Below are 115,343 nucleotides of genomic sequence, written 5' to 3' on the forward strand. Positions count from 1 at the left end.
CGCAGCTGCTCTTTCTCCTGTACATACAGCTCAATCATATCCCGCTTCAGCTGCCATGCTCTAGTACTAAAATCCACATGATACGGTTCAGGATTCGTCTTGCGCAAATATTCCGACCAGAACATATTGATCTGGTTCTTATGATGCTCACGAATCTCTTCGAGTGAAGGCCGCTCATACACAAGCTCCCCTTCACGGAAGATCGGCGTCAGCAATCGAATATAATCATAGTTGTCCACGTACTTATGCATGTAGGGATGAAGCGGATCGAACAGCTTGAGACGAGATCGCTGCTCAACATCCTGCTCTCCAGCGAGACAGATATAATCCGCGATCGCTTTCCTCTTCTTCGGATGAATGATTCGATATACATCCTTCTTGCCAGGATAGATAACCTTCTCAGGATTCGCCGATATCTTGATCGTCGGCTCCATCTTCCCGTTCACTTCACGTTCAACAAGTTTATATACACCGCCAAGAGACGGCTGGTCAGCTGCCGTGATAAGCTGTGTGCCGACACCCCAGCTCGTAATCTTCGCGCCCTGCATCTTCAGATCCGAGATCGTATGCTCATCCAGATCGTTCGAAGCTACGATCTTCACATCCTGCAGGCCTGCTTCGTCCAGCATACGGCGCGCTTCAATCGACAGATACGACAGATCGCCGCTGTCCAAACGAATAGAGAGCAGCCGCTTGCCTTGCTTCTCAAGCTCGCGAGCGATCTCTATCGCGTTCGGAATTCCGCTGTGCAGCGTGTCATATGTATCCACAAGCAGTGTGACCTGATTAGGCAGCGCTTCAGCATATTTACGGAATGCCTCAAGCTCATTTGTGAAACTTTGCACCCAAGCATGTGCGTGAGTACCCTTCGTTGGAATACCGAACAACCGCCCAGCGAGCATATTTGAAGTCGCATGAAATCCAGCCAGGTATGCGGCTCGAGCACCCCACAGCGCAGCATCTGCTTCCTGTGCACGGCGAGTACCGAATTCCATGAGGATATCGTCCTTTGCAACCTGCTTAATGCGTGAAGCTTTCGTGGCAATCAGCGTCTGGTAGTTCATAAAATTCAGCAGCGCTGTTTCGATCAGCTGAGTTTCGAATATGCGGCCCTCTATACGCAGCAGCGGCTCATTCGCGAATACGAGCGTACCTTCCCGTACAGCATCCAAGTGCCCCGTAAATCGGAATGTGCGCAGCTCTTCCAAAAATGCATCATCATACATTTCTTCCTGCTCACGCAAATATTCGATGTCTTCATCTGTGAAGCGAAGATTTTCAATGTACTCAATGATGCGCTCCAGTCCAGCACATACAGCGTAACCATTGCCGAACGGCATCTTGCGGAAAAACGCTTCAAATACCGACCACTGCTCGTGAGTACCATTTTTCCAATGGGCGTACATCATGTTGATTTGATATTTGTCGGTGTGCAGCGCCATGGACATATTCATAGAAGTCCCTTCTTTCTGCTTATCTGTTGGGCTTGGCTCTTCAGCCGCTCACAACCTCAGCGCCCAATGTATTGCGAAAATGCTGCAATGCCCAATGATGCGCTTGATCATTGAAGCTGGCTACAGCATCTTCGTGGATAACGATTGTATAACCTAGATTGTAAGCTTCTATTGCTGTGTGGAGAACACAGATATCCGTGCACACGCCAACGATGTGCAGTTCCTTCACACCCAGCGCCCGCAGCCGCATATCGAGATCAGTACCGCAAAAAGCGCTGTACCGAGTCTTATCCATCCAATAGATGCTGTCCTGATACTGGTCGTACACTTCCTTCAGCTTACCGTACAGATCACGTCCCGATGTTCCGCGTATATTATGCGGTGGAAACAGCTTCGTTTCAGGATGAAATGCATCATTCTCATCATGAACATCAACTGCCATAACGACAAAGTCACCGTTAGATGCATATTGCTCCGTCAATTCGGCAATCCGCTGTTCAATAGCTACTGCTGGATCGCCGCAAGGCAGCTTTCCGATCACAAAATCATAGGTGTAATCTACGACGATTAAAGCTTTCATAACTAGCAGCTCCTTCGCCTAAAGGCTGTTATTATCTAACAAATGATGTTACCGTTATTATGGCAAATCAGAACAAATTGTCAACCTAGCCGCAATCACTTGCGCTTAGCTCGGAAGGTTCCTGTTCCTATCGTACCTATACGGCCTTGTTCATCGCTTACTGTGGCATAGCAAGTTAGCGTCCGATTGTCAGCATGTACAATATGGGCCTTCACGAATAAAGTTCCCTCTGTAAACGGTGCAACATAGTTAAGATTAAGATCGCTTGTCACCATAGAATATTCCGGACGAGCGGCCACACCGAGCATCCCAAACGTATTGTCGATCAGCGAAGCGGTTACGCCGCCATTTACGAGCCCCATCATATTTAAGTGATGCGGTTTAACCTCCATGCTGACAATCGCTTCCTGCTCATTCAGTTCAACAATCTTACAACCTAAGTACCCCCAAAACGTATCCTTAGCCTGCTCTTCAATTTCGTGAATCTTGGCAACCATATCCGTCGCTTTCACATTACTCTCTTGCATCATATCCCTACGATCCCCCAATTCTTAACTCCTTCCCTGAACAACACGAACCGGTCGCTGTGATACGACCGGTTTACAGGGCAGTTTCAACAAACTATCATCTTATATTTTACTTCAACTTGCTGCTTCACGTCCATTCAAGTTGGAGAATCCTTATTATTGTTCGCGAGTTCCTCTTCAATTAACTTACGCCTGAGTACTTTACCGATCATCGTCTTTGGCAATTCGCTCCTGAACTCCACGATGCGTGGAACCTTGAAAGCTGCCAGCCTGCCGCGGCACCAAGCCATGACCTGCTCCTTGGTGAGCTTCGCGTCGTCCTTCAAGACGATGAATGCCTTCACTGTTTCACCGCGATACGGATCAGGAACCCCGATGACAACAGCCTCCTTCACATCAGGGTGCTCGAACAGCACCTCTTCAACGTCGCGAGGGTACACCTTGAAGCCGCTCGCATTGATCATATCCTTCTTGCGATCCACGATATAGAAGAAGCCTTCTTGATCCATGCGGCCCATATCGCCTGTATACAGCCATCCATTGCGCAGCACGGCAGCCGTATCCTCTGGACGCTGCCAATACCCCTTCATTACCTGCGGTCCGCGAACGATTAATTCACCGATCTCTCCAACCGGAAGCTCTTCGCCGGTCTCCGAGTTTACGATCGCCGCTTCTGTATCTGGGAAAGGTATCCCGACAGAGCCGATCTTGCGATAACCCCATATATTATTGGCATGTGTGATTGGGGAGGCTTCCGTCAATCCAAATCCTTCGATCAGTCGCCCTCCACTCAACGATTCGAATGTTTCTTGTACTTCGACAGGCAGCGGCGCGGACCCGCTGACACATGCTCGTATCGAGCTGATATCATATGATTTAATATCTTTAGCGTGGTTAATCGCGATATACATCGTCGGAGCTCCCGGGAATATCGTAGCCTTCTTCTTCTGTATTTGCGTTAGTACTGTTTTGACATCAAACCGCGGCAGCAAGACGAGTTCCCCTGCAATGTATACCGCTTGATTCAAGAGCACGGTTAAGCCAAACACATGGAAGCAGGGCAGTGCACCGAGAAACACTTCTTTTCCAGGCCTTGCTTTATAGAACCAATTTGTCGCTTGGATCGTATTGGACATGAGGTTCTTGTGAGTCAGCATGACCCCTTTCGCTACACCTGTAGTGCCACCTGTATATTGAAGCATTGCGATATCGTTCTCACCGTCTACCTCAATACAAGCCTCGACAGGCTTCTGTTTGCTTAGCCAAGAACGAAAACGGTGCACGTACGGAAGTTCAGGCACATCCAGCTTTTGACCGTCCTTTTTAGCCTTTATTTTGTATAGCATATTTTTAGGAAATGGCAAATATTCAGCAATCGAGCCAACGATAACATGCTCTACATTGGTCAGCTTGCGGACATTATTGACACGCTCGAACAACTGATCAAGCGTTACGATGGCGACTGCGCCGGAATCGCGAAGCTGGTGAGATAATTCACCTTCAACGTAGAGGGGATTGGTCATCACGACGATTCCGCCCATCATAAGAGTACCATAATACGAAATGAGCATTTGCGGACAGTTCGGCAGCATCAGCGCTACACGGTCACCCTTTTTTACCCCTAAATTTATCAAACCATCTGCAAATCTGTAGGCACCCTCCAGAACCTGCTCATAGCTCATTCGCTTGCCTAGAAAGTCAAGTGCGTCATGTTGAGGAAATTGTTCAGCTGTATTCACGAGTAATTGTGCAAGATTGTCATTGGGATATTCATATGAATGTGCGACCTCTGGAGGATAATGACCTAACCAAGGTCTTTCTCCATACATGCAGCTTCACTCCCCCGCCGTGCGTACGGCTATAATCTTCTACCCATCTTCAAATGAACATGCATACATCCGTTGTTGACGCTAATGCAGCATATAAATCCGACTTCCCCCTTCACCTTCATTTAGATAAGAATGAATTATGGCAATCCATTCTGTAAACGCTCTCATATTCAATTGTGAAATAAATCGTAAATCACACATATTATCGGTTATGCCTACTTTCACTCCCCGCAAAAAGCGTTATACTGGAATCAGAAATCGTGATAATAGTAATAAATGGAATTCATTGGAGTGAGCGTAAGACTAGTCATTAAAGCTCAAAAAAAAACGGCTGATGTGGGCTTTCTCACTATAATTACGTATGTTGATGCTTATGTTAGGAATAGACAATTAATACGCCGCAACAGAAATGTTCGCCTGTACGATGCATATATTTTTGACAAAGAGTAAAGAAGGATTAGTAATAACATGTGCAGATGCAAGAAGCGAGTCTTTCATATCCGATGTAAGTTAAAGGAGCGTGTCTAGCCATGGGACGCAGTATCGCTGTGATCGCAGAAATGAGAGGTCAACAGCTTCGACAGGTTACATTCGAGGCGATGCAGGCAGCAGAGCAACTATATGAACAAGGTGATCGAATTATCGCATTGCTCGTAGGATATCGACTGCAAGAACCTGCTGCACAGCTTGAAGCTCTTGGCATTCACCAGCTCGTGCTTGCTGATGATGAATCCTTCAAATATTATGAATCCGATATTTACTTTTCGGCAATATGCACATTTTACGACAAGTATAAACCGGACATTCTGTTATTCGGCAATACAGCAATGGGACGTGAGCTAGCCCCGATGTTAGCCTCAAATACACATGCAAGTCTAATATCCGATGCTGTCGATGTTCGCAGGTTGGAATCCAGTTGGGAGATTGTACATCCGAGCCGTGCTGGAAAAGAACTTGTATCCTACTATCTCAAGCATGATACCAAGCCATGTATCATTAATATTCAGCCTAGTAGCTTAGCTCCAGTTCATAGGCTGCAGTCCATAACAGGGAGCGATATGCCCGCTACTACTAACATCACCAAACTTCAATTGCCTGCAGTCTCGCTTCGTACGACAGTTAAACATGTCGTCCAACGAATGACTGGTTCCGTAAATCTATCGGAAGCCAAGATTATTATTTCCGGCGGCAGAGGCGTTAGGAGTGCTGAGGGCTTCAAGACGCTAGAACAGCTGGCACTCGTACTGAACGGTGCTGTAGGTGCCACTCGCGGTGCCTGCGATGCCGGCTATTGCGACCGTTCCATTCAGATCGGGCAGACTGGCAGGGTTGTCACTCCGGAGATTTATTTTGCTTGCGGGATCAGCGGAGCTATTCAACATTTGGCAGGCATGAGCCATTCACGAGTAATCGTAGCCATTAATACAGATCCTAATGCACCCATCTTCCAAGTAGCTGATTACAGCATCGTGGGAGATCTATTCGAGATTGTGCCGCTTCTGACTGCGGAATTTCGTAAAATGCTTGCTTGATGGATCATTTGTGGTTTCGCTGCTGAATCATATGAAATAGCTTGTTATGTAAAGAGAAAGACGATTGAGTCCCCTCAATCGCCTTTTTCTGTCTTACTATATTAGTCGCATTCAGTCGGTTCTTCAACCTTCGCCTGCTCAACCTCAATCTTCTCAGCCACTGTATCACGGATTACAGACATGATCATCTGCAGCAAGTAATTGACATCGGTCTGGCTCTGCTGAAATTCTACGACGAGTGGAATGTTGTCTATTTCATCCTGCAGGGCGCTGATCTCCCCCTCAATCTTCTCCACCATCTGCTTATTCTGAAACGATTCGAAGGCGACAATCTCCTTCTGTTTCTTCTTCAGCTGGGCAATGACTTCCTGTAAGTGAGTATGCGCTTGAATCTGCTTCTCCGCTTGTTGGAAATGCTTCACTTCATCCGTGGTGAGGATCAGATCCGCAAGATGCTTAGCCTTCTCCATAATATCTTCTCGCACCAACAGGTCGCGAGTGTTGAACTTAGGAACATCACAGTTCATATGGTCATGATCGTGATCATGATCGCGGTGCGAATGCTGTTCTTGGTCAGCCAACGAGAACCTCTCCCATCTCATTCAAGAGTCTTCCCCCGAGGAGGATATGACATTTATCTCCATTGTAACTGATTTTCCCTAAATATTTAAGAACTCTTTTGCATCGGTTCTGTGACAAGCTCGCCCTTGATGTAAAACGACTTTATTTCACTAATTTTGACATGAACGAATTGGCCAATCAATTCCTTACCGCCTGTAAAGTGTACTAGCTTATTCGTGCGCGTTCGTCCAGACAATACCTCAGCATTGTTCTTGCTCTCGCTCTCAACAAGCACCTCTACCGTCTGACCGAGCATATTATCATTGCTCTTACGGCTGAGCTCCTGCATGACGTCGTTTAAACGCTGTAGACGCGCCTTCTTCACATCCATCGGCACATTATCTTCCATACCTGCAGCAGGAGTACCTTCTCGCGGTGAGTAGATGAAGGTGAAAGCAAAGTCAAATCCTACTTCCTTAACAAGCGTTATCGTTTCCTCAAACTGTTCATCCGTTTCGCCGGGAAATCCTACTATGATATCCGTGGTCAGAACTACATCTGGGATAGCCGCTTTAATCTTGCCAGCTAGTGTCAGGAACAACTCGCGGTCGTACTTTCGGCTCATCTTTTTCAATACCGCGCTGCTGCCAGATTGAACGGGAAGATGGATATGCTCAACAAGATTCCCTCGCTTCGCCAGCACCTCGATTAAGTGATCATCAAAGTCACGTGGATGCGAGGTTGTGAAACGAATTCGAGGGATGTCGATCTTGCGAATATCGTCCATCAAGTCGCCAAGTCGATACGTAATGTCTTCGAAGTCCTTGCCATAGGCGTTCACATTTTGACCGAGCAGTGTAATTTCTTTATAACCTTGACGCGCCAGTTCGCGTACCTCAGCAATTACGTCCTCTGGACGTCTGCTACGTTCTTTACCACGCGTATATGGCACAATGCAGTATGTACAGAACTTATCACATCCGTACATAATGTTCACCCAAGCGCGCATCCCAGAACGCTTCTTCGGCAGATTCTCAATAATGTCGCCTTCCTTAGACCATACGTCAACCACCATTTCCTTGTTAAACAGCGCATCGCGAACCAAGTAAGGCAATCTATGAATATTATGTGTTCCGAATATCATATCTACAAATGGATGCTTCTGCATAATCCGCTTCACAACCGACTCTTCCTGCGACATACAGCCGCATACACCAAGAATCAGGCCTGGGCGTTCAAGCTTCAGCGTCTTTAAGTGACCTAGCTCGCCAAATACCTTGTCTTCCGCGTTTTCACGGATCGCACACGTATTCAGCAGGATAATATCCGCGAGTTTTCGTTCAGTCGTCTTCTCATAGCCCATCTCATCAAGAAGACCGCTCATCGTCTCCGTATCATGCTCATTCATTTGGCAGCCAAATGTATAGATAAGATAACGCTTACCGTTACCAATATTGCGCAGAGATTCGGGAACTGCTTCTTCGTAATGAACTTGTACAGCTTGCTTGCCCCGCTTCTTCTCTTCCTTATGATTTGGTTCTGACATAATATGAATTTCACGGCCGTTCAGACGAATCTTCTTGCCTGTCTCGTCCTCAGAGATTACCTTCGCTTGTGAAAAGTCAAAATATTTGGAGTAATCCTTCTTCTCTTGACTCATTCCTATGGTCACTCCTTCTCCATGTATAGGGTATATCATTCTAATCATTCACATAAACTTCAAATTAAGCATCCTTCAAATTATAACATTTATTCATATAGGATTCCACGCCGCAGCTTGAACTGCGTTTATCCGCATCCTTTTTTATTTCTAGTTTGTAAAATGACAAAAAGGAGCGCCCCTATTGGAGCAACTCCTTCTTGAATCATAGCGCACCTTGTACAGCGCGTTCCATTATTATTCTACAATTTCAGCCATGTCGCCGTTATTAACAGCAGCAGCATTCGCTTCATCTGTATCAATATGCATGTCCAACGCAAAGTTAGGCGATACGCGTGCAATTACGTTCTCAAATACAACGCCGCGATCTCCACCTACGCGTACACGCAGCTTCTGCTTATCTTGAATGCCCCACTTCTCAGCATCAGATGTATGGAAATGAATATGGCGAGCAGCAACGATGACGCCTTCTTCGAGCTCAACTTCACCTGCTGGGCCAACAAGCTTAATTCCTGGTGTGCCTTCTGTGTTGCCGGACTCACGAACCGGTGCCTTAACGCCAAGCGCAAAGGAATCCGTGCGGGATACTTCCAATTGGGAAGCAGGACGAGCAGGTCCAAGAATACGAACTTTCTTGAAGGAACCTTTAGGACCGATTACTTCTACAGTTTCGTTAGCTGCGTATTGTCCTGGTTGGGACAACGGTTTGAATTCTGTTAATTGATATCCAGCTCCAAACAATTTCTCTACATGCTCTTGAGTCAAATGAATGTGACGAGCGGATACGCCGACTGGTACGGTTTTCATAAAACTTCCACCTCTCAAATATCTCTCTATGTTAAACCAACACCTATTATACTACGCTAATTTGAAAAATAAACAAGGCATACGTCACATGACGTATGCCTTTTCCAACAATTACTTGAACTCTGTTAATAATTTATCGAATGATTCCCGTGAAATCTGAATATCTTGCTCCACCAATGGCTCCTGACGGAAGCCCGATATCTGGTTTTCGTACGACTTCTTGTTCTTGTCTTGATAGATCAAGCCGGTAATCATACCGTTTGTTTCCATCAGCTTCGTCATCGCACCTATACGGTTAGTAGGATCGTATCCTTCAACCGTATCCAGGTTGACGATATTTTCCTTGAACCAGTCATACGTATTGATCTTGTTGAAGGTTACGCATGGGCTGAACACGTTGATCAAGGAGAAGCCCTCATGCTGAATCCCTTGCTCGATCAGCGATGTTAACTGCTTCAGATCGCTTGAGAACGACTGTGCTACGAAAGTAGCACCTGATGCAAGCGCGATCTCGAGCGGTGACAATGTCGACTCGATCGAGCCTTCCGGTGTACTCTTCGTCTTGAAGCCAACTGCGCTTCGAGGCGACGTTTGACCCTTCGTCAAGCCGTAAATCTGATTATCCATAACGATATACGTCATGTTGATATTGCGGCGAATCGCATGTATCGTGTGACCCATGCCGATCGCGAAGCCGTCTCCGTCACCGCCGGAAGCGATAACCGTAAGATCGCGGTTGGCAAGCTTAACGCCTTGAGCAACCGGCAGCGAGCGGCCATGAATCGTATGGAAACCGTAAGCGTTAATATATCCTGAGATCCGACCGGAGCAACCGATACCGGAGATGACAGCTAATTTCTCAGGCTCTAAGCCAACATTAGCAGCAGCACGTTGGATAGAAGCTTGCACAGAAAAGTCTCCACAGCCAGGGCACCAGTTTGGCTTCACATTGTTGCGGAACTCCTTAAATGTTGCCATTGCTCACCAACTCCTTGCTTTGTTTGTAGACTTCGCTTGGCAAGAACGGCGTACCGTCATACTTCGTGATGCTTTCGATCTTATCCGCGCAGCCAACGTTTAATTTGATCTGGTTAGCCAATTGACCTGTCGCATTATTTTCAAGCACGACAATCCTATTCGCGCGCTCAGCATACGCTCGGAATGCTTCTGTCGGGAACGGATAAAGCTGGCGAATCGTAATATGGTTCGTCGTCAAGCCGTCCTGTTCCATAACCAATCTCGCCTGGTCAATAGTGCCGCCAGTGGAGCCCATGCCTACGATCAAGACGTCAGGATTCTCATATGGCGCATCCACACGGATCGCATCTCTAACCTGAAGATCATCCAGCTTATGCAGACGCTTATCCATCATCTTCTTGCGGTTGATTGCGCTCTCGGATGGACGGCCTGTCTCGTCGTGTTCTACGCCGGTTACATGGTGAAGACCGCCCTTCTCGCCAGGCAGAACACGTGGGGAGATACCGTCCTTCGTGAATTCATAACGCTTGAACTGTGCGTTATCTTCCAATGCCGGCATATCCTTGACAAGATTGCCGCGGTCGATCACGATGCGCTCATAATCAAGCGCATCACAGGATTGCTTGCCTAGCGATAGCTGCAAGTCTGTCAGCACGATAACTGGACATTGGTATTTCTCTGCCAAGTTGAAGGCTTCGATCATATCATAGAAGCAATCTTCGATAGAGCTTGGCGCGATTACGATCTTAGGAATCTCACCGTGCGTACCGTAGATCATAGCGTTAACGTCACTTTGCTCCTGCTTCGTCGGCAGACCGGTACTTGGTCCTCCGCGCTGCGTATTGACGATTACAAGCGGAGTTTCGGTCATACCTGACAGACCGATCGCTTCCATCATGAGCGACAGACCAGGACCAGCGGAAGCTGTCATGGAACGTACGCCCGCATAGTTGGCGCCGATCGCCATCGTACATGCAGCAATCTCATCTTCCGTCTGAACGACGGTTCCACCGAACTTCGGCAGATGCTTAATCAAATATTCCATTATCTCAGAAGCAGGTGTGATTGGATATGCGGACATGATTCGGCATCCTGCAGCAAGCGCACCAAGCGCCAACGCATCGTTGCCGATCATGAACAGCTTCTGCTTGCCGTCAGCAGGCTCCAGCTTAAACTCTTCAAGCGGCCCCCCCGCCTGTTCAAGCACGAACTCCGCGCCGCGGCGCACTGCTTCAACGTTCTTCTCTACCACAGCAGGACCTTTGCGACCGAATTCTTCTTCCACCGCTTTGTTAAATACTTCAATTGGCAGCCCAAGCAGTGCCCAAGAGGCGCCTGAGGCAACCATGTTCTTCATCAGAGATGTTCCGAGATCTTCAGCGATTGCCGTGATTGGTACAGCAAACAATCTTGCATCTATACCTGCTGGTATAGTTGGATTGAACTTCGCATCAGCGACGACAACGCCGCCAGGACGCAGCTCGCGCGCGTTCAAATCAATGGATTCTTGGTCAAAAGCAACTAGTATGTCTAGATCGTCTGAGATCGCTCGAATCGGCTTTGTACTAATTCTAATCTTATTGTTCGTATGTCCACCCTTAATGCGGGAAGAGAAGTGACGGTATCCGTATAAATAATAGCCCAAGCGATTCAATGCTGTAGAGAAGATACGATCCGTACTTTCAACGCCTTCCCCTTGCTGACCCCCGATTTTCCATGACAATTGACTAATCAAGCTCGCCCACTCCTTTAAGCTGACTCGCATTTGCCTCGATCGAGTAAGAAAGAGACAGTGCATATTCGCAAATATTCGCCATAATATTACAAGTAAAATATTAGAAATGCATGAGTCATCCTCATTCTATGACTGCCCGTTGGAAAAAGCAAGCGTTTTCTCGGTTGTCCTCAATAGCGAGATTCGATAGATTTAATATCGTGTCGAGATGAATAGTCACAAATCGTTCACAGATTGTTGCGGGATGGCAGCTGTTCCTTCAAAAATCTCACAGCGTTGCCCGATGCAAGTTTATCTGCGAAATCAGAGCCGTATCGGCGCTCAACAGCAGCGAGCAAGTTACCGTGCTGACCCGCATGCTCGAGTCCGGTAATCTTGCGATCAATGCCGTCAAAGTCTGAACCAAGCATAATGTGGTCTTGGCCGCCCAATTCACAGATTCGATCTATATGAAGCATCAGATCATCGATTCCTGCTGTCTCCTGCTCTGTAACAAAATAAGGTACATATGTAATGCCAATTCTTCCGTTGCGCTCGATGATCGCTCTCACCTGTTCATCCGTAAGGTTGCGCACATGCGGCATCACATGCGCTGAATTAGAGTGGGATGCAATAAACGGACGCTCCGTCAATTCTAGCAATTGCCAGAACGCGCGCTCATTCAGATGGCTTACATCCATAGTAAGGCCTAAGCGATCGCACTCACGGATTAGCTCGATTCCATCAGTTGAGAACCCGCCTTTACGCGGTTCCTGTGCGCCGTCTACAGCCCAGTTGGCATCGTTCCAGCATAAACCTACAAACCGCACTCCTAGCGCGTGAGCCGTACGGAGGTATACGAGATCGCCTTCCAGCGCATCAACCCCCTCAAGAGACAGGATCATTCCGATCTTATCAGGATTCTGCTCCCACTGATCCACATCCTCTTTCGAAAGGATCGGCATTACATTAGGCTGCTTCAGGATTTGCTCGCGGAATAAATCTATCGCTCTAAGAATCTGCGAGAAGCGCGGAGGACCCGTTATGAGGTTGCGCTCTAGAAATAGAGCCATCACCTGCATTCCGACATTACCCTGCTTTAAGCGCGGAAGCGTCACATCAAGCAAAGCTTCTTCAGTGAAATCAAGCTTGCCTTGATACAGCATCTTGTACAGTACATCACAATGAAAATCGATTACTCTTCTCATTTCAACAATTCCCCTTCATCTGATTAGTTCATTCCTGCTCGAGTTGTGTTCTTACATGCCTTACCAGCATGTCCGACATAACAAAAAACCTGCTTACACAGTAAACAGGTTACCACATTTGAATCAATTGCGCTCACCTGCTGCTCTTTACTTATCTAGGCTCAACGATTAGCTTAATCGCCGTCCGGTCCTCGCCATCAATAACAATATCGGTAAACGCCGGTATACAGATTAAATCGACACCGCTTGGCGCTACGAATCCTCGAGCAATCGCAACCGCTTTGATGGCCTGATTTAAGGCGCCTGCTCCGATCGCTTGCAGTTCGGCAGCACCTCGCTCACGCAGCACTCCTGCCAGCGCGCCCGCTACCGAATTTGGATTGGATTTTGCTGAAACCTTTAATACTTCCATGGAAAGTACCTCCTCAGGCATGTTGGTCTGACTCCATTCACAAAAATATATTCGGGAATTTCGTAAACATTCCAGTCCTGAGGCTCTGTTCCCGACAGCTTTCTGGCCCCCGAATGCATGCTCGTTCATGGCTATGATTCACTTGTATGCTCCAAAACAGCATTTCATGACCATTTATCGTAAATTCGCGGCAAGAACGAAGCTCATTCGATTCATTATATTCTGCCGTGTATGACATAAAGCAAAAGAGAAGGAGGCAGTATGCTCCTTCTCTTGAACGAATACGAGATATGTGCTAGCTCATGATCCATTCGTCTTCACGAATGCGAATCTTCTCAAACTTCTTCGCACGGCCTGTCTCGTCGTCTATTTCGACGACTACCGCATGGAACATCCACTTGCCTTCGTCTACGACAAATCGAACTGGCAGCTGTGTCTTAAACTTCCGCAGCACCGCTTCTCGTTCCATACCGAGCACGCCTTCCTTGGAGCCGACCATGCCGACGTCCGTTACATACGCTGTCCCATTTGGAAGAATGGTATCATCGTTCGTCTGAACATGCGTATGTGTCCCTACAACAATAGATGCGCGGCCGTCCAGATGCCAGCCCATCGCAATCTTCTCTGATGTCGCTTCAGCATGAAAATCAACCAGCACTGCCTTGCGTTTCTTGCCTAGGCCATCCAGAATTTCATCTGCCTTGCGGAAAGGACAATCGATGGCGGGTAGGAATGTGCGACCTTGCAGGTTTACAATCGTCAATTCCTTGCCGTTTGCTTTGATCGTCGCTACGCCGTTACCCGGAGTACCAGGTGGAAAGTTAGCTGGTCGAACGAGACGCTTCTCATCATCGATCCACTCGAAGATATCACGGTTATCCCACGTATGGTTGCCCATCGTAAATCCATGGATGCCCATCTCAGCAAACTCTTTAATGATAGCTGACGTAACACCGCGTCCGCCTGCTGCATTCTCCGCATTCGCAATTATGATATGCGGATTGTGCTTCTGCTTTAAGGAAGGCAGCAGAAGCTTCACGGCGCTGCGTCCCTTATTGCCAACGATGTCGCCGATAAACATAACCTTCATTTGATTAAATCCCCCTTGCAAAAGGTAAAACTTCTCTCCTTGAGAGCTCAAGTACATGCGGACGTTATGCTCAATTAGCTTACGTACCGCGAGTTGACTGTGCTCCTCAATTGCTCATTATATCCATTATATCGAAAAAAGTGGCCCAGTAGGGCCACTTCTCTTCGTCCTATCAATACTTACTTCGCATATTCCACCGCACGTGTTTCGCGGATAACGGTGACTTTAATATGCCCAGGATAATCAAGCTCACTCTCAATCTTCTTCGTAATTTCACGAGCAAGACGATATGCTTCGCTGTCATCGATCTTTTCCGGTTGCACCATGACGCGAACTTCACGTCCGGCTTGAATGGCATAAGACTTCTCAACACCATCAAACGATTCGGAAATATCCTCAAGCTTCTCCAGACGCTTGATGTAGGTTTCCAATGTTTCACGGCGTGCACCAGGACGCGCTGCTGAAAGCGCATCTGCAGCTGCTACAAGCATCGCAATGATTGAAGTAGGTTCGCAGTCTCCATGGTGGGATGCAATACTATTGATAACCACTGGATGTTCTTTATACTTTTTCGCCAACTCCACGCCAATTTCAACGTGTGATCCTTCCACTTCGTGATCCAATGCCTTACCGATGTCATGCAACAAGCCTGCACGCTTGGCCAATGTAATGTCTTGACCAAGCTCGCCAGCCATGAGTCCGGCAAGATAAGCCACTTCCATAGAGTGCTTGAGTACGTTCTGACCATAGCTGGTACGGAACTTCAGGCGGCCAAGTATCTTAATGATGTCAGGATGCAAGCCATGTACCCCAACCTCAAATGTTGCTTGTTCACCATACTCGCGAATTCGCTCATCCACTTCTTTACGTGACTTCTCAACCATCTCTTCGATACGAGCTGGGTGAATACGTCCGTCTGCAACCAGCTTCTCTAGAGAAGTACGGGCAATTTCACGGCGAATTGGGTCGAAACCGGACAAGATAACTGCTTCCGGAGTATCATCGATAATAAGATCGATACCCGTGAGAGTCTCCAATGCCCGAATATTGCGGCCTTCACGTCCGATAATACGGCCTTTCATCTCTTCGTTAGGCAAGGCTACGACAGATACTGTTGTTTCAGCCACGTGGTCGGCGGCACAACGTTGAATCGCTGTCGTGATAATCTCTCGCGAACGCTTGTCCGCTTCTTCTTTCGCTTGCAATTCGATTTCCTTGATCAGCTGTGCTGATTCATGACGTACTTCTTGCTCCACGTTGGTCAAGATAATCTGTCTTGCATCCTCCATGGTCAAGTTCGATATACGTTCAAGCTCAGTAACCTGCTGCTGGCAAATACGGTCAACTTCTTCTTGTGTTTGTTCGATACGCTTCTCTTTGTTACCCAGTTGTTCTTCTTTACGTTCCAGCGATTCTAACTTCTTATCCAACGACTCTTCCTTCTGCAATACGCGACGTTCCAAGCGTTGAATTTCGTTCCGGCGCTCGCGGACATCTTTCTCCGCTTCCGTGCGGAATTTATGGATCTCGTCTTTCGCTTCCAGCACCGCTTCTTTCTTCAGTGCCTCCGCTTCTTTACGAGCGGTCTCCATAATTTGCTCCGCTGCGTGCTCAGCACTCGTTATTTTCGCTTCCGCAAGTAATTTGCGAATCAGATACCCGATTCCAAACCCCAACAACAATGCGATCACAATGAGAACGATCGACAGCCAGATTTGCATCATTCTGCCTCACCTCCCCGTTGATTCCTCCAAGCATTGCTTGGGTTAAGTTGTTCTTCTTCTAAGTGTTTCAATGTCCAAGTCATAATGAAATGAAACGAACGGCTTCACAGCCGGTTTTACCGCACATACTTGTGTGTATGCACAGGTGTCACCATGGGGTGACAATCAAACAAATAATTCATTGGCGAAATGAATCATCTGAAATCAATTTTTGGAAGGAAAAATTGATCCCAATAGGATAAAGATACATACTTATTTTAGTCTTGATGAAAAGAAATTGTCAAGCAATCTAGTCAATACCTTGTCGATTTGCCTTCATTCTTCCATTTCCGCTTCAACATGTTGTGCTGCTTCACTAGCTGCTCGTCTGCACAGCTCCATCGGATAGCCGCGTCGCGCTAGATAAGCAGCTACTTTCTGCCGCCGCAGCGGCGTTTCTCCGCTCGTCTGGCGCCACTTCTTCTTGGCGGCCGCCAATGCACTCGCCCATTCCTGATCCGGATCCAGCGCAGACATCGCATTTGCGATATGCCGTTCATGCACGCCCTTCTGCTTCAGCTCATGCTGCACCCATCTTCTGCCCTTGTGGTGGCGTGTTACCCGCTGCTCCATCCATTGCTCCGCATATGCAGCGTCATCAACGAGCCACTCCCGCTCTAATTGATCTAAGACCTGAGCTATAATCCCTTCATCATACGCCTTTTGAAGCAGATACTTCGCGATTTCCGATCTTGTTCGCGGCTTATGTTGCAAATATTTCAACGACTGCACATAAGCGCGACTCTTCTCGTCAGCTCGAACGATCTCCTCCATGAAGTCGAGCGATACTTCCGACCCTCTCAACAGGCGGAATTTAATCATGACATCTTCGTGGACGTTTAACGGTTCAGCATGCTCGAAATATATCGTATAGCGCCCAGATTGTTTCTCATCCCGTTCCACCTTAATTACAGTAGTCAATCGGTTATTGTCCTGATTCTCGTTCACTAGCTTCCTCCGTTCCTAACGCATCACTCTGTCTTGCGTATAAATGCAACAAGACAAGCACCGTCACAGCCGTGAGGTGCTTGTCTTCAAGCTATCGATTATGCGTCCCTGCGCAATGCAGTGAATTATTCCGTATCTTCGTTAAACAATGCTGCTTCTTCATCCTCGTCATCAACTGAAACATTACCTGAAATGACCGAAGTTAAGTTGCTTGCTTCACGAATCTTATTCTCAATAGCAAGCGACAGCTCCTTATTATCCTTCAAGAACTGCTTCGCGTTCTCACGGCCTTGGCCAAGACGCTCACCTTCATAGGAATACCAAGCACCGCTCTTCTGAACGATATCCAATTCCGTACCGATATCTACAATGCTGCCCTCTCTCGAGATGCCTTCACCGTACATAATATCGATGTCAGCCTGCTTGAATGGAGGGGCAACCTTATTCTTAACAACTTTGATCCGCGTGCGGTTACCGACCATATCATTGCCCTGCTTGATCGTTTCTACACGGCGTACATCAAGGCGCACGCTGGAATAGAACTTCAAAGCACGGCCGCCTGGCGTTGTCTCAGGGTTACCGAACATAACGCCAACCTTCTCACGAAGCTGGTTAATGAAGATAGCGATCGTCTTCGACTTCGCGATCGCACCTGAAAGCTTGCGCAGCGCCTGCGACATCAGTCGAGCTTGCAAGCCAACATGTGAATCGCCCATCTCGCCTTCAATCTCTGCCTTCGGTACTAATGCTGCTACAGAGTCAACGACGATAATATCTACCGCGCCGCTGCGCACAAGCGCTTCAGCGATCTCAAGAGCTTGTTCACCTGTATCTGGCTGAGACAGCAGCAGCTCATCGATGTTGACGCCCAGCTTGCTCGCATATAAAGGATCCAGCGCATGCTCCGCATCAATGAATGCAGCCGTTCCGCCAGTCTTCTGTACTTCTGCAATAGCATGCAGCGCAACAGTTGTCTTACCGGATGATTCTGGTCCGTACACTTCAATAACACGTCCGCGAGGCAATCCACCAATACCTAATGCGATATCAAGCGCCAAGGATCCGCTTGGAACTACCTCTACTTGCATATGATTAGACTCGCCCAACTTCATAATGGAGCCTTTACCGAATTGTTTCTCTATTTGACGCAATGCCATTTCTAATGCAGCACGACGATCTGACACAAAATTCACTTCCTTCGTTATCGTTGATATAAACATCATACCTTGTTTTTGTTCGCTTGCCAAGCACTTTTTCGAACATACATTCGTTTTTCTTATGAGATAATGACAATTAACTGGATCTTCAGCCATATATTAGCACCCGGGTACATAAAGGAACCGCAACCGATGCATCCAAGCACGATTGCGGTTCCTCCGCTTCCGATCCACTATTAATTTATACCAATATACCATGAATCTTGACAGAAATCAACAGTTCGCCACGCTGCTACACTTGCTGCTTGCGCTCTTGCAGCCGCATCCAGATCCGATGCAGCAGCTTCTTCGCTGAGCGAAGACGAACCATCTCCCGATTCCCGTTAAGCTTTAATTCTTCCGTTACCGTTTCTTTGCCGCGCTCCGCAATTCCGATATAAACAAGGCCTGCCGGCTTGCGTTCCGATTGTCCAGGTCCCGCTACTCCTGTGATAGACACCGCAATATCGGTATCCATCAGCTTCATCAGACCATCCGCCATCGCTTTAGCTGTCTCCGCGCTTACAGCGCCAGGGGCATTCTCGCCCTCCAACGTCTCCCACGGCACACCCAGCAGCTGGTGCTTCAATGCATTGGAATACGATATGATGCCTCCATGAAACATAGCGGAGCTGCCTGGAACACTTGTGATGAGCTCTGACAGCAAGCCCCCGGTACAGCTTTCCGCCACAGCGAGCTTCAACCCCAGCGCGCTCATCTGCTCCACAATTACCTGCTCCAGCGACACATCTGCGGTAGCGAATATATGTTCATTCAGCCGCTCACGAATGACAGCTTCCATATGATTCAGCTTCGCTTCGGCAGCTGCGGCGTCATCGCTCTTCGTGGCCAATCGAATAAGCACTTCCCCTTCCTTCGCATATGGGGCGATCGTAAGATCTGTTTGAGCTTGAATCAAGTCTAACAATTTATTCTCCAGCAAGGACTCGCCAATACCCGCAAACTTCAGCATCCGCGTATATAGAGATTGACGCTCATGCAATACATTCCGTTCAAGCCAAGGAATAACCTTATGCTCGAACATAGGCTTCATCTCTTTAGGAGGACCCGGCAGCAAAATGTAAGCCGTACCTTCGTGCATCAGCGCATTGCCTACTGCCAGGCCGGCTTCATTATCAAGTGCATCTGAGCCTTCAATCCAATTGGCTTGCCGGCGGTTGCTTTCAACACGATGTGCGTTGCTATCCTTAAACAGTTTCTCAATATTGCGCATGGACGGCTCATGAATCACAAGCTGCCGTCCGAGCATTTCTGCCAGCACATCCTTCGTTAAGTCATCCATCGTAGGTCCAAGTCCGCCTGTAAGCAGCACGACATCCGCTCTTGATCCTGCTGTTTGAATGACATCCTTGATCCGATTTGGATTATCTCCAACAACCGTCTGATAATAAACATCAATGCCGAGCATCGCTAATTGTTGGGACAGATATTGAGCATTCGTATTCACAATTTGACCGAGCAGCAATTCTGTTCCAACCGCTATCATTTCCGCTTTCATCCTGTACAGCCTCCTATGTACTATCTGCATCCATGCCGCAGAGCATATAGTCTCTTCCGTTATATGATCCGATCGCATCATTTCGAAGGAGCAGAATTAGAATACTACGAAATGAATCCACATTAAAGCATATCGCACTAAAAAATTCTACTGATACTATTCCATGCTAAGCATTTATCCTAGCCTCTTCTTGGGTCGCAACAAAAAAATAGGTCCTTCCTTGCTAATGAAGGAGGAACCTATAATTTCTATTATCTAAGTAATATTACGAAAAATGGAGCAGATTCTTGTTCTTGACAAAGTAATCAATACCGGAATATACCGTGATGATAGCTGCGACCCATGTCGCAAAGACGTCAAACGGGAATCCGATTAACACAAACGGAAAATTGTTCAACAGCATGGCAATAATGGCCGTTATCTGGGTAGCTGTTTTCCATTTCCCCCATTTGCTCGCTGCAACCACTTTACCTTCCAGCAATGCGATTTGACGCAGACCTGTAATGGCAAATTCGCGGCTAATAATAATAACAGCGATTAATGCATCACACTTGCCCATCTCAACAAGTGAGATAAGCACCGCCGCTACAAGAAGCTTGTCCGCCAGCGGATCAAGCAGCTTGCCTAAGTTCGTTACCATCTTGCGGCTGCGAGCGATGTATCCATCTAACCCGTCTGTACTAGCCGCGATGATAAAGATAAGAGCAGCGATAATCTGATTAAACGTGATGTAGAAGTCACCGATTTGAATAGGAGGAAAGTAATCTGTATTCACCAACAGAAAGAACATCATAATGGGCACGAGAAAAATGCGCGCTAATGTAATCTTGTTCGCCAGATTCACTGTACACCCTCCCCGGCCAAGTCAAATTCAAGCGCGTGCGTGATTCTGACTTGTGCAATGTCTCCAATATTGCAAGTGGTGTTTGAAATAAATACTTCACCGTCAATTTCAGGTGCATCATAGTGGGAACGACCGATATAAACATCGTTTCTACCGTCGTAGCGCTCTACAAGTACAGGAATGACCTTGCCAATACGAGATTCACTCACACCCTTGGATACCTCGCGTTGAAGCTCCATCAATGTGTTTGCTCGCCATTCCTTCACATCTTCATCAATGTGATTCGGAAGGCGATGAGCAGGAGTATTGTCTTCATTCGAGTACGTGAATACACCTAATCGATCAAACTTTATCTCGCGCACGAAGTCGCACAGCTTATCGAAGTCTTCATCCGTTTCACCAGGGAACCCAACAATGATCGAAGTACGAATCGCAACATCCGGGATCCGATCACGAATCTTGCGCACTAATTCACGTGTATCGCGTTGACGCCCTGGACGACGCATCCGCTTCAGTACGGAATCTTCGCTGTGCTGCAGCGGCATGTCGATATATTTGCAAATTTCCGGATTATTCGCGATCATCTCAATCAGCTCATCGGAGAAGAAGCCTGGATAAGCATAGTGCAATCGTACCCATTCTACTCCTGGAACTTCACTAACCTTGTCCAACAGCTCTGGCAGCTTGAAGGAGTCATACAGATCCGTACCATAATTCGTAGAATCCTGTGCGATCAGGCTAATTTCCTTAACACCTTGTTCTGCAAGCTGTGTAACCTCAGCAATTATGGATTCCATCGTACGGCTTCTAAAGTTTCCGCGCATCGACGGAATGCTGCAGAATGTACAGTTGTTGTCGCAGCCTTCGGCAATCTTTACATATGCTGTGTAGCGCGCTGTAGTTACCTTCCGCGGCAACGCTTGTTCATAGTTAAACACTGGATTGCCCACATAATATGGCTTCTGACCAGCTAGAGCCTCTTCGACAATTGTCGTAATCTTGCCGAAATCACCCGTCCCAACAATGCCGTCAATCTCCGGCATTTCTTCTAGCAACTGCTCTTTATAGCGCTGCGTCAAGCATCCAGATACGATGAGCGCTTTGAGGTTAGCTGTCTCTTTAAGATCAGCGAGCTCCAATATCGTATTGACGGATTCTTCTTTAGCGGCGTCAATAAAACCACACGTATTAACGATAATGACGGTGGCGTCCTCTTCGTTCTCTACCAATTCATACCCTCGTTCGTGAATGAGACCTGACATAATCTCGGAGTCCACTAAGTTCTTATCGCAGCCTAATGTCACGACTTTAATCTTCTCTGTCATTCATACATCCCCCAAATATTGTAGCAGTAATAACCGTTGTGCCAGGTTCAGCATATTATCCTTGGTCCACTCTATCTCATCAAGTATAATACACCGATTACTCGATAGTCAAAAAGGAAAAACCCGGCTCCTCCTTCTCTACGTGATCAGAGAGGGGTATAGGATTATACCGGGTTTATAGTTAATTATCCTCCAACAAAAATACCTGCTTATATTGTAAGCAAATGTTAACGGAAGTTTGTGAATTGCAGGTCAAGCGGCAAATTAGCATCAAGCAAAAGCTTCATAACAGCCTGCAAATCATCTTTGCTCTTTCCTGTTACGCGGATCTGATCGCCTTGAATCTGGCTCTTCACTTTCAGCTTTGAATCTCGAATTAAGATATTGATCTTCTTGGAAATATCCTGTTCGATACCTTGCTTCAGTCTGACCCGCTGACGGACCGTGGCGCCTGATGCAGGCTCAAGCTTGCCAAAATCCATATTCTTGACGGAAACTCCGCGCTTAATCAGTTTGCCTTGCAGGATGTCAATCACACTTTTCAGCTTGTACTCATCATCTGACGCAATAACGAGTTCGTCCTTTTCAAGCTTAATCGAGCTCTTGCTGCCTTTAAAGTCAAAGCGTGTCTCAATCTCGCGTTCTGCTTGTGTAATCGCATTGCTTACTTCCTGCAAATCCGTTTTTGACACAATGTCAAAAGAGTTGTCTGCCATCCTACATTCCTCCCGAGAGAATGATCTATTATGTATAGTATAAGAAAAATTAGTTTCGAAGTACAATCTCAAGTTCAGCAATACATAGCACAAAGGCATTCTTATGCAGTTAAGACCTGCGATAAGAATGCCCAAGTACTGTTAAAGCCACGGCATCGGGATTTAGTATTTTCCACTGACTGGCGTACGAAACATATCCAGTATACCCAGTACGATCCACGCCACTCCAAATCCTACGATACCAAAGCCCCATGCGGTAGGTGTTAAATAATAGCCGAGTACGCTAACCACAATACCCACTGAAGTAATAATCCAACTCACTGCCATGTTACGACACCTCTCCTGCGTGTTGAGATTTATCGTTGCACGTATATTCTCCCCTCGCAGGAGTGGAATATTCCATGTGCTCTAGACAGTTATATTACCAGCGGTGGTCTTTGGCGGGCAGCTCTATTCAGCTGACTAAGGGATTATGGCGTAGTCGTACTTTGACCTTCTTGCAGCTTCTTCACATCTTCATATGGTTGCCATGTAATCATGATCTCTTTATTCAAACCTGTACCAAGATCGATTGCCTGTCCATTAATCGTCAACTTAGCACGTGTTGGGTTACCGAGCATCATGTACAGCCCATCCTTCGTCAGATCAATCTTTTGCTTATGGCCTTTATCGAAGTTGCCCGAAGCAACCTTTTCGCCACTCTTGTCTTTTAACTTGATGCTCATCCAGATCTCATCCGTCAATTCAAGCTCAAGAGGAACCGTCTTCCCTTCAGCCATCGAGAATACGATGCGATTCGGATCCTGTTGTACGACGATCGGATCCTGCACGACCTCTGGCTTAGGCTCCGGCTGCGGAGTTGGTGTGACAGTACCAGCATCTTTGCTGCCAGTATCTTCTTTCCCGCCTGGCTTATTAGGATTAACTTGGTCAGTAATACTGATCTCATCTGTATTACCTGCATTTTTGCCACTGTCATTGTTGTCTCTACTAACGATGAAGAAGTATATAATGACAATGATGAGTATGACAAACGACCACATGAGGATCGTAGTGGCCCATTTTCCAAAACGATCATTATGTTGAACAGAGCGCTTCTTCCGAACTAGCGGCTCAATCGTTTTCTCAGGTTCGGCTGTTGGTATGTCATTGCGGTAATATTGAAGAACGTCATCAGGATTCAATCCTACAGTCTCGGCATACGTCTTAACGAATGCGCGAACATAGAAAGAACCTGGCAACACCTTATAGTCCCCTTCTTCTATAGCTTCCAAATAGCGCTTGCGTATCTTGGTTGCTTCTTGAACATCATCTAATGACAGCCCTTTTTCTATACGGGCGCTTTTGAGCATCTGCCCTAATTCAGACACAATTTCACCTCCTACTTCTAATCATCTTGTCCAATATAACAGTATTACTTATTATAATTCGTTGTAATTAATGGTAAACGTATCGTAAGTTATTTCTTCCTCGGGAGAATTGCGGAGTTCAATTATATAATCAAAGAAATCATAATCATAGTGTGTTTCTCGAACAAATATATCCGGATGCTCTATGACTTTCGTCGAAGGCATATTCATAATCTCTTGAAGGAGCGCTTCATGCTTATCATTAGAACGAATAGTAGATACGATACCGTCAATGATAAAAACGTTCTGAGCGTTCATCTCTTCTTCCGACATCTGACTGCGAACTGTTTGACGCAGCAATGTAGACGAGACGAAGGTCCAGCGTTTCATAGCACAAACACTTCCGGCGATTATGGATTCCGTCTTGCCTACACGCGGCATACCGCGCAGGCCAATAACCTGATGTCCTTCATGCTTAAATATTTCCCCTAGAAAGTCAACCAGCAGTCCCAGTTCATCACGCGTGAACCGAAATGTTTTCTTATCATCAGAATCCCGTTCAATGTAGCGGCCATGTCGTACCGCCAATATATCAACTAACTTGGGTTGTCGCAGCGCGGAAACCGTGATGTTATCCACCTTCTGCAGCATCTGCCCCATTAGTCTAATCTTTTCATCATCATCCGTCTGAAGGAGCATACCTCTAGTCTTGCCTTCAACACCATTAATAGTCAAAATGTTGACTTCCAGCATACCTAGCAGTGATGCGATGTCGCCAAGCAGACCGGGACGATTCTTAGAAATCCTATATTCCATATACCATTGTTTGTACTCCATGACACACTCCCCATCTGCCCTCATCCGTTTCATTCTACAATACCCAGCTTGTAAAATCCACCGCTCATGTCGAATTATTGCCGTTTGTTACGCAATTGTAATCATTGGCTGTTTTATTACGGATAATAGGCATGGAATCGCACTCATTATATCAGGTTATGAGCATGTGTTCATATTTATTCAGAAAGAAACGCGGAAAGGAAGCCGTGTTTCGACTTCATCCGCAAGCCAATCCTTATGAGTTCTTTTCAGCTATTTTCACCATAAGTTTAGCAATAGTTTGACGGTCTTGTTCATCTCCGGCATCCCAAAGTTCCTTGACTGCTCTTTGTTGAGTATTTTGGGGGTCAATCTTTTCATCAAGGAAAGATCCTATTTCATAAGCAAGCTTTGCAATAGTCTCATCACTCATCCCCATACTCTTTGCATTTTTCACACGATCTCCAAGAAACTTCTTCCATCCATCGTAATTCTGTATCACAGATCCCATAAGAATCCTCCTTATTCCGCATGTATGACTTCGTTCTGACAATCGTAATATGTGCGGAAAAGGGCCAACTTATTCACCTTAAGTATCTGCGCTCATTTATTACCAGCAGTCAAATCAGGCTGCAGCTATACTTGCCAGCCCCCGCTCGGGCTGATGACTTGTCCCGTAATATAGCTGGATTCTGGCAGCGCTAGAAAATAAACAAGTGACGCAATATCCGCTGGCGTCCCCAAACGGCCGGCAGGGATCTCTTCTTCTAATGCACTGCGCTCCTCGCCATCCAGATGCCTGAGCATATCGGTATCGACAGCGCCTGGAGCTACGGCATTCACCGTCACACCGGAAGGCGCAAGCTCTTTCGCTAATGCCTTCGTAAACGCATTAATCCCGCCTTTAGCTGCAGAATACATCACTTCACATGATGCGCCCGTAATTCCCCACACAGACGACACATTAATGACACGACCATACTTCTGGCGTATCATATGCGGCACGAATAACTGAGTGGTAATAAAAGCTCCCTTTAAGTTGATCGCCATGCATTCATCCCACTCGTCCTCCGTCACATCCGTGAATAAGCCATAGTAGGAAGCTCCCGCATTATTAACTAATATGTCAGGTTGGAACCCTTCTGCCACGAGCTTATCATGCATGCGGGACAACTGCTCACGATCACGCAGATCTGCGCTGATCGTCATGACCTCGCAACCCAGATCTAAGCAGCGGCGCGCTACTTCATTCGCCGCTTCATGCGCTTGCATATAATGAATAACGATTCGCATTCCTTCTTGAGCGAATCGCTCTGCAATAGCTGCGCCTATACCTCTGCTTCCTCCTGTAATAAGCACAGTTGTGTCTGACAATGCCCTCATGATTGTCCTCCCCCACCGGTATTATGAACAGCTGTATTCCGCTGCATAAGCTTGTACAGCCGTTCTTGAGCCAACAGAAAGGCGCACCCCCTGAATACGAAGGTACGCCTTGTCATTATGGTTACGGCTGCTCCACGATCGATATCGCCAAGCGATCCCAATTAAAATGATCTCGCAGCCGTTCATGAATGTCTTTAAGTTGCAAGGACTCGTACACGGATAGTATAGCAAACAAATCCGTATCACGGAACTTGTATTTCGTGAATTCATTAGCAATTGCTTCAGGTGAGTTCAGCATGCGCAAGTATGATCCCATACGCTTGTTGCGAATTCGCTCGAACGCCTCCTGAGTAAAGCCCTCTTTCTTCTTATCGTCGATCGCCGCAACGACCGTACGTACGAGCTCATCCGGGTCTCTAGTCTCTCCGCCTATGATGGAGAACGAGTAAGCTGGATCGCAATTGTATTCATGACCGATGTTGTCGCTTGTCAATCCCGATTCATACAGGGATTGGGATAATGGTGAACTGCTGCCTAGCAGCAGGTCCATCATTATCTTCGTCGCCAGCTCCTGCTTCAGCAAGTCGATGCCCGTCTTTCCGCTCGGCTTCTCCTTGCATCCGAACAAGCACTTAGGCTGTGATACCGGCAGCTTTGTCACAAGCTTCTCTTGACGGACTTGATCCGGCTCTTCGTCGAAGAATCGCTCGATTCGTCCCTGTGCTTTATATGATTTCGCTGCTTGATTATCACGAACAAGCTTCATAATGGATTCCGGCTCAACGCCGCCAACGATAAACAGCATCATGTTAGAAGGATGATAGAACGTATGGTAGCATTCATACAGCGTATCCTTTGTTATCGTTTGAATAGATTCAACCGTGCCTGCAATGTCGATATAGATCGGATATTTGGCATACATGGCCTCGATCAGACCAAAATAAACCCGCCAATCCGCATTGTCGCGATACATATTAATTTCCTGTGCGATAATGCCTTTCTCCTTGTTCACACTCTCTTCCGTAAAGTACGGATGCTGTACAAAGTTGATTAAGGTCTGCAGGTTTTCTTCAATCTGATTCGTAGCCGAGAAGAGATACACCGTTCGATCGAATGTTGTAAAGGCGTTAGCTGAAGCACCTTGCTGCGCGAAAGAAGCAAAGATATCTCCTTCTGGCTCCTCAAACATCTTATGTTCAAGAAAATGAGCAATTCCATCCGGCACTTTTAGCTCTTCTTTACCTTCTACCTTAAAATGATTGTCTATAGAACCATATTTCGTCGAAAAGGTAGCATATGTCTTCTGGAAACCAGGCTTAGGAAGCACATACACATCCAATCCGTTAGGCATACGTTCATAATAGATCGATTCCTGCACCTTCGGATAATCACGTTTTTCCATGTTGGTCACCCCTCCCGATTCCGTAACACATATATCGTATCGAGATGGAACGTATTCGCAGCCACCTGGATCTGATCCGGCGATACTGCAGACAGTTCCTCGATCAAACTGGCCGTCGTGCGCTCTTTGCCAGACAACACACGATTGAAGTCAAAGCCGATCATTTCAAATGCAGAATCATCGATTTCTCGTAGCTGGTTCATGATCATCGCCTTCGTCTGGCTCAATTCCAATGCTTCAATCTTGCCTTGACGCAGCGCTTCAAGCTGCTCCTCGATAATCTTGGAAGCCTTCTCGATCAGGTCAAACTCGACGCCGGACTGAATCGTGCATATCCCTTTATGTCCGTCCAATCTTGACGAGGCATAATAAGCGAGACTGTTCTTCTCACGCACATTAATAAACAGCTTCGAGTGAGGATAACCGCCAAGTATGCCGTTGTACAGCAGCGCGGCTGGATATGCCGTATCATGATATGTGATCGTGGAGCGAAGCCCCATATTCAGCTTGCCCTGCGTCACATCTAGCTGATCGGTTACACGCTTCGGCTCGCCCGTTCCTGGTATTGCTAAAGAACGCGCATATTTGACTTCAGCCTGACGATCGACTTGAAAATGCTTCTTCACATATCCTTCGATCTGTTCTAATGTGGTATCACCAATCACATATACATCGATGCAAGCATTCTGCAGCCACCATTTATACTTCTCATACAGCTCTTCTGCCTCGATACTCGCCAGCTCTGTGCGATCACCCAGCGGGTGCAGACGGTAAGGCTCATTCGCGCACATCTCCTCGATGCATCGTTCCTGAGCATAGCGTATCTTATCATTCACGATCGCTTCCAGCCGCTTGCGTACGGTTTCCTTTTCTTCCTTCACATACTTATTTAGAAAATGTCCTTCTGCGAGCGCTGGATCGGTAACTGCATTTCCGATGAAACGAATACCCTGTTCTAATAACGAGTCAGAAGTCGGTACAAAGGCATCGTTAATAATATCCATACGAAATTGAATAATCTGATAATCGCCGCGTTTATAAACGTCAAATCCGAATCCAGCACCATAAAGCTCATCTAACCGTTCGCGGAATTGAATCGTTTCCGGTAAAGAGGAGGTACCTCTTCTTAAGACGAAGGGCGTCAACCCAATCGGTGTAACCGTTTCCTCCTGCAGCGGAATTCCGATATATACTGAGATTGCAAATGTCTTGAAGCGTGTAGTTGGCTTCACATGCAGACGGATTCCGTTTACATTGCCTCTTTCAAATCCAGGTGCGCTAGTTGTCACATCACATGACTCCTTTTCCCCGTATCGGACGAAAGTCTCGCACGATTCACGGTTATTATCCGATATATATGCATTCGGTCAAGCGGTCAATCTCATTTAGAAAAAAGGAAGAAGCATACGGATGAATTCCGCCGCTTCTTCACTTTCACTTCGATTAATCGGTCAGTTTACATACAGAATATATGCTTGCCGATCGTCTTCACCTGCGGTCTTGTCCAGATCCATTCCGAAGTAGCCGTTTCCGGATTAAAATAGTACAAGCATCCGTTCGTTGGGTCCCAACCATCGATAGCAGCCTCGACTGCTTGACGCGCTTTTTCATTCGGTGTTAGCCAGATCTGTCCATCTGCGACAGCCGTAAAAGCGCGAGGCTGAAAAATTACACCGGATACGGTGTTTGGAAAGCTCGTCGACTTCACACGATTAAGGATAACAGCCGCTACTGCAACCTGCCCTTCATAAGGCTCACCGCGCGATTCGCCATAAACAGCGTTGGCCATCAGCTTAATGTCATTTTCTGAGTAGCCTTTACTTGCGGCATTGCTAGCATCCTTTGATGGTTTGGATGTGTCAGAACTAGGAGGCTTTGAACCTGCAGCTGTTTCGTTAGGCTTCCAATTTTTCGTTGCATTGTACAGCTTATTCTTCGTTTTGGAGCCGACGATTCCGTCTGCCTTCATTCCGAATTCGGATTGGAACCACTTCACAGAATCAAGTGTCTGAGATCCGTATACACCGTCTACCTTGCCATAAAAATAGCCCAGATACTTAAGACGGCCTTGCAGTTCAGTTACGTCCTGACCCTTGGAGCCGTATTTTAACGTTGCACTACTGAACGTTGTTACCGTATCGGACATGTGCTTCCATTGATATGCTCCGAATAAAATGAGCAACAAGCACAACGTAATACCTATCATCCGTTTTCTCATCATGTCATGTCTACCTTTCTGCTGCAGTTTTAACAGGATTGGCAACATTATTATGAGATAACGGTAATCTTTCTATTCATTAGGAAGTCATCTTCATCTGCTGATACTGATCCCACGACATTAATACTTCACGAGGACGGCTGCCATCCGGTGGACCAACGATACCATTCATCTGCATCGTTTCAATCAATCGGCTGGCTCGGTTATAACCGACCCGAAGCCTGCGCTGAAGAAGTGAGGCGGAAGCTTGCTGTCCTTCAAGAACGATCTGTACAGCCTGCTCATATAGATCGTCTACAGGTTCATCATTCATGGCGCTGTTATCATCTATCTCCGGCACAAAATCCTCATCGTATTCTGCGGAACCTTGATCGCGGCAGTAACTGACGATCGTTTCCACCTCCTCATCAGAGAGGAATGCCCCCTGCACACGAGTAGGCTTGGATGAACCCATCGGCAGATACAGCATATCGCCTCGACCTAGCAGCTTCTCCGCACCTGCCATATCCAGAATCGTGCGTGAGTCGACTTGAGAAGATACGCCAAATGCGATTCGTGAAGGAATGTTGGCTTTAATAACACCCGTAATAACATCCACAGAAGGACGCTGCGTAGCGATAATAAGATGAATACCTGCCGCGCGAGCCATCTGAGCTAGACGAGTGATGGCATCCTCTACATCGTTTGCAGCTACCATCATGAGATCCGCAAGCTCGTCCACTATGACGACGATGTAAGGGAGCACCAGTTCCTTGTTCTCTTCTACCAGCTTATTGTAGCCTTCGATGTTGCGCGTACCTGACTTGGAGAACAACTCGTATCGCTTCTCCATCTCGACAACGATCTTGCGCAGAGCAAGTGACGCTCTTCGCGGATCGGTAACGACTGGTGCGAGAAGATGCGGTATGCCGTTATAAACATTCAACTCAACCATCTTCGGATCGACCATGAGAAACTTCACTTCGTCCGGCTTCGCCTTATACAGAATGCTTGCAATGATTCCATTGATGCATACCGACTTACCGGAACCTGTAGCACCCGCTACAAGCAAGTGAGGCATCTTCGCTAGGTTGCCTACAATCGGAGTACCTGATATATCTCGTCCTAATGCGATCGTTACCTTGGACGAAGCTTCGGTGAATACCGACGTTTCCATCACCTCACGCATCGTAACGACGGATACTTCATTGTTTGGAACCTCAATACCGATTGCCGATTTGCCTGGAATCGGCGCTTCCATCCGGATATCCTTCGCGGCTAACGCTAGTGCGATATCATCTGACAAGCTGACAATCCTACTAACCTTAACGCCGATGTCCGGTTGAATCTCGTACCGAGTTACCGCAGGACCTCTAACGACCTGCAGCACCTTAGTCCGTACACCGAAGCTCTCAAGTGTTGCTTCCAGCTTGCGAGCAGTCTGCATATAATCCGCTTGATCCCCGCCCTTACCGCTGCCTTGCGGTTTAGACAGCAGTTGGAACGTAGGCAATTTATAGGGCTTGACTGGCTTCTTCGGAGGCTCAGGCAGCGTCTCATTTGCATGCTGAGCAGCTATTCCATCCTGCGTTGCGTCTTCCGAAGACTCCTTATCACCGGATTCCAGATCAGGACTATCTACATCAGCAGCTCCATGATCGGAGTTGCCATCTCGGTTCGAATGATGCATATGCCAGTCTTCGTCAATATCATCTGCCATGTCAGAGTCATTATGCTCATTCAGCCAGCTTCCAGATTGCTGTTCTGCCGTGAAATCATGGAACATCGGCTCAGACGCTTCTGCCGTCTGACCTGCCAACAGCGATGCAGCAGCACTTGAAGTGCCTGCTGCTAGCGAGGCTTGCCTACTGGCGGAAGCATGACCAGCGTGAGGGCTGTCCGACGTATCATCTGTTGAAATTTCTTGCCATTCCGCTTCCAGACTATGACCTCGCTTACGCTTGCTGCGTGAAAGCTGACCTGACCGCTGATCCGACCACTCATCGTCAGTATCCTCCAACTCTTCTTCTTGCTGTACCGTTTTCCTCGACCCAAACAGTTGGAAAAACACCGGTGTCTTAGACGGCTTTCTTGGCGGTCCATTCTCATCATCATCTTCAGAATAATCTGGAATAGACGCCGCCTTAGGTTTGCGTCCAGTCTTGCTTGTCTCTTCCAACTTCCGCTCGTTCTGACGTGCCTTGCGTTTCTTACGCACTAGCACAGTAAACTTCTTGATCTGTGCCCGTATAAGCCTTCCCAGCTCCACATATGATAGCTGCGCGGCCAACATGAAGCCGATGATGAGCAGCACAATAATGAGCAGCTTAGTACCTAGTGCGCCAAACAGAGAAAACAAAAGACTATAGAGCATCGCGCCTATGTATCCGCCGCTGATGTCTTTATTCCACATGTCGCTCGCGGTGCCGGTTTCCGCTGCTTGGAGCAGCTCTGTCTTTAACGTATTATGTATAGCTTGAAATATTTGTCCTCCACTTGGATCATTCGATACTGGCAATAGCCGCATTTCAACCGCGTTCATCGTACTCATCATTGTGAATGCCAGAACGATGCACAGCAGTCCTGTTTGGCGAGCGTTCCAGCTTGACGGCCACTTACGCTTAATCATCACAGCCAGGCCCACATAGATAAAGATTAACGGAATTACAAAGTAGAATTTGCCGAGAATCAATCCAAATAGCTTGGACAACGCACGTCCGAAGGCTGCTCCACCAGATAAAGCGATAACGGAGCACGTGATTAGCAAGATACCGTATATTTCATATTTCAGGCTCTTGCTAAACGATTGTTTCTTACGTTTTCTTCGGGCCAACTGTTGTCACCTCCAACGGTCATTATACCACAGAACAACCGTTCTATCTATCCGCTCAAACACTTGAGATCAACACTCATACAAGTTCCACATCCTACTGTCTGATTCCTCTTTCGCGATTACCGAACCCTCCGTCAAACCGTAAAAATCAAAAGAAGACGTACAACATGGGCTCCATGAAATACGTCTTCCTATATGGCTAATTTATCGGCATAATCTTGCCTGGTTGATAGGCTTCATCCAAATAGTCGTTCATGCAGACTGCTTGTACCAGCCGTTCTATTCGAACCTCTGAGACGGATATTCTCTCCACTAGCAGCGTTCTCCCCTGCCACTGCATCTCAACTAAGTTCGTATACTCTGTATTATATCCTTGCAATACCGCCTCTAATGGCATCGTGGTATACAGCGTCATATTGGCATCCCTCCATTGCCGATTAGTCCTGGCGGCTGTGGCTGCGGTTGCGGCGGCAGTTGTGGCTGGAACGGCGGTGCAGGCGGTGGAATAAATCCTGCTGCGCGTCTCTGCTCGATCAACCGATTCATATGAGCCAGCGCACTGCCTAATCCTCCAACCTCGTCAATGAGCCCCACACGTGCTGCTTCTGGTCCAATTAATGTCGAACCGATGTCGCGCGTCAGTTCACCCGTCTTGAACATAAGTGACTTAAAGGTTTCTTCTGATATGTTGGAATGGCTGACTACAAAGCGTACAACCCGCTCCTGCATTTTATCCAAATAATCAAATGTTTGTGGAACCCCAATAACTAAGCCCGTCAAGCGAATAGGATGAATCGTCATCGTCGCCGTTTCCGCAATAATCGAAATCTTCGATGAAACAGCAATCGGTCCGCCAATGCTATGCCCTCCGCCCAAAACGAGCGTCACTGTCGGCTTGCTGAGAGAGGCGATCATTTCAGCTATAGCCAAGCCTGCTTCAACATCACCTCCAACAGTATTCAAGATGACCAGCACACCCTCGATACGCGGATTTTGTTCAGCAGCCACTAGTTGAGGGATGATGTGCTCATATTTAGTCGTCTTGTTCTGCGGGGGCAGGATCATATGCCCTTCCACTTGACCAATAATGTTGAGACAGTAAATATTTGACTCGGTCACATTAGGAATAGATGCTGTTCCGAACTGCTGAATAGCTTGTACCGCTGGTGGAGTTTTATCGGTATTAGGCAGATGCTGCGGAGCAATAGGCTCTTCATTCCGAAAAGTTTGATTGGGATGTCTCGTCATCGGAGCATCTGAGACACGATTCTGCGTGTAGCTATTATTCCATCCTTGCATATTATTCACAAGATTTCCTCCATTCTGTACCATAGCCAAGCATACTGTCTCATAGTTTGTACATCCCCCCTCTTCCATATGCGAATATTTTTCCATACATGTAGAAAGCCCCTGCTCTCAAGGAGCAGGGGCTAAGTGACGGTGACTAGATCGCGACCATAGGTCACACTTCTAAATTGAGTTCTGAATCTAACTATACTTCCATAATTATAGGAAGGATCATTGGACGACGGCGAGTTTGTTCATACAAGAACCGACCCAAAGCGTCCTTTACATGCGTCTTCAATGACGCCCATTCGTTCACGTTTTCGCTCATCAACCGGTGCAAGGTTGATGAAACGATGCGGTTGGCTTCATCAAGCAGACCTTCTGATTCGCGTACATATACAAATCCTCGGGAGATGATGTCAGGACCAGACAAGATCGTGCCGTCTTGCTTGCTCAACGTAACGACAACAACCAGAATGCCATCCTGCGACAGCAGCTTGCGGTCACGTAATACGATGTTGCCTACATCACCTACACCCAGCCCATCGATAAGGACGTAGCCAGAAGGTACTTTGGAGCCTCGGCGCGCAACGCCGTTTTGGATCTCGATAGTGTCACCGATATCCGTTATAAAGATATTCTCACGTTCAATTCCTACATCCTCAGCTAATTTCGCATGGTGACGAAGCATGCGATATTCACCGTGAATTGGGATAAAGTATTTAGGACGTATCAGATTCAACATCAGCTTAAGTTCTTCTTGGCTTCCGTGACCAGATACGTGTACGCCTGTACTAGATCCGCCGTATATGACATTCGCACCTAAGCGGAACAATTCATCCACTGTGCGACCTACATATTTCTCGTTGCCTGGGATTGGCGTTGCCGCGATGACGACGGTGTCACCTGGCAATATATCAACTTTACGATGCGTAGAGCGAGCCATTCTTGTCAAAGCGGACATCGGTTCACCTTGACTACCTGTGGACAAGACTACAACGCGATCTGCTGCCATCTTATTTACTTCTTCCGGCTCAATGAGCATGCCGTCCGGAATGTTAAGATAACCGAGCTCCGAAGCAATCGTGACGACGTTCACCATGCTTCGACCTACTACAGTCAGTTTGCGGTTTGTTGCATGTGCGGCTTCAATTACCTGCTGTACGCGGTGGATGTTAGAAGCGAAAGTCGCAACTACGACACGCTGCTGAGCTTTGCGGAATATGTCCTCCAGCACAACCCCCACGCTGCTTTCCGACGGTGTGAAGCCTGGACGTTCTGCGTTCGTACTGTCAGACAACAGTGCGAGAACGCCCTTCTTACCGATCTCAGCCATGCGCTGAAGATCAGCATATTGTCCGTTTACCGGTGTGTGATCAAACTTAAAGTCGCCAGTATGTACAACGACGCCTTCAGGTGTTTCGAGACACACACCCACGGAATCTGGAATTGAATGGTTTGTTTTGAAAAAGCTTGCTGTTATAGATCCTAGCTCTACTTCTGAATCTGCATTAATAAGAATACGCTTCGTTTCACCGAGTAAATTCGCTTCGCGCAGCTTGCTCTCTATTAGTCCAAGCGTCAGTCGAGTACCGTATACAGGTACATTCAGATGCTTGAGTACATAAGGCAATCCGCCAATATGATCCTCGTGTCCGTGAGTAATGACAATTCCTCTTACTTTATCACGATTCTCAGTCAAGTACGAAATATCTGGAATGACGATATCTATACCGAGCATGTCTTCTTCGGGAAATTTCAAACCTGAATCAATAACTACAATATCGTTACCATATTGAACAACGTACATGTTCTTTCCGATTTCACCTACGCCGCCCAACGCAAATATAGACAATTTATCCGAGTTGTTCTTCTTCGACAATGTCAATCATAACCTCCTGTATTCAGTTGGCCGTCGTACCAATGAACATCTTTCATAATTTTAAATATACCGCACCCAGTCACTTGTAAATCATTATACATGAACAAATGGAAAAAACACAAGTCGGCGTTTTACTTACAAGTTAACGTCTCCTAAAAACAAACCGCCGATGCAGTGTCGCATCGGCGGTTAAATAGCAGCTATTATAAGGCAATTGCCTATTATTCACGGAGAATTTATTTTAGATAATCAGCCATCAATTCGCGTATAAATTGCTGTTCGGAAGCAGAGGCATCTACCAGTGGCAAACGAACACCGCCAACCGGATACCCTGTTAAAGATAATGCATATTTGACAGCAACCGGGTTCGGAACAGGGTGCGGAGCTTCAAACAAACCCTTGAATACAGGGTACAGCTTGAAATTCAACACTGAAGCCTGCTGCGCACGACCTTCCACGTAATGCTGAATCATTTCTTTCATGTTTGCGCCGATCACATGAGACGCCACGCTGACTACACCATAAGCACCAACACTAAGTGCAGGCAATGTCGCTGAATCATCTCCAGTGTATACGCGGAACGATTCAGGAGCACGACCAGCAATTAGGCACACTTGTTCAATGGAGTGACATTCTTTTGTAGCGACAATATTAGACACTTCATGAGCCAGACGAAGCGTGGTATCCACACTGATGCTGCTTCCAGTGCGTCCTGGCACGTTATACAGCATAATCGGCAGCGATGTCGATTGAGCAATCGCCTTGAAATGCTGAACCATTCCTTCCTGACTCGGTTTGTTATAATAAGGCACAACAAGCAATACACCGTCAACACCTGCCTGCTCAGCCAGCTTCGTCAGATGAATCGAATGCGCAGTATTGTTGCTTCCCGTACCCGCGATAATCTTAGCGCGTCCATTGCTCTTCTCGACTGTAAAACGGAACAGTTCGACTTTCTCTTCATCGGTCAGCGTTGGTGCTTCACCAGTCGTCCCGCTGACAACGAGTGCATCACTCTTCTGATCCTCAATAAGATGATCAATCAATCGCTCAGTTTCCGACCAATTGATTGTTTGATCGGCATGAAACGGCGTGACCATCGCCGTAATCAATCTCCCGAAATCCACAATTAAGCCCTCCCTGTTCATTGCGGTACGAACACATGGCATTACCGCAGTTATTCCTTCTTCATTACTCGTTAACGATTAAGCTCGAACTTGGTATGCAGAGCCCGCAGCGCGCGAACCATATCTTCCTTGCGCACCAGCACCCATATCGTCGTATTGGAATCAGCAGATTGAAGAATCTGAATCTCTTGCTTCGTCAACGCTTCTACAATGTGAGCCATGATGCCTGGCACACCGTTCATACCGCCGCCAATAACCGATACCTTGGCACATCCCGATAATGATTTTGGTGAATATCCCATTTCGTTCAGAACTTCCAACGCCTTATCGGCATCTGCATCGAATACCGTATAAACTGCCCCTGAAGGGGTAACATTAATAAAGTCAACACTGATCTGGTTGTGTGCCATCGCTTTGAACACATTTAACTGCAAGTCATCCGCCCCGTCTTGAGCGCTAACCGTTATCTGTGTCACATTGCTAACATACGCAATACCGGTGACAAATCGATCAAAGATCCCTTTTGTTTGATCACGAAAGCCTTCAGGGTGCGTAACTAGCGTTCCTTCGTCATCACTAAAGGTAGATCGTACGCGCACAGGTACATTGGCCTGCATCGCAATCTCTATAGCCCGCGGATGTATAACCTTAGCACCATGGTAAGCCATGTTGCAAATTTCCGCATAGCTAACGATATGCAACGGCTTAGCATCCTCAACAATACGAGGATCAGCCGTTAATATGCCGTTCACATCAGTGTATATGTCAACGATCTCTGCATGAAGCGCTGCGCCTAATGCGGTAGCAGAAGTATCGCTGCCTCCGCGGCCGAGCGTCGTAAAGTCACCCTGCTCCGTTTGACCCTGGAAGCCGGTTACGATAACAACCTGATTATGTTTCCATGCAGCAATGACCCGCTCCGGACGGATATCCAGAATACGGGCATTTCCATAATGATCATCTGTTTTAAAGCCGGCTTGTGCGCCTGTGAGCACGGTTGCAGATATGCCTTCCGCTTGCAGCAAGCTGCACAGCGTCGTCGCAGAAATAATCTCACCGCAGCACAGCAGTAAATCCTGCTCCCGCGCAGGCAACTGGTCTCCATTTTGACGAACCCAATCCAGCAATGTATCTGTCGCATAAGGTTCACCTTTACGCCCCATAGCCGATACAACGACAGCAAGCTGGTAGCCTTCAGCCAGTTCACGACGAATATGTTGAATTACTTTTGCTCTGTTTTCTGATGTCGATAAGGAAGTACCACCGAACTTTTGAACTAATATACGCATCTAATGTTTCCCCCAACCTAAAAAGACTGACTGCCAGAACAAAGCATTGCTATATAGAGCTGCCATGGACGGCAGCAGTCCAGCTTCAAGTATGCATCGATAAGAAAAGATTCTTACCGAAAGAAAAAGGCAGGAGCTTCCCTGCCTGTCTTCTGACTATTCTTGACGTTCCGCTGCAATATGCTCAGCAATCTGCACAGCGTTCCATGCAGCACCCTTGAGCAAATTATCGGACACGATCCACATGTTCAACGCTCGCGGATGGTCAAGATCTCGGCGCAAGCGGCCGACGAATACATCCTTCTTGCCAGCAGCATCAGTAGCCAATGGATAAGCCTGATTGGACGGATCATCAACCACAGTGATACCAGGAGCCTTCTCCAATAGCTCGCGAACTTCCTGCAGATCGAATTCTTCTTTTAATTCTACGTAAAGCGACTCGGAGTGTCCATATACGACAGGGATACGCACGCATGTCGCAGTCACTTGAATCTTGTCGTCGCCCATAATTTTTTTCGTTTCGTTAATCATTTTCAGCTCTTCATTTGTAAAGCCGTTTGCATCGAACTTATCAATCTGCGGAATAGCATTAAATGCGATCTGATGCTTTACAGGCAAAGACGATACAGGAAGGATGTCAGCCTCCACATGGCGGCCTTCGAGCGCTTCCTTCGTCTGACGCAGCATCTCATCGATTGCACGAGCGCCAGCTCCTGAAACAGCTTGGTAAGTGGAAACAATAATGCGTTCGAGACCATAACGGTCTTGCAGCGGCTTCAGCGCGGCAACCATCTGGATCGTCGAACAGTTAGGATTGGCAATGATGCCGTTATGTTCACGAATCTTCTCAGGGTTAACCTCTGGTACAACCAATGGTGTATTCGGGTCCATTCGGTAAGCGCTAGTGTTATCAATACATACTGCGCCTCGTTCAGCTGCAGCAGGACATAACGCCTTGCTCACGTCTCCACCTGCGCTGAACAGCGCAATGTCTACGCCGTCGAAGCTTTCAGGACGTGCTTCCTCTATTGTATATTCTGCCCCGTTAAACTCAATCTTCTTGCCTGCTGAACGAGCAGAAGATAACAGCTTCAGTTTATTGATTGGGAATTGACGCTCCGCGAGCAGCTTCAAGATCTGTTCCCCTACTGCTCCTGTGGCACCAACTACTGCTACATTAAACCGCTTTTGATTCGTCATCTGTCGTTTCTCCCCTCTATTGCGCCTTGGAGCGTAAAGAGCGTGAATCTGTACGATCACGCTCCGCTCCGTAAGTCATTTATACTGAAAGCGTTCGATGAGCATCGGCTGGAGCTGTTTGCCCTCAAGTGCCGCTGCACACGCTTCAGGAATCAAATCCATTCTGGCAACAAGTGAATTCGGCTTCTGTACCGGATTATCCTGACCAAACGGAACGAAATAAATATGCTTCATAATGAGCAGCTTCGCAATGTTGGCAGCATTCAATCCGAGCCCATCATTCGTGGAAATCGCAAGAACTAACGGCCGCTGGTTGCGCATCTGCGCCTTCGCCGCCATAAGCACCGGTCCATCCGTCATCGCATTAGCGAGTTTGCTCGTTGAATTGCCCGTACACGGCGCAATCACAAGTACATCAAGCAGTTTAGACGGCCCAAGCGGCTCGGCTTCAACAATTGTAGAAATCATATCATTACCTGTTATATCTTTCAACTGCTTTTGCCAATGAGCGGAAGTACCAAAACGAGTGTCTGTCGTCATGATTGTGTGTGATACAATCGGTATTACTCTGGCACCAAGGTCAACAAAACGTTGAATCTGAGGCATAACCTCGTCAAATGTACAATGAGAGCCTGTAAGCGCATAGCCCACCGTAATTCCGTTAAAGTTCATGGTCATTCCCTCGATTCTGCATAGATTCCAGCAAGAGCCGGCTAATGCTGTTCGCGAGAATACGACCTGCAGTTTTCGGAGCTACGATACCAGGAAGACCGGGTGCGAGCATTGCTTTAATTCCACGCTTCTCCGCAAACCGAAAATCGGTGCCGCCCGGCTTCGAGGCCAGATCGATTAGCACCGCGCGGTTCGGCATCTGAGCAATGACCTGCGCTGTGACTATCATAGTCGGTATCGTATTAAAAAGCAAGTCGATATTTGACACGCTCTGCGCCAGCTCGCGCAAATAAAACGGCTTAAATCCCATTTCAGAAGCTCTTGCAAAATGCTCATCTCTACGAACTCCGATTCTGACATTCGCCCCTAATCCCAGCAATGTCCGAGCTAACGTAAAGCCAGTTCTTCCCATCCCGAGAACGATAATATCTGAACCATGAAGTGTAATGTCCGTGTGCTGAATAGCCATCATAAGCGCGCCTTCAGCTGTAGGGATCGAGTTGTAAATGGCAACATCGTCTCTCTCAAACAGTTCGATCAGCCGAATTCGATGCTTTGCGCATAATTTACTGAGGTAAGGCTTCGACATCCCCGTAAACACAAGACACTCCTTAGGCAATGCTGCTACATGCTCTTCCGTAAGCGTCAGCTCTTCTGACGTAAATATCGCGTGAACGCGCCCGTTATCATCGGTTCCAACGGCTGGCAGCACGAGAGCGTCAGCTTTCGCCAGCAGCTCTGGGGACAGTGGCTGTCGCTGAACGCCATGATAAGGATTTGACAGTTGGTCAAATCCGACTAGTGTGACGCTGGCATCCATCTCCGCCAGCTTCTGAAACATTTCCAACTGCCGAGCGTCTCCGCCTATGAACACAACATGAATTCCGGTTAACATGTTCGCCGTTCTCTCCTTTCTCCATGGTCTGACACGTATACATCATCTTATGCAGCCGCCTAGAAAGGGTGCAGAGCGTACAGCGTCTAATCCGATAAGTCCTCTAAATTACAAAAGCGCTGGCCCCCATATAGGAGCCAACGCTTTATGTATAACAAGTTATGAGTTCTATTTTACGCCTGTATGGCCGAATCCACCTTCACCGCGTGTCGTATCCGATAGCTCTTCAACTTCCACGATCTTTACATGCGGAACCTCCTGGATGACCATCTGCGCGATTCGTTCATTGCGTTCGATGGTGAAAGCATGCTGTCCATGGTTAATGAGCAGTACCTTCACTTCGCCGCGATAATCTGCGTCGATTGTGCCAGGTGAATTCAAGCAAGTGATGCCCTGCTTGTATGCCAGTCCGCTGCGGGGGCGGATCTGCGCTTCCAGCTGCGGCGGAAGCGCCATCGCGAAGCCTGTAGGTACGAGAACACGGTGCCCAGGCGCTATCGTCAGCGGCTCCTTCACAGCTGCATACAGATCGAAGCCGGCAGCCAGCTCAGACATACGCGCCGGCAAGTTCACATCTTCATTGCCTGGCAATCGTTTAAATTGAACTTCATACTGTTGGTACAAGACAATCCCTCCTAATAGCTGAGATCGCTTGATCGTTCGCGCCAACCATTGCTACCGCAAATGGCTTTTCAACCATGCGCTGAAGAATAACGTCCACATCTTCCATCGTTACCGCGTCGATACGTGCAATCATTTCATCGAGTGTATAGTGTTTGCCGAGCATCAGCTCGTTCTTTCCAAGTCGGTTCATACGGCTTCCTGTGCTCTCGAGGCTAAGAATCAGACTTCCCTTCAACTGTTCCTTCCCTTTGCGCAGCTCGTCTGCCGTCATCCCTTTAACCGTCATATCCTTAAGGATCTCCATCGTCAGTTCCAGCACATCTTTCGTCTGCTTAGGCGCTGTGCCAGCATAAACCGTGAATAAGCCGCTGTCTGCTGCAGATGAATGATAGGAATACACGGAATAAGCCAAACCGCGCTTCTCCCTAATCTCCTGAAACAGACGCGAGCTCATTCCCCCGCCGATGGTGTTGTTCAACAAGATCATCGCATAAATTCGAGGATCTGATATGGAACAACCAGGCAAACTCATGCAGATATGATTCTGCTCGGTCTTCTTCTGGTGATAGAGCAGATCGCTCTGAAACTCAGGTACATAGATCTGTTCCTGCCCTTGATCATTGCTGAAATCCCCAAAGTGCTTCTCCAGCAAATCAACAATCGAAACGTCAATGTTACCTGCAACCGCTATAACCGTATTGGAGATGGTATAGTGCTGCTTCATATATTGACGAAGTGTGTCCGGCGTCATGCGCTGCAGCAATTGTTCCGTTCCTAAGATCGGATATGCCAGCGAATGAGAGCCATAAGCTGCGCGAGTCACTAGATCATGCACCATATCATCAGGTGTATCTTCATACATCGATATTTCTTCCAGTATGACATTACGTTCCTTCTCCAGCTCCTCTGATTGCAGCTTAGAACGGAAGAACATATCTGACAGCACATCTACCGCAATCGGCAAATGCTCATCCAACACCTTAGCGTAGTAGCACGTGTACTCCTTAGATGTAAAGGCGTTCACATTGCCGCCTATCGCATCAAATGACTCAGCAATATCTTTCGCGTCAAAACGCTCTGTTCCCTTGAACAACATATGTTCTATAAAATGGGAGATACCGTTCGTGTCCTCATTCTCATATCTGGAGCCGGTCTTGACCCAAATTCCGAATGATACGGAACGGCAGGTAGGTATTCTCTCTAAGACGACTCGCAAGCCGTTTCGCAATTGCAGTTTCTCCAACGGAGGTCCTCCTCAACCGTGATGAATGCTATACTATCCTACCAAATATCTGCACTTTACTCAACTTTACCATCCATAATACGGGATTCAGATAAAGTTTCACTGACTGTGCCTAACGTTAAAGAGCGCTTTTTGATCATTTGAATCAAGTCCCCAAGCGCTTGACTGGACGGTGCTGTCGGATGCATCAAAATCAACATACCTGCTCCTGTCTTATTGCGGATTCGCTCAATAATTGTCGCAGGGCTAGGCTTCTGCCAGTCAATGGTGTCCGCAGTCCACAACACAGTTTTCATCCCGAGCTGATTGGCAACCTTCAACGTTGTTGCATTCAGGTCTCCTGACGGAGGTGCAAACCATTTGCTATTGACTCCTGTAGCTTCCTTAATATAACGCTCTGCCTTCGATATTTCTTCGCGCTGTCTGCTTTCGTCCAGATGACTCATTTTGGGATGTGAATAGGCATGGTTGCCGATCTCATGTCCTTCATCAGCTATCTTTTTCGCTAGTTCTGGATTCTTTCTTACCCATGAGCCATCAAAGAAAAAAGTTGCCTTAACCTGTTCCTTCTTCAACGTATTAAGCATCGGCTCAATATACTCGCTTCCCCAAGCCACATTGATCATAATTGAGGCCATTGCTTTATTCGAATTGCCTTTGAATATAGGCTGGGGAGGCAATTGATCCAAAGTTATCTTAGGCGGTACTTCACGGTATACGAGCTGAAGCGGAGCATCCTTGCCCGCTTCCTTCGTCTTTTTGTAGCTGGCATCGACATCTACTTCTAAGCCATTATAGCCTGGTATCGCCTTCCACACCCGGTCCACCTGAGCATCAATCGGTGCGACATACCGCTGCTTAGCTTCTTCTCTAATTCGTGTCATCAGCGCATCCTCCGACACAGTGTCGCTTGGCGCAGCAGATGCCTGCATCACTATTTCTTTCTGTTCCTTTATAAAGCTGCCAACGTCAGTCCATTCTGCAATCAGTATGACAGCTAGACTGCTCATCAGAATAGTAATGAGTTTGCGCATTGTAAACTTCGTCATGACGTTCTTCCCTTCTATGGTTGTCCCTCTATAGTTGTCCTTCCATTGCTAACATTCTATGCACAACGCCCCATCGTTATGCGGTCAGTTGCAAAGACTAGACATGAAGAAGGAATGATTGAAGAGAAGCAAGCATATTATACCATTTGGAACTAATCAGGATTCCCATTACTTTTGTCATCATATTGTATTCAGCAGAGTCGAATGAGAACATACAAAAAAAAGAGCCAGAAATATTCTGCCTCTTTCCTTGCTTGATTCAGGTGAAACAACCTCTTAGAACACGATGGTCATAAGAGGTCGATTGTATTAGGATTGAGTTGGGCGCGGGCTGCGCGGACCTTGTCCATTGCCTGATGGTCTGCGATCGCGATCACGTCCGCGGTCTCCTCCACGATCTCCTTCACGGTCACGCGGTCTTGGTCTAGGCGCTGCGGAAGTTTTCACAACACCTTCCGCTGTTGGATCGAGTATAACCTTATGAGATAGGTTAATACGACCTTGTGGATCGATCTCAACAACCTTAACCTCGATCTTATCGCCGATAGCGACAACATCCTCTACTTTCTCAACACGTTCAGTAGACAATTGAGATACATGCACTAAGCCGTCTTTGTTCGGCAGAATTTCAACAAATGCGCCGAATTTCTCAATACGCTTAACTGTACCTGTGTATATTTCACCAACAACGACTTCGCGAACGATGCCGTCGATAATATCGCGAGCGCGTTCATTCGCTTCTTGGCTAGGTGAAGCGATGAATACACGTCCATCCTGCTCGATATCGATCTTAACTCCAGTTTCTTCAATGATCTTGTTCACGACTTTACCGCCGGAACCGATAACATCGCGGATCTTCTCCGGATTGATCGTCATCGTCAGGATCTTAGGTGCATATTCGGACAGTGATTCACGTGGCTTATCGATCGCTTCGAGCATCTTGCCCAGAATGTGCATACGACCTTCGCGTGCTTGTGCAAGGGCTTGACTCAAGATCTCACGATCGATACCGTCAATCTTAATATCCATTTGAATAGCTGTTACGCCTTCAGCAGTCCCTGCTACCTTGAAGTCCATATCGCCAAGATGATCTTCCATACCTTGAATATCGGACAAGATTGAGAAATGCTCTCCATCTTTGATCAAGCCCATAGCGATACCAGCAACTGGCGCTTTGATCGGAACACCTGCATCCATCATAGCCATTGTGCTTGCACATATGCTTGCCTGTGACGTTGAACCGTTGGACTCAATAACTTCTGATACAAGGCGAATTGTATACGGGAAGTCTGCTTCTGACGGAATAACCTTGGACAATGCACGCTCACCAAGAGCACCGTGACCGATCTCACGTCGACCTGGAGCACGCAAAGGACGAGCTTCACCGACCGAGAACGGCGGGAAGTTGTAATGGTGCATGAAGCGCTTCGATTCTTCCAAGCCTAGGCCATCAATGATCTGAACTTCCCCAAGAGTACCAAGTGTACATACGCTAAGCGCTTGAGTCTGTCCGCGAGTAAACAAGCCGGAGCCGTGAGTACGCGGCAACAGATGAGTGTCACAGTCGATCGGACGAATCTCATCCAATTTTCTTCCATCAGGACGCACTTTATCATGCGTAATGAGGCGGCGAACTTCTTCTTTTACGATGTCATACAGCGTTTCCTTAACATCTTCAAGCTTCTCAGGGGCGTCAGCATAAACTATCTCAAAATGAGCAACGGCATCTGCATTGACTGCATCGATTGCGTCTTGACGAGCATGCTTCTCCTGAATACGAATCGCTTCAACGAGACGCGCTTGTGCAAATGCACGCACTTCCGCGTTCACATCGCTGTCTACAGCGTGAAGATGAACATCCATCTTCTCTTTACCTGCAACTGCTGCGAACTGTTCAATCGTTGCTACTATCGTCTTAATGACTTCATGGCCGAACAGAATAGCTTCAAGCATAATTTCTTCCGGAATCTCATTGCCTTCCGCCTCTACCATCATGATGGCATCCTTCGTACCGGCAACGACTACGTGAATATCGCTCTTCGCTTCTTGCTCAACCGTAGGGTTGATAATAAATTGACCATCTACGCGACCGACAATAACGCCGCCGATTGGTCCGTTGAATGGAACATCAGAAATGCTAAGTGCTGCTGAAGTACCGATCATTGCAGCAATGTCTGGCGGACAATCTTGGTCTACGCTCATGACAAGATCCAGAATCTGAACATCGTTGCGGAAGCCTTCCGGGAACAATGGTCGAATTGGACGGTCAATCAGACGGCTTGACAATATTGCCTTCTCACTCGGGCGACCTTCACGTTTCGGGAATCCGCCTGGAATCTTTCCGACTGCGTACATGCGCTCTTCATAATTGACAGTCAGCGGGAAAAAGTCCAAATCCTTCGGATCTTTAGAAGCAGTCACCGTACATAATACAACTGTATCGCCATAGCGAACCGTTACCGCTGCGTTAGCTTGCTTAGCTAACCGGCCGTATTCCATGACGAACGGTCTTCCGCCTAGATCCATCTCGATGCGATGCATGGAAAATCCCTCCTCAATATGTTGCGTTATAGTTTTCTTAGCTAGTCCCATTATTTCCTGCAATGCTATACAAAAACCGCATCCGCGGCGAAATAATAAGTCTAATTATGTAAAGAGATGCAATGATAAGCACTGCAATACATCCTAACATGAATAAAAAGCAACCCAGTTGCATGCCACACTGTCGCGGGCAGTAACAACCAGGCTGCTTGGTTCAGAGCTATTAGCGACGAAGACCGAGTTTCGCGATCAATGCGCTGTAACGTTTAACATCTTTGTTCTTCAAGTATGCCAGCAATTTACGGCGTTGGCCTACCATCTTCAACAAACCGCGACGGGAGTGGTGATCCTTCTTGTGTGTACGAAGATGCTCCGTCAAGTTCGTAATGTTTTCCGTAAGGATAGCGATCTGCACTTCCGCAGAACCTGTGTCGGAAGCATGAGTCTTGTGCTCTTCGATAAGCTGTTGCTTACGCTCTTGAGTCAATGCCATCCTATTCACCTCCTAAATAATTATTATAGTCCTAAAGCCTCGTAGACGTCGGTGAGATCGTACCACCAAGCAGTGGACTTGCTGCGCTAATGCACAACAATGTGACTAGTATACCACTAGTAAATGACAAAGTAAATGTTAAGATGAAGTTGGATGCAATATTTTACGTGCTTCTTCAGCATCTTGGTTAATTGCCTCAATTAATTCATGGATTGAAGCAAATTTAGCTTCTGGACGAATATATTCAACAAAGAATATCGTCATCGTCTCACCATAAATATCTTCATTAAAATCAAACAAGTGAGCCTCAATGATCGGCTCTAATATATTGCTGTGGAAAGTTGGTTTTAGACCGATGCTTAACACACTATCGTAGGTGATTCCTCTAACCTCGACCTTTACCGCATAAACTCCAAGTCGCGGGATAAAGTAGGGTTCCTCAGGTTGAACGTTGGCAGTCGGGTATCCAATCGTACGACCGCGTTTCTCTCCATGCACAATCTCGCCAGAGATCGTATAGGGACGTCCCAGCAATTGATTCGCGAGCTTAATATCTCCCTCTGCCAAGTAAGCTCGCAAACGAGTACTGCTCACTTTCAGCCCTTCCTCGTTACATGGCTCTACGATATCGACTGTGAAGCAATCTTTGCCCCATTCTTGCATATATGATGCTGTCCCGCTCCCCTTATGTCCAAAGCGATAGTCGAAGCCGCAGACAACATGCTTGGCTCCCAAGCTGCAAACAGCCTGCACAAATTGCTCAGCAGTCGCATTTGCAAACTGATGGTCAAAGTTCACTACGTACATTCGGTCAAGACCCAGCTCGCTCAGCAAGCGCTGCTTCTCTTTTAACGGCGTTAAAAAGCGATCATAGCCTGATCTTCCGAACACTCCCTTCGGATGCGGATGAAAAGTCATCAAGCTCACCGGCAGATGATGCTGCTTCCCATATGCAAGCGCGCGCTCTATAACATGAGCGTGACCCTTGTGTATGCCGTCAAAATGTCCAAGCACTAATACCTGTGGTTTGTAATCAAGCCAACTTGCATCTTGAAGGGAATTCGTTAAAAATATCGTTTCCATGTTGTTCGTATTCCACCCATCCATCTCAGGATTAGTATGTTAATCCATTCACAAATTCAGTTGCAAGGCCGACGCACTTCCAGTTATCCACGAAGATGACCATGAAGTGCGCCTGTCGGCTGCTTTAGGAGGCAAACACTTTAACAGCACGCAAAGCATCACTGCCTTCAGGTACTGCAAATAGCCCGTAAAATGTTCCCTGTTCATCATACAATCGATACAACTGATTCGTCAAAGGTTGGAAATAACAGGCACGGAATGGAATGCCCTTACCTTGAACGGCATAATGTGCAAATGAATCCATTACCGTAATAGCAGGCAAATACGACATTGCCGTCTCAACAGGCATTAATAGCTCCTGCACACTGCCGCGTGCAGCTGCCTCCTGAATCTGCTCAAACGTATAGCACTGCTCCTGTCCAAAATGTGCCGACTTCGTTCTAATTAACGATTCCATTGTCGAGGGAATATCTAATGCTTGTCCTATATCGACACATAGTGTACGGATATAAGTTCCTTTCGAGCAAGTAACCCGTAATCGAACGGTTGGTTCACTCGTTCCCAATTGCATATCCAATATCTCAATATCGTAAACGGTCACTCGCCGAGCTTTGCGATCAACGGTTTTGCCTTCGCGGGCTAGCTCGTATAATCGTTTGCCGTCGACTTTCACCGCTGAATACATAGGTGGAACTTGATCGATCTCGCCGATGAATCGCTGAATAGCTTCGCGCACCTGCTCTTCCGTCAAGCTTGATGCATCTTTCGATGCAATAACAGTACCCGTAGCATCCTCAGTATCGGTTGCAATACCGAAACGAAGCACCGCCTCATACTGCTTCGGCAACTCCTGCAAATACTCTACGATTCGAGTCGCTCTACCGACGCATAAAGGAAGCACACCGGTAACCATCGGATCCAACGTACCGGTATGTCCAATTCTCCGTTCTCTCGTAATGCCGCGCACCTTGGCTACGACGTCGTGAGAAGTCCATCCCTCCGGCTTCCATACTGGAAGCACGCCATCAAGTTTACTCATAAATGCTGCTTCACCTGCTCAATAACCTCATTTATCGCCTCGTCCAACGGCTTTAACAGAGTACAGCCAGCCGCGCGAATATGGCCGCCTCCGCCAAAATGCTGTGCAATTGCAGCTACATTAACTTTTTCACCCGACCGCAAGCTGACTTTGAGTCGCGTCTCTTCCAACTGTTTAAATAATATGCCGACTTCAACGCCCTCTACATTGCGCGGATAATTGACTAGTCCCTCAAGATCCTCATTCAAAGCCCCTGTCTCCTGCATATCCTCAGGTGTTATCCACAGCCAAGATATTCGGTTATCTTCGGAAAAAGTTAGGCGGGACAAGCCACGCTGTATAAGCTTCATCTGTGCTAGCGTCATTTGCTCTAGCAGGCGATCAGCGATTAGATTACCGTTCACGCCATATGCGAGCAGCTTAGAGGCTATAGCCATCACGTGAGGGGTCGTATTACTGTAACGGAACCCGCCAGTATCAGTCAATAATCCAGTATAGAGTATCGTCGCTACATCAACATCCAGCTGAATACTTGCATGTTCATATAAATCGAATAGAATTTCTGCTGTGGCGGCTGCATCTTCCCTAATCAGCGCAACTTCACCGTAGTGATTGTTAGTTGGATGATGATCAATATTCAAAATATGAGCATCGGGTGCGACTCGATTCATAATCTTTCCGATTCGCTCGTAGTCAGCGCAATCCACACAAATGACTGCATTGAACACACGATCTTCAGGCTTATGCTCAAGTTCGCTAATAATGACCGATTTCACATCATACAAGAAATGAAGCCGTCCAGGTATGCGATTCTCATTCATCATCGTATACGTCTTGCCCCAATGACGCAGCAGCCAACCGATAGCTAGTGTTGAGCTAATCGCATCACCATCCGGATGGACGTGGGCAACGACAAGAAAATCATCATGCTCTCGGATAAACTGCAGTGCACGATCAAGATCGTGTCTGTATGTAGCCGGAAACGAACCAGTAACAGGCAGCGCAGCGCTGCCTGTTACATGGTTCGTTTCTTGGTGGCCAGGATTATTGGTCATGTTGTTCATTCCCATCCCGTATATCGTTTAAGATGCGTTCAATTCGACTTCCATACTCAATCGATGAATCTAACTTAAACACTAGCTCAGGTGTGTGGCGAAGCATTATGCGCTTGCCCAGCTCAGAGCGAAGGAAGCCTTTGGCCTTCTCCAGCGCTTTCAGCGAGTTCTCGCGTGCTTCATCATCACCCAAGACACTTAAATAGATCTTAGCCATAGATAAATCATTCGTGACTTCTACTCCGGTTACAGTTAAGAAACCGATACGAGGATCTTTTAATTCCATTTGGATAAGCTGACTTAATTCTTTCTTAATCTGCTCTCCAACACGCCCTGCACGAATTTTGGCCATGACAATCACCTCTAGTTCTGTAAAGCGACTTATTTGCGTTCAACAGCTTCCATGATAAACGCTTCGATAACGTCGCCTTCTTTCATGTCGTTAAACTTATCGATCATGATACCGCATTCGTAGCCTTGAGCCACTTCTTTAGCATCATCTTTGAATCGTTTCAAGGAATCAAGCTTACCCTCATGGATGACAATGCTGTCGCGAATTACGCGTACTTCAGCGTTGCGGGTAATCTTGCCGGATGTAACCATACAACCTGCGATAAAGGTCTTGTTGATCTTGAACAAGTTGCGAACTTCGGCGTGACCTTGAATAACTTCTTTGTATTCTGGATCCAGCATACCCTTCATCGCTTGCTCAATTTCTTCTACGATCTTGTAAATGATACGGTGCAAACGAACGTCTACCTTCTCTTGCTCAGCTGTAAGCTTCGCCTGAGCATCTGGTCGTACGTTGAAACCGATCACGATTGCATTGGATGCAGTCGCCAAGATAACATCCGATTCGGTAATCGCACCTACGCCGGAATGCAGGATCTTAACGCGTACGCCTTCTACATCAATCTTCTGCAAGGAGCCGCGCAGTGCCTCCGCCGAACCTTGAACGTCAGCCTTGATAATAACGTTAAGCTCTTTCATCTCGCCATCCTTGATGTGCTGGAACAGATCATCCAACGTTACGCGAGTGTTCGAGCCAAGCTGGCTTTGACGAAGCGTTGTCGTACGTTTCTCGGAGATCGAACGAGCTTTGCGCTCATCTTCGAATACGATAAACGGATCGCCTGCTTGCGGCACTTCAGCCATACCTGTAATCTCGATCGGTGTAGATGGACCCGCTTCTTTCAATCGACGTCCGCGATCGTTTACCATTGTACGCACGCGTCCGAAGGATGTGCCTGCTACGAGTGCGTCACCAACGCGCAGCGTTCCTTGCTGAACGAGGATGCGAGCGACAGGACCGCGGCCTTTATCCAACTCTGCTTCGATAACCGTACCGCGTGCAGGTTTGTTTGGATTCGCCTTGAACTCATTCACTTCAGCAACGAGCAGAATCATCTCGAGAAGCTCTTCAATACCCATGCGCTGCTTAGCGGAAACGTTAACGAAGATCGTATCGCCGCCCCATTGTTCAGGGACAAGCTCATACTCTGTTAGTTCCTGCATAACGCGATCTGGATTAGCTTCCGGCTTATCAATCTTGTTAACTGCTACGATGATCGGAACTCCAGCCGCTTTCGCATGGCTGATTGCTTCAACAGTCTGAGGCATGACGCCGTCATCTGCTGCAACAACGATAATCGTAATATCTGTAACTTGAGCACCACGCGCACGCATCATAGTGAACGCTTCGTGACCTGGTGTATCCAAGAACGTGATCTTCTTATTGTTGATCTCAACTTGATATGCACCGATATGCTGAGTGATACCGCCGGCTTCGCCGCCAGTAACGTTTGTCTTGCGGATGGAGTCGAGCAAGGTAGTCTTACCATGGTCGACGTGACCCATGATCGTTACGACTGGTGGACGAATCTCAAGTGTTGTTTCTTCGTCAGCTTCTTCAACCTCTTCGAACGGATCCTCCTGTACAGGAAGCTTAAGTTCAACCTCAACCTTGTAGTCATCCGCAATAAGCTGGATTGTATCAAGGTCAAGCTCTTGGTTAATAGTTGCCATAACACCCATCATAAACAATTTCTTGATGACTTCAGACGCATCTTTATGGAGAAGCTTCGCAACTTCACCAACTGTCATCGTACCGCGTACGATAACTTTCTTCGGTGTATTATCAATCTTTTCACGCACTTCTTGAGGACGGCCGCCTTGCTTGCCTCTTCCTTTGCCGAAGCGTCCACCGCGTGCATTGTTGCGTGAATCATCGAAGCGCTTGCCGCCTTGGCCTTGGCCTTTGCCGCCGCGACCACCATTGCGCTCTTCTTCATTATATTTGTTCGGGCGCGGATTCTGGTTCAGGCGAGCCGGTTGCGGCTTCTCTACTACAGAACGCGCTGGTGCTGGAGCCGCTGGCTTCGAGGATGAACCGCGATTGCCGCCGTAGCCGCCTTGGCCTTGACCAGCAGGACGTTGGCCGTCACGTTGACCGTCACGGTTGCCGCGGTAGCCGCCTTGACCACCCTGCCCTTGACCTTGTGGTCTTTGACCTTGGTTATCGCGAGGACGGTACGGACGATCTCCGCCTTGTCCTTGGCCACCTTGACCTTGACCTTGCGGTCTTGGGCCTTGGTTGTCGCGTGGACGGTACGGACGATCTCCGCCTTGTCCTTGACCACCTTGACCTTGACCTTGCGGTCTTGGGCCTTGGTTGTCGCGCGGACGGTACGGACGGTCTCCGCCTTGTCCTTGGCCACCTTGACCTTGACCCTGCGGTCTTTGACCTTGGTTGTCGCGATTGCCGCGATAGCCGCCCTGGCCTCCTTGGCCCCCTTGACGTTGGCCATCACGATTGCCGCGGTAGCCGCCTTGACCGCCCTGGCCTTGACGTTGGCCGTCGCGATTACCGCTGTGTTGACCTTCAGGACGTGAATTCGAACCTTGTTCGCGCGGAGCACGCTGCTCACGAGGCTCACGCTGCTCGCGCTGTTCACGTTGTTCGTTCTGTTTCGGCGTTTCCGCCGATACGTTTGGTGATTGACTTACTTGTGCTTGAGGTTTAGAAGTCTGAACCTCTCGCTTGGCTTGTGCATTTGCTTTGACATCTTTAAAAAATTGCTCTACTTTACCCACAGCATCATTCTCCATTACACTCATATGATTGTTAACAGGCACACTAAGACGTTTTAGAATCGTAATAATTTCTTTGCTGCTCATGTTAATTGACTTAGCATATTCATAAACTCTTAATTTGTCCTTATTGTCCTTCTCTTGTTTGCTCAATATACTCCACCTCCGACATAGTCATAAGCACGCTCTTCATCATTGTCGCAAAACCATGGTCCGTCACAGCGACGATGACACGGTCAAGCTTACCTATGCTTTCGCCAAGCTCATCGCGAGTAAATCCGATGACGAGTGGAACGTGGTAGGTCCGACACTTGTCGCGAAACTTCTTCTTCGTGTTCTCAGAGGCATCGCCGGCTACGAACACAAGATGAGCTTGCTTATTACGTACAGCCTTAAATACAATGTCGTCTCCCGTTACCAGTTTGCCTGCGCGCTGCGCGAGCCCCAGCTGGGAGAGCGCTTTATTGTTGATCATCTTCTCGCTCCTTGCCGGCAAGAAACTCGTCTTCCACGCGAATGAAGTCTTGCGCTAACTGCTCATATATATCGGAATGCACTTGATGCTTAAGAGCACGGTCAAGAGCCTTGGATTTGTGAGCCAGCTTGAAGCAGGTCAGCTTACCGCACAGATAAGCTCCACGACCCGACTTCTTGCCCGTTAGATCAATAAGTATTTCGTCCTCAGGTGTCTTTACGACACGGATCAGTTCTTTCTTTGGCATCATTTGTTGACATGCTACACATTTGCGCAGCGGAACTTTTCTCGGTTTCATGACTATGCCTCCTTACGACTCGATCTATCCTTCCAAGGAAGGCGACCGGATCATACGAGAATGGCCGCGCCTCGGTGATTATTCGTTCGCCCACTCGAGATCGCTGTCATCAGCTGAATCTCCGGACAACGGTTCCTCGTCAATTTGTGATTCACTCTTAATATCAATCTTCCAGCCAGTTAACTTGGCAGCAAGACGTGCATTCTGTCCTTTAATACCGATAGCAAGCGACAATTGATAGTCTGGGACGATAACACGTGCCATCTTCTCATCCTCATGAACATCAACTGTCACGACCTTGGAAGGACTAAGCGCATTCGCCACATACTCTTCCACATCTTCAGACCAGCGAACGATATCAATCTTCTCGCCGCGCAGTTCATTCACAATCGTTTGAACGCGCATGCCCTTAGGTCCTACACAGGAACCGACAGGGTCTACTTCCGGATTGCGGGAGTATACAGCAATCTTCGAACGTTGCCCCGCTTCGCGCGCGACCGACTTGATCTCGACGACGCCGTCGAATATTTCTGGAACTTCCAGTTCGAACAAACGCTTCAGCAATCCTGGGTGCGTGCGTGAAAGTGTGATTTGTGGACCCTTGTTCGTGTTCTCCACCTTCGTAATGTATGCTTTCACACGATCTCCGTGCTTGAACTTCTCGTTTGGCATCATTTCATTCAATGGAAGAACAGCTTCAACCTTGCCAAGGTCAATGTAGACGTTGCGCAGATCCTGACGTTGAACGATACCGTTTACGATATCATCCGATTTGTCGATGAACGCATTATAGATCAGTCCGCGCTCCGCTTCACGAATGCGCTGTGTGACAACCTGCTTCGCCGTTTGCGCAGCGATGCGGCCGAATTCACGCGGCGTAACTTCAATTTCGCAGACATCGTTCAGCATATAGTTCGGGTTAATTTCACGTGAAGCTTGGACCGAGATCTCATGTCTAGGGTCCATCACCTCATCTACGACAGTCTTGCGAGCATATACCTTAATAACACCAGTTGCGCGGTTGATATCAACACGAACATTTTGTGCTGCGTTGAAGTTGCGTTTGTAGCTGGAGATCAATGCGGCTTCAATCGCGTCGATCAATATTTCTTTACTGATTCCTTTTTCTCTCTCGATTTCCGACAGTGCTTCGATAAAATCGATACTCATGTCTTAAGCTCCCCCTTCCAGCCGAATATCGGCTCATTTCCATATCATTTTCAATTTTCAGTGAATCATCTAGAATACAATCGCCAGACGGGCGCTTGCTACCTTGTTGAACGGCAGGCTATGCTCTTTTTTGCCAACGCGAACGTTTACCGTTTCACCGTCGAACGATGCAAGCGTACCTTCGAATTCTTTCAGTCCGTTGATGGGTTCATATGTAGTCACATAGACATGTTTGCCGACTGCGCGCACATAATCCTCCACCTTCTTAAGCGGTCTTTCAGCGCCTGGTGAAGAAACTTCAAGAAAATAAGCATCCGCAATCGGATCATTCTCATCTAGCTTCTGGCTAAGATACTCGCTAATAATTCCGCAATCATCAATATCGATGCCGCCTTCCTTATCGACGAATACTCTTAAAAACCAGCTGCTTCCTTCTTTGACGTATTCCACATCCACCAATTCGAATTGATGCTCCTCAAGGAAAGGCGTTACCATTTCTTCAACGATTGAAGTAATGCTCGGTTTGCTCAAGCTGGGTACCTCCCAATACGTTAGGTTAATCTCATCATGATCTATTGTCATATCCGTCATTAGCGCAAATTTAGGTTGGCAACAATGAAAGAGTGGGTTTCCCCACTCTTTCTCAACGGATGTATCCACATGATTACCAAAAAATTATATCACAGCCAGTTGACAAATGGCAAGGGCATAACCTTAACACGCGAACACCAGCACCTCTCCATCGTTTTCCAACGAGTACTTGCTTTGCGATCTCGACTAGAACAACGACAGCTGATTGCTCTCTGGAAGACCGCGGAAGCAGCCCATCTGAGTCATCAATTCAACGATCGTCTTTGTAGCTTTCGAGCGCTGTTGGAAATCCTCAATTGACAAGTATTCGCCGCCTTCACGCGAAGCAGCGATATTCTTCGCCGCGTTCTCACCAATTCCTTGTACAGCTGAAAATGGCGGGATGAGCGACGTGCCGTCAACGAGGAACTTGGTAGCGTCAGAGCGGTATAGATCTAATGGCTTGAAGCTGAAGCCGCGAGCTGTCATTTCCAGCGCCATCTCGAGAATGGAAATCATGCCCTTCTCTTTAGTCGTAGCTTGGAATCCCTTTGCTTCGATCTCGTCAATCAGCTTGCCGATCGCTTCATAGCCTTGGCATAACACATCAATCTCAAAGTCCTCCGCACGAACCGTAAAGTACGTCGCGTAATATTCGATCGGATGATACAGCTTATAGTAAGCCGTCCGCACCGCAGATATGACATAAGCGGCAGCATGGGCTTTCGGGAACATGTACTGGATCTTCAAGCAAGAATCAATGTACCACTGCGGCACATTGCAGTTCTTCATCTCGTCAATCCATTCCTGCGGCAGGCCTCTGCCTTTACGAACACTTTCCGTGATCTTGAACGCAAGACCCGCATCCATTCCCGCCTTATAGATGAGGTACAGCATTATCTCATCTCGACAACCGATAACGGTCTTGATCGTGCAGACACCGTTCTTGATTAGATCCTGCGCGTTGCCGAGCCATACGCCTGTTCCGTGCGACAAACCGGAAATTTGCAGTAGATCGGCGAATGTGGACGGCTGCGCTTCGATCAGCATCTGACGTACGAAACGTGTACCCATCTCCGGCACGCCATAGGTTGCTACCGGCGTACGAATCTGCTCAGGTGTTACCTCAAGCGCAGTTACCGAGTTGAACATACTCATGACTTTCGGATCATTCATCGGGATCGTCGTCGGATCAACACCCGTTAGATCCTGCAGCATACGCATCATAGTCGGATCATCGTGTCCGAGTATATCGAGCTTAAGCAGGTTCTCTTCGAAAGCGTGATAATCGAAGTGAGTCGTCTTCCATTCCGCCGTTTGGTCATCGGCTGGATACTGAACCGGCGTAACATCTTCAACATCGATATAATCTGGAACGACGACGATACCGCCAGGATGCTGACCCGTGCTTCGCTTAACGCCAGTACACCCGGAAGCAAGGCGGTTGAGCTCTGCTCCACGCCATTTCTTGTGATAATCTTCTTCATATTTCTTTGTATAGCCGAAAGCTGTTTTCTCCGCAACCGTACCGATTGTTCCCGCTCGATATACGCATTTTTCACCAAACATAATCTTGGTGAAGTGATGCGCATGCGGCTGATAATCGCCAGAGAAGTTAAGGTCGATATCGGGAACCTTATCGCCTTTGAACCCTAGGAAAGTTTCGAACGGAATATCATGTCCGTCGCCTTTCATCACTGTACCGCAATTCGGACATTCCTTATCCGGCAGGTCAAATCCACTAGGAACGCTGCCGTCTGTAAACCATTCGCTATGCTTACAGTTTTCATTGCGGCAGGAATAATGAGGAGGAAGCGGATTAACCTCGGATATCCCGAGGAACATCGCGACCACTGAGGATCCTACCGACCCCCGTGAACCTACGAGATAGCCGTCTTCATTCGACTTCTTCACCAAGCGCTCCGAGATCAAATAGTTGGCAGAGAAGCCGAACTTGATGATCGGGCCGAGCTCCTTCTCCAATCGAGCAACTACGAGCTCTGGAAGTTCATCGCTATATAGCTTCTTCGCCGTTTCATAACACTTCGTACGAATCTCTTCGTCCGCGCCTTCAATAATCGGAGTGAACAACTCGCTTGGAAACAGCTTAATTTCCTCAAAGCGATCCGCAAGCTCGTTGGTGTTCGTGACTACAACCTTCTGAGCGGTTTCTTTGCCAAGGAATTCAAATTCCTGCAGCATTTCTGTCGTCGTTCGGAAATGTGCATCAGGCTTGCGAATATCCTTCAACGGGCTGAAGCCAGTGATCCCGTGAATCGTAATATCGCGGAACAGCTTGTCCCGCGGATTCAAATAATGCGCATTGCCCGTCGCGATGACCATCTTTCCCAGTTTATCACCGATCGCAACCACTTTACGCAGCGCCTCTTGAATCTGCTCAGGAGAACCAACTAATCCTTTTTCGACGAGATGCATGTACATCGTAATCGGTTGAATCTCAAGCACGTCATAAAATTCGGCGACCTGTTCTGCCTCTTCCTGCGACTTATTCAATACCGTCTCGAAGAACTCGCCTTTTTCGCAGCCCGATATGACGAGCAAGCCTTCGCGCATTTCAACCAGCTTACTCTTCGGGATACAGGCCACACGGTTAAAGTATTCCGTATGTGACATCGATATGAGCTTATATAGGTTCTTTTTACCAACCGCATTCAGCGCATAGATACCGCAATGGAATGGTCGGGAGTTGAACAGATTTTGTCCCACATAATCATTCAGCCGATCCAGCATCTCGATCGCTTTAATCTGATAAGCATCGTTAACTAAGCCCAGCAAAATACCTGCCAACGCGATCGTATCGTCAATCGCGCGGTGATGGCTTTCAAGTGATACTTTGTATTTATCCGCCAATGTGTTCAGACGGTGATTTTTCATCGTTGGGTGAAGCAATCTAGCAAGTTCCAATGTATCCAGAACCGGATTGGTCATTTCCGGCATGCCCAGCTTCTTCAAGTTATGCTGTACGAAGCCCATATCGAAGCGCGCGTTGTGCGCCACAACGATCGCATCGCCCGAAAATTCAACGAATCGCTTCAGCACTTCGTCAACCTCAGGAGCACCCTGTACCATCTCATCCGTAATATTCGTTAACTGCTGAATGTTGTATGGAATTCGTTCATGAGGATCCACAAATGAAGCATACCGATCTATTTCCTTACCATCCTGCATCTTGACCGCTGCAAGCTCAATAATCTTGTTGCTGGAAACAGACAAGCCCGTGGTCTCGATATCGAATACGACATAAGTAGCTTCCTTAAGATTGCGAGGTTCCGGATTGAGCACAACTTGAGTATCATCATTGATTACGTTGGCTTCAAGACCGTAAATAATCTTCATGCCGTGCTTCTTACCTGCTTTAGCCGCTTCCGGATAACAATGCACGTTCGAGTGATCCGTAATGGCAATCGCTTTATGTCCCCATTTTGCAGCTTGCTTCACATAATCACTTATCGATGTAACAGCATCCATCGTGCTCATTGACGAGTGAAGATGGAATTCTACCCGCTTGTCAGCTGCATTATCCTGACGTTCCGGCGGCGCCGTCACTTCCATAATGTCGGAGGCGATCATCGCAAGCTCAGGAATCTGCATAAAGCGGTCATACTCGACGCGTCCGCGAACTCTTACCCATTTGCCATTTGCAATCAAGTTTAATCGCAGCACGTCATCTTTCGTCTTGGCAAACATTTTAACCAACATCGAATCCGAGAAGTCTGTTACATTGAACGTATACAGTGTGCTGCCATTGCGCAGCTCTTTAACCTCTAATCCGAATACAGTACCCTGAAGCGTTACTCGCTTCTCCTCATCCTGCACATCCATAATCGGAGTTGGATTATCCTTGATCTCATATCCATATTGCAGCTTCTCCGGAATTTCACCAGCTTCGACCGCCGCCTGCTCAGCAGCAGCGCGCTCAGCCTCTTCCATCAGCTTGGATACAGCCTCTCGCTCTTCCGCCACCAGCTTCGCCTGAAAGGCTTCGACTGCTTCCGTATCATTGCCCAGCTTCAATTGGACACGAACGGTTCTTGAGAAATACGTCACGAAAAATTGCTTGATCATCTCATCAATTTGCTTCTTCTTAGCGAGTTCCAATGACATCTGATCCGTCAAGGATAAGATGACAAGGTCGCCTTCAACCTCGAGCAGCGCTCGACTCAGCCAGCCATTAACCGACGCCACTTCACGCTTCGCCCATTCAATAAACAAGCCCCAGTAAGCTTCGACTAGCTCTTGATGTGAAACAGAATCTTCATATTGAAAAATGATGCGAATCTTCGCGATATGCGACATCTTATCTTGTACTTTCAGACAAAAGGTACGATAAGCCTCTGACGGAACTACGGACGGTTTCGTAATATATATAGTCCACTCTCGATTCGTACGGCTCGTTTCAACACGTTCGATCCATCCGTCATGAAAGAATTGCTGGACAAATTCTCCTGGCAAATCAACCTGTTTGAGAAGCAGCTCAAATCGCTGTCTCTTATCCGTCATTGCTCAACACCCCTCCTGATGATATTTATAACGGTGATATCGTAATACATAACTAACTTGCTATAACGACGTCAAAGGCGAAAGAAAAGGCTTCCGTCTGTCGAGTAATCGTACGGATGTCCGTTCAACTTCCCACATCGAAAGCCTATTCACTGCCTATCTTAATCCCTCTGTTGATTAGTAAGCTCGCGCAAATACAACCGTATGCTTCGCTTCTTCACCACACACGAGGCATGTATGCTTCTTCTCGCTTGGTTCAAATGGAATGTTGCGGCTCGTTGCGCCTGTTTCGTCCTTGACATGCTTCTCGCATGCAAGTGATCCGCACCAGCCTGCTAGTGTGAATCCGCGTTTATCTTCCATCTGTGCTTTCATCTCATCGATCGTGTCAACCGAATAATAATGAGTGTTGCGGAATTCAAGCGCGCGATCAAACATCTCCTGGTGAACATCAGCGAGCATCTGCTTCACTTCTTCTGCCAGATTCGCTTGCTGTACGATGCGTTTCTCACCGCTAACACGGGAGACGAGTACACATACGCCATTTTCCATATCGCGCGGACCAATCTCGAGACGGACTGGAACACCACGCATCTCATATTCGTTGAATTTCCAACCTGGGCTCATATCTGAACGGTCATCCATACGAACGCGGACGCCTGCCGCTTTCAGCTCAGCATACAGCTCGTTCGCCCGGCCGACAACCTGATCACGCATCTTCGCAGGACCAATCGGAATCATAATAACTTGAGTTGGAGCGACCTTAGGCGGAAGCACAAGTCCGCGATCGTCACCGTGAACCATGATCAAGGATCCGATCAGACGTGTACTTACTCCCCAAGAAGTCGTATGTGCATACTCTTGTGTGTTCTCGCGTCCAAGGAATTGAATATCGAAAGCGACAGCAAAGTTCGTACCCAGATAATGAGAAGTACCTGCTTGTACAGCACGGCCATCCTTCATCATTGCTTCGATCGAATAGGTATCGACAGCGCCGGCAAATTTCTCAGAAGGCGTCTTCTGACCTACGATGACTGGGATCGCTAAATAATTCTCGACGAAATCTCGATAGATCTCGAGCATCTGCATCGTCTCTTGACGTGCTTCCTCTTCCGTCTCATGAGCTGTATGTCCCTCTTGCCATAAAAACTCGCTTGTGCGCAAGAAAGGCAGCGTGCGTTTTTCCCAACGAACAACGTTAGCCCATTGGTTAATCAGCAGCGGCAGGTCACGATAGGATTGGATCCATTTCGAATACATATGGCCGATCATCGTTTCGGAAGTAGGACGAATGGCAAGACGCTCTTCAAGCTTCTCGCCGCCCGCTTCTGTAACCCAAGGAAGCTCAGGGTTAAATCCTTCGACATGCTCTTTCTCTTTCTGGAAAAAGCTTTCTGGAATGAACAGCGGGAAATACGCGTTGCGGTGTCCCGTTTCCTTGAATCGACGGTCCAGCTCTTCGCGAATATGATCCCAGATCTCAAAACCGTCAGGCTTAAAGACGATACAGCCGCGGACTGGCGAATAATCCATCAAGTCTGCTTTCTTGATGACATCAATATACCAGCGCGAAAAATCTTCTTGCTGCGGTGTTATTTCCGTAACAAATTGTTTCTCCTTCGACATAACGGACATGTTCCTCCCGTGAATAAGATGCTCATGATGTTAGTTCAGGTCGAGCATCCTTAACATTATTATCCTCTAACTAATCGCAATATATCATTGTACGTAACGGCTAACATGAGCAGCATCAGCATGGCGAAGCCAATAAAGTGAACGATGCTTTCACGATTCGGGTCGATCGGCTTGCCTCGCAAAGCTTCGATGCCTAGGAATACAAGTCTGCTGCCATCCAACGCAGGTATAGGCAGTAGATTAAATATCCCCAAGTAAAGGCTGAGTACTGCAGTCCACAGCGTGAGCTGATCAATGCCCTGCTTCGCAAATTGACCCGTTACCTCAAATGTACGTACTGGCCCGCCTAGGTCATCCAGAGTAAATTGACCGAATATGAGCATTCGGAATCCTTCAAATATGTTCTTGGTCATGTTGACCATTGCTTTTCCGGAGTACTCCAAGGTTTCCGTAAACGAGGCAGTCCGCGTCGGCAGTACTGGGACTATACCCACTTTCCCGCCTTCTTGACCTTCCATCTTCACTGGTGTCAGCTTCACCTGAAACGGATTGCCGTCTCGCGATACCGTCCATGTCATTTCCTTGCCTTCGGAATCCGCAATCATCTTAATCAGTTTGTCACGATCGCCTCCGATGGCAACGCCATTGACGGTCTCGATGATGTCACCCTTCTCCAGATTCGCCTTATCAGCGGGCATCCCAGCTGTAATCTGGTCAATCTTCACGAAGGTAGGGTTCTCAACCTGCACACCTGTCATCTGAATGTACGCCATGAATAAAAAGAAGGCTAATATAAAGTTCATCACCGGGCCTGCAAAGATGGACAGCGCTCGCTGTCCGACAGTCTTGCTTCCAAACTGTCGATTGTAAGGGGCGATCTGAACTTCATCTCCCTTAACGATCATCATTGCGTTCGGCATCACTTTATACTCGAACTCTTCTTCCTCTACGAGCAAAGTCACGTGAAGGTCATGTTCCAGATCGATAGAAATAACCTCACCGCGAATCACATTCTTTCGCAGGTCAAGTTGGTCAAGATACAGCTTCGAAACTGCATTCTCATTCAATCGGACTGCAATCGTCTGTCCTGGCTGGATATTGACGACCTCCGGATCTTCCCCGGCCATTCGTACGTAACCGCCGATCGGCAGCAGACGCAGCGTATACTTGGTCTCATTTCGCGTATATGCGAATACCTTCGGTCCAAAGCCGATAGCGAACTCTCTGACGAGAATGCCCGCACGTTTAGCAAATATAAAATGGCCCCACTCGTGAATGGTCACGATGACAAAAAATACGAGTATGGACAGAAAAACGACTTGTACCATTTGCACAGCGTTGCATCCTCCTTTGCGTTCTGAGTTCACTGTATGTCTTATACATTAACATTATTAACGGACCCTGCACAAGTGAACCTCGTTTTACAAACGAAAGGCCTCAATCTATATCATTGCGAAAACGAAGATGCAAATCGCCGCGTTTCACGGTCCACTTCTTCAATTGTTGCCAAATCAGGAGCTTGAAGCACATGATGGCGGCTAAGTGCCGTTTCAACGATACGCTCAATATCAAGAAATGAAATCTGTCCGTTTAAGAAACGCGCTACCGCTACTTCATTGGCAGCATTAAATACAGTTGTGGCAGAACCGCCTGCACGACCGCTCTCATAAGCAAATCGCACCATCGGGTAACGTTGCAAGTCCATTTCACGGAAATGAAGCTTGGATACCTGCGCCAAGTTAAGACGCGGAGCAGGACAGTTTAAGCGCTCTGGATAAGTCATCGCGTACTGAATCGGCACACGCATATCTGGCATGCCTAACTGTGCGATGATCGAGCCGTCCACATACTCTACATAGGAATGTATGATGCTCTCCGGATGAATCAGCACATGAATCTGATCATAAGGAAGATTATACAGCCAATGTGCTTCAATGATCTCAAGACCTTTATTAGCCATCGTCGCAGAATCAATCGTGATCTTTTGTCCCATGGACCAGTTCGGGTGCTTCAACGCCTGTTCTACTGTTACTCCATGCAGCTGTTCCCGCGTTAGATCGCGAAAGCTGCCTCCTGATGCAGTCAGGGTAATTGAATGAACTGCACGCTGCGGTTCTCCATTCAGACATTGAAAGATAGCAGAATGCTCGCTATCAATCGGCATAAGCTTAACATGATGCTTCTCAGCAGCGGCTGTAACAAGATGCCCTGCAGTTACTAGGGTTTCTTTGTTCGCAATTCCGATCGTCTTCCCTTTTTCAATTGCGGCAAGGGTTGATTTCAATCCGACACTGCCAACTACAGCTGTTACCACATAATCCGCTTCATCATATGTAGCTACTTCAATAAGCCCTTCGTCACCATATACAAGTCTAGTTCCCGTAGGCAATGAATCACGTACAACGCCAGCTGTATCACGATCAGCTACCGACACGACCTTGGGCCGAAATTGGTTAGCCTGTTTAATAAGCAGGTCTGTATTACGGCCTGCAGCAATTGCAACTATCTCAAATTGATCGGGATGATGGGCCACGACATCTAATGTTTGTGTACCAATCGAGCCTGTCGAACCCAGTACGGAGATCCGTTTCATCCTTGCACCTCTTTTATTCCAAGATAGGGGTTACAGTGTAAGGAGACCAATCAAGTGCACGAACGGAAATACGATCAGCCAGCTGTCGCAGCGATCAAGCACGCCGCCGTGTCCAGGAAGCAAGGTTCCCGAATCCTTCACTCCGCAAACCCGTTTATAAGCAGATTGAATCAAGTCTCCCATCTGCCCAAACACTGCCGCAGACAAGCCTATACCTAGACTCATCGATACGGATAATAGATCAGGGCAGATAAGCATCGCGATTAGCATAACCGCAATAGATGCGGCTACCCCGCCGATCGCGCCTTCAATCGTTTTGTTAGGACTGATTGACGGCCACAGCTTATGCTTGCCGATAGCTCGTCCTGTAAAATAGGCTCCAATGTCAGAAGCCCATATCGCAGCAAATAATATTATGGTCCAAGCAAGGCCATCTTCCATAGAATTACGAGTGATGATCATATATTTGAAACCGACGCCAATATAGAGAGCTCCTAGCCATAGAACGGAAGCTTTCTGAATAGGGACGACATTCTTCGATAATACCGTTACACATAAGAACGCAAACATGGAGAACCACATCAGCGCTTCAAAAGACAGCTCGGTCGTAAGTCCCCAATTCTGCCAAGGTACTGTTACTGATAAGATGATCAAATAACCCATTATGGAAGCAACGTCAAATGTTCGACTGTGATGCATGCGGACAAATTCAAAGTATCCGATTAGAGATAAAGCAATCAGCAGCGCCTCGTATGGCCATTTGCCGATATAGACGAGGACGGCAAAGAGCGATCCTGCAATTACACCCGTGATGATGCGCTGTTTCATAAAGACTTATCCTCCAACTTATTGTAATCCGCCATATCTACGCGTTCTTCGCTGATACTCGGCTACCGCTTCTCTTAGATGGCTTCCGTTGAATTCAGGCCAATAGATGTCGGAAAACCACAGTTCACTGTAAGCGAGCTGCCAGAGCATAAAGTTGCTCAGACGCAATTCACCGCTCGTTCGAATCAGGAGATCCGGATTAGGCAAATCGCTAGACAGCAGCTTAGATTCTATCGTCTCTTCATTAATGTCCTCCAGCTTGAGCTTTCCAGCTTGGACATCCTGAGCAACAGCACGAACACTTTCCACTATTTCTCGTTGACCACCATAGTTCAGAGCAAAGTTCAATATAAGACCAGTGTTATGTTTCGTCTTCTCAATCGCTTCTTCCAATGCATCTAAGGTGTGGGAAGGAAGCTGGTCACGATATCCCATCATGCGTACTTGCACATTGTTCGCTATAAGGTCATCCAGCTCAATCGCTAGAAACTGCTGGGGCAGCTTCATTAAGAAGTCAACTTCTTCCTTGGGCCTCGTCCAATTTTCAGTTGAGAAAGCATACATAGTTAACACTTTTATCCCGAGCTCATTAGCTGCGATCGTTACACGCTTCACTGCCTTCATGCCGCTATGATGACCTGCTACTCGAGGCAGTCCACGTGTTTTGGCCCAACGTCCATTGCCGTCCATAATAATGGCTACGTGCTTAGGAATATTGTTTAGCGACAAAGGAGCTGAATCTGACTTGAGCTCACTTGGTCTCAACCATTTTTGGATTCGCTTAATCATTAGGTCTCCTCCAACCCGGTGATAAGAAAAACTTCAGAAGAAGCTTTTTTGAAGATGAGCGACCGCATTTAGCGGTAGTTAGTATTGAGAATTAGAATATCATTGCTTTTATTTGAATTCAAAGCTTATTATTTCCGATTCTGCCATTTTCAATAAAAAGACAACAAACCCCACCGAACGGAGGGGTAATCATCTTTGAAACTAGTCAAACTTTATACTTCCATGATTTCCTTTTCTTTGCTTGCCAATACTTTCTCAACTTCAGCAATATACTTATCCGTAGTCTTTTGAATGTCTTCTTGGTGACGACGTGATTCATCTTCGGAAATATCCGTTTTTTCAAGCTTCTTCACATCGTCGTTAGCATCGCGTCGAATGTTGCGAACAGCTACTTTAGCTTCTTCGCCATATTTCTTCGTTTGTTTCACCAATTCAATACGGCGCTCTTCCGTTAATGCAGGGACAGTTAGACGAATGATCGAACCGTCATTTGCCGGAGTCAAACCAAGATCTGATTTCATGATCGCCCGCTCGATCTCAGACATGGAGGATTTGTCCCATGGCTGAATAATCAATGTGCGAGGGTCAGGTGTACTAATATTAGCTAATTGATTAACTGGAGTCATTGCTCCGTAGTATTCAACTTGAATACGGTCAAGCAATGCAGCCGAAGCGCGTCCTGCACGAAGTGTCGCTAGTTCGCGTTTCAGAGCGCCAACTGCTTTCTCCATTCGCTCTTCCGCATGTTTCTTAATCGATAGAGGCATTAGTCTACACTCCCTTTAACTGTTGTTCCGATCTTCTCACCGAGTACGACTCGTTTGATATTGCCTTGTTCCGTTATCGCAAACACGACAAGAGAAATATTGTTATCCATGCACAAGGATGTTGCGGTCGAATCCATTACACCGAGATTGCGATTCAACACTTCAAGGTATGTTAAGTTCTCGAACTTCTCAGCACTAGCGTCCTTGAACGGATCCGCTGAGTACACGCCATCCACTTTGTTTTTCGCCATTAAGATAACATCTGCTTCGATCTCAGCAGCACGCAATGCTGCAGTCGTATCCGTCGAGAAGAACGGGTTGCCTGTACCAGCCGCAAAGATAACAACTCTTCCTTTCTCAAGGTGACGAATCGCGCGGCGTCGAATATACGGTTCAGCAATTTGCTGCATGGCAATCGAAGTTTGAACGCGTGTAGGTACGCCGATTTGTTCGAGCGCATCTTGCAAGGCTAGCGAGTTCATTACTGTAGCGAGCATTCCCATGTAGTCAGCCGTTCCACGGTCAATCCCTTTTTCGCTTCCTGCGATTCCACGCCAAATATTTCCTCCGCCGCACACAATAGCAACTTCTACCCCGAGGTCCACGACTTCTTTGACTTGCTCCGCGATGGAATTGATCATTTCAGATTCAATGCCGTATCCAGCTTGACCTGACAACGACTCTCCGCTAACTTTTAATACGATGCGTTTATAAACCGGTTGTTCCAATGTATACCCTCCACTTTCCATCTCGACATCTAAAAAAGAAGGAACACGAAGTGTTCCGACTTTTTTAGTGCGTTTGTTGATAGCCGTTTGGCATTCCTATCCACGCAATCCGCAATAAGCAGGATTACATTTTTGCTTGAGCCATAACCTCTTCAACAAAGTTATCTTGTTTTTTCTCCATGCCTTCGCCCAGTTCATAGCGAACGAAACGACGGATCGAAATGTTTTCACCAATTGTCGAAATCTTTTCTTTAACAAGAGTTTCGATTGTTTTGTCTGGGTCTTTAATGAAGGATTGCTCCAACAAGCAGAACTCTTCATAGTATTTACCGATGCGGCCTTCAACCATTTTCTCAACGATTTTTTCTGGCTTGCCTTCGTTAAGAGCTTGAGCCTTAAGGATTTCTTTTTCTTTCTCGATCTCGTCAGCAGGCACTTCATCACGACGTACATACTTTGGAGAAGATGCTGCGATATGCATTGCGATGTCACGAGCAAATTCTTTGAATTGGTCAGTCTTCGCTACGAAGTCAGTTTCGCAGTTGATCTCAACCAGTACACCGATGCGTCCGCCAGCGTGGATGTAGGATTCAACTACGCCTTCTGTAGCAATGCGGCCAGCTTTATTAGCTGCTGCAGCAAGACCTTTTTCACGAAGGATTTCGATTGCTTTCTCGAGGTTACCGTCTGCTGCATCCAAAGCTTTTTTACAATCAAGCATACCTGCGCCTGTTTTTTCACGCAATTCTTTAACTGCACTTGCACTAACTGCCATTGTATATTCCCTCCGAATCAAGATTCCGCCTCACGTATGTATCGCGGGCATGAATAGTTAACGTTCAAAAAAAGGGCGGAGAGAGGTGAATCACCTGCCTGCCACCCTTTTGTTCATCCAATTTGGATAATTAAGCTGTTGTTTGTTCGCCTTGGTTAGCTTCGATCATAGCGTCAGCCATCTTAGCAGTCAACAATTTAACAGCGCGAATCGCATCGTCGTTACCAGGGATAACGTAGTCGATTTCATCCGGATCGCAGTTCGTGTCAACGATACCAACGATTGGGATACCCAATTTGCGAGCTTCTGCAACCGCAATGCGCTCTTTGCGAGGATCGATAATAAACAATGCGCTTGGCAATTCCTTCATGTTCTTGATACCGCCCAAGAACTTCTCAAGACGTTCCATCTCTTTGCGGAGAATGATAACTTCTTTCTTAGGAAGAACAGCGAAAGTTCCGTCCTCTTCCATTCTCTCCAATTGCTTCAAGCGATCGATACGCTTTTGGATTGTTTGGAAGTTAGTCAATGTACCACCCAACCAACGTTGGTTGATGAAGTATTGACCAGCGCGCTCTGCTTCTTCCTTAACGGAATCTTGAGCTTGCTTCTTAGTACCAACAAACAGAATTGTGCCGCCTTCTTCAGCGACCGACTTAACAAAGTTGTAAGCTTCTTCAACTTTCTTAACTGTCTTCTGCAAGTCAATAATGTAAATACCGTTACGTTCTGTGAAGATATATTTGTCCATCTTTGGGTTCCAACGACGAGTCTGGTGACCGAAGTGTACCCCTGCTTCCAAAAGCTGTTTCATGGAAATAACTGCCATCTCCACTACACCTCCTAAATGGTTTGTTTTCCTCCGCCAATATCATCTTCCATCAAGACTTCCTGCACGGTAGCCCCACGACCGGAAGCACCCTTGACGAAATTAATCGGCGTGTGTTCTTAACACCATCAACTAATATATCATAATGGTATTTGAGATGCAACCATTTTCAAATCATCCATTTGGATGAGAAGTCAGTACTTTTAATGCTTGTTCATTTGTTGACGGCACCTCAAATTTAAAATACCCCGCTCGAAGCATAGTTTGTTTCTTCTCATCTTTAATATAGCTCACGAAATCGTCGCTATCCGATATAACGCCTGCTTGCTCTAGCTGTTCCGCAATAGCTATTGATGATAAATTAGGCTTGATACGAATATCTACAAATTGGGGCTCCGCTTCGATTGCACCATTGCTCTTGCTGTCGGTGTCCTCTTTCAACAGTGCATCTTCCACATGAACTGCGGCGCTAGAGACTTCAACGCTTGCCGTTTCTTCTAACTGCTTATCGGAATCTGCTTCAGTTGAACTCTGGCTTTCGTCAGCAGCTTTCTTGTCGACCGCGCCGCTTACATCAGTTGTAGTCTGTTTTGGTTTATTGGTTGCTCCATCTATAGGAATTAATCGAAGACCTTGCCGCTCAGCTGCCTGCTCCAGTTGTTCTCTTGTAAGCTCTGGAGTTAGCTGTTGCCCTACTAATATCATCTGCAGCAAGAGTACGCCTACGATGATACCGACCCCAACCCCAACTATAAAATATCGATTTCTAAACACGATGATCCTCCTGAAGCGCTAGCTGCATGATAAGCTGAATTTCTCCAAGCGGCAATTGTAGCTGTACAGCGGCATCTGCCGGCTGAACACCTTGATCCAACAGGTCGAACAATTCGGGATAGCGATCGCGAATCGAGAGTACGGCAGATTGTCGCTGTTGTGATACCAACGCTTCTTCTTCTTCAACTGTTTGCTGTGATGGAGTCGAGTATGGCTGCGTTTCATCCGTAATTCGTTCTCGCTCAACAACAGCGTTGGAAGGAGAAGGTTTCATCAATTGAATTGCTTCCAGCTTTTCATCCATCAAATGAATGCCCGCTTCTAGCTTGTCCATTCGTCTCCTTGCTGCATCATGTCGAGCGTCCTGTTCCTGCTTCATCTTCTCGATCACTTGAAGAAGCTGCTCATTCTCTGCCGCTACTTCTTCAACATACTGTTCAAGTGTATCTTCCATATTCTTCTGAAATGATGCTGTGTGCTCTTCTTTGTGTGGACGCAGCAAACCAAACACAGCAATTACTGCACCCAGCAGTACTACGTATATCCATGGATCCTTCATGAGGTATTTCCATCATCCTCCATCTACTTTGACGTACACAAACGCCGCCTTCAACATCGGACGGCGGCGCTGCTTTCTTATACGGAATAATCAATATGCTTGCCTTTATACGGGTGAGCGGCAGGAACAGCTTCAGTTCCGGGTAATTTATGATCTTTACCTTCCAGTGACTGATCCTGTGACGCTGAATCATGGCTGTGCGCTGAATCCTGCTCGTGTTCTCGAATCCGACCTTCAGCAGAAGCATCCACCTGCTCACTGCGCTGTCGTTGAGTCCGAAGCTGCTTAACAGCCTGCTCATTAAGCATTAACTGTTCATTCATCGGGCGCTGCTGCTGTTGCTGTTGGATCGTTGATGCTTCAGTCGTGCGAGGAACAGCAATCTGCAATTCAACAGGCTTCATGTTCATGCGATCACCTCTATATAATCGTCATATGCATAAAAGGCGACACTAAATGGAGTACATCGATACTTCGCCGTCAATCAACCGGAAGCTGACGTGTTTGCACACATCTTTCACGAATCGAACGGAGCGTCCAATGACAATCTTGCTTCCCCCATAGACATGTTGGAATGCGTCTATTCGCGCTACGCCTGTCTGTTCCAGCATCTTCTCGATCTCGAAGATACGTTCTCTGATCTCCGTCTGCTCCTCAACAAGCTGTTTCTTCGTTAAATTCAGCTTCAAACGCATAGCCATGCGCTCTTTGTTCAATTGTCCGTTGGAGGCCAATGGATCGAGTATTCGAAGCGCTTTCTCTGTCTTTTCTAAATTAGTCATGCTGTCCTTCATCTTAACGCGCAGTTGGTTCAATTCATTGCGCAGCTCTGGTTGAACTCCAACTTCAATGACGGTAACCGTAGACATCGAGTTTCCAATCGTTCGTGCTTGAACTAAATCTCCAGCTTGAATCGATCCGCCAACGACCAACCCTTTCGTTCCGTTGCATACAACCTGCTTGCCAGCACGAACCTGAGAATGCAATATGCTTTGCGATACGTTAACATTCGCCCCTGCTGTGACCTGCGCTTCCTGCATAAAGATACAATTCACGTCTTCGCCAGCCTGAACATGCCCTTTATTGCCAGCGATTATACCACCGATCACTTCAACGCTCCCGCCTGCTTCAAGGTGGGCGCCTTCTACACCGCCGTATACACGAATATCCCCCGCGGCTTTCACCTTAAAGCCCGTCAGCACATTGCCACGAATGACAACAGTACCTACAAAATCGATATTTCCAGTTCGGTAATCAATATCACCATTAACCTCATAGACAGGAAACACGTTGAGCTTATCTCGATCTGTCTTGACAATTAAACCATCGATTGCCGCATACATGGCCGCTTGCTGGTCATCCACAACGACATTCTTTCCAATCTTGAAACGGGCTTCCTTACCTTCACGCGCTTCAATCTTATCACCGCATACATCCATGCCAGGTACGCCAGCTACCGCTGGGATACGCTCAGCTATACGCTCGCCCTTCTTCACATTGTTTAATGCGTTAATCTCTTTCAAATCAACCTTGCCATTAGCATGCTCCAAAGGTCGATGTGTAGAATCCATTTTTGAGGTTAGCAGCTTAATCTTGCCGTCAGTTCCGTGGACCGGGGATAAACCTTCCGCAACCTTTGTCATACCGCTGCGATACTGCTCCGGCTGCATCGCAAGCTCACGAATGATGTTCGATAGGATTCCGTATCTGATCCCTTGACTGCTCAGCAACGCTTCCAGTTCTTCCGCTGTACATTGAAACGCTTCATCAAACTTCGTAAAATGCAGATAGGCTTGCATTTTGTCTTCCGATACCGTCACATCCAAGTACTGCCCTAACTGGATCGTAGGTGCCATGTCTTTTCTCCTCTCTATAGTGGTATTCCTTATAGAGACATTGTGTTTACGCTTCGAGCAACAATGCTCTATTCTTCTCTAGCGCAGAACGTAAACGCATGATTGCTTTCGAATGTAATTGCGAAATACGTGAAGGTGACAAGCTCATCACTTCTGCGATTTCACTTAGTGATAAATCTTCATAATAAAATAAATTAATGACTATTCTTTCTTTCTCCGTTAATTTATGAATTCCTTCAACCAAGCACTGTTTTAAATAGTGTTCATTCACTTTGTTTACAGGATTCTTGGCTGTTTCATCAACGAGAACTGAGATTCTCATCTCTGTATCTTCTTCACGTATCGGATCTTCCAGAGAGCACAGAGACATCACGGCAACATCTTGGAGCATTCCTTGAAATTCAGACACCGAAACATCAAGATATCTGCTCACTTCTTCATCTGATACCGAGCGAAGGTAATGCTGCTCCAGATGCTGATAGGCTTCTTCAATCTTTTTGGCCTTTTCTCTGACAGAGCGCGGAACCCAGTCTCCTGACCGGAGTCCATCCAGTATAGCTCCGCGAACACGCCATGATGCATATGTCTCGAATTGTAATCCTCGACGGTAGTCAAACTTTTCAATAGCGTCGATCAAACCCATCACGCCATTGCTGGCGAGGTCATCTTTGGAAACGCTGCGCGGCAGACCAGCAGCCATTCGATTTGCCACAAACTCCACGATCGGCAAATAGAGTTCAATCAGCTGCTTCCGCGCTTCATTATTCTCTTGTTCCTTCCACTGTTGCCACAGCTCATAATGAGAGCATTTTGAACTCTTCTGCTGGCTCAACGACATTCAGCCTCCTTACTTTTGAGTCAGGTGACGTACGGCCTCTGCCAACTGTTCTTCATTCAACGGTTTCGAAACCAGCTTCGGAGGTGTCAAAGGCTGAAAGCCCGATTGATCTTTATCCCCCTGTTCCGTCTCCAGTTCTTGTTCAGCAGGCTTCTTGTGGAGCATATTGTACAGTGAATCCGTGTCATCTGGGGTCGTATAATCGACTGCATGGCCAACTTCTGACGAATTTAATTCATTCTGAGCAGCATTGGCTCCATCATGACTCGGTGTCAGCAGCAGCTGTACGACATATCGTACGGCAAATGCCAGTAGAAACCAGATGACAAACGCAATAGCTCCACGAATCAAGCTAGTCGACCATACATTTGAAATCAGTGAAGCCAGCGTTGTCACAACAAACCCTATAATCCCAAAGCTAATATTCCACTTCATGTTTCCACGCATCGTCATCACAGTTCCTTTTCGCCCTTTTGCACGCTGCGTATGTGCAATATACCGTCATCACAGCTAAGCTCGATCGTTCTGCCATAGTTGCCGCCCGTATCCTCGCCGACTAGCGGGATTCCATGGAGGGACAGCATCTGTTTGCATGATTCCACGTTGCGCGGACCGATTCGCATCATATCATTGCCGCTAGCAAACGCAAACATCTGTGCGCCACCGGCCATCTTGGCGATTAGCCTAGATAATACAGCACCTTCATTAATCATAAGTCGTACTAGCTCAGGAATAGCGGTATCAGCGTACTTCGCAATATTCAAGTTACCTTCTCTAGCAATTTCTGAAGACGGCAGCATAACATGAGCCATTCCCGCGATCTTGATTCCAGGATCATATAAAGTAAGTCCTATACAAGAACCTAAGCCTGACGTGCGGATAGAACCAGATCGGCAAATGTTCAGATCGGCCATACCGACTTTTACAACAGTTGATGAATCTATCATTCCATCGGCACTCCCAGGGCAGCAAATATTTTTGAAAAAGAGTCTGGATCCGGTATGAAGAAAAATGTGCCCTCTATCTCTTCATGATCTTCAAGAAACCTCGTATCAATAAAGAGCGCCCTGTCTCCCATCTCGCCATATTGAATCAGTCCGTAATTCAATATAGCGCCTGCCATATCAACAGCCAATTGAGGTACGGTCGGGGACAAATAAAGATGAGTCAAGTCGGCCAATGAAGACAAGTAAGAGCCGGATAGGATGTTTCCAATCTCGCATAGAGCGGACATCTCCATTTCCGTAAAGCTGTACTCATCCTCTGACTGCACCTGCATCAATTGGGATAGCAATCTCTTAGCTGGCTCGCATTCCAACATGAAGAACAGATGCCCTTCCGCTTCCCCTTCAACTCGAAAGTAAATAGCGATTACAACCTGCTCTGCGCCGCCTACTGCGTCCGCAATACACTCGAATGGCAGCAGTTGTACTTTCGGTACTGCCATATCAACAGGACGATTCAGCAGCATGGATAAAGCAGTTGCAGCGTTTCCAGCCCCAATATTCCCGATTTCTTTAAGGACGTCTAATTTAAAGTCTCCAAGGTTATCAATCATAGGTAGTATCATACCTCGAGCTGTTCTAACTGGATGATCTCACTTCGGTTCAATACTTCCGCTAGGTTCAGCATGATCAGCAGACGATCATCGCCAATCTTAGCTACTCCGCGCAAATATTTAGCTTTAATGCCGCCAACTACCTCTGGCGGAGCCTCAATGCTGTCTTCCTGAATATCAATAACATCGCTTGCAGCATCGACGATGAAGCCGACTTCCATATCATGCGCATTGACGATAATGATTCGCGTCTGATCTGTTTCCTCTGATTCCGGCAGGCCAAAGCGACCGCTAAGATCCATAACTGGTACTACTACGCCGCGCAGATTCACAACACCCTTGATAAAGGAATACGTTTTGGGTACGCGGGTAATCGGCATCATGCGTTCGATCGTCTTCACTCGTTCGACTTCAATACCGTACTCTTCGTGCGCAAGTTTAAAGACAACTACTTTAATCTCTTCTCCCATGGATAATATCCTCCTCTTATATACCTCTATTTAAGCAATGCGTTCGGATCTACGATCAGGGCAACTTGTCCATCGCCAAGAATCGTCGCGCCCGATATTCCCGGCACAGCCTTCAAGTAATTTCCAAGCGGCTTTAACACGATTTCACTTTGTCCAATGAAGTCATCCACCGCAATTGCAGCAAGTCGATCACCTTTGCGTATAATGATGATCTCGACTTCCTCCTCATCAAAATCAGAGTAGTCCGGTGTTTCAAAGATAGAGCTCAGCGATAACAGTGGAATAACACTATCACGGTAGTCCACCATCCGCAGTCCGCCATGAATTCGGCGAATCTGCTGCTTCGTTACAAGACCAGTTTCCACAATGGAAGTTAGCGGGATTGCGTACTTTTCATTGCCCAATCGGAACAGCATTGCAGCGAGAATGGACAACGTCAATGGGAGCTGGACGACGAAAGTCGTGCCTTGTCCTAGCTTTGAATTCACGACAACATGTCCGCCCAAAGATGAGATCTTCGATTTCACAACATCAAGCCCGACACCGCGACCGGAAATGTCCGATACCGTCTCGGCTGTGCTGAAGCCTGCTGCAAACAGCAATTGAAATACCTGTTCATCCGTCATCGACGCTGCTTTGTCCTGTGACACGATGCCGTTCTTGATCGCTTTGTTCAGAACGATGTCCCGGTTAATTCCGCGACCGTCATCTTCAATCTCGATGAACACGTGATTTCCGCTCTGGTAGGCGCGCAGTTGTACGACTCCTGTCTCCGGCTTGCCAGACGCAATACGATCCGCGATAGATTCTACTCCGTGATCCAAGGAGTTGCGGAGCAAGTGAACGAGCGGATCGCCAATCTCATCAATAACTGTTCTGTCAAGCTCGGTGTCGGCGCCAGATATGATGAAATCTACTTTCTTGTCCAAGGACTTGGCTAAGTCACGCACCATACGCGGAAAGCGATTGAATACCGTATCGATAGGCACCATGCGAAGCTTAAGCACGATATTTTGCAGATCGCTGCTTACGCGCGATATATGCTCGACTGTTTCAGTCAGCTCCTGCTTCTTCAGCTCTCCAGCCAATTCCTCGAGTCGCACGCGATCGATGAGCATTTCGCTAAGCAGATTCATCAGCACGTCGAGGCGATCGATATCAACACGAATCGTACGATTCTGCTGGCGATGTCCATTGTTAGCCGATGTTTGCTCCTTAGCAGGCGCTTGGGCTGCTGCAGGGCGTGGAGCTTCAACCGTATTTGCCTTAGCTGGCGTTTCCGCGACAGCAGCTGCAGGCGCTGCTTCACTCCGTCCCGCTTCAAGCTCACGAATTCGTTTATTCCATACACGTAAATCATCTTGACTTAACTCATGGATCTCTACCGTTTCGATCTCGGAAATGTTCTCGATTTCTTTCTTAATAAAGTCCACTTTTTCCGTAGTAACGAAGTAGATCGAGAAGCTATGTTCAAACTTTTCTTGTTCAATATCATGAGCAGGCGGAGTCGACTTCACTATCTCGCCCTTATCGCTTAAAACTTGGAATACCATATAAGCGCGAACAGCCTTCAAGACGCAGTCCTCGCGCAGGGAGATTTGAATATAGACAGCATTCATTCCCGCTTCGAGTGATTGCTCTAATATGCTGCGCTGGAATTCATCCAATCCAACGTTCAGCTCTCCTTCAGCTGCTGCTTCAGCGCTTACTGATGCCGCGGGAGCTTGCTTCTTATAGCTGCCGTTTACGATCGATTGGAGAGAAGCTACGATTGAGGATACATCCTCTTTGCCTTCACCGCCGTTCGCGATATCTCCCACCATCGATTCAAGCGCATCCAAGCCCTTGAAGAGCGTGTCGAATATGAATTCATCCATTGCCAATTGATGATTTCTGACCAGATCAAGTACATTTTCCATCTCATGGGTTAATGAAGCCAGGTCTTCAAAGCCCATAGTGGCTGACATTCCCTTGAGTGTGTGCGCAGAACGGAAAATAACCTGAACGATACCTACATCATCCGGACTATTTTCCAATTCCAACATATGCTCATTTAAGGCTTGCAAGTGATCGTTTGCTTCATCTAAAAACATGGATAAATACTGATTCAGATCCATGTTTACGCCCCCCTTCAAAGGTAACTCCGGCATTGGGCCGTTATTGTATCGCTTTAACGATTTCTTTCGCCATATCCTGCAGATCCACAACATGTTTCACACAACCCAGTTCTACAGCAGCTCTAGGCATGCCGTACACAACGCAGGAACGCTCGCTCTCCGCGAAAGTAGAGGTGACACCAACGTCAACTAGATGGCGCATAGCACGCGCCCCATCACTTCCCATTCCGGTTAAGAGCACGATGTGCCGATTGTATGCATTCAGATCTGACAGTGAATCAAACAAAGTATCAACCGATGGTCGATGTCCTGAACGTGGTTCGCCGCGATCAAGAGAGATTGCTAGTCTTCCATCCGACCGTTGGACAACGGTCATATGCTGGCCGCCAGGAGCTATATAAGCAGTACCTGAACAGACAATTTCTCCGTGCTCAGCCTCTCTAACTTCCAATTCACTATAGGTGTTCAAGCGTTCTGCAAGCGACTTCGTAAAGTTCGGCGGCATATGCTGCACGATAAGTACCGGCGCTCCCAATGTGCCCGGAAGTCCGGACAACAACTCTTTCAACGCTCGAGGTCCTCCGGTTGAAGTTCCTACAGCTATAATCTCAGAGAAATGAGTCTTGCACTCCGTTAGCTTAGCTTGTACAAGCTGTCTAGCTGGTTGTTGTACAGGATCAGTTGACTCTACTATTCGATCAGTAGAAAGTGAATTGCGCTGAGTAGGAGGTTTAGCGGGAGCATCCGTCATGTTTCCTCTATGTACAGGCTTAAGACTCGTCAGCCGCTCTGCTGGAGTCTCCTGCTTGCCAAACGCTTTACGTTTCTCTTTGGAAAATGGAGGCTTAGCCTCACTCGGCTTCACGCTCGGGAACGAGAAACGCTCCATATGCTTGCCAGCATCATCATCTGCTGGTTTGTGGTGTAATGGTTCTACACTCACTGTTGTGCTCTTATGTACATTTGAAGCTTCAGACGGTTTCAAATGTTCGAATCGATGAGAAGACTTGATGGCCTCATGCAGCCTTTCGATCAGCATCTCACCGACTTTTTGAATATCTTGAAACCCATTGGTCGGACTTGGCTTACATACAAAGTCGAATGCGCCGTTCTCCAGTGCAGCGATTGTCTCACGACCGCCTTCTTCAGACAGGCTGGAGAGCATGATAACTGGCTTCGGACATTCCAACATGATTTTTTTTAGTGCATCAAGTCCGTTGCAGACGGGCATTTCAACATCCAAAGTAACGGCATCCGGCTGCAATTCCTTCACTTTTTCTAGCGCTTCTACACCGTTTTGGGCAGTACCAGCAATCGTAAAGTTGGGATCTTGCGAAATAAGGTCAGAGATTATCTTTCGCATGAAAGCCGAGTCGTCCACGACCAGAATCTTCTTGGATGTCATTTCACACACACTCCTTTGGCATGAAATAGGTTCTGACGATTCGCGGTAGCTCGCAATGTATATCATTATTTTACATGTCGTGACTCGATTCGACTAGGAGATTCATCTCCAACTTTTCATCCATTTTCTAAAAAACTGCTTCATTCCTCTTACTTCCCCATATTGCTCATGCTTCTCATTGAACTGGTTCATATAAATCTGCACAAATTGTCGTAATTGCATCGCAATTTTGCTGTTAGGGTAAAGCATTGAGAATGGAGTCTGCTTCTTAACAGCCTGCATGACGATAGGATCGTCCAGCAAATAACCAAGCACTGGAATATCCAGCTGCAGAAACCTTTTCGCCACTGAAGTCAATCGTTCAGCCGTTTGATCGCCTTCACGAGAGTCCGTCACACGATTTACGACTAATCGAAATCGTGTCTCCGGAACCATTCCATGCACCACTTTAATCAGTGCGTATGCATCGGCAATTGCTGTAGGTTCAGGAGTAGTCACGACAAACGTTTCTTCAGCCGCGGTTACAAAACGCAGTGTTTCTTTACTCAGACCCGCACCTGTATCAAATAAGATCACATCATATCGTTCTGACCAGCCTTCTAATTGAAGCAGGAAGTTCTCCAGCGATTCAGCAGGCATCTCCAGCAGGTCGTGAAATCCTGACCCACCGGGTATATAATGAATTCCTTTAGGGCCGATCTGAACGATATCTTCAAGCTTCTTCAAGCCGCTTAGAACGTGATATAAGCTTAAAGTCGAAGGTGCTCCGATCAGTACATCAATGTTAGCCATTCCGATATCGGCATCGAAGATCAAAGTTCGATAACCCGCCTCTTGCAGTAAAATAGCGAAGTTAAGAGTAAAGTTGGATTTACCAACCCCACCCTTTCCGCTTGTCACTGTTATGATACGGGTTGATCTCGCCTCTTCAGATGGCGGGGAATAATCTTGCTCAAACTTGTTCATCCCTCGAGACATTAAGTTGCGAAGGGATGCGGCTTGATCCATCATGATTACTGAGCTCCTAACAACTTATCGATCCATTCGTCTGGTGCAAATGACTTGATGTCATCCGGTACATTCTGACCGTATGTTACATAGCTGAATGGAATTCCAGTTCGATCTGCCACATTTAAGAGAACGCCATATGAGTCCGTCTCATCCGACTTCGTGAATACGATACGCTGTATACTCTGATGCTTGAATCTTTCCAATATACTCAGCATATCTTCCGTTTTCATCGTTAAGCTAAGCACGAGAAACGTTTCAGAGCCAGCTAGCGGCTTGATCATGGAAAACAATTCGTTGACGTACAGCTCATTGCGATAATTGCGTCCAGCTGTATCCATTAAGACAAGGTCACAGTCCTGAAGTTCACGCAAGGCTCGCTGCAGATCGTTCGGCGATGTCACGACTTCTAGCGGCGCGTTCAGTATCGACGCATAAGTTCGCAGCTGCTCTACCGCCGCGATCCGGAAGGTATCCGAAGTGATAAAGCCAACCTTACGACGATTCTTGAACATCTGATCCGCAGCTAGCTTCGCTATTGTAGTCGTCTTCCCTACGCCAGTCGGTCCAGCCAGATAAATGACGTTCGTCTCATTTGATATTTCACCTTTTGCATGCCCTGCCAAATGTCGTTTAAGGACATCTTTCAACTGCTGCTTGAATGCAATCTCAGTTGATATGGCATTGCTCGAAGATGATATTCCAGTCCAAGCCTCGTGTACAAATCGGTGTGCGAGATCGCTGAATACGCCCTGCTTCAACAATTGCTGCTCCATTGATTTAACGAACTCTGGCCAAGCATCTCGTTCCGATTTATGCATGATAGCTAGAACCATTGCTTTCATTTCTTTTAATTCTTCTCTTATATCTTGATTTGATTGTACATCAGCAGCTTCATGTCTAGCATTGGACCGTGCTGTACTTGAAATTTCGAACGCGTTAACCGTTTCTTGGCGAACTGTATTAACAGGCTTCAGATTGTCTACGGGTAAGTCCTCTTGTGGAGGCGCAACCTGACGTACTGGACGCTCATCCAGTTCGACACCCCTCTCCGCTGCTGCGGCAGTTTGAGAAGCGGCATCCCTACTCGTATGGCTTGAATACACGTTGCGAGCAAGCGATGCTGGAACTGCAGGCCTAGCGGCAGGCGTCGGTTTCTCCGATTCCTGCCGCTTGGTCGCTGTATGATCGACCGCTGCTGTAACTTCAATCATTCGTTTGCGGAACATTCCCGCAAATCCGCCTGTTTTTACTTCCTTAGTGCTGACGATGACAGCGTCCTTACCCAATTCTTGACGAATCAGGCTCATCGCTTCTGGCATCGTCTCGACAAGGTATTTTTTCACCCTCATACATTCACCACTCCAACACTCTGAATTTCTACATTAGGTTCCAGCTCGTTATACGATAATACAGGAATATCCTGCATCGTCCGATCCATCAACTGACGCAAATACATGCGAATCGTTGGGGAGGACAGAATGATAGGCTGATAGCCTGATTGGAGAATACGCGAAATCTGCTCTTGGAACTTCTGAAACAGCGCCTGCGTAGTGCCAGGATCTAGAGCCAGATACGAGCCGTGCTCATTCTGCTGAACACTTTCCGCAATCTTCTTCTCCAGCATCGGTCCTACCGTAATCACACGCAGCGTTTCTCCTGTTGTAGAGTACTGCTGTGTTATTTGACGCGCTAGGGCTTGACGGACATATTCCGTAAGCACATCAGGATCTTTCGTATATGTACCATAGTCAGCTAAAGTCTCGAATATGGTGACGAGATCGCGAATCGATATTTTCTCGCGAAGAAGCTTAGCCAGTACCTTCTGAACATCTCCAACCGCTAGAATACTTGGAATCAGCTCATCGACCGCAGCAGGATTTTGTTCCTTAACCATATCGATAAGTGCCTTCGTTTCCTGTCTGCCAAGCAATTCATGCGCATGCTTCTTAACGATCTCCGTTAAATGAGTGGCTACAACTGATGGCGGGTCAACTACTGTATATCCGACCATCTCAGCGCGTTCCTTCATCATCTCATCAACCCATAGGGCTGGCAGGCCGAATGCCGGTTCCACGGTCTCTATGCCTGTCACAGAATCATCATCGTATCCTGGACTCATTGCTAAATAATGATTCAACAGCAACTCACCATTGGCTACGATATTCCCTTTAATCTTAATTACATATTCATTAGGCTTTAGTTGAATGTTATCGCGAATTCGAATGACCGGAACGACCAATCCAAGCTCCAATGCGCACTGACGTCTGATCATAATAATACGATCGAGTAGATCTCCGCCTTGTTGAGCATCAGCTAACGGAATAAGTCCATAACCGAATTCGAATTCTATAGGATCTACCTGCAACAGGTTAATTACGCTTTCTGGACTGCGAACCTCTTCAATCTGCTGCTCTTCCTCAAGTTGTTCATTTTCGATCACCGTGCGATCCATTTTCATCTGCATACGATAACCTGCAAATGCTAACAATCCCGCAAATGGAAGAGTTGAAATGAGATTGATCGGCGTGAAAAACCCGAGCAGCGAAATCGTGCCTGCAACGATATACAGCAGTCTCGGATACGAAAGAAGCTGACTGCTCATATCTTCTGCTAGATTACCCTTGGAAGCAGAACGAGTTACGATAAGGCCAGCAGCCGTAGAGATCAGCAATGCAGGAATCTGACTGACAAGTCCGTCACCGATAGACAAGATAGAGTAAGTTTCCGCAGCTTCTTTAAAGGGCATCCCTTTCATCGCTATGCCGATGATAAATCCGCCAATCAAGTTGATGATCAGGATAATGATGCTGGCAATGGCATCCCCTTTAACGAATTTACTCGCACCATCCATCGCGCCGTAGAAATCGGCTTCGCTCTCAATCTTCTGTCTGCGTTCTTTCGCCTGCAGCTCATTGATAAGCCCGGCATTCAAGTCGGCGTCAATAGCCATCTGCTTACCTGGCATCGCATCGAGCGTGAATCGCGCTGAAACCTCAGCAACACGCTCCGAACCTTTCGTAATGACGATAAACTGTACGATAACTAGTATTAAAAATACGATTAAGCCGACAGCGATATTTCCTTGCGATACCCATTCACCGAACGTCCGAACGACTTCACCAGCATCTGCCTCAGTCAGAATCAACTTCGTTGTGGATAGATTCAAAGCAAGACGGAATAGCGTCGTAATCAAGAGCATTGCTGGAAATATCGAGAAATCCAACGCTTCCTTCGTATTCATCGCGACCAACAAGATAATAAGCGCTAAAGAAATGTTGATGATAAGCAGTATATCCAGAAGAAACTTCGGAATCGGAAGCACCATCATCAGCACTATACCGATAATTCCGAGTAGGACAGTTAAATCTCTAGCTTTCACGGCATGTTACCTCCATCCCTGTCCGCTCATCGGACATTGCCTTTCACTTTGTATACATATGCCAATACTTCCGCGACTGCCTGGAACAGATCGGCCGGAATGGAATCACCTATTTCTGTTCGTTCAAACAGCGCACGCGCAAGCGGCCTGTTTTCCATCGTTATCACACCGTTGTCCTTCGCAATCTGCTTGATACGGAGCGCGACGTAATCCTGTCCCTTAGCAACAACCTTCGGTGCCTCCATCGACGCCCCTTCATACTTCAATGCGACTGCAAAGTGCGTAGGGTTCGTAATGACAACATCTGCCTTCGGCACTTCCTGCATCATGCGCATTAAAGCCATGCGACGTTGACGTTCTTTGATCTTAGACTTGATGAGCGGGTCGCCTTCCATCTTCTTATACTCATCTTTAATATCTTGCTTGGACATCCGGATGCTTTTCTCGAATTCATACTTCTGATACATAAAATCAAATATAGCTAATACACAAAGCGCTGCACCAACCTTAATGCCTAGCATCACCGTAAGATTTGCAGAATACGATAATATATCTTGCAAGGGCATATGGCTCAATTGAAGAATATTATCTCTTTCTCCCCACAGAGAGAGATAAGCTATAACACCTATGATAACAAGCTTGAGAATGGACTTAAGCATCTGAACAAGTGATTTTAAAGAGAACATGTTCTTAAAGCCTTTAATGGGGTCAATCTTCTCAAACTTCATCATCAACGGTTCCGTAGTAAATAAAAAACCTACTTGCATATAATTCACCAGGAGAGCAATTACAAAGGCTACGATGAATATAGGAGACATCAGGATTAAAAATTGAATAAGCATCTCTCCGAAGTAGGCTACAACATTCTCAATTGATAGTTGAGTCAGCAGCTGATGCTGCAACGGATCGCTAAACATATTGATCAGACGCTCTTTAAAAAAGCCTCCAAGGAACAGCAACGAGCAAAACGTCACCAGCAATATGACCGCTCCCGAGAGCTCCATACTCTTAGCTACTTGTCCTTTATCACGAGATTCCTGTCGTCTCTTCGGCGTAGCCTTTTCTGTCTTCTCTTGTGAGAACATTTGCAAATCTAGCTTTAAACGATAACGCGTCATCTTCATGGCGAATTGCCCCCTATCCCGGCATGACCCGCAATAGATGATCTATTGCTCTAAACATCGTCTCAAACACTTGCTGGAACACGTATATAAAGCCTGGAACGAGCAAGAGCAGCACGACTAAACCGATTATCAATTTAAATGGTATCCCGATGACAAATACGTTGAATTGCGGGGCTGTACGCGCCAGAAAACCTAAGGCAACATCGGTTAGGAACAAGGCGACCGTTAACGGTGCAGCAACTTGAAATGCAATTGTGAACGCTTGAACAAATGACGTCAGCAATACTTCCTGTACTGTTCCATCTTGTATACGTTGAAAGAAATTGTTCTGGTCAATCGGCATCCACTCAAAACTTTTCATCACCCCGTCGATAAAGTAATGGTGGCCATTCATACCGAGAAACAGCAGCATGACAAATATGTACTTGAAATTACCGATGACAGGAGCTGACATTCCTGTCAATGGATCAATAACGTTAGCTATCCCGAATCCGATCTGAATATCGATGAATGATCCTGCAATGTGTACGATGTTGAAAAATAGCTGAGCTAGAAATCCGATCAACAGTCCGATCAGCACTTCTCGTATGATGAAAAGCACATACGTGCCGTCAGGCGGCACTGTCTTACCGATCCCGAACAATAGATAGGCTATAACACTTATAAAAAATGCTAAGCCTATCTTAAAGATATTCGGCACGCCTCGGGACGAAAAGACAGGAGCTGCAACAAGAAATGCCGAAATTCGACACAAAATAAGCAAAAAAACAGGGAACGCTTGAGTGACAATTTCCATGGTTCCACAGCCTAACCGATATATTTATTCAGATTGTTCAAGATATTAAAGGTGAAGTCAACCATAGTCGTCAGCATCCAAGGGCCGAATATTAGGATGATTAGGAATACAGCAACAATCTTAGGCACGAATGCTAATGTCTGCTCTTGAATCTGAGTTGTCGCCTGAAAAATACTGATGATTAGTCCGACTACCAGTGCGACTATAAGCATAGGCGCGCTAACCTTTAGGACGGTGAATACGGCTTGCCCAGCTAATCCGATAATAAATTCTGCGCTCATCGTTTCATCTCCTATACGTTAAAAGCTCGCGAGCAGCGACTTCACGACTAGATGCCAGCCGTCGACGAGTATAAACAGCAGGATCTTAAAGGGCAGCGATATCATGACAGGCGGCAGCATCATCATACCCATTGACATCAAGGTACTGGCGACTACCATATCTATGACCAGGAATGGGATAAATATCATAAAACCCATCTGGAACGCTGTCTTAAGCTCGCTAATCGCAAAAGCTGGAACAAGTACAGTCAATGGAATATCATCAACTGTTTGCGGCTTCTCTGTCTGTGTATAATTCATAAACAGCAAGAGATCCTTCTCTCGAGTATGGGAGAACATGAACTCCTTCATCGGTTCGGCAGCCTTCTCTAGCGCCTGAGTCTGATTCAGTTCACCTTTCATATACGGTTGTAAAGCGACCTGATTCATTTCTCCTAGTGTTGGGGACATCACAAACAAAGTCAAAAAGAGAGCTAAGCCAATTAGCAATTGATTAGGCGGCATCTGCTGGGTTCCGAGCGATGTACGCACGAAGCCGAGCACGATCACGATCCGAGTAAACGAAGTCATTAGAATTAAGATAGCGGGAGCTAAACTTAATATCGTGATGATCAAGATGATCGACAACGTCGTCATACCCGTCGAATCTTCACCTCCGCCGATCTGAACATTAATGTCGGGGATAACAGGTGATGCTTCCGCCCAATTAGCCGCAAAGCCAGAGATCAGCATTACAGCTGCCAGCGCAACAAACCATTTCTTATTCATGAATCCATCTACCGATCTTTTTTGATATCATCGTCTAGTAAGCGCTCCACTCGAGCTTGCCGATCCGGCAACTGTTCCAGCTTCGAATGAAACATTTCATGAAACGATACTTGTTCCATCTCATCATTCTGTTGATAATCATCAGAACGAACAGGGTTATGGCGTTTCTTGGATGACCGTCGAAGCCATTTGCTTAAGGATGCTGGCATAGATGCCGCGGATGCTTGTCGATCTGCCTGCTCAAATGAAAGCAGAAGCAGAGCAACCTGCTCGGAGTCGCTGACTTTATCCACCAATGTGATATCCTCACCGACGCCGAGCACGTACACAGTACCGCCAACCTCCACCACTTGCAATGACTTGTTCTGTCCTATACCAGTTCCGCCTAACAGCCGAATGCTTTGGTTCATCTGCCAAAGCCTGTTCTTGCGGCTGAGCAATTTAATGAACATTACGATTAGAATTACTATAAGAGCAAGAGACAGCAGGACGGTAAACAAGCTTCCTATGTAATCTCCAACACCGGAAGTTGGTATTGCTGGCACTTCTGTGTCCATGGTTTATCCTAGCGTTTTCTTGATCGCTTCAATAACCCGATCTGCTTGGAAAGGTTTTACTATAAAGTCCTTTGCCCCTGCCTGAATGGCATCAATAACCATGGCTTGCTGACCCATCGCGGAGCACATAATTACCTTCGCGCTAGGATCTATCTTGCGAATTTCTTTGAGAGCTGTAATGCCGTCCATTTCCGGCATCGTAATATCCATCGTGATTAGGTCCGGTTTGTGTTCTTTATATTTTTCGATCGCTTGAGCACCATCTGCTGCTTCACCCACGACTTCGAAACCATTTTTCGACAAAATGTCCCGTATCATCATTCGCATAAATGCTGCGTCGTCTACGATCAAAATTCGGTTTGCCATTGCTGAGTATCCTCCCCAACTCAATTATTGTAGTTTTTGCATGCGTTCCCATTGATTCATGATGTCTGTAACTCGCACGCCAAAGTTCTCGTCAATTACAACTACTTCCCCTTTAGCGATCAGCTTGTTATTGACAAGAATGTCCACTGGTTCCCCTGCCAGCTTGTCAAGCTCAATGATGGAACCTTGAGATAACTCCAAGATGTCCTTGATTTGCTTATGAGTCCTTCCTAATTCTACTGTGACTCTTAGCGGGATGTCCAACAATAAATTCATATTTGTGTCATCTATTTGAGATGAAGTGTTTGCATGCAAGTTAGCGAATTGAACGGGCTGGACATTCACTTGTCTCGTCGGTGCAGAAATAGGAGACGGTACTGGCTCATGATAGTCATACATCTGTCCTTGCTGATTGTTCACAGGCGGATACATGTTCGCTTGTTGCGAAGCATTCGGGTACGATGGCTGAGCCATTGGATTCCCACCTCCAATATGATCACCGGTGTACTGAGGCGCTGCGGCTGGCTGCGTGTTCGACATTGCTTCCGTTGCACTTGCTGCTGCTTCAGCAGGAGCAACTGCTTCTAGCGTCGGTGCAGCTTCCATCGCTTGCGACATCGTCTCACCCATTAATCGTTGAACCATGTCCTTTGCAAAAGGAATCGTTAACAGCTGCATGATGGTTGAGTCTATAAGATTAGCAATTGTCAGTCTAAACGATATTTTAATGAGAACATCTTCGTTCGGCAGCATCTCACTGCCCTCACCCTTCTCGGCATTCAGAATACCGATTCCAGGAGGAGAGATATTCACCATCTGATTGAAAATGGTAGACATCGAGGTTGCTGAGGAACCCATCATCTGGTTCATCGCTTCCTGAACAGCGCTGATATGTATCTCATTAAGCTCACCCTCAGTATTCGTGCCATCTCCACCCAGCATCAGATCAGCAATGATAAATGCGTCAGACGTCTTGATGACCAAGGAGTTGACTCCTTCAAAGCCATCTACATAATGAACATGAACGGCTACATGAGGATGAGGAAATTCCTTCTCCAGATTGTTCTTATCCAACACTTTGATAACTGGCGTCGTGATGTCAACCTTGCGACCGAGCAGCGTGGAAAGCGCAGTTGCCGCACTTCCGAACGTAATGTTCCCGATCTCTCCAAGCGCATCGATTTCTAGCGGTGAAAGATACTGCTCCACAGATATTGGAGCTGATTCCGCCTTCGGTACCTCGTTATCTTCTCCTGACTTTCTAAGCAATGCATCGATCTCTTCTTGAGACAAATATTCCTTACTCGTCATCCTCTTCCACACCCTCCTGAAGCACTTGCTCAATTTGTACTGCTAGCCTATCTTTCACATTGCCTGGTGTTCCGATATATTTAATACGTTCGCCGACTCTCACCGTTAAACCTTCATCCACTTTCTTTTTTAACGGTATTACATCACCGATTGTAAGCTGCATCAGCTCATTTATGGTGATTTGTGATTCTCCAAGTTCAGCCACGATCGGCAGAACTGCTTTCTCAACACGTTGGCGGAGCTTCTCAACTTCAATCGGCGCACTTGTTCTTTTTTCCGATACAAACCAGTGATGCGCTGACAGCTTCGACATGATCGGTTCTACAACCACATGTGGAATACAAAGATTAATCATCCCCGTCGTATCGCCAATCTTCGTGCTTAAAGAGATCAATGCAATCGTCTCGTTCGGAGATACGATCTGCATGAATTGAGGATTGGTCTCAAAGCTTTCAAGCCTAGGACGAATGTCCATTACCGCTTTCCAAGCTTCTTGCAAGCTATCAAACGCACGACTGAATATACGTTCCATCACTGTCGTTTCAATCTCCGTCAAGCCTTGAATCTTGGACGGAGCAACACCAGTTCCACCTAATAATCGATCCAGCATCGCCAATGCGACATTGGGATTCACTTCAAGGACCATTCTTCCCTTGAGAGGCTCTGCTTCAAAAATATTCAGAATCGTCATCTTCGGAATAGAGCGAATAAACTCATCATAGGGTAACTGTTCGACTTGTACGACGTTAATTTGCACAAAGGTGCGCAGTTGCGCAGAGAAATAAGTAGTTAAATATCTCGCAAAATTTTCATGGATGCGTGTCAACGTACGTATATGGTCTTTTGAAAAACGAACGGCCCGCTTGAAATCGTATGAACGAATTTTACGCTGGGTTTCTTCTTTTTTAAGTTCTTCCGCATCCATTTCACCAGAAGACAGCGCTGCTAGTAAAGCATCGATCTCGTTCTGCGACAAAACGTCAACCAATCGTTTCACCCCCTCACAGGAATCAGCTGTATTGCGTCATGTATCTGTTTCTTACTTAAGCTCTAACCATCATGAATTCATTTACTTCAACCTGAATCACTTTACCCTGAGGCAAGATCTTATTAATCTGATCTAATAGTTTAGCAGACAATTGATCCTTACCCTTCGTTCCTTCCAGTTCTTCTGGTGTCATATCAGCTAATGTCTTCAGAATTACTGGCTTGACCTTGATGTCTTTGATCTTTTCAAATTCTTTCAAGGTTTTCGGGCTGTCCATTTGGAACGAGAATCCGATTTGCACGATGTATTCATTCCCTGCCAGATTCGTCTTGATGTCATTCATGACAGATGTGACTTCCAAGATATCATCCGCAGTCAGACGTTTCATATGGACTTCTCCGCTCGTATTTTGATTATTGAGCGTGTTGTTCTGGTTATTTATGACCATTATGAATACGAGAGCAATTAGTGTAATGGCCAACAACATCGTTATCATCCATGGCATTATACGTTTCATGGTTGTCCCTCCGTTGATTGCAGCTTGACGGTTCCAGATACGGCGCCAACTGTTTTTATGTAATCTGTAATGAGGCGAATAACTTCAGGAGCCTTCTCTAAGACGATGATCTTCTTACCATTGAACAAGGTGATGTATGTATCAGGCGTTTCCTCAACTGCTTCAATCAACAGTGCATTTACCCACACCTGTGAGCCGTTTAACCTTGTCACTTGAATCATGGTTTCACTCCTTCTCATGGCATTGGTTCTCAGACGCTCTAAGTGGAGTGCCTAAGAACCAATGCTAAGCTACCCCGCTATAATTCTATCGTTTCAAATTAACTACTTCTTGCAACACTTCATCGGATGTCGTGATAATCCGTGAATTCGCTTGGAAGCCGCGCTGAGCTACGATCATCTCTGTGAATTCTGAAGTCAGATCCACGTTGGACATTTCCAATTGACCTGAGATAATCGAGCCAGTACCTGCTGCAGCATCTCCCGGAGCTACGATCTCAATTGCACCATCAATCGTTGCGTTCGGCGTGACGCGATACAGATTGCCTCCAAGCTTCTCGAGACCTTCTGGATTGACCACTTTAACAACTCCCAGTTGTCCGACAATTTCCGAAGTGCCGTCATCCATCTTACCGATAATCTCACCATTTTGCGCTATCGTAAACGATGTTACGCCTTCATCAAGTACGATTGGATCACCGTCAACACTAGTGACAAACAAGCCGTCAGAAGTTACAAGATTGCGTGCCGCATCCAGATGGAAGTCACCCGCACGTGTCAAGAATGGAACTTCTTGATCGGGAGACAATTTAACAGCGAAGAATCCATCTCCATCTATACGCAAATCAAGAGGACGATTCGTTGTCTGCGCGCTGCCGCCGGTATGCACCGTATCGATGGCGCCGATCTGTACACCTAAGCCAACCTGTTGGGCGTTAACGCCGCCGCGCTCGTCTCCGTTAGGAGCCGTAACGCCTGACATCGTTTGGCTCATAATATCCTTGAACATAACGCGGCCGCCTTTAAAGCCCGTAGTGTTCACATTGGCAATGTTGTTGCCGATGACGTCCAGCTTCGTCTGAAACCCTCTCATGCCGGAAACGCCTGAATACATGGATCGGATCATTTTTAATTTCCTCCCTTAATCTGCTTAGAACGATGTGCCCGCTTCAATCGTTCCACGGGCCCAGGCCTCCATTAAGGTCCAGCCTATTCTTTATTCAATGCATATCGCACTGTCAATCGCAGTAAATACATGTCCTTGCTTGAATGGATCATCCAGCGCGGTGATGACCGTGCGTGATGGCACATTTACGATGTATGCAGCGTCTTGAACGAGCAGCAGAGACTGTTTAGAGCCCTTAGAAGCTGCTTGACTAATCGCATCATTCATCTTGCTCATCAGCTCAGGCGTCATGTTCATTCCGCGTTCCATCATTCTCTGCGTAGCGTGATGACTGAATTGAAGGTCTTCTGAACGCTTCAGCTCCTGTTCGAACATCCGCTTGAATGAGGCTTGTTGACTCGTATTAGAGCGACTAGCCGCTTCAGCGCCGTGTGTTCTGCCAGACGGCTGAATAGGTGCGGTTGGACCAATTCCTCTTATGTTGAAGTTCGGTGTCATGAGAGCACACCCTCTTGTTCAGAGGAATTATTGTCCTCACCGTTTCCGTCGCCTGATTCATTCGAAGTTCCTGGCTCGCGTATTTCAGTGATGTCCTTCATATCAATCTCGTAATCTCCAACTTTTGCATACGGTACGCCAGCACGCATGATGATAGAGTCAACAGTCCCATACAACAGAGCTGTATTACCGGTGTCGCCTTCGCCAGTAGGATCATCCATCTGCATCCAAGTTACTTCCTTGCCAATCAGCGTAGAAGACATGCCAATCGTCTGCTGCATCATATTTAACTGTTCAGATATTCCCATCAACTGCTCCAATGATGTAAACTGTGCCATCTGCGCGATAAAATCCTTATCCTCCATCGGCGACATCGGATCCTGGTTCGAAAGCTGGGTAATCAGGATCTTCAGAAATGCATCCTTGCCCATCGTTTTTTCTGCGCCAGTCGGCTTAACGCGATCCAAGTTCTCTTTACTGTAGTTCGGCCATACTAAATCGTTCGTAATTCCCGCATTCGCGCTCATCTATTGACACCTCCTTCATCAGCGCAGTCTTCTCTAAACACTCGCCTGGAACGATGAACCTATCAATTGCTTTCTCAGCAATTCATCTTGAATATCGTCTAGCGTTTCAATTTCTCCGCTTGTTTCACCTTGCTGTCTATTACGCTGTGCGGAGTTTTGCCCACGGCTTCCATTGGATTGCTGATCACCTTGGAACATGGATGAGCTGAGACTAGCTGCATTCGATACCGAGCTATGCTGCGTAACTTCCAGCTTGTCCACCTGAATGCCTTGCGATTGCAAAGCGCCGCGGAGCATAAACATCTGTTGGTCCAGCAGTTCCTTAGCTATCGCACGCTCTGTCACAAATTGAGCAACCAGTTGACCATTTTGCATCGTCAAGCGTACATCGACCTGTCCCAGATTCTCTGGATACAGCGTAATCTTCGCTTCAGAAACACCATTTCGCATCGTTACGAACAGCTGTTTCATAACAAAGCCGCCCATCTCCTGAGCAAAATGACTCGCTCGAATCACTTGAACCGGCTTCGAAGACTGCATACCTTCAGAACGAATGGCAAACTGTCCTGCTGTTATCACCTCAGAGGAAGCATCAGCTTGATCGATCGCAGCACTGTCATCCGTAGAAGCAGAAGCGAATAGATTAGCACCTGTCTGATTCTGCACCTCAGCTTGCTTGCCCGCATTCGCTAAGCTCGATCCGATTGTTCGATCAGCAGCTGTACTTTGGGCCGCACGCAGCTCGGAAACCATATTCATGCTTTTTCCATTCGTTTCCTGTACAGCTTGTCCCGACTTATTCACAGCAGCCATTGTACCGCCCATATCAACATTTTGTTGATTAGCTAATGCGGATACAGACTGCATCGAACGATTGCTGGACGATTCAGTTGAGTTTGGCTGTTTTCCAGCACTGGAGAGCAGCGCTTGAAGTGACTCCAACAACTCAGCCCCTTCCAGTACAGCGGATTGATTCATGGAAGCGCCATTCATAAGCGGACGCAGAATCTCTCGCATCTGCTCCAACTGATCCCGCACTAGAATGCTCAATGTTTCCGACTGAGCAGCGAGCGCTTGAATCGCATCAGATTGTTCAGATGAGCCTTGAAGCTGTGCAGTATCTGCCGTCATCTGTGCTGTACTTGTAAACATCTGCGCTTGCTGAAGCCATTGCTGGAGCATAGCCATGAGTTCTGGATTATTCTCTAGCAGTTGCTCAGCCTGTCCCAGATCTTGTAGCAGCGAATCCAGAAGCTGCAGGAGCTGGTTCTCATCCTCATCGACCGCTTGTGGTGATACTCCTGACAAAGCAGGTAAACTAACTGTCGCACTTTGCGATTCAGATGAAGTTTCGCTTTGATTCATCAGTTGCGTCATTGCAGAGAGAAATCCGCCGCTAGAAGCTGCCTCCTTGACTTTGCTTGCAGCTCCTGCTCCTTGAACGGCAGCCATTGGAGCTGAAGTTGATGATACACTCATTGTCATTGTTTATTTTCACCTCCTTCCATTGATACGACAGGATAGACAGCTTTATATATCTCTTACTTATTCGGCAGAATCTTCGATACTAGCTTTGCGGTTGCAACTTTATCCGCTTCTGTCATTGCGCTTATCAGCTTGGAGCGAGTAGCATCATCCACGTTGTTCAATATCGCGATCGCTTTCTGCTCGCTAATCTTAGCTGTTTCCAAAATAATGTCTGCTGCGCTCTTCGCTGGCATAGAGGCGAATGTCTTGCTTAACTGTGTCGAATCAAGCTCGGTTTGAGGAGTTCCCTCCGCTTCCTGCTTATTCAAGCGAGATTGCAATGCGGCAATCTGCATATTCTCCGCAGTGGTGACATCTTTCAAGCGAATGGACACTTCCGCAGCGATCTTAGGGTTCATCTTCTCCATGATCTTTACGCGGCTTTCAGTATTCATCGAGTCGAATACAAGCACCATTTCATCTATAGTCAGATTCTCCATCACTGGTGCAGCCTTACTTGGCATCATCTTCGCGTACATGTTCGCGAGATCCTTCACTTCCTGTGCATACTCTTCTGCTGTCAAACGCTTCTGTTCATCCTTGTTCTGCAGCTCTTTTACCTGCTGAGTCAAGGTATCAACTTGTCCTTCAAGCTCTTTCTTCTTGTCAGCGAGCACCCGCAGATCATTGTCTTTGGAAGCAAGCAGTTCCTTCAAGTCTTTGATCTGCTCACTCTCAGATGGTTTCTGCTCCGCTTCCTTCGTCTCTTTCTTCTTAGCTTCAGCAGGTTTATCTGGTTCCGGAACCAGCTTATTGAGTACCGGCACCTCGTCCGCCCATACTAATACGTTGTTGCGCCATTCATCATTGACCAACATGAGCAAACCGCCCAGAAGGATAATCGTAAAAAATATTGGGGTAGCGAATAGCAATATTCGTTCAAATATAGAATATCGCTTTTCTTTTTCTTCCGTTTCTTCGTTAACCAATGCCATCCCTCCTGCTTCAGCGGAGTCTGCTAATCTAGCATTAACGGGTTGCCATATGATAACGCACCGTTGCTAATTCATCCATTTCAACTTGCTCCGCTGCAGCCAATTCCTGCTTGTATGCGACTTCCGCCTTCTCACGCGCTTTGGTCCACACTTTCTCATCGATCATCTTCAACTCTACTTCTTTTTGCTGCTGTTGGACTTTCCGTTCCGCTGTTCTGACCGATGCGATTGCTGAAGTAATCAGCTCATCCAGATGATCGAGATATTGCTGACACCACTGCAGTTCTATAACTGATGCACATCTATCAGCCATCTTTTGAAATTGAAGCGAAATATTATGCCGTTCCTTCATTAAGCTATCCAAGGATTGCTCCGCCGTCTGAAGTTGACCAATCGATTGCGCCAACACCCATTCCGACTGTCTCTTTGTGTTAGTCTTCAGATCTAACACCTTCTGAAACGAATATTGAAAGGCCCGCATCCGTTATCTCTCTCCTTAAAAATGCATTTGAAGGCGTTGCACCGTCTCATCGTATGGTGCTGCATCATCTATACGCTGCTTCGTGAAATCATTTATATCCTGAATGGCATCAATTGCTTCATCTATTGCGGGATTGGTACCGCGCTGATACGCTCCGATATTGATCAGATCTTCGGATTCCTTATACACCGCCAGCAGTCGCTTCAATTGCTCCGCCGCTTTCTGATGTTCTTCAGGAACGATATCCTTCATAACACGGCTAATGCTTGCCAGAATATCAATTGCAGGGTAATGCCCCTTATGAGCAATGCTTCGACTCAATACGATATGCCCGTCCAATATCCCGCGCACAGCGTCCGCTATTGGTTCATTCATATCATCGCCGTCTACCAACACGGTATAGAAGGCGGTTATTGAACCTTGAGGGCCGGTCCCGCTGCGCTCGAGCAGCTTCGGCAGCGCCGCAAATACGGAAGGCGTATAGCCCCTAGTTGCCGGAGGCTCTCCAATTGCAAGACCGACTTCACGCATCGCCATGGCGTACCGTGTAACCGAGTCCATCATCAGCATCACGTTCAATCCACGATCACGAAAGTATTCCGCAATCGTTGTTGCGATGACTGCACCTTTGATGCGAACCAATGCTGGCTGATCGGAGGTAGCTACTACAACTACCGAACGAGCAAGCCCTTCTGGGCCTAGATCGCGTTCGATAAACTCGAGCACTTCTCTGCCTCGTTCACCGACCAATGCGATAACGTTGACGTCAGCTGCCGTATTGCGAGCAATCATTCCGAGCAATGTACTCTTTCCGACGCCTGAACCGGCGAATATCCCTACCCGCTGACCATTGCCAATCGTTATCAATCCGTCGATTGCTTTGACCCCGACGCCAATAGGCTCTGCTACACGCGGACGTTTCAACGGGTTAGATGGGATAGCGGAGGTCGAATACTTTGCCATTCGTGTTGGCAGAAATGAACCATCCAACGGCTGTCCTAACCCATTCAACACTTTGCCTAACAGTTCAGATCCGACTTGTACGGTCAAAGGCTTACCTGTGCCAATTACATCGCACCCTGGGCCAATGTCGTTCAGCTCGCCGAGCGGCATCAGCAGCACTCGGTTATCGCGGAAACCGACAACCTCTGCCATCAAGGGCACTTGACCTTTACTCGGATATATATGGCACACTTCACCAATGCTGGCATCTGGGCCTTCAGATTCGACGGTCAGGCCGATAACCTGAGTAACCTTGCCATTAACACGAACAGGATCGATATGATGGAGATACTCCGTATACTTCTCCGCGTTCAAAGTTAACCCGCTGCTAGCTTTCATGGTCGCTCTGCTCCTCTTGCTGCATCGCGATCTGCTGCAATGCCTTCTTCAACTCTTCCAGCTGCGTGTTTATCCGCGCATCAATGCTTCCTAGAGATGAACGAATAACGCACCCATGGTCCTTCACGCTCGCATCTGGAATAATTAGCAGCTCAGCCTGTGAATCAATCGCTATGCTCAGCTCTTCACGAGCGGCATGGACGAAGTTGAAATCCTCAGGCGATACGCATAATGTGATTCTTCCGCTCTCACGCTTGCGAGAAAGCTGTTTGCGTGCCAGTTCAATGATCAGCTCGGGCTCCAGAGAGAGCTGTCGATCAATAATCTTCTCCGCGACAGCAGTGCTCACTGCCACTACGAACGGTTCAGCCTCTTGGATGATCTGCTCCTTCGCTTGATAGGCCTGCTGCAGAACAGCAGCTCCTTCGCCGATCTTCTCTTCGTAGGCGATCTGAATTTCTTGCTCAGCTTGCGAGATGCCTTCATGATAGCCTTGGTTATAAGCTTCCTGCTGCACATTCTCGCGAAGCTGTTCATCTTCTTCTCGGCGTTCATTCCACCAAGCTTCTATCTGCTGTCTTGCTTCCTCGAGCATGCGTTCCGCTTCATCAGAGGAAGCCCTCACCTGATCTTCGGCAAAGCTCTGAGCATCCAGCAGGATCGAGCGTCGCAGCTCTTCCAATTCCTTATCCTGCTCCAGCAGTCGTTCAGCAGTCATAGCAGCTTCATATTCCAGCTGCTCTTGCTCGGACAGCCTCTCGCGCTCTCTGCGGATCGCTTCTAACATTCTCATCTGTTCTACTGGCACATAGTGAGAAGACTTAATGATGTTAGACAATGACATCGTCTCCTCCGCCGCGAGCGATAATGATCTCGCCGGATTCTTCTAATCGACGAATTGTAGCAACGATCCGAGTTTGAGCCTCTTCTACATCGCGCAGGCGTACAGGCCCCATAAATTCCATTTCCTCGCGGAACGTATCCGCCATTCGCTTGGACATGTTGCGGAATATAGCAGTGCGAACATCCTCGCTAGCCACTTTAAGCGCAAGCTGCAGGTCGCTGTTGTCAATATCCCGAATAATCCGTTGAATAGAGCGGTTATCAATATTGACGATGTCTTCAAATACAAACATCCGCTTCTTAATCTCTTCTGCAAGCTCGGGATCTTGAATTTCAAGTGAATCCAATATCGTGCGTTCTGTACCTCGATCGACGCCGTTCAAGATGTTGACGATCGATTCGATACCGCCCGCGCTCGAATAATCCTGAGTCACGGTAGCTGATAGCTTCTGTTCGAGTACAGCCTCTACTTGACTGATAACCTCTGGTGATGTGCTGTCCATGAGAGCGATTCTGCGTGCCACGCTGGATTGCTTCTCGGGCGGCAGCGACGACAGAATCTGAGATGACTGCTCTGTATTGAGATAGGACAATACAAGCGCAATCGTCTGTGAACTCTCATTTTGGATAAAGTTCAAGATCTGAAGCGCGTCAGCCTTGCGAGCGAAGTCAAATGGACGAACCTGCAGCGTTGCTGTCAAACGGTTGATAATATCCACTGCCTTCGACGCGCCAAGCGCCTTCTCCAATATTTCTTTGGCGTATTGAATACCGCCTTGCGATATATATTCTTGCGCCATACATATTTGATGAAATTCGCTTAATACGGTTTCTTTCTCTGCAGCATCCACTTTTCGGACATTTGCAATCTCTAACGTCAACTGCTCAATTTCTTCATCGCGCAGATGTTTGAATATTTGTGCTGACACTTCCGGTCCTAGTGAAATGAGCAAGATTGCCGCTTTCTGCTTGCCAGTTAAACCTTGAGATGGTCTTGCCATCTATGCTCACCTCGATTCATCTGCTAACCAAGTGCGTAGAAGACTAACAAACTCTTCTGGTTTCTTCTTCGCAAGCGTCTCCAGCTGCTTGCGCACTTGATTCTCATTCGTTGCATAATCCAAATCTATAGAAGGAAGTTCTGTTCGCGTTGGTATGAACGGCATGTCTTCGTCCTCAAACTCTTCTTGCTTACGTTTGCGGCTGCGAGCTGCAGCGAATGCTACTCCACCGCCGATTAACAGTAAAGCAAGGGCTCCAGCACCATACCAAACCCAAGTAGGGATTGAAGTCTTACCCGGAGTTCCGACGTTAGTCCCATTTTGAGAAATGACAGAAACTTTTGATTCCAATTCGGCGTCTGTTATATTAGTTCCGAATGTTTTCAATTGTGCTGACACGATTGACTGTAGAACTTTCTCCAGTGCATTGACATTGTCATCAGTTAAACTTTCGGATTCAATAGCCGTATGTATCGTAAGATCTTGCAATGCATATGGACTAGCTTCAATCGTATTTTTGATTCGATTGACTTCATAGTTGACAGTACGTTGAGATTTCTCGGAATTCGTATCGCCTGAACCGGAAGCACCTGGATAATTGGTAACATCCTCTGTTCCCGTTCCAGCGACTCCGCCTTGATTAGCGCCTGAACCTGAGAAGGATTCCTGAAGCTCTTGTACGCTAATTTCGATACCTTTCATATTTTCAGTATCAACAGGCTGAACGAGGTTTTCTTCCTTGTTCACTTTATCGAAGTTAAGATTAGCGGAGACAAGCACGTTAACCTTATCGAGCTCAATTCCGGTTGCACTGGCCATAAAGCTTCTTACTTTCTCAGCTAAGTCACGCTCATAGCGGCGTTGAATTGCTAGTTGCTCTTCAACTTGGCCAGAGAGAGCTCCTGTACTGGAGCCTGCGCTGCCAGTTGCGTACAGCGGCCCTTCAGAGCTGGTTAACGTAATCTGCTCGATCGGCAGATTTGGGACTGCAGAACTAATAAGATTGAAGTATCCGTCCACTACCTGTTGGCTCGGATTAAATCCTGGTTCGAACTTGAGTATTACAGAAGCGCTTGCCTGCGGCTGTGATTCAACCGCGAACACCGTTTCTTTGGGCAGGTTGACTAACACCTGTGCGTCCTTGACGCCATCCATCTCACGGAGAAGTCTTTCAATTTCACCGTTTAAGGCGTCCTTGTATCTAACGTCGAACACATTGTCTGTCATACCGCTCATCAACCCTTCTTCTCCGAAGGAATCGAAGCCGATAGAGCCATTCTTGACAAGTCCTTGAGCGCCTACATCCACCTTCACTTTGGAAGCGTCGGAAGTCGGAACGGATATTGCGCTGCCGTCAGCACTTAGCTGATAGTCTATTCCGTTTGTGTTCAGATACTCAATTATTCCTGCTGCGTCGTTCGAATTAAGATCACGAAACGCCAGCGTATATTCGGTCTTAGATAACTGGAAAGTTACAATTCCGATGATTAATACTACAGCCGCAAGAGTAGCAATCATCATTGCTTTCTGCTTCTTGCTGTACTGATTCCAGTACTGAGTTGCTTTCTCTCTGTACTGGGCCATTTTTTCATTCACTCCTCTTCACCCCACGAAAACGATGTAAGACGTCAAGTCGTTACATTTGCATGCGCATAATTTCTTGATACGCTTCGACGACCTTGTTGCGAATAGTTACTGTTAGTTGTAAATTCAGGAGCGCACGCTGGGAGGCGATCATGAGTTGATCTACGTCCACTTCACCTCGCATGAATTGTTCGGTCATTGCATTTACTTGTTGCTCTTGAGTGTCAACTTGCTGGAGCGCATCTTGGAGATGGGAACTAAAAGCCTTTGTTACTTCGGCTGGTGTCTGACTCGGGCTTTTCACTGAAGCAGTTGTAGAAGTTTGCGTTGGTTGTGCAACCAACATCGTATTGTGTATCATGCTTGTCCCTCATTTCACTTACTTTATGACTTGTTAGCTATTATGTGGTTCAGCTTACTAACCTCTTCCGATTTCCAATGCTTTCATGATCATGGATTTCGACGCATTCAATGCAGTCACGTTCGCTTCATAAGCGCGAGTAGCTCCAACCATATCAATCATTTCTTTAGCCATGTCGACATTAGGCATGGAAACATAGCCCTGTGCATTCGCATCAGGATGCGATGGCTGATATACAAGTTTGAATTCTGAATCATCTTCTTTGATTTGAGCTACTTTTACACCTTTTGGGGATGACCCTCCATTCGTTGCCGCTTGAAGCTGTTGCTGGAAGGAAGGTTGTGCTGGAGCCATTACGACTACTTTTCTACGGTATGGAACCGCTTGGCCGTTGATTACTTGGGACCGAGTAGCTTCCGCATTGGCAATATTTGAGGATATGACATCCATTCGAAGACGTTGCGCAGTAAGGCCAGACGCGTTGATCTGAAAACTGTTGCTGATATTCATTTACTTTCGCTACCTCCTAGAATCAATCGCTGTACGCATCATATTGATGTGGTGGTTTGCTTGTTGGATGTATGTATTGTAGCGAAGCTGGTTCTCAGCTTGTTTCGCCGCTTCCACATCGATATCGACATTATTCTGGTTATTCCCCATCACTGTCGATTCGTCTTGCACGATGCGATATTCAGGAATGGACTGACTTGGACCGATATAAAAATGACGTGAATCCGTCCTAGTGCCCTTTAAAGTGCTTTCATTCATTTCATTTCGCAGCAGCGACTCAAATTCTACATCAGAACGCTTGAAATAAGGTGTTTCAACATTCGCGATGTTGTTCGTGATGACTTGATGTCGTGCTGAAGAAGCTTGAATGGCACTTTCTAATTGCTTGAAACTTGTACTGCCTAACAAGTCCACGTTTTCCCCTCACTTTCAACAGATCTTATAAAATATACTAATTCTACATAATCCTGCACATTCCTTCTTCTACTCGACAAAAAAAGCTAAAATCAACAAGAAACGAGTTGTAGTATGTGGCTTCGCCACTAAAAGATTAGCATTTTCAACATAAATCATGTACATTCAACATAATTAGACAAGATCTATGTTATATTTCAACTTAATCATCTTAGAAATTGTGAACGAAAACAATAGACAAAAAGCCCTATCTTTCAGATGAAAGAATTGGGCTTCGTGGAAATTATGAACTAATATATGAGCATATGCACATATATTCTTATATTATTATACTTTCAGTAGTGAACTGTTTACATATGAAATACCAAAAATCGTTGCTATTATAGGATGTACTGGCTTAGATCACGATCCTGTGAGATACTTGCCAACTTCTCACGCACGTACTCAGGTGTAATCTCAAATTCTGCCAAGGTTAATTCCGGCGCTTCAAAGGAAATATCTTCTAGCAGCTTTTCCATGATAGTATGCAGTCTGCGTGCACCTATATTTTCCATATTCTGATTTACGGAATACGCGATGCGAGCAATTTCCTGAATTGCGTCATCGGAGAATGACAACTCTATGCCTTCTGTTTTCAATAAATCAATATATTGTTTTGTCAGTGCATTTTTCGGTTCAGTTAGAATGGATACGAAATCCCCTACTGACAGACTGGTCAGCTCAACCCGAATCGGGAACCGTCCCTGAAGCTCCGGTATAAGATCAGAAGGCTTCGCAATATGAAATGCTCCCGCAGCCATGAACAAGATATAGTCAGTCTTGATTGGTCCATATTTGGTCATAATCGTTGAGCCTTCAACGATCGGCAGAATATCGCGCTGTACCCCTTCTCGAGACACATCTGGTCCTGAGCCTCTGCCGCTCGAAGCTACCTTATCGATCTCATCGATAAAGATAATGCCGGATTGCTCAGCTCTACGTACGGACTCTTGTATAACCTCATCCATATCAATCAGCTTGGAAGCTTCTTCTTGAGTCAAAACAACACGCGCATCCTTCACGCTTAACTTGCGGCGCTTCGTACGTTTAGGCAACAGGCTGCCAAGCATCTCCTGCATGTTCATACCCATCTGTTCATTGCCTGGTCCAGCCAGCATATCCAGCATGTTCGGAGCGGATTCCTCCACTTCAATCTCGACCATATCCTGCTCGAGATGACCAGCAGCCAGATTCATTCGAACAATGCGCCGTTTCTCTTTAATGTTGGAGTCTTCTTTAGGCTCCGGTTCTTCTGTATTAGCGTTACCCTGTCCGAATAGCATCTCAAACGGATTGCGCTGCTGTTTCTGACTTGCTGGAGCAGGGACGAGCAGTTCCACAAGACGTTCGTTAGCCAGTTCTTCCGCTTTATCCTTCACACTCTCCGTACGCTCAAGCTTAACCATGCGGATCGCGGTCTCGATCAGGTCTCTGACCATAGATTCTACATCTCGACCAACATATCCTACTTCAGTGAACTTCGTTGCTTCTACCTTTACGAAAGGAGCTTTTACCAGCTTCGCTAATCGTCTTGCTATTTCCGTCTTACCTACACCTGTTGGTCCGATCATTAGTATGTTCTTTGGAACAATTTCATCTTGAAGCGTTTCATCCAGCTTACTGCGGCGATATCGATTCCGCAGGGCGATCGCGACCGACTTCTTCGCTTGCTTCTGACCTACAATGTATTTATCTAACTCACCGACGATCTGTCGGGGTGTCCAAGCTTGCTCGCTCATTTCAAGTCCCTCCATTCACTTGTGCAGTCAGCACTCTTCAACGATGATATTGCCATTCGTGTACACGCATATCTCGCTAGCAACCTGAAGTGATGCTGATGCCATTTCCTTGGCTGTCATGTCTGTCGCATGTCGCTTCAGCGCTCTCGCAGCAGATAAGGCAAATGATCCTCCAGAACCAATTGCCAGAATATCGTCATCAGGTTCAATAATTTCTCCATTTCCTGAGATCAGCAGCATGTGTTGGGAATCCATTACAATCATGAGCGCCTCCAGCTTACGCAAGACACGATCTTGGCGCCAATCCTTAGCTAATTCGACAGCAGCGCGCTGCAGATTGCCATGATGTTCTTCCAACTTACTCTCAAACTTCTCAAATAATGTGATGGCATCAGCAACTGATCCCGCAAAGCCGGCTACGACCTGACCTCGATACAGGCGTCTCACTTTACGCGCATGCTGCTTCATGACCATGCTATTTCCGAAGGTTATCTGTCCATCACCCGCAATGGCACCCTTGCCGTTGTGTCGCACAGCGCATATGGTTGTCGCATGAAACTGCATTTCCATACTTCTAAACACCTGCCCTTGAAAAATAATTGTAAATCATCAGTTATACTTCATTTCTTATTATATTTATGTTGAATCACCAATATTGCTAACACCTATTATAAATGAAAGAACATCCAACAAGCAAAAGCGCTCCGAATCGTCCCCATTTCACTATGCAGGATACCTTATATCTGCAACCAGTTCACAAACTCTTCACACTGCAGTGTATAACAAAACGACAGTATGAGGCTGGTACCTCATCTGTCGTCTTCAGAATGGATTAATCCAGAGAAGGCATCATGATGGCATCTCCTATTAACCTATTGTTCTGTTGTTAGCTGTTCAGCAAAGCTCCTCAACGTATCGATCGCACGATTCGCAAGCTGATCGTTCTTCTCACGCTTGTTGCGAATTCGCTGCTCGAGCGCAGGCAATAGACCAAAGTTGGCATTCATCGGTTGAAAATGCTTAGGATCCGCAGTGGTAATATAGTTAGCCATACTGCCGAGTGTACACTCGTGCGGGAACGTAATGCAAGGCTTCAATAGTGCAAGACGCGCCGCATTAAAGCCTGCGATAAGTCCGGAAGCTGCAGATTCGACATAGCCCTCTACACCTGTCATTTGTCCAGCAAAGAACAAGTTGTCCCGCTCTTGCATCTGATAAGTCGGCTTAAGAAGCTTAGGTGAATTGATAAACGTGTTGCGGTGCATGACACCATAACGGACGAATTCCGCATTCTCAAGGCCTGGAATCATCTGAAATACGCGTTTCTGCTCTCCCCACTTCAGATGTGTTTGGAAACCAACAATGTTGTACAACGTTCCGGCGGCATTATCTTGGCGAAGCTGAATAACTGCATAAGGAGTCCTGCCCGTACGCGGATCCGGCAAGCCTACAGGCTTCATCGGGCCAAACAATGCGGTCTGCTTGCCCCGCTTCATCATAACTTCGATCGGCATACAGCCTTCAAAGTAGATCTCCTTCTCGAATTCCTTCAACGCCGCAACTTCAGCAGTCGTTATCGCCTCATAGAAAGCGTTGAATTCTTCTTCTGTCATCGGGCAGTTAAGATAGGCTGCCTCTCCCTTATCATATCGGGAAGCAAGATACACCTTCTCCATGTCGATGCTGTCTTTATCGACGATCGGAGCGGCTGCATCATAAAAGTAGAAGTATTCCTCTCCCATCAATGCCTTAATTTCGTTAGACAACGAAGGAGATGTTAGCGGCCCGGTTGCAATAACTGTAATGCCGTCAGTTGGAATCGACTCCATTTCTTCATTGCGCACTTCGACCAATGGATGCTGCTTAAGCTTCTCTGTGATCTCTGCCGAGAAACCGTCGCGATCCACGGCAAGTGCCCCACCAGCAGGCACTGCGTGCTTGTCAGCAGCATACATGATTAATGAATCCAGCATGCGCATCTCTTCCTTCATCACGCCCACCGCATTGGCAAGGCCGTTAGCACGCAAGCTGTTGCTGCATACGAGCTCTGCAAATTGATCCGTATGGTGCGCGGGTGTCTGACGTACCGGTCGCATTTCATATAAAGTTACCGGCACACCTTGACGGGCAATCTGCCATGCGGCTTCACTGCCAGCTAATCCAGCGCCGATAACGGTCACTCTCTGCTTATCCATTGTTGTTTCCTCCTATACTGCTAACCCAGTGTATTTCAGTTATTCTTTCCATATCCTCTGCGTACAAACTGTATTCAAGCAAGTAAAGACGACCTTCACAGGTCGTCTTTATAAGCTATTCTTCGTCGTCAGCTTCTTGCAACGTCTCCGAATGTTCGCACTGCGTACATTGCTGCTTAATCCCTTGCTTCGAGCGCTTCTCGACCATCAAGCTGCTGCAGGATGGACACGGAGTTGCTGAAGGCTTATCCCACATGACAAAGTCGCAAGTCGGATACTGATCACAGCCGTAAAATACACGGCCTTTCTTACTGCGTCGTTCCACAAGCTTGCCTTCTTTGCACTTTGGACAACAAACGCCAGTATCTTTAACGATTGGCCGCGTATTGCGGCAATCCGGGAATCCGGAGCAGGCTAGGAACTTGCCGAAGCGTCCCATCTTATATACAAGGTGCTTGCCGCATTTCTCACAGATCTCATCGGACACTTCGTCTTCGATTTCGATTTCCTTCATTTCTTCTTCCGCAACTACCAACCGCTTCTCAAATGATTCGTAGAAGTTAGCTAGTACCTTATCCCAGTCCTGCTGACCTTCTTCAACATGGTCCAGATCCTCTTCCATGTGAGCTGTGAATTCAGCATCCAGAATCTCTGGGAAGAACTCTTCCATCAGTTGATTGACCAATTCCCCAAGCTCCGTAGGCACAAACTTCTTCTCTTCAATCGCAACATAGCCGCGTTTCTGAATCGTTTCCAGCGTAGGCGCGTAAGTGCTCGGACGGCCAATTCCGAGCTCCTCCAGTGTCTTTACAAGACGGGCTTCCGTATAACGCGGTGGAGGCTGTGTAAAATGCTGCTTTGGCTCTATTGCTTGCTTCTTCAGCTTATCTCCGACAGACATCGGAGGCAGAAGCTTATCCGTTTCTACGGTTCCATCATCATTGCCTTCCACATATACCTTCATGAATCCAGGGAAGCGTACCTTGGAGCCTGTAGCTCTGAAACCAGCTTCGCCAGCACCAATATCGATCGTCATCGTATCCATAACGGCTGAAGTCATCTGACTGGATACAAATCGTTCCCAGATCAGCTTATACAGACGCAGTTGGTCGCGAGACAGGAATGGCTTCATCGCTTCTGGATCTCTCAGAATTGACGTCGGGCGAACCGCCTCATGCGCATCCTGAGCGTTAGCGGACTTCTTCACATATTGACGTGGAGTTTCCGGCATATACTCTTTACCGTATTTGTCTATGATATAGCCGCCTGCTTCTTCCTGCGCAGTTGGCGATATGCGTGTTGAATCGGTACGCATATAGGTGATAAGACCGACTGTTCCTTCTTTACCAAGCTCAACGCCTTCATACAGCTGTTGAGCGACAGACATCGTCTTCGACGCTCGGAAGTTCAGCTTGCGCGCTGCTTCCTGCTGCAGTGAACTCGTCGTAAATGGCGGCGAAGGGTGGCGTAACCGTTCTTTTTCCTTTACCTCTTTTACGATAAATGGATTCTCTCCGATTGCCTTCAGAATCACCTTCACATCATCTTCTGATGAGAGCTCTTTCTTCTCACCTTTCAGCTGATGGAACTTCGCTTCAAGCATAGACTTTCCGCTTTCTAGAATTGCCGTAACCGTCCAGTACTCTTCTGGAATAAATGCGTCGATCTCATTCTCCCTGTCGATTATGAGCTTGACAGATACCGATTGAACACGACCGGCTGACAAGCCTTTCTTCACTTTCTTCCAGAGAAGAGGGCTGATCTTGTAGCCTACCAAACGGTCAAGGATACGTCTCGCTTGCTGTGCATGCACGAGATCCATATTAATCGGACGCGGGGTCTTAAACGCATCCTTCACCGCTTGCTTCGTAATTTCATTGAAGACGACGCGGCATGCATCTGTTTCCTTTAGGTCCAGTACATGTGCAAGATGCCATGCAATGGCTTCCCCTTCGCGATCGGGGTCAGCTGCGAGATAAACTTTTTTGACTTTCTTGCTTGCATCCTTTAGTTCCTTAATTACCGAACCTTTTCCTCGAATCGTAATGTACTTCGGATTAAAGTTATTATCCACCTCAACCCCAGTCTGACTCTTAGGTAGGTCGCGCACATGACCCATCGATGCTTTAACAATATATTTGCTGCCTAAATACTTGCCAATTGTCTTGGCTTTGGCAGGTGATTCCACGATAACTAGTGAATCTGCCATAGGCACATCCTCCTCTCCAACAACTCTTATGTCCATATCGAACCATAAACGCCACCTGCGTGTTCATGGATTCTCTTTTTTAATTGTAAGGATAACAAAATAGAATGCAATTGTGCAAATGGAAGAGCTGTGCTGAATAACAATTCATCAAATGTCGCTCGTTGTCCTTCTAAACGATCCATTACAAGCATTTCTTGCTCAGATAATTCACCCTCTGCAGCACTGCTTCTATATAACGTGACCGTTCCATTATTATCTGCCGATGGGAGAATTGTCAACTGACATGATATTTCTTCTATTATATCTTGTACTGTCGCAACCGGCTTGGAACCTTCTTTCAGCAGCTTAAATGTACCGTCGGATTTCGGAGAAGTGATCGGTCCAGGCACCGCTAGCACGTCACGGGACATATTTAATGCAATATCCGCAGTCAGCATAGCCCCACTGTTCAACGGAGCCTCTACTACGACCGTAGCCAACGTCAATCCAGCAATAATACGATTGCGTCTAGGGAACAAGCCTGCTCGCGGCATCGTGCCAATCGGATATTCCGTGATCAGCAACCCGCTCGCTGCTATTCGATGCGCCAAGTCTATATGCTCTGGCGGGTAGAGCGATGTAATCGCGCTGCCTAATACAGCAATGGTAGCACCTGTGGATAATGCCCCCTCATGGGATGCAGCGTCAATTCCTCTCGCCAAACCGCTTACGACAGTAATTCCCATTGCCGCGAGGTCAGCAGCGAGACGGAAAGCAACCTTCTTCCCGTATACTGTAGCATGCCGAGTCCCAACCATTGCAACTGCTTGTTTAGCGCGATGATCCAATACGGACCAGTCTCCAATGCCATACAATACCCAAGGCGGCTCAGAGGTCTCTTTAAGCAGAGGTGGATAACTTTCATCTAATATCGTAATCCAATTTATGCCTGCTTTATACGTCTGATCCATCTTCATATGTATATGCTCGTTCGTTAATCCCTTAGAAAGTATAGCCGCTGCCGAAGGTCTAAATCCCAAATCAAGCCAATCATCGACACTGCGGCCAACCCAGCCCGGCAACTCTTCCCAGCCAATCAACTCTTCAATAGCACGGATCGACTTCCATCCAATCCCTTGTAATTCATGCAAACCGAATAGCACATCACGACTGCTCCATAATTTCATTACAGTACACTCCTTCATATTATAATGAAGGAAAGCGTTTAACCGCTTTCCTTATTGTGCTTGAGAGAGCTCAATATTGCAAGAGCTTTCACGATCTTTCGATTGGAGAACAAAAAAAAGCAACCTTATTAGCGCTTCGCGCCATAAGGTTGCTTACCTTAGACATTATGCATGTTGATGAGTAATACACTTTTCGAGAAGTCCTCGCTCTTCCAGCACTTTAACAAGTGTAGAGCCCATCTCGGAAGGAGTTGGCGCCACTTGAATGCCGCATTCCTCGAGCTTTGCTTTCTTCTCAGCTGCAGTTCCTTTGCCTCCTGAGATGATTGCACCGGCATGGCCCATACGCTTTCCAGGAGGAGCTGTAGCACCGCCGATGAAGCCTACTACGGGCTTCTTCATGTTGGCTTTTACCCACTCAGCAGCCTCTTCTTCCGCAGTTCCGCCGATCTCACCAATCATGATGACCGCATATGTATCTGGATCATCGTTGAAACGGCTTAATACGTCGATGAACTCCATACCTTTTACAGGGTCTCCGCCGATACCGACAGCCGTCGATTGACCAATTCCGCGAGAAGTTAATTGATGAACCGCTTCGTACGTCAACGTTCCGCTTCGAGACACGACACCCACGTGTCCAGGAGTATGAATATATCCCGGCATGATACCGATCTTGCACTCTCCTGGTGTGATTACGCCAGGGCAGTTAGGACCTATAAGTACGGTACGCTTGCCTTCCATATAGCGCTTAACTTTCACCATATCCAATACAGGGATACCTTCTGTAATACAGATAACAAGATCCAGATCAGCGTCTACAGCTTCCATAATGGAATCCGCAGCGAACGCTGGCGGCACATAAATAACACTAGCTGTCGCGCCTGTCTCACGCTTCGCTTCTGCTACTGTATCATAAACAGGCAGCGTTACGACAGTACCGTTCTCCAAATTGAATTCTACATCGGTACCGCCTTTGCCAGGTGTTACACCCGCAACCATCTGCGTTCCATATTCAAGTCCGCCGAGGGTATGAAACATACCTGTTTTGCCTGTCATATTTTGAGTAATGACCTTTGTATTCTTATCGATTAAAATACTCATCGCGCTACCATCCTTTCTTCCGCCAGATTATTGAACCAATGCGACAATCTTCTGCGCGCCATCCGCCATGGAATCGGCTGCCACGATGTTCAGGCCGGATTCGTTCAGGATGCGCTTGCCAAGAGCAACGTTCGTGCCTTCCAACCGAACGACCAGCGGTCGGTCAAGCTCAATCTGCTTGGCTGCTTCAACGACACCGTCAGCGATGACGTCACAGCGCATAATACCGCCAAAGATGTTTACGAATATCCCTTTGACGTTCGGATCGGATAGTATGATCTTGAAGGCTTCCGTAACCTTCTCTTTCGTCGCGCCGCCGCCAACATCAAGGAAGTTAGCCGGTTCGCCGCCATAGTATTTAATAATATCCATCGTAGCCATCGCCAAGCCGGCACCATTTACCATACAGCCGATGCTGCCATCCAACGCGATATAGCTCAAGTCAAATTTCGAAGCTTCAATTTCTTTCTCATCTTCTTCGTCCAGATCGCGAAGCTCTAGAATATCAGCATGACGATAGAGAGCGTTGGAGTCGAAGTTCAGCTTCGCATCAAGCGCCATCACCTGACCATCGCCCGTTACGACAAGCGGATTGATCTCAGCAATAGAACAATCTTTGTCAACGAAGGCTTGATAGAGTGCCATCATAAATTTAACTGCCTTGTTTACCAACTCCGCAGGGATATGAATTGCATAAGCTAGCTTGCGAGCTTGGAACGCTTGCAGACCGATTGCAGGATCTACTACTTCTTTAATAATCTTCTCTGGTGAATGAGCAGCGACTTCTTCAATTTCCATGCCGCCTTCTTCGGATGCCATCATAACGACGCGGCCAGTAGCGCGGTCTACGACAACGCCTACATAGTACTCTTTCTTGATGTCACAGCCTTGCTCGATCAAGAGACGCTTCACTTCTTTGCCTTCAGGACCTGTCTGATGCGTGACCAGTACCTTGCCGAGCAGTTCTTGTGCATAAGCACGCACTTCGTCAATGCTCTTCGCAATCTTTACGCCGCCCGCTTTACCGCGGCCGCCCGCATGAATTTGCGCCTTCACAACGACTACCTTGGATCCCAATTCCTGCGCAGCAGCAACAGCTTCTTCAGCTGTAAATGCCACCTTGCCATTAGGCACAACTACGCCATATTGTTTCAATACCTGCTTGCCTTGATATTCGTGGATATTCATTGTGCATCCCCCTATCCGATTCAATGCTTGTAAGGCTCAATTGACGTGATGTTAGGTGTAATCGATGATGAGCTTCCCACGTCTCATACCAAAAGAGAATTTGCGTCGCGCACACAGAAAGTAAACGCTTCCGCTTTCATTCGTGAATGTACTTCACTGTTGACAGTTTTAGCTGTTCACAATTTCAAATTTAAACTAGTTCGATCACATTGTACCATGTTTCATATGTGCTGGGCTCCCCTAATTTGACAAGAATGTACATTTATTTGATATAGATATCATCTCTATATGAGAATGATTTCCATTAAAGGCATTGACGCCGCAGCATATAATTCCATATAATACTATTATAGTGATTTTTTCGGGATAAGGAAGCACCTTTCCTATGAATCTCCGCAAACTGACACAATTTCAGGAAGCTGTTGCGGAATATGAATAGGGAGAGGTGTTTTTTGTTATGTACGGAGTGATCAAAAGTGCCGCTGTCATTGGTGTTGAAGGTAAAATGATAGCTATAGAGATCGACATTTCTCGCGGTTTGCCTCAAGTCCATCTGGTAGGGCTGCCAGATGCGGCAGTTCGCGAGTCGATAGATCGGGTAAGAAGCGCGGTTCGCAACAATGGCTGGATATTCCCGCTTGAACGGATCACGATCAATCTCGCTCCCGCTGATGTGAAGAAGGCGGGGTCGACCTTTGATCTGGGCGTAGCGGTGGCGCTGCTCGTCACCAGCGGACAGCTGCGGCCCGAACCATTCGAAGACATGCTCATCATTGGCGAGCTAGCTCTGGACGGTACAACACGCCCTATTCACGGCGTGCTTGCGTTGATCGATGAGGCCAAGCGGCACGGAATTCGTAGGGCGCTGGTGCCCGCGGCTAACGTGGACGAAGCCTCGTTAGTCAACGATGTTGATATATATCCCCTGACGAGACTTGATGAGCTCAGAAGCTGGGATACATCGATGCCCGTTCGATTCGAGCGAGGATCGATGTACAGCTCCGAATTCGCAAACGCGCACGAACATGCCCAAGAAGGACGTGAGGATTACGCCGACGTTCGCGGGCAATGGCATGTCAAGCGCGCGCTGATCGTTACAGCGGCAGGGATGCATAATGTTCTGTTGTCCGGCCCTCCTGGTACCGGCAAGACCATGCTCATTCGCCGTTTGCCGACGATAATGCCGCCGCTGACAGATGATGAAGCGCTGGAGGTTTCGAAGCTGTACAGCGTATCTGGAAAATGGACGCAGCCAAGCTCTGGGCTGATGCGCGAGCGACCTTTCCGCTCGCCGCATCATTCTATTTCATCCGCCGGCTTGATCGGCGGAGGCCCCATACCGAAGCCTGGCGAAGTCAGCCTGGCGCATCGCGGCGTGCTGTTCCTCGACGAGCTGCCCGAGTTCCCGCGCCAAGCGCTGGAGGTGCTTCGCCAGCCGCTGGAGGAGCATAGCGTGACGATCGGCAGAGCCCGTGCGGTATACCGTTTCCCAGCGCACTTCATGCTGGCTTGTTCGTTAAATCCGTGCCCCTGTGGTTATGACGGGTTCAATCAGCAGACCTGTACCTGTACGCCCGCACGCCTCAATCAATATCGCAGCAAGCTGTCAGGACCATTGCTGGATCGCATCGATGTTCAAGTAACCGTGCCTAGGGCACCGCTGCAGGACTGGCATAAACAGACGCTCTCTTCATCCGAGATGAGGCAAGCCGTGATGGAAGCGCATGAACGTCAGCATATTCGCTATCGCAATCTTCCCATTCGCTTCAACAGTGAGCTGAGAGGTAGATGGCTGCATCGCTTCTGTCAGATGACAGATGAAGCATCCGCCATGCTGAACGATGTCTATGAGAAGCTCGGTCTAAGCCTTCGCGCTCATGATCGCATCCTGAAGCTGGCCCGTACAATCGCCGACCTCGAAGGCAGTGAACGCATCACGACCGAGCATACGGTAGAAGCGATCCGCTATCGCAGTTTGGATTGGGGCAAGCGCGAAGCGCAAACTGTGAACCGACGGTGATTCTACAACGATTCTTGGAAGGGCTCGATTAATAAAAGTATAGAGGGCGAGTAAATTTTCGGAGACGAATCAATGATACATTGATCAATAGAGATCTAATATACGGGACAGAATAAAAATATAGCGGTGTTTATCCTGACGAACAGGGTATACACCGCTTTTATTTGCCTCAGCTTCCTCAAATCTCGCACAATACGTTAGCTTAAGCAACCATAACTGTTTAATTTATTTTCGATAATCTATCATTCTCTATACTGAATACGCCATTGCCGTCCGTATCTTTAAGCTGTCCATTAACAAAATAAGCACAAGTATTCTCATCGATTCCATAATTGGTATGGTCGCTGAATCGGCTAGCTGCTTGTCTCAAATGTCCTTCCTCTTCCCACTCTGAAAAGTGTACAGCAATGACTACATCGTTAATCAGACCTATTCCTTTTCGATGCTGAAATTCATGCTGTTCATTATCCTTAGGAGAAATGACACATGTAGCCGGGCTGATTAACGCACCTGCGGAAAATCCTGCGACTGGAATGCCTGCCTCATACTTTTGCTTAATTGAGTCGGAAATAGCCGTTTCTACAATGTAATCTGCATACAGATTCGTATTCCCGCCCCCAATCATAATTCCCGAGCAGTTGTTTATGCACTCCACAGCCTGTTCAACTGAAGTTGAAGGTAGCGGCAGTAATCGAAACTCCTCTACTCCACAATCGATTAATGCCTGAGTGTATCTAGGAATATACTGCTCCCAGCCTTCTTTTCCCACTATTAAGATAGCTACTGGAGCTTTCGGATCTGACAGCAACTCAGTAAAACGTTTGGCCGAATGTGCAGGAAACGGAGGTCCCCCCCCAATTAAGAACAGATGCTTATCCATCGAATCACCCTTCTATTCTCGAAATGTAATCAGATAATTCCCTTTGCTCAGCGGTTTGCTGTACGAAGTAAATGCGATGATGGTGATATTCTTACTGTTCCGATCTAAGTTGCACTCCAATTATCTCGATTAAAAGGCAGCTCGAAAATGTTCCACCACTGGCGCTCTGCCATCGGAATGAAAGGTGACTGCAACCGCATCGCAGCGCAATCTAGCATCATATAATCCATTTAAAGTCGCATACCTCTCAGCCAGTTGACGAACACGCTGCTGCTTTCTGGAATGAATGGCTTCTTTGGCTGTACCATAACGAGTAGACTCCAGTCTGCTTCGGACCTCGACGAATACCCACTCGTCGCCATCTCGCATGATCACATCGATCTCTCCTCCGCGACAGCGCCAATTCCTCGCAACCAGTGTCAAGCCGATACCAAGAAGATGCAGCACGGCCAATTGTTCCGCTTCTCTCCCTCTTGTCACTTTCTCCTTGCCAGTAGATTTGATCATAGAGTGTGCAGACCTATGCATTCCACTATCCTTGTGATCATTCATAATCATACCAGCCCGCTGCCGCACGTTGATCCGACCTATATATAAAGGTGAGTACCTCTGCAACTAGTTCATACAGCTCACCGGGGATTTGCTGATCAATGTCGAGCTTAGACAATACTTCAACGAGTGAAGCGTCCTCTTGGATGGGCACACCATGATCCTTTGCCTTTTCTACGATCTGTTCCGCGAGAAGTCCCTGTCCTTTAGCGACAATGACTGGAGCATCAGTCTCTCCCGGTTTATAGGAGAGGGCTACTGCTTTGGCGCGTTTATTGGAGTTGTTGTTCTTCATATGCGAAGATCTACCCCCTTGTAGCTCTCGGACGTGTAATCTTTCATAATGCGCTCCGCTTGTTCGAAGCATTCTTCCTTCTTCGGCAGATCAAGCAGGCGGTAAGCTGACATCTGATATCCGATTCGTTCCAGCCCCGCTTCAATCTCACCGCGGAATAGACGCAATTTATCTTGAATGTCCTCATCGGGATGATGAATATTGAGAGCAACCAGCTTCTCAACGACATTCACATCAACGAGCGTCCGACCTAGAGACTTCAGCTCGAGATCAAACCACAGCCTGCAGTTGCCGGCGTCGAGCTCGCCTTTGCGTCCTTGTCGCGCTTGCACATGCACTGCAGCCGTCTGCTGCCCGTCAGGCGTTACAAAGGGCACAAACAATGTGACATGTGCAAACGGCTGCGATCGATCGCTTGCCAGCAGGAGCTGTTGCCCCGTTATCTGCTGCACGATCGATTGAGCGGACTCGCGTATTGCCGGAGGCAAGCTATCGCTCTGGAGGAGCTGAAGCAGCGCGCTCTTCAGCGACTCCTGCGCAAGCGCGCCCCCTTGCGGCGCAGCTTGCGCTTGTTGTGCCTGGGACGTGTTAATGGAACCGTCCCAGGCAAGCCGCGCGGTCGCTGCCGCTTGCGCTGGCGGCGCCGCGGCGCTGCCCTGCAGCAGCGCGCGCTGCACGCCGTGCTCGTGCGATACGCCGAGCAGCGTCAGCAGGCGGCCGATCATGCCGCCTGCATGCGTCGCTGGCGCGCTCGGCGCAGGCGCACCTGCGTCATGCGCGCTCGCTGCCTGCTGCGGCTGCACACTCGCTGCTCCGCCGCTTACCGGCGGCGCCTGCGCACCAGCGCTCGGCTGAGCAGGCGCCGCATTGGCCGCGCCGCCAGCAGCGCCTGCTCCCGCGCTTGGCGCGCTGCCTTGCCCCGCACTCGCCGCGCCCGCAGCAGCTCC

110 protein-coding genes (2 of these 110 running past the window's edge) are annotated in these 115,343 nt (G+C 47.2%); 2 read left to right on the forward strand and 108 right to left on the reverse strand.

Features of this window, described 5'->3' with window-relative positions; all coding sequences use genetic code 11:
* The 4 genes from ACXX53_RS08380 to ACXX53_RS08395 form a co-directional block, all read right to left on the reverse strand.
* A protein-coding gene (locus ACXX53_RS08380; RefSeq protein WP_458568170.1) for a nicotinate phosphoribosyltransferase crosses the window boundary here: on the reverse strand, positions 1–1,454 show its 5' portion. 52 nt of this gene lie to the left of the window's left edge; 1,454 of the gene's 1,506 nt are visible here — the first part of the coding sequence; the start codon lies at positions 1,452–1,454; its stop codon lies beyond the left edge, outside the window.
* Between the two features lie 40 nt (positions 1,455–1,494).
* Positions 1,495–2,034, reverse strand: coding sequence for a cysteine hydrolase family protein (locus ACXX53_RS08385; RefSeq protein WP_458568171.1), 540 nt, complete (start codon positions 2,032–2,034; stop codon positions 1,495–1,497).
* Positions 2,035–2,129: 95 nt separating this feature from the next.
* Positions 2,130–2,582, reverse strand: coding sequence for a PaaI family thioesterase (locus ACXX53_RS08390; protein WP_458568172.1), 453 nt, complete (start codon positions 2,580–2,582; stop codon positions 2,130–2,132).
* Positions 2,583–2,698: 116 nt separating this feature from the next.
* Positions 2,699–4,390, reverse strand: a complete 1,692-nt coding sequence (locus tag ACXX53_RS08395) for a long-chain-fatty-acid--CoA ligase (RefSeq protein ID WP_458568173.1) — start codon at positions 4,388–4,390, stop codon at positions 2,699–2,701.
* Between the two features lie 530 nt (positions 4,391–4,920).
* Here ACXX53_RS08395 and ACXX53_RS08400 point away from each other — a divergent pair.
* Positions 4,921–5,922: an electron transfer flavoprotein subunit alpha/FixB family protein gene (locus ACXX53_RS08400; protein ID WP_458568174.1), complete on the forward strand. Its 1,002-nt coding sequence runs from the start codon at positions 4,921–4,923 to the stop codon at positions 5,920–5,922.
* Positions 5,923–6,023: 101 nt separating this feature from the next.
* Here the strand turns inward: ACXX53_RS08400 and ACXX53_RS08405 are convergent, their stop codons facing one another.
* The 100 genes from ACXX53_RS08405 to sucC all read right to left on the reverse strand — a co-directional run bounded on the left by ACXX53_RS08405 (position 6,024) and on the right by sucC (position 110,652).
* Positions 6,024–6,524, reverse strand: a complete 501-nt coding sequence (locus ACXX53_RS08405) for a RicAFT regulatory complex protein RicA family protein (RefSeq protein WP_458568175.1) — start codon at positions 6,522–6,524, stop codon at positions 6,024–6,026.
* Between the two features lie 65 nt (positions 6,525–6,589).
* Positions 6,590–8,143 (reverse strand): tRNA (N6-isopentenyl adenosine(37)-C2)-methylthiotransferase MiaB, encoded by a 1,554-nt coding sequence (miaB, locus tag ACXX53_RS08410; protein ID WP_458568176.1) that lies wholly within the window; start codon positions 8,141–8,143, stop codon positions 6,590–6,592.
* Between the two features lie 237 nt (positions 8,144–8,380).
* Entirely contained in the window at positions 8,381–8,950 is a 570-nt protein-coding gene (gene pduL, locus ACXX53_RS08415; protein WP_458568177.1) for a phosphate propanoyltransferase, read from the reverse strand.
* A gap of 111 nt (positions 8,951–9,061) precedes the next feature.
* Positions 9,062–9,928: a 2-oxoacid:ferredoxin oxidoreductase subunit beta gene (locus ACXX53_RS08420; RefSeq protein WP_458568178.1), complete on the reverse strand. Its 867-nt coding sequence runs from the start codon at positions 9,926–9,928 to the stop codon at positions 9,062–9,064.
* The gene (locus ACXX53_RS08425) at positions 9,915–11,663 is read right to left on the reverse strand and encodes a 2-oxoacid:acceptor oxidoreductase subunit alpha (RefSeq protein ID WP_458568179.1); all 1,749 of its coding nucleotides are present in this window, start codon (positions 11,661–11,663) and stop codon (positions 9,915–9,917) included. The genes ACXX53_RS08420 and ACXX53_RS08425 overlap by 14 nt, the downstream gene beginning before the upstream one ends.
* A 227-nt stretch (positions 11,664–11,890) precedes the next feature.
* Positions 11,891–12,850 (reverse strand): dipeptidase, encoded by a 960-nt coding sequence (locus ACXX53_RS08430; protein WP_458568180.1) that lies wholly within the window; start codon positions 12,848–12,850, stop codon positions 11,891–11,893.
* A gap of 151 nt (positions 12,851–13,001) precedes the next feature.
* Positions 13,002–13,262, reverse strand: coding sequence for a stage V sporulation protein S (locus ACXX53_RS08435; RefSeq protein ID WP_006286829.1), 261 nt, complete (start codon positions 13,260–13,262; stop codon positions 13,002–13,004).
* Positions 13,263–13,557: 295 nt separating this feature from the next.
* The gene (locus tag ACXX53_RS08440) at positions 13,558–14,352 is read right to left on the reverse strand and encodes a TIGR00282 family metallophosphoesterase (protein ID WP_458568181.1); all 795 of its coding nucleotides are present in this window, start codon (positions 14,350–14,352) and stop codon (positions 13,558–13,560) included.
* Positions 14,353–14,531: 179 nt separating this feature from the next.
* Positions 14,532–16,076 carry a ribonuclease Y gene (gene rny, locus ACXX53_RS08445; RefSeq protein ID WP_458568182.1) on the reverse strand — a complete coding sequence of 515 codons (1,545 nt, stop codon included), beginning with the start codon at positions 16,074–16,076 and terminating at the stop codon, positions 14,532–14,534.
* Between the two features lie 315 nt (positions 16,077–16,391).
* On the reverse strand, positions 16,392–17,063 hold the full coding sequence (locus ACXX53_RS08450) for a regulatory protein RecX (RefSeq protein ID WP_458568183.1): 672 nt from the start codon (positions 17,061–17,063) through the stop codon (positions 16,392–16,394).
* Between the two features lie 125 nt (positions 17,064–17,188).
* A complete protein-coding gene (gene recA, locus ACXX53_RS08455) occupies positions 17,189–18,247 on the reverse strand; it encodes a recombinase RecA (RefSeq protein WP_458568184.1) in 1,059 nt (352 codons plus the stop codon).
* Positions 18,248–18,512: 265 nt separating this feature from the next.
* Positions 18,513–19,778 (reverse strand): competence/damage-inducible protein A, encoded by a 1,266-nt coding sequence (locus tag ACXX53_RS08460; protein WP_458568185.1) that lies wholly within the window; start codon positions 19,776–19,778, stop codon positions 18,513–18,515.
* 265 nt (positions 19,779–20,043) lie between these two features.
* Positions 20,044–20,622: a CDP-diacylglycerol--glycerol-3-phosphate 3-phosphatidyltransferase gene (pgsA, locus tag ACXX53_RS08465; RefSeq protein ID WP_458568186.1), complete on the reverse strand. Its 579-nt coding sequence runs from the start codon at positions 20,620–20,622 to the stop codon at positions 20,044–20,046.
* Positions 20,619–21,947, reverse strand: coding sequence for a 30S ribosomal protein S12 methylthiotransferase RimO (gene rimO / locus ACXX53_RS08470; protein WP_458568187.1), 1,329 nt, complete (start codon positions 21,945–21,947; stop codon positions 20,619–20,621). Before rimO ends, pgsA begins: the two co-directional genes overlap by 4 nt.
* Before the next feature lie 227 nt (positions 21,948–22,174).
* On the reverse strand, positions 22,175–22,663 hold the full coding sequence (locus ACXX53_RS08475; protein WP_458568188.1) for a YajQ family cyclic di-GMP-binding protein: 489 nt from the start codon (positions 22,661–22,663) through the stop codon (positions 22,175–22,177).
* A gap of 162 nt (positions 22,664–22,825) precedes the next feature.
* Positions 22,826–22,990: a hypothetical protein gene (locus tag ACXX53_RS08480; RefSeq protein ID WP_458568189.1), complete on the reverse strand. Its 165-nt coding sequence runs from the start codon at positions 22,988–22,990 to the stop codon at positions 22,826–22,828.
* A gap of 143 nt (positions 22,991–23,133) precedes the next feature.
* On the reverse strand, positions 23,134–24,033 hold the full coding sequence (locus ACXX53_RS08485; protein ID WP_458568190.1) for a helix-turn-helix domain-containing protein: 900 nt from the start codon (positions 24,031–24,033) through the stop codon (positions 23,134–23,136).
* 51 nt (positions 24,034–24,084) lie between these two features.
* Positions 24,085–24,849, reverse strand: coding sequence for a DUF3388 domain-containing protein (locus ACXX53_RS08490; RefSeq protein WP_458568191.1), 765 nt, complete (start codon positions 24,847–24,849; stop codon positions 24,085–24,087).
* Between the two features lie 235 nt (positions 24,850–25,084).
* Complete coding sequence (locus tag ACXX53_RS08495) at positions 25,085–25,339, reverse strand: DUF3243 domain-containing protein (RefSeq protein WP_458568192.1); 255 nt, start codon at positions 25,337–25,339, stop codon at positions 25,085–25,087.
* Positions 25,340–25,464: 125 nt separating this feature from the next.
* Positions 25,465–26,211 (reverse strand): elongation factor P 5-aminopentanone reductase, encoded by a 747-nt coding sequence (gene ymfI / locus ACXX53_RS08500; RefSeq protein WP_458568193.1) that lies wholly within the window; start codon positions 26,209–26,211, stop codon positions 25,465–25,467.
* Between the two features lie 121 nt (positions 26,212–26,332).
* A complete protein-coding gene (yfmH, locus tag ACXX53_RS08505; RefSeq protein ID WP_458568194.1) occupies positions 26,333–27,613 on the reverse strand; it encodes an EF-P 5-aminopentanol modification-associated protein YfmH in 1,281 nt (426 codons plus the stop codon).
* Positions 27,614–27,618: 5 nt separating this feature from the next.
* A complete protein-coding gene (yfmF, locus tag ACXX53_RS08510) occupies positions 27,619–28,902 on the reverse strand; it encodes an EF-P 5-aminopentanol modification-associated protein YfmF (protein WP_458568195.1) in 1,284 nt (427 codons plus the stop codon).
* Between the two features lie 167 nt (positions 28,903–29,069).
* Positions 29,070–29,831, reverse strand: coding sequence for a spore cortex-lytic enzyme (gene sleB / locus ACXX53_RS08515; protein ID WP_458568378.1), 762 nt, complete (start codon positions 29,829–29,831; stop codon positions 29,070–29,072).
* 79 nt (positions 29,832–29,910) lie between these two features.
* Positions 29,911–32,643 (reverse strand): DNA translocase FtsK, encoded by a 2,733-nt coding sequence (locus tag ACXX53_RS08520; RefSeq protein ID WP_458568196.1) that lies wholly within the window; start codon positions 32,641–32,643, stop codon positions 29,911–29,913.
* Between the two features lie 199 nt (positions 32,644–32,842).
* On the reverse strand, positions 32,843–33,058 hold the full coding sequence (locus tag ACXX53_RS08525) for a YlzJ-like family protein (protein ID WP_458568197.1): 216 nt from the start codon (positions 33,056–33,058) through the stop codon (positions 32,843–32,845).
* Positions 33,055–33,891 (reverse strand): ClpP family protease, encoded by an 837-nt coding sequence (locus tag ACXX53_RS08530; protein ID WP_458568379.1) that lies wholly within the window; start codon positions 33,889–33,891, stop codon positions 33,055–33,057. Before ACXX53_RS08530 ends, ACXX53_RS08525 begins: the two co-directional genes overlap by 4 nt.
* A gap of 244 nt (positions 33,892–34,135) precedes the next feature.
* Positions 34,136–35,812 (reverse strand): ribonuclease J, encoded by a 1,677-nt coding sequence (locus ACXX53_RS08535; protein WP_458568380.1) that lies wholly within the window; start codon positions 35,810–35,812, stop codon positions 34,136–34,138.
* Positions 35,813–36,048: 236 nt separating this feature from the next.
* Positions 36,049–36,939, reverse strand: a complete 891-nt coding sequence (gene dapA / locus ACXX53_RS08540; RefSeq protein WP_458568198.1) for a 4-hydroxy-tetrahydrodipicolinate synthase — start codon at positions 36,937–36,939, stop codon at positions 36,049–36,051.
* Positions 36,940–37,010: 71 nt separating this feature from the next.
* Positions 37,011–38,228 (reverse strand): aspartate kinase, encoded by a 1,218-nt coding sequence (gene dapG, locus ACXX53_RS08545; protein WP_458568199.1) that lies wholly within the window; start codon positions 38,226–38,228, stop codon positions 37,011–37,013.
* Positions 38,229–38,384: 156 nt separating this feature from the next.
* Positions 38,385–39,428, reverse strand: coding sequence for an aspartate-semialdehyde dehydrogenase (locus ACXX53_RS08550; protein WP_458568200.1), 1,044 nt, complete (start codon positions 39,426–39,428; stop codon positions 38,385–38,387).
* Between the two features lie 75 nt (positions 39,429–39,503).
* The gene (locus tag ACXX53_RS08555) at positions 39,504–40,100 is read right to left on the reverse strand and encodes a dipicolinate synthase subunit B (protein ID WP_458568381.1); all 597 of its coding nucleotides are present in this window, start codon (positions 40,098–40,100) and stop codon (positions 39,504–39,506) included.
* Entirely contained in the window at positions 40,090–40,995 is a 906-nt protein-coding gene (gene dpsA, locus ACXX53_RS08560) for a dipicolinate synthase subunit DpsA (protein WP_458568201.1), read from the reverse strand. The genes ACXX53_RS08555 and dpsA overlap by 11 nt, the downstream gene beginning before the upstream one ends.
* A gap of 168 nt (positions 40,996–41,163) precedes the next feature.
* Positions 41,164–41,619: a dUTP diphosphatase gene (gene dut, locus ACXX53_RS08565; protein ID WP_458568202.1), complete on the reverse strand. Its 456-nt coding sequence runs from the start codon at positions 41,617–41,619 to the stop codon at positions 41,164–41,166.
* Complete coding sequence (locus tag ACXX53_RS08570) at positions 41,603–42,862, reverse strand: M16 family metallopeptidase (protein WP_458568203.1); 1,260 nt, start codon at positions 42,860–42,862, stop codon at positions 41,603–41,605. The genes dut and ACXX53_RS08570 overlap by 17 nt, the downstream gene beginning before the upstream one ends.
* Before the next feature lie 56 nt (positions 42,863–42,918).
* On the reverse strand, positions 42,919–43,911 hold the full coding sequence (locus ACXX53_RS08575; RefSeq protein ID WP_458568204.1) for a polysaccharide deacetylase family protein: 993 nt from the start codon (positions 43,909–43,911) through the stop codon (positions 42,919–42,921).
* A 309-nt stretch (positions 43,912–44,220) separates the two neighbouring features.
* Positions 44,221–46,452, reverse strand: coding sequence for a polyribonucleotide nucleotidyltransferase (pnp, locus tag ACXX53_RS08580; RefSeq protein ID WP_458568205.1), 2,232 nt, complete (start codon positions 46,450–46,452; stop codon positions 44,221–44,223).
* 223 nt (positions 46,453–46,675) lie between these two features.
* A complete protein-coding gene (gene rpsO, locus ACXX53_RS08585) occupies positions 46,676–46,945 on the reverse strand; it encodes a 30S ribosomal protein S15 (RefSeq protein ID WP_458568206.1) in 270 nt (89 codons plus the stop codon).
* 138 nt (positions 46,946–47,083) lie between these two features.
* On the reverse strand, positions 47,084–48,028 hold the full coding sequence (locus ACXX53_RS08590) for a bifunctional riboflavin kinase/FAD synthetase (RefSeq protein WP_458568207.1): 945 nt from the start codon (positions 48,026–48,028) through the stop codon (positions 47,084–47,086).
* A 124-nt stretch (positions 48,029–48,152) separates the two neighbouring features.
* Entirely contained in the window at positions 48,153–49,067 is a 915-nt protein-coding gene (truB, locus tag ACXX53_RS08595; RefSeq protein WP_458568208.1) for a tRNA pseudouridine(55) synthase TruB, read from the reverse strand.
* Positions 49,064–50,131, reverse strand: coding sequence for a DHH family phosphoesterase (locus ACXX53_RS08600; protein ID WP_458568209.1), 1,068 nt, complete (start codon positions 50,129–50,131; stop codon positions 49,064–49,066). Before ACXX53_RS08600 ends, truB begins: the two co-directional genes overlap by 4 nt.
* Positions 50,112–50,474, reverse strand: a complete 363-nt coding sequence (rbfA, locus tag ACXX53_RS08605; RefSeq protein ID WP_458568210.1) for a 30S ribosome-binding factor RbfA — start codon at positions 50,472–50,474, stop codon at positions 50,112–50,114. The genes ACXX53_RS08600 and rbfA overlap by 20 nt, the downstream gene beginning before the upstream one ends.
* A gap of 29 nt (positions 50,475–50,503) precedes the next feature.
* On the reverse strand, positions 50,504–53,365 hold the full coding sequence (infB, locus tag ACXX53_RS08610) for a translation initiation factor IF-2 (protein WP_458568211.1): 2,862 nt from the start codon (positions 53,363–53,365) through the stop codon (positions 50,504–50,506).
* Positions 53,340–53,687: a L7Ae/L30e/S12e/Gadd45 family ribosomal protein gene (locus tag ACXX53_RS08615; protein ID WP_458568212.1), complete on the reverse strand. Its 348-nt coding sequence runs from the start codon at positions 53,685–53,687 to the stop codon at positions 53,340–53,342. The genes infB and ACXX53_RS08615 overlap by 26 nt, the downstream gene beginning before the upstream one ends.
* Positions 53,674–53,985, reverse strand: coding sequence for an RNase P modulator RnpM (rnpM, locus tag ACXX53_RS08620; RefSeq protein WP_458568213.1), 312 nt, complete (start codon positions 53,983–53,985; stop codon positions 53,674–53,676). The genes ACXX53_RS08615 and rnpM overlap by 14 nt, the downstream gene beginning before the upstream one ends.
* Positions 53,986–54,063: 78 nt before the next feature.
* Positions 54,064–55,155: a transcription termination factor NusA gene (nusA, locus tag ACXX53_RS08625; RefSeq protein ID WP_458568214.1), complete on the reverse strand. Its 1,092-nt coding sequence runs from the start codon at positions 55,153–55,155 to the stop codon at positions 54,064–54,066.
* Positions 55,156–55,224: 69 nt separating this feature from the next.
* The gene (gene rimP / locus ACXX53_RS08630) at positions 55,225–55,686 is read right to left on the reverse strand and encodes a ribosome maturation factor RimP (protein ID WP_458568215.1); all 462 of its coding nucleotides are present in this window, start codon (positions 55,684–55,686) and stop codon (positions 55,225–55,227) included.
* Positions 55,687–55,932: 246 nt separating this feature from the next.
* Complete coding sequence (locus ACXX53_RS08635) at positions 55,933–60,246, reverse strand: PolC-type DNA polymerase III (RefSeq protein ID WP_458568216.1); 4,314 nt, start codon at positions 60,244–60,246, stop codon at positions 55,933–55,935.
* Positions 60,247–60,423: 177 nt separating this feature from the next.
* Entirely contained in the window at positions 60,424–61,872 is a 1,449-nt protein-coding gene (gene proS / locus ACXX53_RS08640) for a proline--tRNA ligase (RefSeq protein ID WP_458568217.1), read from the reverse strand.
* Between the two features lie 68 nt (positions 61,873–61,940).
* Positions 61,941–63,215, reverse strand: a complete 1,275-nt coding sequence (gene rseP / locus ACXX53_RS08645; protein WP_458568218.1) for an RIP metalloprotease RseP — start codon at positions 63,213–63,215, stop codon at positions 61,941–61,943.
* Between the two features lie 113 nt (positions 63,216–63,328).
* Positions 63,329–64,474 (reverse strand): 1-deoxy-D-xylulose-5-phosphate reductoisomerase, encoded by a 1,146-nt coding sequence (locus ACXX53_RS08650; RefSeq protein WP_458568219.1) that lies wholly within the window; start codon positions 64,472–64,474, stop codon positions 63,329–63,331.
* A gap of 30 nt (positions 64,475–64,504) precedes the next feature.
* The gene (locus ACXX53_RS08655) at positions 64,505–65,302 is read right to left on the reverse strand and encodes a phosphatidate cytidylyltransferase (protein WP_458568220.1); all 798 of its coding nucleotides are present in this window, start codon (positions 65,300–65,302) and stop codon (positions 64,505–64,507) included.
* Between the two features lie 18 nt (positions 65,303–65,320).
* Positions 65,321–66,091: an isoprenyl transferase gene (locus ACXX53_RS08660; protein WP_458568221.1), complete on the reverse strand. Its 771-nt coding sequence runs from the start codon at positions 66,089–66,091 to the stop codon at positions 65,321–65,323.
* 212 nt (positions 66,092–66,303) lie between these two features.
* Positions 66,304–66,858: a ribosome recycling factor gene (frr, locus tag ACXX53_RS08665; RefSeq protein ID WP_458568222.1), complete on the reverse strand. Its 555-nt coding sequence runs from the start codon at positions 66,856–66,858 to the stop codon at positions 66,304–66,306.
* Positions 66,858–67,586, reverse strand: a complete 729-nt coding sequence (pyrH, locus tag ACXX53_RS08670; RefSeq protein ID WP_458568223.1) for a UMP kinase — start codon at positions 67,584–67,586, stop codon at positions 66,858–66,860. Before pyrH ends, frr begins: the two co-directional genes overlap by 1 nt.
* Before the next feature lie 124 nt (positions 67,587–67,710).
* Positions 67,711–68,361, reverse strand: coding sequence for a translation elongation factor Ts (tsf, locus tag ACXX53_RS08675; protein ID WP_458568224.1), 651 nt, complete (start codon positions 68,359–68,361; stop codon positions 67,711–67,713).
* Between the two features lie 130 nt (positions 68,362–68,491).
* Positions 68,492–69,190, reverse strand: coding sequence for a 30S ribosomal protein S2 (gene rpsB / locus ACXX53_RS08680; RefSeq protein ID WP_458568225.1), 699 nt, complete (start codon positions 69,188–69,190; stop codon positions 68,492–68,494).
* Between the two features lie 174 nt (positions 69,191–69,364).
* The gene (locus ACXX53_RS08685) at positions 69,365–69,964 is read right to left on the reverse strand and encodes a hypothetical protein (RefSeq protein ID WP_458568226.1); all 600 of its coding nucleotides are present in this window, start codon (positions 69,962–69,964) and stop codon (positions 69,365–69,367) included.
* Entirely contained in the window at positions 69,957–70,523 is a 567-nt protein-coding gene (locus ACXX53_RS08690) for a hypothetical protein (RefSeq protein WP_458568227.1), read from the reverse strand. Before ACXX53_RS08690 ends, ACXX53_RS08685 begins: the two co-directional genes overlap by 8 nt.
* 77 nt (positions 70,524–70,600) lie before the next feature.
* Positions 70,601–70,933 (reverse strand): hypothetical protein, encoded by a 333-nt coding sequence (locus ACXX53_RS08695; protein WP_458568228.1) that lies wholly within the window; start codon positions 70,931–70,933, stop codon positions 70,601–70,603.
* Positions 70,934–70,975: 42 nt separating this feature from the next.
* Entirely contained in the window at positions 70,976–72,379 is a 1,404-nt protein-coding gene (locus ACXX53_RS08700; RefSeq protein ID WP_458568229.1) for a DUF342 domain-containing protein, read from the reverse strand.
* 46 nt (positions 72,380–72,425) lie between these two features.
* A complete protein-coding gene (locus ACXX53_RS08705; protein WP_458568230.1) occupies positions 72,426–73,211 on the reverse strand; it encodes a FliA/WhiG family RNA polymerase sigma factor in 786 nt (261 codons plus the stop codon).
* 15 nt (positions 73,212–73,226) lie between these two features.
* Entirely contained in the window at positions 73,227–73,652 is a 426-nt protein-coding gene (locus tag ACXX53_RS08710; RefSeq protein WP_458568231.1) for a hypothetical protein, read from the reverse strand.
* A 17-nt stretch (positions 73,653–73,669) separates the two neighbouring features.
* Positions 73,670–74,164 carry a chemotaxis protein CheD gene (locus ACXX53_RS08715; protein ID WP_458568232.1) on the reverse strand — a complete coding sequence of 165 codons (495 nt, stop codon included), beginning with the start codon at positions 74,162–74,164 and terminating at the stop codon, positions 73,670–73,672.
* On the reverse strand, positions 74,161–74,787 hold the full coding sequence (locus ACXX53_RS08720; protein WP_458568233.1) for a chemotaxis protein CheC: 627 nt from the start codon (positions 74,785–74,787) through the stop codon (positions 74,161–74,163). Before ACXX53_RS08720 ends, ACXX53_RS08715 begins: the two co-directional genes overlap by 4 nt.
* On the reverse strand, positions 74,784–75,245 hold the full coding sequence (locus ACXX53_RS08725; RefSeq protein ID WP_458568234.1) for a chemotaxis protein CheW: 462 nt from the start codon (positions 75,243–75,245) through the stop codon (positions 74,784–74,786). The genes ACXX53_RS08720 and ACXX53_RS08725 overlap by 4 nt, the downstream gene beginning before the upstream one ends.
* A gap of 26 nt (positions 75,246–75,271) precedes the next feature.
* Entirely contained in the window at positions 75,272–77,362 is a 2,091-nt protein-coding gene (locus tag ACXX53_RS08730; RefSeq protein ID WP_458568235.1) for a chemotaxis protein CheW, read from the reverse strand.
* 40 nt (positions 77,363–77,402) lie between these two features.
* Positions 77,403–78,767, reverse strand: coding sequence for a protein-glutamate methylesterase/protein-glutamine glutaminase (locus ACXX53_RS08735; RefSeq protein WP_458568236.1), 1,365 nt, complete (start codon positions 78,765–78,767; stop codon positions 77,403–77,405).
* Between the two features lie 102 nt (positions 78,768–78,869).
* Entirely contained in the window at positions 78,870–79,778 is a 909-nt protein-coding gene (locus ACXX53_RS08740; protein ID WP_458568237.1) for a MinD/ParA family protein, read from the reverse strand.
* A gap of 2 nt (positions 79,779–79,780) precedes the next feature.
* Positions 79,781–81,127: a flagellar biosynthesis protein FlhF gene (flhF, locus tag ACXX53_RS08745; protein WP_458568238.1), complete on the reverse strand. Its 1,347-nt coding sequence runs from the start codon at positions 81,125–81,127 to the stop codon at positions 79,781–79,783.
* Positions 81,124–83,157, reverse strand: a complete 2,034-nt coding sequence (flhA, locus tag ACXX53_RS08750) for a flagellar biosynthesis protein FlhA (protein ID WP_458568239.1) — start codon at positions 83,155–83,157, stop codon at positions 81,124–81,126. The genes flhF and flhA overlap by 4 nt, the downstream gene beginning before the upstream one ends.
* A gap of 26 nt (positions 83,158–83,183) precedes the next feature.
* Positions 83,184–84,281 carry a flagellar biosynthesis protein FlhB gene (gene flhB / locus ACXX53_RS08755; RefSeq protein WP_458568240.1) on the reverse strand — a complete coding sequence of 366 codons (1,098 nt, stop codon included), beginning with the start codon at positions 84,279–84,281 and terminating at the stop codon, positions 83,184–83,186.
* A gap of 13 nt (positions 84,282–84,294) precedes the next feature.
* On the reverse strand, positions 84,295–85,077 hold the full coding sequence (gene fliR / locus ACXX53_RS08760) for a flagellar biosynthetic protein FliR (protein ID WP_458568241.1): 783 nt from the start codon (positions 85,075–85,077) through the stop codon (positions 84,295–84,297).
* Positions 85,078–85,088: 11 nt separating this feature from the next.
* Positions 85,089–85,358, reverse strand: a complete 270-nt coding sequence (gene fliQ / locus ACXX53_RS08765) for a flagellar biosynthesis protein FliQ (protein WP_458568242.1) — start codon at positions 85,356–85,358, stop codon at positions 85,089–85,091.
* 18 nt (positions 85,359–85,376) lie between these two features.
* Positions 85,377–86,126 (reverse strand): flagellar type III secretion system pore protein FliP, encoded by a 750-nt coding sequence (gene fliP, locus ACXX53_RS08770; RefSeq protein ID WP_458568243.1) that lies wholly within the window; start codon positions 86,124–86,126, stop codon positions 85,377–85,379.
* A gap of 8 nt (positions 86,127–86,134) precedes the next feature.
* Complete coding sequence (locus ACXX53_RS08775; protein ID WP_458568244.1) at positions 86,135–86,683, reverse strand: flagellar biosynthetic protein FliO; 549 nt, start codon at positions 86,681–86,683, stop codon at positions 86,135–86,137.
* A gap of 3 nt (positions 86,684–86,686) precedes the next feature.
* A complete protein-coding gene (locus tag ACXX53_RS08780) occupies positions 86,687–87,049 on the reverse strand; it encodes a response regulator (protein WP_458568245.1) in 363 nt (120 codons plus the stop codon).
* A gap of 24 nt (positions 87,050–87,073) precedes the next feature.
* On the reverse strand, positions 87,074–88,360 hold the full coding sequence (gene fliY, locus ACXX53_RS08785; protein WP_458568246.1) for a flagellar motor switch phosphatase FliY: 1,287 nt from the start codon (positions 88,358–88,360) through the stop codon (positions 87,074–87,076).
* Complete coding sequence (fliM, locus tag ACXX53_RS08790; protein WP_458568247.1) at positions 88,350–89,348, reverse strand: flagellar motor switch protein FliM; 999 nt, start codon at positions 89,346–89,348, stop codon at positions 88,350–88,352. The genes fliY and fliM overlap by 11 nt, the downstream gene beginning before the upstream one ends.
* 55 nt (positions 89,349–89,403) lie before the next feature.
* Positions 89,404–89,865, reverse strand: coding sequence for a flagellar basal body-associated FliL family protein (locus ACXX53_RS08795; RefSeq protein WP_458568248.1), 462 nt, complete (start codon positions 89,863–89,865; stop codon positions 89,404–89,406).
* The gene (locus tag ACXX53_RS08800) at positions 89,862–90,086 is read right to left on the reverse strand and encodes a flagellar FlbD family protein (RefSeq protein ID WP_458568249.1); all 225 of its coding nucleotides are present in this window, start codon (positions 90,084–90,086) and stop codon (positions 89,862–89,864) included. The genes ACXX53_RS08795 and ACXX53_RS08800 overlap by 4 nt, the downstream gene beginning before the upstream one ends.
* Positions 90,087–90,171: 85 nt before the next feature.
* Positions 90,172–90,990 carry a flagellar basal body rod protein FlgG gene (gene flgG, locus ACXX53_RS08805; RefSeq protein ID WP_458568250.1) on the reverse strand — a complete coding sequence of 273 codons (819 nt, stop codon included), beginning with the start codon at positions 90,988–90,990 and terminating at the stop codon, positions 90,172–90,174.
* 90 nt (positions 90,991–91,080) lie between these two features.
* Positions 91,081–91,488, reverse strand: a complete 408-nt coding sequence (locus ACXX53_RS08810; protein ID WP_458568251.1) for a TIGR02530 family flagellar biosynthesis protein — start codon at positions 91,486–91,488, stop codon at positions 91,081–91,083.
* The gene (locus ACXX53_RS08815) at positions 91,485–92,015 is read right to left on the reverse strand and encodes a flagellar hook capping FlgD N-terminal domain-containing protein (RefSeq protein WP_458568252.1); all 531 of its coding nucleotides are present in this window, start codon (positions 92,013–92,015) and stop codon (positions 91,485–91,487) included. The genes ACXX53_RS08810 and ACXX53_RS08815 overlap by 4 nt, the downstream gene beginning before the upstream one ends.
* A 33-nt stretch (positions 92,016–92,048) precedes the next feature.
* Positions 92,049–93,500, reverse strand: coding sequence for a flagellar hook-length control protein FliK (locus ACXX53_RS08820; RefSeq protein ID WP_458568253.1), 1,452 nt, complete (start codon positions 93,498–93,500; stop codon positions 92,049–92,051).
* A 56-nt stretch (positions 93,501–93,556) separates the two neighbouring features.
* Positions 93,557–94,477, reverse strand: a complete 921-nt coding sequence (locus ACXX53_RS08825) for a MotE family protein (protein WP_458568254.1) — start codon at positions 94,475–94,477, stop codon at positions 93,557–93,559.
* A gap of 34 nt (positions 94,478–94,511) precedes the next feature.
* On the reverse strand, positions 94,512–94,958 hold the full coding sequence (fliJ, locus tag ACXX53_RS08830) for a flagellar export protein FliJ (RefSeq protein ID WP_458568255.1): 447 nt from the start codon (positions 94,956–94,958) through the stop codon (positions 94,512–94,514).
* Positions 94,959–94,973: 15 nt separating this feature from the next.
* Positions 94,974–96,299, reverse strand: a complete 1,326-nt coding sequence (gene fliI, locus ACXX53_RS08835; RefSeq protein WP_458568256.1) for a flagellar protein export ATPase FliI — start codon at positions 96,297–96,299, stop codon at positions 94,974–94,976.
* Complete coding sequence (locus ACXX53_RS08840; RefSeq protein ID WP_458568257.1) at positions 96,289–97,137, reverse strand: FliH/SctL family protein; 849 nt, start codon at positions 97,135–97,137, stop codon at positions 96,289–96,291. Before ACXX53_RS08840 ends, fliI begins: the two co-directional genes overlap by 11 nt.
* Positions 97,130–98,143 (reverse strand): flagellar motor switch protein FliG, encoded by a 1,014-nt coding sequence (fliG, locus tag ACXX53_RS08845; RefSeq protein WP_458568258.1) that lies wholly within the window; start codon positions 98,141–98,143, stop codon positions 97,130–97,132. Before fliG ends, ACXX53_RS08840 begins: the two co-directional genes overlap by 8 nt.
* Before the next feature lie 6 nt (positions 98,144–98,149).
* A complete protein-coding gene (fliF, locus tag ACXX53_RS08850) occupies positions 98,150–99,739 on the reverse strand; it encodes a flagellar basal-body MS-ring/collar protein FliF (RefSeq protein ID WP_458568259.1) in 1,590 nt (529 codons plus the stop codon).
* 40 nt (positions 99,740–99,779) lie between these two features.
* Positions 99,780–100,088: a flagellar hook-basal body complex protein FliE gene (fliE, locus tag ACXX53_RS08855; protein ID WP_458568260.1), complete on the reverse strand. Its 309-nt coding sequence runs from the start codon at positions 100,086–100,088 to the stop codon at positions 99,780–99,782.
* Positions 100,089–100,145: 57 nt separating this feature from the next.
* Positions 100,146–100,598, reverse strand: a complete 453-nt coding sequence (gene flgC / locus ACXX53_RS08860) for a flagellar basal body rod protein FlgC (protein WP_458568261.1) — start codon at positions 100,596–100,598, stop codon at positions 100,146–100,148.
* A gap of 9 nt (positions 100,599–100,607) precedes the next feature.
* Positions 100,608–101,012, reverse strand: a complete 405-nt coding sequence (gene flgB / locus ACXX53_RS08865) for a flagellar basal body rod protein FlgB (RefSeq protein WP_458568262.1) — start codon at positions 101,010–101,012, stop codon at positions 100,608–100,610.
* A gap of 380 nt (positions 101,013–101,392) precedes the next feature.
* Positions 101,393–102,790: an ATP-dependent protease ATPase subunit HslU gene (gene hslU, locus ACXX53_RS08870; protein WP_458568263.1), complete on the reverse strand. Its 1,398-nt coding sequence runs from the start codon at positions 102,788–102,790 to the stop codon at positions 101,393–101,395.
* 27 nt (positions 102,791–102,817) lie between these two features.
* Positions 102,818–103,360, reverse strand: a complete 543-nt coding sequence (gene hslV / locus ACXX53_RS08875) for an ATP-dependent protease subunit HslV (RefSeq protein WP_458568264.1) — start codon at positions 103,358–103,360, stop codon at positions 102,818–102,820.
* 302 nt (positions 103,361–103,662) lie between these two features.
* Entirely contained in the window at positions 103,663–104,985 is a 1,323-nt protein-coding gene (gene trmFO / locus ACXX53_RS08880; RefSeq protein WP_458568265.1) for an FADH(2)-oxidizing methylenetetrahydrofolate--tRNA-(uracil(54)-C(5))-methyltransferase TrmFO, read from the reverse strand.
* A 115-nt stretch (positions 104,986–105,100) separates the two neighbouring features.
* Positions 105,101–107,194, reverse strand: coding sequence for a type I DNA topoisomerase (gene topA, locus ACXX53_RS08885; protein WP_458568266.1), 2,094 nt, complete (start codon positions 107,192–107,194; stop codon positions 105,101–105,103).
* Positions 107,195–107,220: 26 nt separating this feature from the next.
* On the reverse strand, positions 107,221–108,360 hold the full coding sequence (gene dprA, locus ACXX53_RS08890; RefSeq protein WP_458568267.1) for a DNA-processing protein DprA: 1,140 nt from the start codon (positions 108,358–108,360) through the stop codon (positions 107,221–107,223).
* A 165-nt stretch (positions 108,361–108,525) separates the two neighbouring features.
* The gene (gene sucD, locus ACXX53_RS08895; protein WP_458568268.1) at positions 108,526–109,464 is read right to left on the reverse strand and encodes a succinate--CoA ligase subunit alpha; all 939 of its coding nucleotides are present in this window, start codon (positions 109,462–109,464) and stop codon (positions 108,526–108,528) included.
* A 27-nt stretch (positions 109,465–109,491) separates the two neighbouring features.
* A complete protein-coding gene (gene sucC, locus ACXX53_RS08900; RefSeq protein WP_458568269.1) occupies positions 109,492–110,652 on the reverse strand; it encodes an ADP-forming succinate--CoA ligase subunit beta in 1,161 nt (386 codons plus the stop codon).
* Between the two features lie 457 nt (positions 110,653–111,109).
* On the opposite strand from sucC, the gene ACXX53_RS08905 reads away from it, so the two are divergent.
* Complete coding sequence (locus ACXX53_RS08905) at positions 111,110–112,672, forward strand: YifB family Mg chelatase-like AAA ATPase (RefSeq protein ID WP_458568270.1); 1,563 nt, start codon at positions 111,110–111,112, stop codon at positions 112,670–112,672.
* 220 nt (positions 112,673–112,892) lie between these two features.
* Here ACXX53_RS08905 and ACXX53_RS08910 read toward each other — a convergent pair whose 3' ends face one another.
* From ACXX53_RS08910 to ACXX53_RS08925, 4 genes are all read right to left on the reverse strand, one after another.
* Entirely contained in the window at positions 112,893–113,552 is a 660-nt protein-coding gene (locus tag ACXX53_RS08910) for a Type 1 glutamine amidotransferase-like domain-containing protein (protein WP_458568271.1), read from the reverse strand.
* 129 nt (positions 113,553–113,681) lie between these two features.
* On the reverse strand, positions 113,682–114,059 hold the full coding sequence (locus tag ACXX53_RS08915) for a YraN family protein (RefSeq protein ID WP_458568272.1): 378 nt from the start codon (positions 114,057–114,059) through the stop codon (positions 113,682–113,684).
* A 37-nt stretch (positions 114,060–114,096) separates the two neighbouring features.
* Positions 114,097–114,396 carry an EscU/YscU/HrcU family type III secretion system export apparatus switch protein gene (locus ACXX53_RS08920; RefSeq protein WP_458568273.1) on the reverse strand — a complete coding sequence of 100 codons (300 nt, stop codon included), beginning with the start codon at positions 114,394–114,396 and terminating at the stop codon, positions 114,097–114,099.
* Positions 114,393–115,343: the end of a DNA ligase gene (locus ACXX53_RS08925; protein ID WP_458568274.1), read on the reverse strand. Its footprint extends 984 nt past the window's final position; only the last 951 of its 1,935 coding nucleotides appear in the window; the start codon falls outside the window, past its right edge; its stop codon occupies positions 114,393–114,395. The genes ACXX53_RS08920 and ACXX53_RS08925 overlap by 4 nt, the downstream gene beginning before the upstream one ends.

Source organism: Paenibacillus marinisediminis, from assembly GCF_054343325.1.

Coding starts and splice junctions, on each gene's coding strand:
- ACXX53_RS08700 (WP_458568229.1), bottom strand. CDS start 72,379: ATGGCACCTACGATCCAGTTAGGGCAGTACTTGGATGTGACGGTATCG.
- ACXX53_RS08915 (WP_458568272.1), bottom strand. CDS start 114,059: ATGATCAAATCTACTGGCAAGGAGAAAGTGACAAGAGGGAGAGAAGCG.
- ACXX53_RS08525 (WP_458568197.1), bottom strand. CDS start 33,058: ATGACGCTGTATACCACGATGCCATTAGAGGCGGTATTGCAAGGATAT.
- ACXX53_RS08460 (WP_458568185.1), bottom strand. CDS start 19,778: ATGAAAGCGGAAATGATAGCGGTTGGAACAGAATTGCTGCTCGGTCAA.
- pduL (WP_458568177.1), bottom strand. CDS start 8,950: ATGAAAACCGTACCAGTCGGCGTATCCGCTCGTCACATTCATTTGACT.
- ACXX53_RS08650 (WP_458568219.1), bottom strand. CDS start 64,474: ATGAAACGGATCTCCGTACTGGGTTCGACAGGCTCGATTGGTACACAA.
- yfmH (WP_458568194.1), bottom strand. CDS start 27,613: ATGGAAAAACGTGATTATCCGAAGGTGCAGGAATCGATCTATTATGAA.
- ACXX53_RS08825 (WP_458568254.1), bottom strand. CDS start 94,477: ATGGCATTGGTTAACGAAGAAACGGAAGAAAAAGAAAAGCGATATTCT.
- ACXX53_RS08730 (WP_458568235.1), bottom strand. CDS start 77,362: ATGGATCTGAATCAGTATTTATCCATGTTTTTAGATGAAGCAAACGAT.
- ACXX53_RS08775 (WP_458568244.1), bottom strand. CDS start 86,683: ATGGACACAGAAGTGCCAGCAATACCAACTTCCGGTGTTGGAGATTAC.
- rny (WP_458568182.1), bottom strand. CDS start 16,076: ATGATGCAAATCTGGCTGTCGATCGTTCTCATTGTGATCGCATTGTTG.
- dpsA (WP_458568201.1), bottom strand. CDS start 40,995: ATGTTAACCGGAATTCATGTTGTGTTCATAGGCGGAGACGCTCGGCAG.
- sucD (WP_458568268.1), bottom strand. CDS start 109,464: ATGAGTATTTTAATCGATAAGAATACAAAGGTCATTACTCAAAATATG.
- ACXX53_RS08440 (WP_458568181.1), bottom strand. CDS start 14,352: ATGAAGGTTATGTTTATCGGCGACATCGTTGGCAATAAGGGACGCAGC.
- ACXX53_RS08710 (WP_458568231.1), bottom strand. CDS start 73,652: ATGAAGTGGAATATTAGCTTTGGGATTATAGGGTTTGTTGTGACAACG.
- ACXX53_RS08780 (WP_458568245.1), bottom strand. CDS start 87,049: ATGGCAAACCGAATTTTGATCGTAGACGACGCAGCATTTATGCGAATG.
- truB (WP_458568208.1), bottom strand. CDS start 49,067: ATGAGTAAACTTGATGGCGTGCTTCCAGTATGGAAGCCGGAGGGATGG.
- flhB (WP_458568240.1), bottom strand. CDS start 84,281: ATGAAGATGACGCGTTATCGTTTAAAGCTAGATTTGCAAATGTTCTCA.
- dprA (WP_458568267.1), bottom strand. CDS start 108,360: ATGAAATTATGGAGCAGTCGTGATGTGCTATTCGGTTTGCATGAATTA.
- ACXX53_RS08810 (WP_458568251.1), bottom strand. CDS start 91,488: ATGACACCGAACTTCAACATAAGAGGAATTGGTCCAACCGCACCTATT.
- ymfI (WP_458568193.1), bottom strand. CDS start 26,211: ATGAGGGCATTGTCAGACACAACTGTGCTTATTACAGGAGGAAGCAGA.
- ACXX53_RS08480 (WP_458568189.1), bottom strand. CDS start 22,990: ATGGCAGTGAGTTGGATTATTACTTCAGTGGGTATTGTGGTTAGCGTA.
- fliI (WP_458568256.1), bottom strand. CDS start 96,299: ATGAAAGCTAGCAGCGGGTTAACTTTGAACGCGGAGAAGTATACGGAG.
- fliY (WP_458568246.1), bottom strand. CDS start 88,360: ATGACGAGTAAGGAATATTTGTCTCAAGAAGAGATCGATGCATTGCTT.
- ACXX53_RS08655 (WP_458568220.1), bottom strand. CDS start 65,302: ATGAAACAGCGCATCATCACGGGTGTAATTGCAGGATCGCTCTTTGCC.
- ACXX53_RS08635 (WP_458568216.1), bottom strand. CDS start 60,246: ATGACGGATAAGAGACAGCGATTTGAGCTGCTTCTCAAACAGGTTGAT.
- pnp (WP_458568205.1), bottom strand. CDS start 46,452: ATGCATCGCATCGAGATGGATCTAGGCGGAAGACCGTTCGTCATGGAA.
- ACXX53_RS08905 (WP_458568270.1), top strand. CDS start 111,110: ATGTACGGAGTGATCAAAAGTGCCGCTGTCATTGGTGTTGAAGGTAAA.
- fliP (WP_458568243.1), bottom strand. CDS start 86,126: ATGAATAAGAAATGGTTTGTTGCGCTGGCAGCTGTAATGCTGATCTCT.
- flgG (WP_458568250.1), bottom strand. CDS start 90,990: ATGATCCGATCCATGTATTCAGGCGTTTCCGGCATGAGAGGGTTTCAG.
- ACXX53_RS08555 (WP_458568381.1), bottom strand. CDS start 40,100: ATGAACTTTAACGGAATTACGGTGGGCTATGCGCTTACAGGCTCTCAT.
- hslU (WP_458568263.1), bottom strand. CDS start 102,790: ATGAGCGAGCAAGCTTGGACACCCCGACAGATCGTCGGTGAGTTAGAT.
- ACXX53_RS08385 (WP_458568171.1), bottom strand. CDS start 2,034: ATGAAAGCTTTAATCGTCGTAGATTACACCTATGATTTTGTGATCGGA.
- ACXX53_RS08820 (WP_458568253.1), bottom strand. CDS start 93,500: ATGACAATGAGTGTATCATCAACTTCAGCTCCAATGGCTGCCGTTCAA.
- ACXX53_RS08735 (WP_458568236.1), bottom strand. CDS start 78,767: ATGACATCCAAGAAGATTCTGGTCGTGGACGACTCGGCTTTCATGCGA.
- ACXX53_RS08690 (WP_458568227.1), bottom strand. CDS start 70,523: ATGAAGGATCCATGGATATACGTAGTACTGCTGGGTGCAGTAATTGCT.
- sucC (WP_458568269.1), bottom strand. CDS start 110,652: ATGAATATCCACGAATATCAAGGCAAGCAGGTATTGAAACAATATGGC.
- rpsB (WP_458568225.1), bottom strand. CDS start 69,190: ATGGCAGTTATTTCCATGAAACAGCTTTTGGAAGCAGGGGTACACTTC.
- ACXX53_RS08715 (WP_458568232.1), bottom strand. CDS start 74,164: ATGATAGATTCATCAACTGTTGTAAAAGTCGGTATGGCCGATCTGAAC.
- proS (WP_458568217.1), bottom strand. CDS start 61,872: ATGTCGAAGGAGAAACAATTTGTTACGGAAATAACACCGCAGCAAGAA.
- frr (WP_458568222.1), bottom strand. CDS start 66,858: ATGCCTCTATCGATTAAGAAACATGCGGAAGAGCGAATGGAGAAAGCA.
- fliG (WP_458568258.1), bottom strand. CDS start 98,143: ATGGCAAGACCATCTCAAGGTTTAACTGGCAAGCAGAAAGCGGCAATC.
- ACXX53_RS08575 (WP_458568204.1), bottom strand. CDS start 43,911: ATGACGAAGTTTACAATGCGCAAACTCATTACTATTCTGATGAGCAGT.
- sleB (WP_458568378.1), bottom strand. CDS start 29,831: ATGAGAAAACGGATGATAGGTATTACGTTGTGCTTGTTGCTCATTTTA.
- ACXX53_RS08395 (WP_458568173.1), bottom strand. CDS start 4,390: ATGTATGGAGAAAGACCTTGGTTAGGTCATTATCCTCCAGAGGTCGCA.
- ACXX53_RS08660 (WP_458568221.1), bottom strand. CDS start 66,091: ATGATTAAGCGAATCCAAAAATGGTTGAGACCAAGTGAGCTCAAGTCA.
- fliE (WP_458568260.1), bottom strand. CDS start 100,088: ATGATACACAATACGATGTTGGTTGCACAACCAACGCAAACTTCTACA.
- ACXX53_RS08495 (WP_458568192.1), bottom strand. CDS start 25,339: ATGGGATCTGTGATACAGAATTACGATGGATGGAAGAAGTTTCTTGGA.
- ACXX53_RS08435 (WP_006286829.1), bottom strand. CDS start 13,262: ATGGAAGTATTAAAGGTTTCAGCAAAATCCAATCCAAATTCGGTAGCG.
- flhF (WP_458568238.1), bottom strand. CDS start 81,127: ATGAGGGTGAAAAAATACCTTGTCGAGACGATGCCAGAAGCGATGAGC.
- rpsO (WP_458568206.1), bottom strand. CDS start 46,945: ATGGCATTGACTCAAGAGCGTAAGCAACAGCTTATCGAAGAGCACAAG.
- ACXX53_RS08490 (WP_458568191.1), bottom strand. CDS start 24,849: ATGGAGTACAAACAATGGTATATGGAATATAGGATTTCTAAGAATCGT.
- ACXX53_RS08800 (WP_458568249.1), bottom strand. CDS start 90,086: ATGATTCAAGTGACAAGGTTAAACGGCTCACAGGTGTGGGTAAATGCA.
- ACXX53_RS08405 (WP_458568175.1), bottom strand. CDS start 6,524: ATGAGATGGGAGAGGTTCTCGTTGGCTGACCAAGAACAGCATTCGCAC.
- ACXX53_RS08475 (WP_458568188.1), bottom strand. CDS start 22,663: ATGGCAGACAACTCTTTTGACATTGTGTCAAAAACGGATTTGCAGGAA.
- dapG (WP_458568199.1), bottom strand. CDS start 38,228: ATGCGTATATTAGTTCAAAAGTTCGGTGGTACTTCCTTATCGACATCA.
- hslV (WP_458568264.1), bottom strand. CDS start 103,360: ATGGAAATGCAGTTTCATGCGACAACCATATGCGCTGTGCGACACAAC.
- ACXX53_RS08430 (WP_458568180.1), bottom strand. CDS start 12,850: ATGAGAAGAGTAATCGATTTTCATTGTGATGTACTGTACAAGATGCTG.
- ACXX53_RS08815 (WP_458568252.1), bottom strand. CDS start 92,015: ATGAGCGCGAATGCGGGAATTACGAACGATTTAGTATGGCCGAACTAC.
- ACXX53_RS08795 (WP_458568248.1), bottom strand. CDS start 89,865: ATGAAACGTATAATGCCATGGATGATAACGATGTTGTTGGCCATTACA.
- ACXX53_RS08740 (WP_458568237.1), bottom strand. CDS start 79,778: ATGATGGATCAAGCCGCATCCCTTCGCAACTTAATGTCTCGAGGGATG.
- nusA (WP_458568214.1), bottom strand. CDS start 55,155: ATGAGTATCGATTTTATCGAAGCACTGTCGGAAATCGAGAGAGAAAAA.
- rimO (WP_458568187.1), bottom strand. CDS start 21,947: ATGACAGAGAAGATTAAAGTCGTGACATTAGGCTGCGATAAGAACTTA.
- trmFO (WP_458568265.1), bottom strand. CDS start 104,985: ATGGATAAGCAGAGAGTGACCGTTATCGGCGCTGGATTAGCTGGCAGT.
- ACXX53_RS08600 (WP_458568209.1), bottom strand. CDS start 50,131: ATGAACAACATGACCAATAATCCTGGCCACCAAGAAACGAACCATGTA.
- fliR (WP_458568241.1), bottom strand. CDS start 85,077: ATGGAAATTGTCACTCAAGCGTTCCCTGTTTTTTTGCTTATTTTGTGT.
- ACXX53_RS08400 (WP_458568174.1), top strand. CDS start 4,921: ATGGGACGCAGTATCGCTGTGATCGCAGAAATGAGAGGTCAACAGCTT.
- fliQ (WP_458568242.1), bottom strand. CDS start 85,358: ATGAGCGCAGAATTTATTATCGGATTAGCTGGGCAAGCCGTATTCACC.
- fliJ (WP_458568255.1), bottom strand. CDS start 94,958: ATGCGGGCCTTTCAATATTCGTTTCAGAAGGTGTTAGATCTGAAGACT.
- rnpM (WP_458568213.1), bottom strand. CDS start 53,985: ATGAAACCGAGAAAAGTTCCGCTGCGCAAATGTGTAGCATGTCAACAA.
- rbfA (WP_458568210.1), bottom strand. CDS start 50,474: ATGGCCAAAATTCGTGCAGGGCGTGTTGGAGAGCAGATTAAGAAAGAA.
- ACXX53_RS08615 (WP_458568212.1), bottom strand. CDS start 53,687: ATGATCAACAATAAAGCGCTCTCCCAGCTGGGGCTCGCGCAGCGCGCA.
- ACXX53_RS08695 (WP_458568228.1), bottom strand. CDS start 70,933: ATGAACATGAAGCCTGTTGAATTGCAGATTGCTGTTCCTCGCACGACT.
- ACXX53_RS08530 (WP_458568379.1), bottom strand. CDS start 33,891: ATGACGAGACATCCCAATCAAACTTTTCGGAATGAAGAGCCTATTGCT.
- miaB (WP_458568176.1), bottom strand. CDS start 8,143: ATGAGTCAAGAGAAGAAGGATTACTCCAAATATTTTGACTTTTCACAA.
- topA (WP_458568266.1), bottom strand. CDS start 107,194: ATGGCAGATTCACTAGTTATCGTGGAATCACCTGCCAAAGCCAAGACA.
- ACXX53_RS08910 (WP_458568271.1), bottom strand. CDS start 113,552: ATGGATAAGCATCTGTTCTTAATTGGGGGGGGACCTCCGTTTCCTGCA.
- ACXX53_RS08920 (WP_458568273.1), bottom strand. CDS start 114,396: ATGAAGAACAACAACTCCAATAAACGCGCCAAAGCAGTAGCCCTCTCC.
- ACXX53_RS08420 (WP_458568178.1), bottom strand. CDS start 9,928: ATGGCAACATTTAAGGAGTTCCGCAACAATGTGAAGCCAAACTGGTGC.
- ACXX53_RS08725 (WP_458568234.1), bottom strand. CDS start 75,245: ATGGGAGAAGAGATTAAAGTAGTTGTCTTTAAACTTGCGCACGAAGAG.
- flgC (WP_458568261.1), bottom strand. CDS start 100,598: ATGAATATCAGCAACAGTTTTCAGATCAACGCGTCTGGCCTTACTGCG.
- ACXX53_RS08590 (WP_458568207.1), bottom strand. CDS start 48,028: ATGGAAACGATATTTTTAACGAATTCCCTTCAAGATGCAAGTTGGCTT.
- ACXX53_RS08550 (WP_458568200.1), bottom strand. CDS start 39,428: ATGACGAATCAAAAGCGGTTTAATGTAGCAGTAGTTGGTGCCACAGGA.
- tsf (WP_458568224.1), bottom strand. CDS start 68,361: ATGGCAGTTAGTGCAAGTGCAGTTAAAGAATTGCGTGAAAAAACAGGC.
- ACXX53_RS08720 (WP_458568233.1), bottom strand. CDS start 74,787: ATGATACTACCTATGATTGATAACCTTGGAGACTTTAAATTAGACGTC.